A 114,974-nucleotide genomic window follows, 5' to 3' on the forward strand; every position below is an offset into this window, starting at 1 on the left:
ACAGGCCCGGTGACGGCGGGCGGCACGCTCGGCAGCCCGCGCAGCGCGGCGCCGAGCCGCAGCTCGACGCCCAGGTCGGCGAGCTGCTTACGCAGCTCGACGCGGAGCTCGTCGTCGAACGGCCCCTGCAGGATGTCGGACGCCGCGTCGGCGATGATCACGTGCTTGCCGGGGAACGACGCCTTGATCTCCCCCGCCAGCTCCAGCCCGGCCGGCCCGGCCCCGAGGAGCAGCACGCGCTCCGCGCCGGCCAGTGCCTCGTGCGCGGCCCGCGCCCTGACCCTGGCCGCCCCGACGTCCGGCTCGTCGATCTTCGCCGGGAACGGGTACGCCGACCCGGTCGCCAGCACCAGGTAGTCGGGCTCCAGGACCTGCCCGGAGGCGAGCCGCACACGGCGGCCGTCGGCCTCCACGACGCGGTCCTGGACGAACCTGCCGTGCTTCAGCAGGCGGCGGTAGGGCAGGAAGATCCGCTCCAGCCACTCCGGCTCGACCAGCGCCCGCCACGCCGCGACGTTGTGCATGAACGTGTCGGTCTTGTCGACCAGGGTCACGTCGGCGACGTCGTCGAGGAGCTTGGCCACCTTGAAGCCGGCGTACCCGCCGCCGACCACCACGACGCTCGGACGCGCGTTCTCGCTCATCACATCTCCAAAGCTACTAGGAAGGAAGGCGTTGCTAGGTTATTCATACTCGCTACTAAAATCAAAGCGACAGCTGATCTGCTAGTTTGGAGGGCATGGCGCCCACGCGACACGACCTGGAAAACTGCGCCCGCGGCGACGCCGCCCTCACCCGTGCGTTCACCCTGCTCGGCAAGCGCTGGAGCGGCCTGCTGCTGGGCAGCCTGGGCGCCGGTCCCGCCGGGTTCCGCGAGCTGTCGCGGGCCATCGACGGCGTCAGCGACTCGGTGCTCTCCGACCGGCTGGCCGAGCTGACCAAGGCGGGGCTGATCGCCCGCCGGGTCGAGGAGGGACCGCCCGTGACGGTGTCGTACGAGCTGACGGAGAGCGGGCGGGCGCTCATACCGGCGCTCAACCAGATCTCCCGTTGGGCCGAGGAGCATCTGCCCGCGCCCGACGAGCTCTGCTGACCCTGGGCCGGTTGGGGGTTGATCGTCCGATATGCGGTGTTACGTTGAGATTCGAGGCGTGCCCCGACACCTGCGAAGGACGTGGTTCCCGTGCTCTACCTCTTCGGCTTCGAGCGGATCGGCGTGGCCGTGAGCGACATCTACTTCGTCGACCCAGCCCCCTTGCCGGGCCAGGAGGGCGCCGAGCGCGGCGTGCGGCTCGAGCTGCGCCGGCTGGAGCAGGGTGAGCTGAAGGGCTCGATCTACTCCGCCCGCCCGATCAGCATCGACCGGCCGATCTGGCGCGTCGACCTGCTGGAGTCCGTAGACGGCACGCCGGGCAGCTTCGACCGCACGCACCACCATCCGGGAACGCGGGGGTGGGAGCCGGGGCGGCGGGTGTTCGACGAGCGGCTGTCGAAGGAGCCGCTGGCCTGGCTGGGGGAACGCCTCGCCGACCTGGAGGGCGTCCTCGACGAGGCGGGCGTCGCACGTGACGAGGTGACCCCGGAGGACGTACGCGGCCTGCGTGACCGCGCCCCCGAGATCGTCGAGACGGTCTCCCGCCTGCTGGACCAGATCCGCACCGCCTCCCCGGACGCCCCTCACGGCGCCGAGTCGGCCACCAGCGTCCGCGCCAGCTGGCTCTGACCGGTTACCCGACCGACTGATCTCAGGGGGTCGCGGGGCGGCGGTGGAGGAGGCCGAACCTGGCCCACATCGCCTCCGCGGCCTCGATGGAGGCGCCCGTACGGGCCGGGTCGACGGCGGCGAGCTGGGCGACGAGAGCCTGGGCGACGGCCATCCCCCCGGTCAGCGACGGGAAGAACGCCTCCCCTTCGGCGGGCACCAGCACGACCTCCTCCGCCGCGTTCGCCAGCGCCGGACTGGCCGCGTCCGTGATGGCGAACACCCGCGCGCCCCGCGACCCGGCCTCGTTGGCCGCCAGCACCGTGCTCTCGTACAGACGCCAGAAGCTGATCGCGATCAGCACGTCGCCGGCGGCGACGGTGGAGACCGTGTTGGCCAGCTCCGCGTCGCCCGCCGTCACCGCCGCCACGGGGTAGCCCGCCAGGCGGGCGTTGTGCGCGAGGGCGAGGCCGACGGCGGCGTAGCTGCCGTCGGCGACGATGACGGTGCGCCGCGCCGCCGCGACGGCCTCGGCGATCGTGAGCAGCACGCGTTCGTCCATGCGCCGGTTGAGCAGCGCCAGGCTGTCGAGGTCGCGGCGCAGCGAGCGGGAGCTGGGCGAGCCGTTGCCCCGGTGCTCGGCCGCGACCTGGCCCGCGCTGAGCGAGGACAGATAGCGGGCGCGCAGCTCCAGCTGCAACGCCGGCCAGCCGGCGAAGCCGAGCGCCTGCGCCGTACGGGTGACGGTCGCGACGTTGACGCCCGCGACCTGGGCCAGCTCCCCCGCCGACGCGAACGACGCGCGCCGCGGCTGGGACAGCAGGAGCTCCACGACGGCGGCGGCCTTGCCGCGCAGCCCGCGCTCGGGCAGCCGTTCACGCAACCAGTCTTCGAAGCTGTCGGCGGCGCGCTCTGTCACCCTGATCCTCCCTCGGCCGGGACCATGCTACGCATTCGCCGCAATCGCCTCATGCAATGACCATTGCATTTCTGGCATTTCGCACTATATCTTGCTTCGAAGTCCCCCTGTAGGGCCACGACCTGGGGAAAGGTGCGTCCATGTCCTTGTTGGCCCGTCTCGATCGGCTCCCGTTGAGCCGTCCTCACTATGTCCTCCTGCTGATCGGCGGGCTCGGCTACACCTTCGACGGCATGGACTCGGCCGTGGTCGCGTTCCTGCTGCCGAGCGCTCAGGACGCGTGGAGCCTGTCCGACGGACAGCTCGGCTTCATCGGGTCAGCGACGCCGTTCGGCTTCCTGTTCGGCGCGACCGTGGCGGGCCTGCTCGGCGACCGCATCGGCCGCAAAAAAGTGATGATGTACGCGCTCGCCTTCTACGCCGTCTTCTCCGTGGTGGCCGCGTTCGCGCCCTCGTACGAGGTGTTCCTGGTGGCGCGCGTGCTGGCCGGGGCCGGCGCGGGCGCGGAGAGCGCGATCATCGCGCCGTTCCTGTCGGAGTTCGTGCCGGCCGACCGGCGCGGGTGGTTCATCGGCGCGCTGGCCGGGTTCTTCTCGTTCGGGTTCGTGATGGCCGCGCTGATCGGGCGCTTCGTGGTGCCCACGTTCGACGACGGCTGGCGGATCGCGCAGGTGATCACCGCGCTGCCGATCCTCATGCTGCTGTGGTGGCGGCGCTCGCTGCCCGAATCGCCCCGCTTCCTGCTCCATCAGGGCCGTACGGCCGAGGCCGAGGCGGTGGTCGCCGACCTGGAACGCAAGGTCGAACGGGCCACCGGCGCGCCGCTGCCTCCGGTGCCCGAGACCGCCGTCGCCCCTTCGGCCGCGGCCCGCAAGGTGAACCTGGTGAGCGCGCTGCGCTTCCTGTGGAGCCCCGCCATGGCCAGGCGCACCGGGGTGATCTGGCTGGTGTGGTTCGTGATCACGTTCTCGTACTACGGGTTCTTCTCGTGGATCCCGACCCTGCTGGTGAACCGCGGCATCACCGTCACCAAGAGCTTCGAGTTCTCGATCATCATCTATCTCGCCCAGATCCCCGGCTACTTCTCCGCCGCCTGGCTGTCGGAGCGGCTGGACCGCAAGAACACCATCGCCCTCTACCTCGCGGGCTCGGCGGTCAGCGCGTTCTGGCTGTCGCAGATGGACTCGCCCGTCTCCATCACGGTCGCGGGCGCGGTGCTGTCGTTCTTCCTGAACGGCACCTACGCCGGTGTCTACTCCTACACCCCCGAGGTGTTCCCCACCTGGATCCGCGCCACGGGCACCGGCCTGTCCAGCGCCTTCGGCCGGGTCGGCAGCATCCTCGCCCCGACGATCATCGGGTTCTCCGCGGCGAGCCTCGGGTTCGCGGGCGTGTTCGGCCTGACGACCGCGGTGCTGGTGGCCGGGGTGGTGTGTGTGATCGTTTTCGGCCTGGCCACGGCCGGGCAATCCCTTGAAGAGCTGACCGAACCCCCCGTGCAGGAGGCCACCAGGTGACCACGTTGACCGAGTTGGAGGAGAAGGTGCGCCGGGAGGTGGGCGTGCGGCTGTTCACCGTGCTCGCCTGGGTGCCGGAACGGCGGGCGCTGCGCCGGGTGCACAGCAGCCACCCCGAGCAGTACCCGGTGGGCGGCGAGAAGACCGTCGAGGTCGCCCAGGGCTGGCTGGCGACGTGCATCGAGGGGCGGCGGCCGTACCTCGGGAAGGACCGGGCCGCCGTGCGGGAGATCTTCGCCGACCACGAGCTGATCGAGAGCCTCGGCTGCGGCGCCGTCGTCAACGTGCCCGTCGTGGACGGCGACGAGGTGGTCGGCGTGCTCAACCTGCTCGACGCCGAAGGCCGCTACGACGAGAGCTCCGTGGCGGCGGCACAGGCGCTGGCCGGGGACGCCGCCGCGGCACTGCGCGAAAGCGCGGCGCCGCGTGGGGGTGCCGCATGAGCCTGCTGCTGCGCAACGCCCTGCTGCTCGACGTCGCGACCGGCGAGTACACCGAGGCCGACCTGCGCTGCGCCGACGGCCGCATCGCCGAGACCGGGACGAACCTGCGCGCCCCCGACGGCACGCGAGTGATCGACCTCGCGGGCGCCCGGGTCGTGCCCGGCCTGATCGACGCTCACGTGCACGTCACCGCCTCGACCGCGGACCTCGGCGCGCTGCGCACGATGTCACCCTCGTACGTCACCGCGCACGCCGCCCGCATCATGGGCGGCATGCTGGACCGGGGCTTCACCACCGTCCGCGACAACTCCGGCGCCGACTTCGGGCTGGCCGACGCGCAGGCCGAAGGCCTCGTCCGGGGGCCGCGGCTGCTGTTCTGCGGCAAGGGGCTGAGCCAGACCGGCGGCCACTCCGACTTCCGCGGCCGGGGCGAGCAGCACGTCGACGACCATCCGTGCTGCGCGGGCGTCGGGCGGGTCGCCGACGGGGTCGACGCCGTACGCGCCGCGGCCCGCGACGAGCTGCGCAAGGGCGCCCACCACGTCAAGGTGATGGCCTCCGGCGGCGTGGCCTCCCCGACCGACCGCATCGACTCGACCCAGTACTCCATGGACGAGCTGCGCGCCATCGTGGCCGAGGCCGAGGCCGCCAACCGGTACGTCGCCGCGCACGCCTACACCGCGCGAGCCGTCAACCGGGCGCTCGAGGCGGGCGTGCGCTCGATCGAGCACGGCAACCTGATCGACGACACGAGCGTCGAGCTGTTCCGGCGGCATGACGCGTTCCTGGTGCCGACGCTGGTGACGTACTGGGCGCTGAAGGAGGAGGGACCGGCGTTCGGGCTGCCGGAGAACAGCTGGCGCAAGGTGGACGAGGTGCTGGAGGCCGGTCTGACGGCGCTGGAGCGGGCCGCGCGCGGCGGCGTGCGGCTGGCGTTCGGGACCGACCTGCTCGGCGGCATGCACCGGCACCAGAGCCACGAGTTCCGCCTCCGGGCCGAGGTGCAGCCACCTCTGGACGTGCTCCGCGCGGCCACGTCCGGCGCGGCCGACCTGCTCGGACTGACGGGCGAGATCGGCACCCTGGACATCGGCGCCCGCGCCGACCTCCTCGTCCTCGACGGCGATCCCGTGGAGGACGCCGGCGTCCTCGCCGACCCGAAACACCTCCGCCACGTCATCCAGGCCGGCATCATCACCTGACCCCCGTCCGGACGACCGTCCTCCGTCACCCTGTTGGCGGCGGCCGCCGCCGGCCCACCGCAGGTCCGGTACGGGACCGCCTCCCATCGAGGGCGTGGGGTGTGGGATCGTCGGGCGGGGGGTGGAGTGCGTAGCGTGGGCGGGGTGACGACGCTGACGCGCACCGCCCTCGTGGTCGTCGCGGTGCTGGTCCTGCTGCTCGGGCTGCTGTGGGTGTTCCAGCGGCGGCTCATCTACCTGCCCGACCGGGGGACGGTGCCGCCGGCCGCCTCGGTGATCCCGGGCGCGCGCGACGTGTCGTTCACGACCCGTGACGGTCTGCGGCTCGCGGCCTGGTACGTGCCCGGCCGCCACGACGTGACCGTCCTGGTGATGGGCGGCAACGCGGGCAACCGCCTGCACCGGGCGCCGCTGGCCCGCGCCCTGGCGGAGCACGGGCTGCCGGTGCTGCTGATGGACTACCGCGGCTACGCCGGCAACCCGGGCAGCCCCACCGAGGAGGGCCTGCACCTCGACGCGCTCGCCGCTCGCGCGTTCGTCGGCAGCCCGCGCGTCGTCTACTTCGGGGAGAGCCTCGGCGGGGCGGTGGCGACACGGCTCGCTCTGGAGCACCCGCCCGCCGGGCTGGTGCTGCGCTCCCCGTTCACCGACCTGGCCGACGCCGGCCAGGTCAACTACCCCTTCCTTCCGGTACGCGCGCTGCTGCGCGACCGCTTCCCCGTCGTCTCCGACATCGGCCGGGTGCGGGCGCCCGTCGTGGTCGTGTACGGCAGCCGCGACACGATCGTGCCCCCGCACCTGAGCCGGGCGGTCGCCGAGGCGGCCGGGACGACGGCCGTGGAGATCACCGGCGCCGGGCACAACGACCTGGCCATGCTGAACGGCCGCGAGCTGATCGACGCGGTGGTGCAGCTGGCCGGACGCGGCTCGCGGTAGCACCTCGCCGGCCCGGCCTGACCGCGGCGCGAAGTCGCGGGCCCGGCCTGTCCGCGGTGCGCTCACCGTCGTAGGATCCGCGACGTGAAGCCCTTACAACGTCGCCGCCGGCGCGGCCGTGGTCGTGCTGGCGAGCTCGGCGTTCCTGGTGCCGCGGCTGGTCTCCGGCGAGCAGCCGGCCAGGGATCATCTGGCCGTGGCCGCCGTACGTCCCAGCGTGCTGGTCGACGCCCAGGGGGCGGTCATCCAGGAGTTCACCGGCGACTGCACGGCCGGCAGGAACGCGTACCTGTGCGAGCGGGTGCGGGCCGAGCTGTCGGCGAGCGACCCGGCGCTCGTGCGACGCGGCAACCTGACGATCAGGACGGCGATCGACCCGCGCGTGCAGCAGGCCGCCGAGCAGGCCATCGAGCGGCACATCGATCGCGGCGACGAGCCGGTCGCCGCCCAGGCCGTGATCGCACCTGGCACCGGCGAGATCAAGGCGCTGAAGGCCGGCGGCGGCCAGCCGACCGGCGCTCAGCAGGGCGCCGGTCCCCCGAGCGGCGTGGCGCAGGGCGGCGTGCAACAGGGCGACGTACAACAGGGCGACGTACAACAGGGCGGCGGTCATCTGGACGGCGGTCATCTGGACGGCGGTCTTCTGGACGGCGGCCGGCAGAGGGGCGTCCAGCAGGGCGTCAGCGCGATGGTCTATCCGCTGGCCGCCGCCCTGGAAAGCGGCATGCGCCTCGACGACGGCTTCCCCACCGGCGACGGCTATCGGGCGCCGGCCTACGCGTCGTTCAAGAACTGCGCGGGTGAGAACGTCGGCGACCCCACCCATACGGTCGTCAACCCGACGGACGACGGCGCGACGTTCACCACTCTCCGCTCCGGCACGGTGGCCGCCGAGAACACGTTCTTCATGAGGCTGACCGAGAAGGTCGGGCTGTGCGAGACCGTGAGGATGGCCCGGCGGCTCGGGCTCGTCCGCGCCGACGGCGGACCGCTGCGGGAGTACGAGACGTTCGCGCTCGGCGTCAACGAGGTGGACGCGGTCGCGGTCGCCTCCTCCTACGCCACGCTCGCCGCCCGGGGCCGACACTGCGCGCCGCACGTGGTCATGGAGGTCGCCGCCGGCGGCGGGGGCGCCGTCCGGGCCTTCCCGCCGACCTGCGAGCAGGTGCTGGAGGCGCCGGTCGCGGACGCCGTGACCGCGGTGCTGGCGCAGGCGCTGGCGGCCGGTCCGCTCAAGGGTCTCGGCCGCGACGCGGCGGGCATGGACGGCACGGCCGACGCCTTCGCCGCCGCGGGCTACGCCGGCTACACGCCCGACCTGGCCTCGGCCGTCACCCTCGGCTTCCCCGGCGACGGCTCCCGCCGCACCCTGACCGACGTCACCATCGCGGGCCGACGCCACCAGGAGGTGTCGGGCACGGACGTCGCCGGCCCGATCTGGAAGGACACGATGCGCGAAGCCCTGACCGGCACTCCGGACACCCCGTTCACCGCCCTCGACGCGACCCGCTTCGGCGGCTGCGGCGCATCCTGCCCACCCGGCTGAGCGCCGTGGCTCAGTCGTCCAGGCGTTCGCGGACCCACTCCGAGTCCTGGCCGAGGGACGGGGGGCGGCGGCGGTAGGTGGGCGGGGTGGCGCTGAGGCGGAGCGGGTTGGCGACCTGGCCGACGCCGTCGAGCCGTACGGCGGGCTCCAGGCCGAGCCGCTCGGCCAGGGCGAACGCGGCCGCCAGGTCGTTGATCGGCCCGCACGGCACCCCGGCGGCGGTGAGCCGCTCGAACCAGTCGTCCGCGCTCCGCGTGGCCAGGACGGCGTTGAGGTCGGCGATGAGCGGCTCGCGGGCGGCCACGCGGCCGGCGTTGGTGGCGTAGCGGTCGTCGTCGGCCAGGTCCGGCCGGTCGAGGGCGAGGCACAGGGCGCGGAAGAGGCCGTCGTTGCCCGCCGCGATGACGATCGGCCGGTCGGCCGCCTGGAACACCTCGTACGGGACGATGCTGGGGTGCCGGTTGCCCATGGCGCGGGGCACGACCCCGGCGGCGGCGTACGCGGAGGCGTGGTTGGTGAGCGCGGAGAGCACCGACGACAGCAGCGAGACCTCGACGTGCTGACCCTCACCGGTGAGGTCGCGGTGGCGCAGCGCGGCCAGGATGCCGAAGCCGGCGTGCAGGCCGGTGATCACGTCGGCCACCGCCATGCCCGCCTTCATGCCCGGCCCGCCGGGCTCGCCGGTGATGCTCATGAGCCCGCCGGCGGCCTGCGCGATGAGGTCGTACCCGGGCAGGTGGGCGCCCTCTCCGGAGCCGAAGCCGGTGATCGAGCAGTACACCAGCCCCGGGTTGAGCTCGCGCAGCGCGTCGTAGCCGAGGCCGAGCCGGTCCATGGTGCCGGGCTTGAAGTTCTCCACGAGCACGTCGGCCCGGGCGGCCATGGCACGGGCGACCTCCGTGCCGGCCCGCAGGTCGAGCGGGATCGAGCGCTTGTTGCGGTTGACGCCGAGGAAGTACGTGGCCTCTCCGTCGGCGTACGGCGGCCCCCAGGCGCGGGTGTCGTCGCCGGCGCCGGGCCTTTCGACCTTGACCACCTCCGCCCCGAGGTCGGCCAGGAGCATCGTGCAGTACGGTCCCGCCAGCACCCGGCTGAAGTCGGCCACCAGCAGCCCCGACAGCGCCCCGCTCACCCGCACCACCCCAGGTCAAACATACGCACGCCGTAAGACTCCCCTCGCATGCGGGTCAGAACGTCTGCCAGGTCTCCGCGGCGACCCGGCAGGGCCCGCCCCGGTGCACCCGCAGCCGCCCGGCCGTCACGTCGAGCCCGATCGTGGCCACCGTCTCCCACCGCTGGTTGATCGGCTGCGTGAGGTCGGGGTGGGCGCAGACGGGCGCGTAGTCGGGGCCGTGGCTGAGCATGGACAGCGCCCGCGCGGTCAGGTCCTCACGGCTCAGCCCCGCCACGTTCGCGCGCAGGTGCCGCAGCCGGTCGTACGTGCCGGGCCGGTCGGAGGCGTGCCGCTCCCCCGGGGCCAGGCCGGGGTCGAGGAAGTGGTTGCAGTGCAGCAGCACGCCGTCGGGGCGGGGCGGGATGACGGCGACGCCGGCCGGGGAGATCTCGATGGACGCCGCATCGGACGCGGTCACGGCCGTGATCACGGTCGACGCGGAGACCTCGGCCGAACGGGCGATGTCGGCCGCCTCCTCCACCGTGGCGGCCTCCTCGAGGATCCGGCGGGCGATCAGGTGCACGGGCACGCCCACGTCGGCGGTGTCGGAGCGGTGGCGCAGGATGTTGAAGTGCACGCCGAGCCCGGCCGTGTTGACCCCGATCTTGGCCAGCGCACCTGCCTCGGTGAACGTGCGCACCACGTGGCCGGGGCGCGGTTCGAGCTCCCACAGCACGGGGGCGTCGCGCAGGTGGTCGTGCCAGTCCCAGGTCTGCACCGTACGCGCCGGGGCCGAGTCGGGCAGCACGACGGAGGTGGAGCACTCGCCCTCGCCGGCGATGGCGCCGGTGGTCGCGTCGACGGCGGCCAGGATCTCGGTGCGGGCGTTCACCGCGGCGACCTGCCAGGGCTCGAGCCCGGCGCCGGCCGCGATCCCGGCGATCTCGTCCGCCAGCCGGGGCGCCCAGGCGGCGCTGCGCTCGAGCGCGCGTTCGGCCCACCCGCGCACCTGGGTGCCGCTCGCGCCGGCGGCGGTGAACAGGTCGGTGTAGCCGGACAGGTTGGCGAGGATCCTCGGTCGCAGGTGGGTGCCGAACTCCTTGCCACGGGCGCTCGGCTCGGTCTGACGGGAGGAGAAAACGGGAAATGTCATGATCTGTCCATCATCTCAGCGCACCGCGACCTGCCAAGCGGCGGTTACCGGCGCGGGGCGGAACCTCCACCCCTGCCGACGGTGCACGGAACCCACGAAGCGGCAGCAGTTCCGTGACTCAGCGTGACGCTTTTGGGGGAAGCAGCATGCGCCGGCCGTCCTCCCGCAGGCGCGCCCGCCGGAGCTGGTTCCCTTGACCACCGTCAACGTACGGGCGACCGCCGTCGTCGTCGTACGCAAAGAGGTGGTGAAGACGGTGGGCCTCATGTTCCCGCCCGGCGACATCCTGCTCGCCGTCGAGGTGGAGAGCCCGAGCACCAAGATGCGCGACCGCATGTTCAGGGCAGAGCGTACGCGAAGGCGGACACCCCGGCCATTGGCAGATCGAGCCGGATGAGGGCCCCACCCTCTACGTCCACGAGCTCAAGGGCGAGCGTTACGAGGCCGCCCGCCGTCTTCAAGGCCGGGCACCGCCGTCGACCTGACCAAGCCCTTTCCGATCAGCTTCGACCCCGCCGTCCTCGAGTGACCCGCCGATCCCGCCGTGCGCCGTCTCGTCCCGCGTGCGTTTAGGGTTCACGGTGTGGATCAGTTCGGGTACGGGGCCGCGAAGTGAGCGCGACGGCCGGGATCAAGCGCGCCGAGGCCGCTGAGGAGCCGGAGAAGCCGAAGAGACGACGCAGGCGGTGGTTCGCCTGGACGGTCGTCACGCTGCTCGCCGTGTGGGCCGTCGTCAGGGTGTTCGGCCTGGAAAGTGGATCGTTCCCCACGCAGCTCATGACCGTGACCCCCTACGGCGCGGGGCTGGCTGCCCTGACCGCGCTGCTGTCGTCGCTGCGCCGCAACCGGCGGGCCGCGCTCGCCGCGGCGCTGGTGTGCGTGGTGATGGTCGCCGTCGTGGTGCCGCGCACGGTGAGCGCGGAGCAGCCGGCGGCGAAGGGCGCGCCGCTGCGGGTGCTGACGATCAACCTGTTCGGCCGGGCCGACGCGGCCGCCGTGGTCGACTTCGTCCGTACGTACGACGTCGAGGTGTTCAGCGCGCTGGAGCTCACCTACGCCGAGGCGGAGCGGCTGGACGAGGCCGGGCTGAAGGAGCTGCTCCCCCACCGGGTGCTGCAGCCGGAGCACGACGTGACGGGCAGCGGCATCTACGCGAAGTATCCGCTGACGGAGCTGCCCGGCCTGTTCACGCCGATCGGCCACAACATGCCGGCCGCGAGGGTGGCGCTGCCCGGGGGCGGCTCGATCGAGTTCGTGGCCGTGCACCCGAACCCGCCGCTCGGCCGCAGGGTGGACGAGTGGAACACCGTCCTGCGCACCCTGCCCTCGGCCTCTCCGTCGGCGGTGCGGGTACTGGCCGGCGACTTCAACGCCAGCCTCGACCATCGCGCCTTCCGCGACCTGCTCGACCGCGGTTACGTCGACGCCGCCGACCAGGTGGGCAAGGGCCTGATCCCCACCTGGCCGAACTTCCGGCCGATGCCGCCGATCATCTCCATCGACCACGTGCTGGCCGACCGGCGGGTGGCGGTGGAGCGGGTCGAGGTCCTCGACGTGCCCCGTACCGACCATCGCGGTGTCTTCGCCGCACTGCGTCTCCCCTAGCGTCACCAGTCCCTGCAGGCGAGGCGACGCACACCAACGAGCGATTCTGTCAGTCGTGCGGCGGAGAACCACATCATGGACACCTTCGATGTGGCCTTGGCGGCTCGGTCCAACCGGGACCTGACGCCGGAGGAGTTCGAGCGCCAGCGATCAGGCCACGGATGGACTGGGATGCGACCGCATCGACGTGGTGGTCACGGGGTCAGCGGCTCGAAGTCACGTGGCCATGCTAGATACGAATGAGACAAAAGTTACTTTCAGTATCTTTTGCCACGTAACCATGTCGATGTCGTTCCACGACTCTGACCCGAAAATTCGACCTTCACGCGGGCAGGCGACAGCGAACCCCCAAGTTGCGATAAGCGAGAGCGGCTCGCGGCGGAAGATCTAAGCAGAGGAAGTCTCCCCAGGTGAGCGATAAACGCGCGGAAGGTCTGCGGAAGCGCCCGGACATACGCGGGACTGCGCGAGGCGCGCGGGGGTGCTGAGGCGGCGGGCGTGGCCGACGGCGACGGGTTCGCCGGTCAGGCGGATGTCCGCGCGCAGCGGCGGCTCGTCCGCCGAGGGGCCCGCGGCGAGCGTGATCGTGCCGGGCTCGACGACGCGGCGCAGGTCGACGCCGGTGTAGGAGAACGCGTCCGCCGGCACCTCGAACGTCACCGCCCGCGTACGGCCCGGCTCCAGGGGCACCCGGGCGAAGCCGACGAGCTGCACGGCGGGGCGGGCGACCTGCGCGACCGGGTCGGAGGCGTAGAGCTGGACGACCTCCTCGGCGGGCCGGTCGCCGGCGTTGCGCACCGTCACCGTGACCTCGACGACGCCGTCGGTGGCGCATTCGGCGCGGTCCGTGGCGAGGGCGACGTACTCGACGGGCGCGTACGACAGGCCGTGGCCGAACGCGAACGCCGGGGTCGGGTCGAGCACGGTGATGCCGTCCGCGCGCCGGCCGAGGGGCGGCTGCAGGTACGTGGACGGGTTGATGGCGGGCGAGGCCGGGATCTGGACCGGCAGCCGCCCGGAGGGGTTGACCCGGCCGCTCAGCACCCCCGCCAGCGCCGAGCCGCCCTCCACGCCGGGCAGGAACGCCTGCACGGCCGCGGCCACCCGGTCCTTGTACGCCCCCAGCGCGTACGGCCGCCCGGACACCACGACGAGCACGGTCGGCGTGCCGGTGGCCAGCACGGCCTCGACCAGCTCCGGCTGCGGGCCGGGCAGCCGCAGGTCGGCGGCGTCGCAGCCCTCGCCCGAGCTGCCGCCGCCGAACAGCCCGGCCCGGTCGCCGACGAACAGCAGCGCCAGGTCCGACTCCGCGGCGAGCGCCGCCGCCGCGGGGATGCCGGAGGCGTCGCCGCCCAGGACGTCGGCCCCGGCCGCGTGGCGCAGCTCCGCCCCGGGGAACTCGGCCGCCAGGCACTCGCCGACGGACGGGATGGGCAGGCCCATCCCGTGCTCGGGGTAGCGGTCGAGCACGTGATTGGGGAAGGCGTAGCAGCCGAGCAGCGTGCGCGGATCGCCCGCGCAGGGCCCGACGACGGCGATCCGGGCGGTCGTGCCGGGGTCGATGGGCAGCACACCGGCGGGGTTGTGCAGCAGCACGATGGAACGTTCGGCGACGCTGCGGGCCAGCGCGCGGTTGCGGGGGCCGTCGAGCGCCACCCGGTCGGCGTCGTCCGGGACGGTGTACGGGGCGTCGAGGAGGCCCAGCTCGATCTTCTGCCGCAGCACGCGGCGGACGGACTCGTCGACCAGCGCCTCGTCCACCAGGCCCGCGCGCACCTGCGCCACGAGGTGGCCGCCGTAGGCGACGGTCTCGGGCAGCTCCACGTCGATGCCGGCGCGCAGCGCGACGGCCCCGGCGCCGGCGACGTCCTCGGCCACCCCGTGCATGGACGCCAGGAACGGGATCGCCCAGTAGTCGGACACCACCGTCCCCTCGAACCCCCACTCCTCGCGCAGCAGCCCGCGCAGCAGGTGGGCGCTCGCGCCGACCGGGACGCCGTCGAGGTCGGTGTAGGAGTTCATCACCGAACGGGCGCCGCCCTCGCGCAGCGCGGTCTCGAACGGCGGCAGGATCACGTCGGCCAGCTCCCGGGGCCCGATGCTGACGGGCGCGTGGTTGCGCGCGGCGCGCGAGGCGGCGTACCCGGCGAAGTGCTTGAGCGTGGCGATGACCCCGGCGCTCTCCAGGCCGCGCACGTACGCGGCGCCGAGCTGCCCCACCAGGTACGGGTCCTCGCCCAGCGTCTCCTCGACCCGCCCCCAGCGGTAGTCGCGTACGACGTCGAGCACCGGCGACAGGCCCTGGTGGACGCCGGCGGCGCGCAGGTCGGCGCCGATGGCCGCCGCCATGCGCTCGATCAGCTCGGAATCGAACGTCGCCGCCCAGGCCAGCGGCGTCGGATAGGCGGTGGCCCCGTACGTGGCGAACCCGGTCAGGCACTCCTCGTGGGCGATCGCCGGGATGCCGAGGCGGTTGGAGTCGATCACCAGCCGCTGCAGGGAGCGCAGGCGGCCGGCACCCTCGGCCGGGGTCACGGGGGCGGTGCCGTAGACGCGGGTGAGGTGGCCGAGCCCGTGGGCCAGCCGGTCCTCCAGCCGTTCCTGGGTCACGAAGCGGTCCTGGAGGGGGGCGACGCCGCCGGGGTCGTCGGTCTGCACCCAGGCGGATCCGAGCTGGGCGACCTTCTCCTCGAGCGTCAGCTCGGCCAGCAGGCTCTCCACGCGCTCGCCGACCGTTCGGGCGGTGTCCCGCCAGGCCGCGACGCCCGGCGCGTTGACAGATGTCATGGCTGTCACTTTCGAGAGTTCCATCCCGATCATTACGCCCGGACTGTAAGGGCCCTTATGCGGGTCGTCAAGAATATTTCGCCACATGTCCGAAATTTTCGGAAACAACTCATAAGCGTGCGAGAAAAGCTCCGTAGAAAAGGGCCATGAGCAGCGGAGTCTCGTCGCCGTACCAGGTGAAACTTTCAAGAAAGCGCATCAGAAATATCAGCCGGACCCTTGGGCGGTAAGTGGGGTGTTACCTGGACGCCAGGTCGAATACACGTTCGAATATGGCAGTGTCGGCTGTTCCGAGCATCCCTGACCCAGGAGTCCGTCCATGCCCGTGCACCGGTTCTTATCCGTGCTCACGCTCGCGCTGGTCACCGTCGCCGCGCTCGTCCTGACCGCCCTCCCCGCCCCCGCCACCGGGCCGAACGTGGTGGTCAGGTGGAACCAGGCGCTGCTGCAGGCCGTACGCGGCGGCACGCTCGGCCCGCCCCTCGTCGCCAGGGCGCTCGCGATCGTGCACACCTGCGCCTACGACGCGTGGGCCGCCTACGACGCGGTCGCGTCCGGCACCCGGCTCGGCGGCTCGCTGCGGCGGCCCCCGGCCGAGCACACCGAGGCGAACAAGGCCGAGGCCATCAGCTACGCCGCCCACCTGGCGGCGGTCGACCTCTACCCGGCGCAGCGGGCCCTCTTCGACGCGCTGATGGCCGACCTGGGGTACGACCCCGCCGACGCGTCCGGCGTGCCCGCCGGCGTCGGTGTGACCGCGTGCCGGGCGGTGCTCGACCACCGGCACGCCGACGGCTCCAACCAGGCCGGCGGATACGCCGACACCACCGGATACACACCGGTCAACGGCCCCGTGGTCGTCGCCGAGCCGACGAGCGGTCTCGACGCGCCCGGCCGCTGGGCGCCCCTGACGTACGCCAACCGGGCCGGCGCGGTGGTGACGCCGCCGTTCATGGCCCCGCACTGGGGACGGGTGACCTCCTTCGGTGGCACCGCACGCGCCCTCGCCGACCACGTGCCCGCGCCGTACGCGTACGGCTCGTCCGGGTTCCGGGCGCAGGCCGCCGAGATCGTGTCGGTCACGGCCGCGCTGACCGAGCGGCAGAAGGCGATCGCCGAGTACTGGGCCGACGGGCCGAGCAGCGAGACGCCGCCGGGGCACTGGTGCCTGTTCGCCCAGCAGGTCTCGGCCCGCGACCGGCACGGCGTCGACCAGGACGTGAAGCTGTTCTTCGCGCTGGCGGGCGCCGTCATGGACGCCGGGATCGCCGCGTGGGAGGTCAAACGCGACCACGACTACGCCCGGCCGATCACCGCGATCCGCCATCTGCACCAGGGCCGGCAGATCCCGACGTGGGGCGGCCGGACGGTCGACGGGGCCGCGTGGGTGCCGTACCAGCCGTCGTGGTTCCCGACGCCGCCGTTCGCCGAGTACGTCTCCGGGCACAGCACCTTCAGCGCGGCGGCGGCCGAGGTGCTCAAGCGCTTCACCGGCGCCGACACGTTCGGCGGCCAGGCGGTCGTCGCCAAGGGCTCGTCGCTGGTGGAGCCGGGGATGACGCCCGCGCAGGACGTGACGCTGCGCTGGAGCACGTTCAGCGCGGCAGCCGATGAGGCCGGGCTCTCGCGCCGGTACGGCGGCATCCACTTCCGCGCCGGCGACCTGCAGGGCCGGACGCTGGGCCGGGCGGTGGGCGCGGCGGCGTGGGACCGCGCGAGGAGCCACTGGACCGGACGCGGCTGACGCCCCGCACGAACACCCGCTTCCCTGAGCACGCGCGAACGCCCGCTCCCCTGTGCCGGGGAGCGGGCGGTGCGGTCAGGCGAGACTCTCCTCGGCCTGCCGGTTGAGCGTCTCGAGGTCGAACGCGCCCGACTTGACGGCCGCGGTGAACGCCTCCCATTCGAGGCGGGGCACTGCCAGCACCGCGTCCGGGTTGTCCGCGTGCACGAGCTCCACGTGATCGTTGATCCGCTTCGCCGCGACGCGGCCGGCGTCTTGCGTCATCTGCGGCACTCCTCTCGTTGGTGTGCGTTGCGGGCAGCCTTCCACCCGGCGGGCGGATCGGCCACCGGCTCTCCCAAGAGTGCGTAGGACAAACCAACCCGAAGGCGACTGTCTTTTGACCCCGCCCCAGGGGTCAGCCTTTGGAGCCGGTGAAGGCGATGCCGGCGATGAGGTGCCGCTGCATGACCGCGAAGAGCACGATCACGGGCAGCGAGGCCACGGCGGCCCCGGCGAACAGGATCGGGAAGTTGGTCTGGAACTGCCCGCGCAGCGAGGCGAGCCCGGCGGAGAGCGTCATCATCTCGGGATCGGTGTTGACCACCAGCGGCCAGAGCAGGCTGCTCCACGACCACATGACCGTCAGCAGACCCAGCGCCAGCAGCCCCGGCCGGACCAGCGGCAGCATGATGTGCCAGTAGATCTGCAGCGGGTTGGCCCCTTCGAGCTGCGCGGCCTCGTCCAGCTCCCTGGGCAGGGTGAGGAAGAACTGACGGAGCAGGAACGTGCCGAAGGCCCCGAAGACGCCCGGCGCGATGAGCGCCTGCAGCGTGTTGAGCCAGCCGAGGTCCACCATGATCTCGTAGCGCGGGATGAGGAACAGCTCGCCGGGGACCATGAGCACGGCCAGGAAGAGCATGAAGAGGGCGCCCCTGCCGGGAAAGCGCAGCCGGGCGAAGGCGAACGCGGCCAGCGAGCAGAGCAGCAGCTGCCCGGCGGTGACGGCCGCGGTGACCACGACCGTGTTGAGGAACTGCCTGGCCAGCGGCACCGTCTGGAAGACCTCGGGGAAGTTCGACCACTGCCACGAGGGCGTGAACTTCGGCGGCACCCGCAGCGAGTCGGGCAGCGTCTGCAACGAGACCACGACCTGCCAGGCGAAGGGCGCGATCATCACCAGCGCGCCCGCGGCCAGCACCACGTGGGCCGGCCAGGTCCTGGGCCTACTCATAGTGCACCCACCTCTTCTGCAACCTGAACTGGATCGCGGTCAGCACGAGGATCAGCCCCAGCAGCAGGACGGCGATCGCCGCGGCCAGCCCTCGCTGGTTCTGCACGAAGCCCTTCTCGTAGAAGAGGTAGACGATCGTGCGGCTGCCGCTCAGCGCCGGGCTCGTCGTGTCGATCATGAGGTAGACCAGGTCGAAGACCTGCAACGCGTTGATCATCGTGATCACGACGACGAAGAACGTGGTCGGCGTCAGCAGTGGGAGCGTGATGCGGAAGAACTGCCGCAGCCGCCCCGCGCCGTCGATCGAGGCCGCCTCGTAGTAGTGGCGCGGAACGCCCTGCAGCCCCGCGAGGAACAACACGGCGTTGTAGCCGATCGAGCTCCAGATCCCAACGATCGCGATCGCGTAGATGGCGACGTCGGGGTCGCCCACCCAGTACGGTCCGTCGATCCCCAGCAGGCCGAGGAGGTAGTTGATCGCCCCGAAGTCCCCGTTGAACAGGTACCTCCAGGTGAGGCCCACGGCGGCGGGCATGGTGACGACCGGGAGGAAGTACAGCGTCCGGTAGACGCTCAGCCCGCGCAGCCCGGGCACGTTCAGCAGGGCCGCGATGACGATGGACAGCGGCACGCCGGCCAGCACCAGCGCCGCGTAGAGCAGGGTGTTGCCGAGCGCGCCGGCCATCTCCTCGTCGCCGAGCAGGTCGGTGAAGTTGGCCGTCCCCACCCAGGTGTAGCCGCCGAAGACGCCCGACTCGGTGAAGCTGAGGTAGAGGGTCTGGGCGATGGGCCACAGGTAGAAGACGGCCAGGCCCAGCGCCATCGGGGCGATGAGGAGGTAGCCCCACGCCCACTCGCGCTTGGAGAGCATCGGTTACTCCTTGGCCAGGATCTCGTTCATCTGCGCCGCGATCTCCTTGGCGACGTCGGCCACCGGCCGCTTGCCCGCCCAGGCGTCGGCGAGCAGCTTGTTCTGCACGTCCTGCCACTGCGCGGTGTTCATCGACACCGGGTACGGCACGCCGTGCGGCATCGAGGCGTCGTACGTCTCCTTCAGATGGAAGGAGGGGAACGTCTTGAACCAGCCGTCCTGGGTGCCAGGGCGGAGCGAGAGGGCGCCGCCGCCGCTGTCGCTGATGATCTTCTGGGCCTGCTCGGAGGCGACGAACTCGGCGAACGCCGCCGCCTGCTCGGGGTGCTCGGTCTTGGCCGAGACGGCGTTGGCCAGGCCGAGCAGGATGACGCCCTCCCGCGCCGGCCCCTTGGGCAGCGGGGCGACGTCGACGCGCTCACGGAACTCCGGGTCGGCCCAGTAGGTGGAGGCGAACCAGATGCCGCCGTAGAACATGCCGTACCTGCCCGACTGGAAGAGCTGGATGGGGTCGGTGTCGCCGTAGACCTCGGCGGCGGGCGCGACCTTCTCCTTGATCAGGCCGGTCCAGAACTCCAGGCCCTGGATGGAGGCGGGGTCGTCGAAGCCGCTCTTCTTGCCGTCGGGTGAGATCACGTGGCCGCCGGCCTGGATCATCGTGTTGTAGTAGCCGACCTGGTCCAGCATCGGCGCGAGGATGCCGAACTGCTGCTTCGCCGGGTCGGTCAGCTTCTTGGCGGCGGCCCTGACGTCGTCCCAGGTCCAGTCGGCGGTCGGGTGGTCCACGCCGGCCTCGTCGAAGAGCCGCTTGTTGTACCAGAGCGCCGGGATGCTCACGTGGTGCGGCAGGCCGTAGAGCTTGCCGTCGTAGCGGTAGCCGTCGACGACCGCCTCCGGCAGGCCGGCGACCTTGGACTCGTCGATCGGGGCGATGATGCCGCCCTTGGCGTACATGCGGACGTTGAGGCTGTTCATCCAGAAGACGTCAGGGGTGACCCCTCCGGAGGCGGCGGTCTGGAGCTTGGTCCAGTACTGCTCCCACGGGGTGAGCTCGAGTTTGACGGTCACGCCCGGGTTGGCCTGCTGGAAGGCCGCGATGACCTTCTCGGTGGACGGCTGGTCGTTCTTGTCCCAGATGGCGTAGGTGATGGTGACCTGGCCGTCGGCGGCCGATTCGCCGGACGAGCCGCATCCGGCGGCGAGGACGGCCAGGCAGAGCAGCCCGGCCAGGGGGAGGCGAAGACGCACGGGTTCCTCCAAGTGGGGGTGTGTCAGAACCGCAGGTTCGCGGTCCAGGCGGCGAGCATGTCGTCGATCTCGGCCCTGGTCCTGGGGTGACCGGGGGCGTCGGGGCGTTGCTGCCAGGGGTGCGGGCCGGCTGCCGGGCGATACTCCACGCCCAGGGCGTCGAGCCGCTTCTCGTGGACGGCGAGCCGGGCGAGGAAGTCCTCGAAGTCCCGCCCGCCGCTCCACACCGCCTCGGCGAACGCCGCCAGGCGAGGAAAGGCCATGTAATCGAGCAGCCGGGGCGAATCGATGTGCTCGGTCCACAGCGCCGCCTGGGCGCCGAGGATCCTGCCCCGCTCGTCCTCGGTGAGGCCGCCGGGGACCGGGTCGAAGGCGTGCACCGCGCTCAGGGTCGTCACGCTGCCGATCGGCACCGGCTCCTGGTCGCCCTCGGCCTGGCGGAAGTCCAGGTAGGTCTCGGCGAACGGCGAGACGACCACGTCGTGGCCGGCCCGCGCGGCCAGCGTCGCGCACCTGTCGCCGCGCCAGGCACCGACGGTGACCCCCGGCGGCAGGCCGCCTTCCAGCAGTTCGTCCCAGCCGAACGGCTTGCGCCCCCGGGCCAGCAGGTAGTCGGTGAAGTGCCGCATGAGCCAGGTCTGCAGCTCGTACGCGTCGCGCAGGTCCAGCTCGCGGATGCGTTCCTTGGCCGGGACGCTCTCGTTCCACTGGGTCTTGGGGGCCTCGTCGCCGCCGACGCAGACGTACTCGCCGGGGAAGAGCTCCAGGACCTCGTCGAGGATGTCGGTGAAGAAGGCGATCGTCTCGTCGGCGACGTTGAGCACGTTCTCCCCGACGCCCCATTCGGTGCGCACCTCCAGCGGCGTGTCCAGGTTGCCGAGCTCCGGGTAGGCGGCGATGGCGGCCTGGGTGTGGCCGGGCAGGTCGATCTCCGGGACCACCGTGACGAACCGCTCGGCCGCGTACGAGACGATCTCCCTGATGTCGTCCTGGCTGTAGAAGCCGCCGTGCGGGCGGCCGTCGAAGAGGCGATGCCGCTTGGCGCCCAGGGGCGACTCGCGCCGCCAGGCGCCGACCTCGGTCAGCTTCGGGTACTTCCTGATCTCCAGCCGCCAGCCCTGGTCGTCGGTCAGGTGCAGGTGCAGCACGTTGAGCTTGTGCGCGGCCAGCAGGTCGACGTAGCGCAGCAGGTCGTTCTTGGGCAGGAAGTGGCGGGCCACGTCGATGAGGCAGCCGCGCCAGCCGTACCGGGGGGTGTCGGAGATCGTGACGGCGGGGACGCTCCATGCCCTGTCCCCGGTGCGGCCGGCGCGGAACGCGGCCGGGTCGAGGAGCTGGCGCAGCGTCTGCGCCCCGTAGAAGGCGCCGGCCGGGGCCGTGGCCTCGATCAGCACCGACTGCGCCGTGGCGGTGAGCCGGTACTCCTCGGGGCCGAGCCCTTCGGCGAGGCGGATCTCGACGCCACCGGGCCCCTCGGGCAGTGGCAGGCCGGTGGGCGGGGTGAGGCTCTCGCGAAGCCAGGCAGCGGCCCTGGCCAGTGCCGGATCGGCGGTCAGCGGAGTGGCGTCGGTGAAGGTGAACCGCCCTTCTGCGGCGGTGAGGCGGGCGGGCGCCGGGATCGTCGTCACAGAGCCTGCACCGTCCGGGTCTCGCGGGCGCGCTCGGCGGCCCAGACGACGAGGTGCCCGGCCAGCGCGTCGGCCGCGCCGGCGCCGAGCGCCGCCTGGTCACCGGCCACGACGGCGTCGATGAAGGCCCTGGTGAGGCCCATGTCACCACCGCCGTGGCCGTCGGCCAGCGACGCCCCCGCGCTCGTCCCGGTGTCGATCGTCTCCTCGGCGCCGGTCACGAAGTCGACGACCCTGAGGAGCCGGCCGTCGCCCTCTGCGAAGCCGTGCGTGCCGAAGACCCTGGTCTTGCGGTGCTCCAGCGGGGTGAAGGCGGTCATGGTGAAGGACGCGGTCGCGCCGCTCGCGAACTCCAGCATCACCACCTGCTGGTCCACCACGTCGTTGTCGCAGTCATAGACGCAGCGGCCGTACGGGCCGGTCTCCAGCGCGTGCGTGACGCCGCCCACGGTGGCGTCGGACGTGACCGCGCCGAGCGGCCAGAACTCCCGGTCCGGGTCGCCGAGGCAGCCGAGATAGAGCCGTTCGGCGGAGTAGGGGCACGAGGGCTCGACCGCGCAGCTCAAACAGCGCCCGCCCGCGCCCGGCGGCCGGTTCTCCGGCCGGAAGTGGGTCAGCGAGCCGAACGACACCACGCCGACCGGCTCGTCGCCGATGAGGTGGAGCAGCCAGTCGAGGTCGTGGCAGGACTTGGTCAGCAGCATCGGCCCCGACTCGCGCACGTTGCGCCAGGCGCCGCGGACGAAGGAGTGGGCCATGTGCCACCAACCGACCGGCTCCAGGTGCTGGACGCTGGAGATCGCGCCCAGCCGGCCGCTGCCCACGAGCTCCTTGAACGCCTTGGTGTAGGCGGTGTAGCGGAGCACGTGACCGACCGCGAAGACGACGCCGCAGCGCTCGACGGCCTCGACGATCCTGCGCGCCTCCGGCTCCGTGGGCGCCATGGGCTTCTCCAGCAGGATGGCGTAGCCCAGCTCCGCGAAGGCCACCGCGGGCTCGACATGGAGGTGGTCCTGGGTGGCGATGACCACGGCGTCGGCCAGCTTCGGCACAGCGGCCAGCTCCGCCCATCCGGTGAAGCAGGCGTCCTCCGGCACGCCGTGCTCGACGGCCAGCCTGGCGCGCCTGGCCGGATCAGGGTCGGCCACCGCCACCACGCGCGCCCGGCCGTCGGCCGCCGCCGCCCTGGCGTAGATCTGGCCGCGGGCTCCCGCTCCGACGATGGCCATGGTCACTGTCATTCTGTTCGAACTCCCGATTTATTGCGGAGTCCATAGATAGTCACGGATTGGGCCTTGCAGTCAAGACCGACAATGTCGGATGATCCAGGTGGCACGCGTCGTCTTGGCGGACATAGTGTGGAGCCTGTAAATAGTAAGGAGTCGTCTGGTGCAGGTCAGCGGTGGCGATCTTCAGCGGCTGCGTCACCTCAACTCGCTGAGCAGCATCCGCGCCCTGCGTGAGGCGCACCACCCGCTGACGCTCACCGAACTGGCCGCAGCGACAGGGCTGTCCCGGGGCTCCGTGATCGACCTCGTCGCCGACCTCCACGAACGCGGCTGGATCGCCGAGGTCGACCCCGTCCCCGGCGGCATGGGCCGGCCCGCCAAGCGCTACCGCTTCCGCGCCGACGCCGGGTACGCGCTCGGCATCGACATAGGGGTCCACAAGATCCTCGCCGTGGTCACCGACCTCGCGGGCCGGACGCTGGCCAGCGGCCGGGCCGCGCTCAACCGGCACATCACGCGCTCCGAGCGGCTGGACGCGGTGAGCAGGGCCGTCGACGCCGCGCTCGTCGCCGGAGGGCTGACCGCGCAGGACCTGTGGGGCGCCTCCATCGGATCCATCGGCGTCGTCAACAGGGAGGGCCAGGTCACCCGTGTCGAAGAGCTGCCCGACTGGGCCGGCGTCGACCTCGTCGGCCATCTCGGGCGGCGGCTGCCCTGCCCGATCATCATCGAGAACGACAGCAAGCTCGCCGCCCTCGCCGAGCAGCGGCTGGGCGTCGCGGCAGGCGTCTCCGACGTCGTCTACCTGCACGCCGGCCGCCGTCCAGGGGCCGCGATCATCATCAACGGCCGGCTCCACCACGGCTTCAGCGGCGCCACCGGGGAGGTCGGCCTCATGGCGATCACCGGCTGGCGCACGATGGCCGGCCACCTGGAGAACTGCCCCGTGGCCGCGGGCGCCGCACCCGACGAGGCGGCCGGCATCGTCTTCAGGGCCGCCCGCAACGGCGACCCGGAGGCCCTCGCCGCCGTCGACCGCTACGCCCACTACCTCGCCCTCGGCACCGCCGCCATGGTCCTGACCCTCGACCCCGAGGTCGTCGTCCTGGGCGGCGGGTTCTCCCGCTCGGCCGACGTCCTGCTGCCCGCGCTCCTGCGCGCGCTCGAACCCCATTGCGTGCGCGTCCCCGAGGTCCGGCCCTCGACGCTGGGCGAGGAGTGCGTCGCCCTGGGCGCCGCCTGCCTGGCGCTGGAGTACGTGGACGAGCGCTTCTTCTCACCGGAAGGCTCGATCTCCGACCCTGCCGCGCCGCAGAGCCTCATCTGAACCTCCCTCCGACCGAAATCCCCCTTTTGCGAAGGACAGCGCATGCGCAAGTCAGTCATGCCCATGGCCGCCCTGGCACTCGCCGGGTTACTGGTGGCCCCCACCCCCGCGGCGGCCGACCCAGGAGCCAAGCCGGGCGCGTACCGGCTGGACTGTGACGGCGACCGGCCCGGCAGCACCTGCACGGTGGTGGCGACCGGCAAGCCCCGCCCGCACCACGTGGAGGAGTTCGTCACCACCGTCAGGAGCGGCGACCAGGTCTGGGCGCGGGACACCCTCTACAGCCGCGACGGGCAGGTGCGCAGCCGTCCCTTCGTGCTGCCCGAGCAGGACGTGACGGTCGACGTCTCCGTCACCTCCCTGCCGGAGCAGCGGGTGGGCACACAGCTGCGGCTGATGGCCTGGAACCTGTTCGTCGGCGGCACGATCAACCGCCAGGAGACGACGGGCGAGAACCTCAAGCAGATGATCGACTACCTCAACGAGGTCGACCCCGACATCTTCTTCGTGGTCGAGGGATACGGGTCCGGCCAGAAGATCCTCGACGGGCTGAACGCCGGACGCCCGGAGGGCGATCGGTTCACGGCCGCCCAGCTCACCACGCCGGAGGACTACAGCGTCAACGGCGACAACCTGTGGATCTACACCAAGCTCAAGATCGAGAAGGTCTACCCGCGCTACGCCGACGCCGACATCTCCTCCTTCAACCTGGGCGGCGCCCGGCTGGGCCTGCCGAACGGGCAGCACGTCCACGCCTTCAGCCTCTGGACCTGGCACGATGGCCCGGCCCGTCACGACACCCACGACGCGGCCGTGCAGAACGTGCACGGCTTGCCTCGGACGAAGACGGACGAGCAGATCCTCGAGAACGACTATCAGCGCCGGATGGGTATGGGCAAGGCCATCCTGGAGAAGGCCATCCCGTCGTTCATCGGCGACGACGACGCCCCGGTGCTCATGGGCGGGGACCTCAACGCCCTGCCGCACCAGGACTGGACCGAGCAGTTCGCCAACGCGCGCGGGCACGGCGGCTTGGTCCTGCCGTGGCCGTACACCAAGCTCTACACCGACGCGGGCTTCCTCGACACCTTCCGCTACGCCAACCCCGACGCCGGGCGCTACCCCGGCCGCACCTTCAGCCCGTTGAGCGGCTTCATGGCCACGCCCGGCCGCATCGACTACGTCTTCGCGCGCGGCGAGGACGTGCGCGTCCTCGGCTCCCGCACCGACGTGCGGCGCCTGCCCCGCCACCAGGACAGCTGGCTCAACCGGCCCTACCCGTTCTACTCCGACCACGGCTCGGTCATCACCGACGTGCTGATCCGCGGCAAGGGCACCGGCCCCGACCGGCCCGTCGTCAGCGAGGAACCCGTGGACGCGCCCGGCGTCTGGCCCGCCGCCCCCGAGGGCGTCCGCGTGCCCCCGTCGGAGCTCAGCGCGACCGCGACCACCTTCAAGCCGGACATCGGCGACCCGGGCAACGCCGTCGACGGGAACCTGCTGACCGACTACCACTCCTACTATCCCGAGGTCGCGCCGCAGCCGCACTACATCACGGTCGACCTCGGAAAGGTCAGGAAGCTGTCCACCGTGCGCTTCCAGCCCAAGCTGCGCTCCAACATGAACGGCACCATCGTCGAAGGCATGGTGCAGATCAGCGCCGACGGCACGACGTTCACCGACTTCAAGCAGGTCGAGTGGCCGCGCCTGACAGAACCGAACGACGTCGACATGAACGGCGTCTCGGCCCGGTATGTGAGGCTGCGCGCCGACTACGGCATCGGCGGCGCCTCCGCCCTCGCCGAGATCATCCCGTACGAGGTCGCAAGCTGACGACCACCGCCGGCCCTCCCGGGGGCCGGCGGCTTCCCCACGACGGGCGGGCCACGGGGTGGCAAGATCGCGGCATGTTGCCTGCGAGCGCGGCCACGTACGAGTGGCTCTACCGGAAGTTCACCGATGGCACGGACAGCACGTGGCTCTGCGTGTGCTTCGTCCGGGGGCTGTCCCCCACCGAGGCGTTACGCCGGATCGGTGTCACGCCAGGGCCGATCACCGGTGACTACGGGTTCGGGGTGAGCGCCGCCCGTGGCGTCGGCGGGACCGTGCTGATCGAGTACGGCTGGGGGCACGTCTGCTACACCAGGGCCGGTGCGTTGTCGGAGGGGACGGACGCGGCGGCGGTCTTCCTCACCGACGACGAGGGGGCTTCACGTACTACGCCGCCGGCCGGTTGATCATCGCCTTCGAACCTGCGGACTGCCGCGGCAGGAGCGGCGAGGAGCCCGATCGTCTCCTGGCCGACATGCGGGAGCTGGAGATGGAGACGAGCTACGAGGATCCCGGCTGGACGGGCGTGCCCGCGGCAGCCGTGCTCGCCCTCGCCGACCGGGCCACGGGGGTGCGGCTCAGCCGGGCCGGATACGACCGGACGACCCTGTGGGGGCCGACGGAGCACCTGGTGCCGTACATCTAAAAGGCGGTTCCAAGGATCGGCGGGGAAAGCGGCGAGGTGCGGTGGGGCGATGCACGGAGGGCTAGAAATCCGGATATTGCACTAAATGTCGATTTGATTCGGATTTAGTGGGGTGTCGAATGGGCCGATCAGTTGGGCGGCGCCGTGGGGCCGTTCTCGTCGCCGTCACGCTCGTGGCGCTCGCCCCGGCGTTCGCGCCCGTGGCCGTGGCGTCCCGCCAGGGGCCGCCGCCCACACCGAGCCCGGCGGACGTACCGGAGCGGGTCTTCTCCGCGCCGCACGGGCTGAGACTCAGCGTGAAGGAGGTCGGCCCGACGGGGCAGCCGGCCGATCTGCAGATCATCACCCTGTTCGACGAGGCCTCAGGGCAGGCGTTCACCGGCTCGATGGTCGAGCTGGACGAGCGGCTCGGGGGCGCGCTCAGCGCGGTGCGCGACAGTGGGCAGTTCCGGGCGGCAGCCCTGGAGACGCTCATGATCACCCCGCCTCCCGGCGCCGTCGCCGCCGAGCGGCTGCTGCTCATCGGGCTCGGCGACGCCAGGCAGGCGGACCTGGAGCTGATGAACCGGGTGGGCGCGGTCGCCGCCCGCGAGGCGGTGCGGACGCGGTCCGCCACGGTCGCCTTCGCGCCGACGCTGCGCGACCAGGGCTTCACCCGGCTGGACACCGGGCAGGTCGCCGCCGAGGTCATCGAGGGCGCGCTGCTCGCGTACGACACCGACGCGCGGCTGCAGCGCCAGGGTCTGCAGCCCTGCTTCGCGCTCCGACGCTGGTACTACGAGGCCGGAGCCGCGTACTTCGCCGGGGTGGCGGAGCAGGCCGGCCGGGCTGTCGAGGCCGCCGCCGCGCAGATGGACCAGCGCGGCGACACCCTCTTCGGCCGGACCGGCCCGGCCGCGACCGCCTGCCGCACCTGACCCGCTCGGCGGCGAGCCCCGATGCGGCCGACCGGCCGGTGCGGTCGGGAGGCCGTTGGGCGTCCGCCAAGTGCGCGCCAACCAATTCGCTTATGCCCCATTCCTGGGCAAACGGTCTGCCGTCTTGGGCCTGCTCGAAAACGGCAGGGGTAGCCGCGCTGACGCACCCGTTGCCAAGGAGCGGAAGCCATGATCAACGCCATGCCCGTCGAGGGCATCGTCCCTGACAGTGCGGCCGAGACGCCCGCGGACCTGGTCATCCGCAACGGCCGGGTGCACACCCAGGACCCGGCGCGGCCGGCCGCCGCGGCCCTCGCCGTACGGGAGGGCCGGATCGTCGCCGTCGGGGACGACCAGGACATGGCGCCCTTCGTCGGAACGCGGACCAGGGTCGTCGACGCGCTCAACCGGCGGATCATCCCCGGGCTCAACGACTCCCACCTCCACGTCATCAGGGGCGGCCTGAACTACCTGCTGGAGCTGCGCTGGGACGGCGTCCCGTCGCTGCGCATGGCGCTGTGGATGTTGCGCGAGCAGGCGGGGCGCACGCCGCAGGGCCAGTGGGTCCGGGTGGTGGGCGGCTGGACGGGTGAGCAGTTCGCCGAGCGGCGCCTGCCCACGGTCTCGGAGCTGAACGCCGCCGCCCCCGACACCCCGGTCTTCGTCCTGCACCTGTACCAGTCGGCGATCCTCAACCGGGCCGCCGTGCGGGCCATCGGGTTCACCAAGGACAGCGTCGCCCCGCCGGGCGGCCAGATCGTCCGCAACCACGCCGGTGAACCCACGGGCGTCCTGCTCGCCGCGCCCGCCGCCACGCTGCTGTACGCGGCGCTGGCCAAGGGCCCGAAGCTGGCCGAGGACGACCAGCTCGGCTCCACCCGCCACTTCCTGTACGAGCTCAACCGGTTCGGCCTGACCAGCGCCATCGACGCCGGCGGCGGCTTCCAGAACTTCCCGGAGAACTACGGGGCGGTGATGAGGCTGGCCGAGCAGGGTCTGCTGACGATGCGGATCGCGTACCACCTCTTCCCGCAGACGCCCGGCCAGGAGCTGGACGACCTGCGGCGGTGGATCGGATCGGTACGCCCGGGCGACGGCGACGAGTGGCTGCGGCTGAACGGCGCCGGCGAGAACCTCGCCTGGTCGCCCGCCGACTTCGAGAACTTCACCGAGCCCAGGCCGCTGCGGCCGGACAAGGCCGACCGGGAGCTGGAAGCGGCGGTGCGCCTGCTCGTCGAGAACGACTGGGGCTTCCGGCTGCACGCCACGTACGAGGAGACCATCAGCGCCAACCTCGACGTGTTCGAGAAGGTGTCCCCGAAGCTCGGGGTGCCGTGGTTCTTCGACCACGCCGAGACCGTGTCGGAGGCGAGCCTCGACCGGATCGCCGCGATGGGCGGAAACCTGTCGATCCAGAATCGGATGATGTTCCAGGGCAGCGCCTTCCGCGACCGTTACGGAGCGGCCAGGGCCGCTGGTGCGCCGCCCGTCCGGCAGATGCTCGACCGGGGTCTGATCACCGCGGCCGGCACCGACGCCACCCGCGTCTCCAGCTACAACCCCTGGCTGTCGCTGGAGTGGCTGGTGACCGGCCGCACCATCGGCGGCACCGAGCTGATGGACCCGCAGTGCCGCGTCGACCGGGAGACGGCGCTGCGCATGTACACCGCGGCCGGCGCCGGCCTCACCGGCGAGGCCGGTGTCAAGGGCGTGCTCAAGGCGGGCTGCTACGCCGACCTCGCGGTGCTCTCCGACGACTTCTTCTCGGTCCCCGAGGACGGCATCTCGCACATCGAGTCGCTGCTGACCGTCGTCGGCGGCCGGATCGTGTACGCCGCCGGCGAGTTCGAGGGGCTCGCGCCGCCGCAGCCCGCCATCCAGCCGTCGTGGAGCCCGGTCGCGTTCTTCGGCGGGTACCACCGCACCGCGCCGGGGGTTCGCCAGGCGCAGGCGGTGATGGAGGCCGCCGCCGAGTCCGAGGAGCACCGCCAGTGGCGGGCCGTACGGGGCTTCGCGCGGGGCCGTACGACCGAGGACGAGATCTTCGACTCCTGTTTCGTCCTGTGACAGTCCCAGAGAGGTAAGCCATGGCAGACTTCAGCAACGCCAAGCCCGATCCCGCGTCGTCGCTGCTCACGCCGCAGGACAGCGTGGTCGTGCTGGTGGACCACCAGCCGCAGATGTTCTTCGGCACGACCAGCGCCGACCGGGGCTCCATCATCAACGCGACCGTGGGCCTGGCCAAGGGCGCCAAGGTCTTCGACGTGCCCGTCATCCTGACCACGGTGCAGTCGAAGAGCTTCTCCGGGCCGCTGCTGGCGCCGCTGGCACAGCTCTTCCCCGGTGTCGCGCCGATCGACCGGTCCACGATGAACTGCTGGGAGGATCCGCGGGTCGTCGACGCCGTCAGGGCCACCGGCCGCCCGAAAATCGTCATGGCCGGGCTGTGGACGGAGGTCTGCATCGCGCTCGCCTCGCTGTCGGCCGCGGAGCAGGGATACCAGGTGTACGTCCCGACCGACGCGTGCGGCGGCGTGTCGCAGGAGGCGCACGACAACGCCGTGCGGCGTATGGCCCAGCACGACATCGTGCCGCTCACCTGGCTCACCACCGTGCTGGAGTGGCAGCGGGACTGGAGCCGTACGCGGACCTACGACGCCGTGACGCGGGTGATCGAGGAGCACGCGGGCGCCTACGGGCTCGGCGTGGCGTACGCGCACGCCATGCTCCCGTCGCACGCGGCCGCGGCCTGATCCGGCTCGGGTGTCCCCCGGGCGACAGGCGATGAACGACACCGCGACCGGGTCCGTCTGGCAACCGCTGCACCTGCGGATCTTCCGCACGCTGTGGCTGGCCCAGCTGGTCTCCAACGTCAGCAGCTGGATGCAGACCGTCGGCGCGCAGTGGCTGATCACGCAGGAGAGCGGGTCGGCGAGCCTGGTGGCGCTGGTGCAGACGGCGGCCAGCCTGCCGGTGCTGCTGTTCGGCATCCTGGCGGGCGCGCTCGCCGACATCGTGGACCGGCGCCGACTGCTGTTGCTCTCGCAGGCGGTCATGTTCGTGGCGGCCGGCCTGCTCGCGGTCCTGACGGCGCTGGGGCAGATGAACGCCTCCGGGGTCCTGCTCCTGACGTTCCTGCTCGGGTGCGGCAACGCGCTCATGACGCCGGCCTGGCAGGCCATCCAGCCGGACCTGGTGCCGCGCGAGCAGATCCCGAACGCCGCGAGCCTCAACGGCGTCAACATGAACCTCTCGCGGGCGGTCGGCCCGGCGGTGGGCGGCCTGCTCGTGGCACTGGCGGGGCCTGCCGCGGCGTTCGCGGTCAACGCGCTGTCCTTCCTGGTCACCTCGGCCGCGCTGTTCACCTGGCGGTATCGGGCCGACGCGGGGCCGTTGGGGGCCGAGCGGGTCCTTCCGGCGTTGCGCGCGGGTCACCGCTACGTGCGTCACGCCCCGCGCGTGCGCCGGGTGCTGGCCCGCACCGTGCTGTTCATCCCCGCCGCGGCGGCGTTGTGGGCGCTGCTGCCCGTCGTCGCGGACCGGCGGCTGGGACTCGGCCCCGGCGGCTACGGCGTGCTGCTCGGCGCGGTGGGCGCGGGCGCCGTGGCGGGGGCGATGCTGCTGTCGTACGTCCGCGGCCACTGGTCGAGCAACGCCGCGCTCACGGGCGGCGGTGTGCTGTTCGCGGCGGCCATGGCGGTGCTGGCCCTCACCCCGTCGCCGTGGCTCGCGGGGGCGGTGCTGGTCCTGGCCGGGGTGGCGTGGATCGCCGTGCTGTCCACGCTGAACGCGCAGATGCAGGTCACGACGTCGGGATGGGTACGGGCCCGCGCGCTGGCCGTCTACCTGACGATCTTCTCGGGAGGCATGGCGATCGGCTCGGCCGTGTGGGGCGCGCTCGCCGACGGCGTCGGCCTCGTTCCCGCCCTGCTGCTGGCCGCGGCGCTCACGGCGGCCGGCTCCCTCGTCGCCTGGCGCCGTCTCGGCATCCCCGACACCCGGCTCGACCGCTCGCTCTCGGTCCACTGGCCCGCGCCGGCCATGGTGCTGGAGCCCGGCGGGGACGACGGGCCGGTGCTCGTCACCGTCGAATACCGGGTGCCACGCGAGCGGGCCGCGGAGTTCGTCGCGGCGATGCGGGACTTCGGGCTCTCCCGGCTGCGCACCGGCGCGCTGCACTGGGATCTCTACCGGTCCGGCGCCGACCCCGACGTCTACCTGGAGACGTTCGTGGTGGCCTCGTGGGAGGAGCACCTGCGCCAGCACTCCACCCGGCTCACCGGCTCGGACCGCGCGATCGAGGAACGGGCCCGTTCCCTGGTGGCGGAGCCGTTCCGGGTCTCCCACTATCTTCCCGCTCGCTGGTGAGCGAGAAGTAAGCGCGGGGGCGTGGCGTCCATCGGCGACAAGAAGGACCGCGGCCGCCGTGCGCGGCGGCCGCGACGTGCTGCCCGGCTCCCCGCATCGCATACGGCGAACGCGGCCTGCTCGTACCTGACGCGGAGCCTGGCGAGCACGGCGAGCGCGACCTGTTCGGCGCCGACGCGGCGCCGGGCGAGCGGACGATCGTGCTGGTGCCGGCCGGGAAGGACACGCTGGTGCCGGCCGGGAACGACGCGCTGGTGCCGGCCGGGACGACCAGGACTCCGGGTGGATCGCCTGCCCGGTGCCGGGCGCCGGGTCGCTCTGGCGCGAACGCGCCGGACCGGCTGCGGACGAGCTGCCGGCGCTGGTAGGCCCGGTCCGCGCCCGGCTGCTGCGTGCTCTGGACCGGCCGATGACCATGTCCATGCCGGCCGCCGGGGTGCACCTCGGGCCGAGCGGGCTGACGCGCCACCGCGACCGCCGCGGGGCGCGCGGCTGATCATCGGCGGGCGCCGGGGACGCGAGGCGTGGATCGCCCGAACCCCCACGGCGGACGAATTGCTGGCTTTGTCCCCGAACCCTTGATCAGCCTCTGAGCTGCGGCGACGGACGAGGAGCCGAAGGGTTTCCGACGTGAGAACGATCAATGATGATTCGATGATGCCGCGGCCCCGCGCTCCCGGGATGTTGCAAGGTGGAGGCGTGAATCCGGATACCCGTCACAGCAGCCCCGACGCGATCGGCGAGGTCCGGCGGAGCATCAGGGACGACCTGCTGCCGGTCTTCACCGAGGTGCGCCAGGTCTTCCAGGAGTGCAGGTCCGTCGGCTTCCCCGGCTCGGGCCCGTTCGGCGAACGCCAGGTCGACGCCCTCTACCGTTCGCTGATGGACTCTCTCGTCCGCGACGCGGAGGACGCGCTCGCCGCGCTTCAGCGGTGGCAGGACGACGACCCCGCGCACGCCGCCCGGGCCGACGTCCCCGGCGGCTAGCGCCGGTGGGCCACCAGGGCGAAACGGCGCGCGGTGGCCCGCAACGGCCGGCCGCGTTCCATCTCCTCGTGGAGGGCGCGCAGCCGGTCGCCGTACGCGTCCGTGTCGAAGCCGGGCACCTGCCAGGGAAGGACGCGCAGGAACAGCACGAGCGCGCCGGCGTCGTGGAACACCGTGGTGAATTCGCACCGCCAGGAGACCTCCAGCCCGGCGGCGGCGAGCGCGGCGGCGGCCGGCTCCGGTCGCCAGGCGGAGTCCTCGTGCGGCGGGCCGCCCAGCGCCGCGTTGACCGTCAGGTCGCGCCCGTCCACCTGCTGGGTGACGAACGTGCCGCCGGGCGCGAGCACGCGGCGGACCTCCTCCGGTCGTACGACTCGTGCCGGTTCACGACCAGGTCGAACGACCCGTCGGCGAACGGCAGCGGGCCCGCGCCGCCGGCCTCGACGACCTCGACGCCCAGCGGCTCCAGGCGGCGGGCGACGGGCACGTTCGGCGGGTGGCCCTCGGTCGCCATGGTGCGCGGCGCCAGCGGCGCGAACGACGCCAGCAGCTCGCCGCCTCCCGTGCCGAGGTCGAGCAGCGCGGCCGCGCCGGGCAGCCGCGCGCCGACCGATTCCGCGTAGCGCCCGGGCAGCTCGCCTTCGTAGGTGACGCGGTGGCGGAAGACGGCGAAGTCCCATCCCTCGAAGGGGGTGGCCGGCGCCGCGCGGATCAGCTCGTCGTCCTCCATGCTGGAGATCATCTCGGACATGACGGATGTCATGCAGAGCCGGTGACAGCGTGGACTGACGAGCCGTAAGCGCTTCGATCATGATTTGTGCCATGAATCTTCGCCGTTATCGATATGTCGCAACAAGCCGCCGGACCGCCGCCGTGACCGCCCTCGGCACGCTGCTCGCCGCGGGCACCCTGGCCGTCCCCGGCCCGGCCGCCGCCGACACCGGGCTCGACCGCGGCGCGTTGAGCCGGAGCCTCGACGCCGTCCACGAGGCCGGCATGTACGGCGTCTACTCGGCCGTACGCGACGGCGACGAGAGCTGGCGGGACGCGGCGGGCGTGGCAGACGTGGACACGGGCCGCCCGGCGAAGCCGTTCATGGTGCACCGCGTGGGCAGCATCTCCAAGACGTTCACCGCGGTGGCCCTGCTCCGGCAGGTCGCCCGCGGCACCGTCGAGCTGGACGCCCCCATTGGCCGCTACCTGCCCGACCTGGTGCCCGGCGAGCGCGGCCGGCAGATCACCGTGCGGATGTTGCTCAACCACACCAGCCACATCGCCGACCACGTCGCCCAGGCGTTCCCCTCGCTGACGCAGGGCTCGACGAGCAGCCTGGACGACAACCGGTTCCGTTCGTTCGACTCCGAGGAGCTGGTGCGGGACGCGCTGGCGGCCCCGGCGACCGGCGAGCCGGGGGCGGTGCCCGGCGTGTACTCCAACACCAACTACATCCTGGCCGGGCTGCTCCTGGAGAAGGTGACGGGCGAGGACGCCGAGGCGCACATCACCCGCGAGGTGATCCGCCGGGCGGGCCTGCGGCACACGTCGTTCCCGCGCACGCCGAACATCCCCGGCCCGCACTCCGGGGCGTACGAGTCGATGTACGGCCTCATCGACCCGCCGCGCGACTACAGCGTCTACGACATGTCGTGGATCACCACGGCGGGCGCGGTGGTGTCCACGATGGAGGACCTCAACCAGTTCTACCGGGCGCTGCTGCGCGGCCGGCTGATCGGCCCGGCGGAGCTGGCCGAGATGCAGAAGACCGTGCCGGTGCTGCTCGGCGGCTACCCCGCGCCCTACGGCCTCGGCATCTACGCCACCGACCTGCCCTGCGGCCGGTTCTGGGGGCACAGCGGCAGCGTCTTCGGCATGGGCACGGAGTCGATGTCGAGCCCCGACGGCACGCGCCAGATGTCGATCGGGATGAACCGCACCAAGTACCAGCCGCTCGACGAGAACGGCTTCCCGGCGGCGAGCCCGATCGACCCGGCACTCGTCGTCCACCTCCTGGAGGGCCTCTGCGGCCCGGCCACCGCCCGGACCAGAGCGGCGCAGCCGTCCTTCGTGCCGTTCGCCGTGGACCGGATCTCCGTCAAGCGCTGACCGCACACCGGCCGGCGCGATCTAGCATGGCCCTTCATGACCGAACCGGACTTCCGCACCGCCACCCGCGCGGCGTACGACGCCAACGCCGTCCGCTACGCCGCGAGCATCCCCGAGCTCTACCACTCCGAGCCGCTCAACCACGCGATGGTCCCGCTCTTCGCCGAGCTGGTGCTGGCGGAAGGCGGCGGCGTGGTGATGGACGTGGGGTGCGGTCCGGGTCACGTCACCGCGCATCTGCACGCGCTCGGCCTGGACGTCTTCGGTGTCGACCTGTCGCCGGAGATGGTGGCGCTCGCCCGGGGCTCCCATCCGGAGCTGCGCTTCGAGGTGGGAGTGATGGAGGCGCTGGGCGTGGCGGACGCGTCCGTGGCGGGAGTCGTCGCCAACTTCGTGATCCTGCACACGCCGCCGGAGGGGCTGCCCGCCGTGGTCGCCGAGTTCGGGCGGGTGCTGGCGCCCGGTGGTCATCTGCTGCTCGGGTTTCCGGTCTGGGACGGGGCCGGGCCGGCGGAGGCGTACGACCACGCGGTGACGCTCGCCTACCGGCACGCGCCCGATCGGGTGGCCGGGCTGCTGACGGAGCACGGGCTCGGCGAGGTGGCCCGGCTCTCCGTCGCGCCCGGCGAGGATCGCCGGCGGGGGTTCCCGCAGGCGTACTTGATCGCACGGCGTACTTGATCGCACGAGGTACTTGATCGCACGGCGTGCCTGCCGCCGACGGGAGGGAGCCCGCGCTCCGGCAGGCGAGTCGGAGCGCGGGCCCGTGGCCGGTCAGGGCGTCAGTGCGAGAACGCCTGGAACTCGGCCGCTCGGAGGTGGTCGCGCTGCGGGCTGGCCGTGGCGCAGTCCGTCGCGGAGTTGGGGTCGTTGTCCTGCTCCCCGGCGTACAGCGGGTTGCCGGTGCACTGCGTGGTGAGCGCGCGGAGCATGAGGTGGGTGGCGTCGACCGAGCGGATGTCGAACGACTTGATCAACATGTCCGCGCCCCTGGGACGCGGCAGCGCCGCGTCGAAGGCGTTCGCCTTGCTCGTGTAGACCTTCCGGAAGTTCGCCGGGTCGGCGCAGTCCGCGCTGCAGGCCAGCACCTCGAACGAGCGCAGGCTGGAGAAGCGGTTCTGCGTGCCCGGGTCGGCGGCGTCCGCGACGGGCGGGCGGAGCATCGCGCTGACCTGCACCCGGCGGACCTTGACCGGCTCGTCGCCCGCCAGGTCCACCACGACCGACCTGCCCGCCGGCGCGCCGGTGAGCGAGGCCCAGTTCGTGGCCTCGGTCTCGTCGATCAGCTTGTCGTGGTTGACGCCGTCGCCCGCGGCCGTGGCGCCGTTCGCCGCCGAGGCGTGGTTACGGGTCAGCGGCAGCGGGAGCGGCAGCTTGACGCCGGGGAGGACCGCGTACTTCAGCCGCTTGTGGCCGAAGCCGGCGCCCGCCACGACGAAGTCATACACACCAGGGGTCATCTCGGCGGTGTCGCCGAGCTCGGTCGCCGGGTCGGTGTCCGCGACCGGGACCACGCGGCCCTCGTAGTCGCCGACGTACAGCCGCAGCGCCGCGTCCTTCGCCTCGCCCAGCGGCTTGAGCTGCAACGAGCCGTTCTTGCCTGCCGGGTTGACGAAGCTGGGCGTGGCGTCGGCGTCGTTCGGGCCGTTGCTGGCCGCACCCTCGCCCAGGCCGTGCTCGGCGAAGGCGCGCCACATGATGTCCTGGTTCTTGCCGCCGAAGCGCATCCGGTCGGCGGCGAGCAGGGCGTCGCGGTGGTCCACGTAGTCGACCGCGCCCGCGGCCATGAGCAGCAGGGCGTCGAACGACAGCTGCGCCCAGCGCCGGTTGCCCGGGCACTTCTCGACCGGCGTCTCGCCCTCGGCGCAGGCCAGCTGCTGCCTGGCGCTGCCCTGACCGTAGCGCTTGACGAAGGCCGCCCGCACGTCGAACTGCGTGGCCGACCAGATCTCGCCGTCCGCGTGCGGCTGCGTGCCGACGATGTCGTAGCCGAGGTCGCTGTAGTTCAGCGGGGACTTCGACATGTCGTAGTTGCGGATGCCGCGCGTCTTGTCGCCGGTGACGTACCCGCCGGTCACGTACGGGGTGTCGCCCGCGGGGCGGGTGCCGTACTCGAAGAGCTGCTCCATGGAGAACAGGTCGGAGGTGCTCTCGTTCATCGCGCCGGCCTGCGCGCCGCTCCAGCCGGCGTTCGGGCCGGCGACCATGCGGCCGGAGATGGCGTGCGTGTACTCGTGGCCGATGACCGACATGTCGTAGTCGCCGTCCACGCAGGGCGCGTAGAACGAGCCGGCGATGGGCTGCCACAGGTACATGTTCGTGATCGGCGCGACGCCGTCGGGGCCGGTGATCTGGTTGGCGTTGTCACGCACCGACAACACCCGTGCCCCGGCCTGGGCGTTGCCCTGCTCGGGGTCGTTGCCGAGCCCGCCGCGGTCGCCGTTGTCCGCCTGCATGTTCCACGCGGTCTCGGTGAAGCCGAGCCGGTAGGACCAGTCGTGCATGCGGTTGTGCATGGCGTTCAGGTTGGCCATGGCGGCCTCGAGGTCGGCCTCGCCGGGCTGGTCGAACACGGCCGGGTCGCACTTGGCCTCGTACCAGGTGTTCTTCCACGGGTAGTCGTAGTCACGGCTCGGCGTGAGCACGTTGGAGCGGGTGCCGACGGTGAACGGGTCGCCGCTGGCCCGGTTCTCGACCGTCTTCGCCGCGTTGCCGATGCTCGTGTCGGTCGGCTCGTTGGTCGTGTGGTCGACGTCCCACGGCTTGCCGGTCGCGGGGTCACCGCCGACCACGTAGTCGCAGCCGCGGGCGGGCGTGAAGCACCACGTCTCGCGGGTGTCCCTGGAGGAGTAGTCGCCGCGCGGGTTCGCCGGGAAGACCTCCCACTGGGGGTTGTCCGGCTCGGCGTGGTGGTCGACGAGGTTCTCGCGGGTCAGGATGGCGCCGCTGACCGCGTCCACGTGCGTGGTGTACCCGGCCTCGGTGCCCTGCGCGCCGCCGATCAGGACCACCTGGTACGCGCTGTGCACCCCGTCCGGCGCGGGCACCGCCACCGGCGTGGCCTGCCTGGTCACCGCCGTGGCCAGGTCGATGCCGCCGTCCCTGGCCGCGATCTCCATGGCCTGCTCGGCGGTGATCGCGGCGGCCGGGGGCGCGCCGGTCTCCCGCGAGAGCGAGGAGGTGACGTGCATGACCTGGCCGCCCGTTACACCGACCGAGACCAGGCCGTCCACGCCGGCCGGCAGGTCGCCGAAGCGCTGCCGCAGCAGTACCGCGTGGCCGTCGCCGATCGGGTTCGCCGCGACCGTCTCCAGCGCGTCGACGGCCTCGGCCGACAGCCCGAAGACGCTCTCGTTGTCCTGGAGATAGGCCTTCGCCGCCTGTACGGGATCGGAGCCGAGGCCCTCGGCCAGCGGTTCCGCGCTGGTGACGGTGGCCGGGGTGCCGAGGTTGTTCCACCGGATGTCGGCGGCGGGGCCGGCCCGGCGGGCGTTGGCGCCGGCCGGCGGCGGCACCCGGCCCTGGCGGTTGTCCACGTCCGGCTTACCGTGGTTCTCCGCCTGGAAGTCGTGGACCACCGAGGGGGGCTCGCGGCGTTCGCCTTGCGCCGCTCCGGCGAGGGGGAGAGTCGACGCGGTGAGCGCGACGACGACGAGTGTGCCGCGTAACCAGGGCTTGGTCGACACGTTTGCCTCCTGCGTGTCAGGGACGCGCTTACACGCATCTGCGCATGAGGAAACACCGGCTGATCCCAGGTGACAAGATCTTGTAAAGGCGGAAATATCAGCGTATAAGCGGCTGAAAGGTGCAGGTCGGGCGCGCCGGGAAAACGGCGGCGCTCACCCGTGCGACGGCGCCGTCCTCCAGGCGAGCAGCCGGCGGACCAGGCCCGGCATGCCGGGCGCCGCGTCTTCGGGCTCGCACTCGTCGTCGGGCAGGTCGTACCAGTGCAGGTCGCCCTCGTACTCCGTCTCAGCCATGGATGGTCGCCGCCTCACGCTCCCGCGCCACCTCGCCGCGCAACAGGGTCCGGACATGCCGCCGGTACGCGCCGAAGGCCCGGCCCGCCCGCCGGTCGCGGGCGTCGAGGCGCACCTCCACGATCTCCTTGATCCGTCCGGGCGCGCGGGTCATCACCGCGACCCGGCGGCCGAGGCGGAGCGCTTCGTCGATGCCGTGCGTGACGATCACGATGGTCGTGCCGGTGCGCTCCCGGACCCGGACGAGATCGTCCCGCAACGACGCGCGGGCCGGGGCGTCGAGCCCCGCGAACGGCTCGTCCATCAGCAGGACGCCGGGCCCGGAGGCGAGGCTGCGGGCGAGCGCCACGCGCCGGCGCAGCCCGGCGGACAGCTCGTGCGGATAGCGGCCCGCATGACCGGACAGCCCGGCGAGCGCGAGGTGCTCGCTCGCCCGCCGCGTCCGCTCCGGCCTCGGCACGCCCGTGCCCTCCAGCCCGAACTCCACGTTCCCCTGGGCGGTACGCCACGGGAGCAGGTCGTACTGCTGGACGACCACAGCGGGGTGGGGCGCGACGACCGGCACGCCGCCCACGAGGACCTCGCCCCGCGTCGGCCGGGCGAGCCCGGCGACGAGGTCGAGCAGCGTGGACTTGCCGCAGCCGCTGGGCCCCACGAGCGTGAGCAACTCCCCCGCGCGCACGTCGAGGTCGACGCCGCAGAGCGCGGTGCGCGGCCCGCCCGGCTCGCCGGCCGGGAAGGTCATGGTCACGTCGCGGATGCTGATCTCGATCACGTGGCTCCCTCCACGACCACGAAATTACGAGCGCGCGACCATAAAGTCAACATTCCCTACATGAGATGTAGAAAATTACCCTGATCACGTACCACCACGACGAACGAGGGGACCCGATTCGATGATCTTCATCACCGCCAAGTTCCGCATCCTGCCCGAGCACGCCGACCGGTGGCCGGAGATCAGCCGCGAGTTCACCGAGGCCACCCGCGCCGAACCCGGCTGCCTGTGGTTCGACTGGTCGCGCAGCCTCGACGACCCGAACGAGTACGTCCTGGTGGAGGCGTTCCGCGACGACGCGGCGGGCGCGGCGCACGTGCAGTCGGCCCACTTCAAGCAGGCCCAGCAGACGCTGCCGCCTCACCTGGCCGAGACGCCGCGCATCGTGAACACCACCATCGCCCAGGACGACTGGTCCGAGCTCGGCGAGATGGCGGTGCCCCCGCGCGGCTGACCGCTCCCGCCACACGGCGCGCGAAGCTCGTTACGCGACTGTTACGAGCTTCGCGCTGCCCCCCAGATCCCCGTTTCCGCAGCTCACGGCCGTTGTTTGGGGAACGGAATCATTTTTTCCGGGTTATTGACGAAAAACCCGCGACGTCGGCAGACTCGGCGTCATGTCACCACCTCGTGGTCCCCTGGCCCAGCTCCGGCGCGGGCACGAGCAGCTCGTGCTGGGCCTGTTGCGCAAACACGGGCCACTCAGCAGGGGCGAGCTGGGCAAGCGCTGCGGCCTGTCCCGCACGACGCTCTACGACATCCTCGCCTCTCTCGTCGCGAGCGGCACGGTCGTGGCAGCCGGTCAGCAGGACGCGCCCCGCGGCCGTGGCAGGCCCGCCGAGACGCTGACCCTCAACCCCGACGCGGGCCAGGCCATCGGCATCGACTTCGCCCGTCGCGGCCTGCACGTCGCCGCCGTCAACGTGGCCCACGAGGTCGTCGGCGCGGTCAGCGAGCCGCACGACGCCGACCTGCCGTGGGAGCAGCGGGTCGAGCTGGCCGAGCGGCTCGTCGGCTCGCTCACCGGCACCGGCTCGGGAGCCCTGCGCCTGGGCGCGCTCGACGCGATCGGCGTCGGCGTCGTCGGCCCCGTCACCGGGCCCGACGCGTCAGAGGCGGGCGACGACGCCCCCGCCGCGGACGGGCCCGCGCCGCACCCCGTGCAGCTCCTGCTGCGCGAGCGGTTCGGCGTGCCGGTGCTGCTGGACAACAACACCCGCCTGGCCGCCCTGGGCGAGGCCATCTGGGGCGCCGCCGCCGGCGAGCAGGACGTGCTCTACCTGCGTCTGTCGCACGGCGTCGGCGGCGGGCTGGTGATCGGCGGGTCGCTGCACCGCGGCACGCAGGGCCTGTCCGGCGAGTTCGGCCACATCACCGTCGAGCCCGGCGGCGCGCGCTGCGAGTGCGGCGGCACGGGCTGTCTGGAGACCGTCGCCTCGATCAGGGCGGTGCTCGACGCCTACCGCGCCGCCGGCGGCCGGGCCGGCGGCGTCCCGCAACTGGCCGAGGCGGCCAGGGCCGGCGACGCTTCCGCCCTGACCCTCCTGGAGGACGTCGGCACGAGGATCGGCGCTGTCCTCGCGGCCGTCTGCAACACCATCGGTCCCGGCGTCATCGTGATCGGCGGCGAGCTGACCGAGACCGGCGACGCGCTGATGCGGCCGATCGAACGGGCGCTGCACGAGCACGTCATGCCGGTCTCCCGGCACCTGCTGAGCCTGCGCCGGGCCAGGCTCGGCGAGGTCGCGGGCGCCCTCGGCGGCATCGCCCTGGTGCTGCACGAGTCTCCCCTGCTGTCCCGCTATCCAGCCGGTCCCGATCTCGCAAAGGACCCCACCATGACCCCATCGAGGCACCCATGACCCAGCTCACCGCGGTGGGCAAGCCGTCCGAGGCGCGGGCCGCCCGGCGCGGCGCCGGCCGCCCGAGGCGCGCCCTCGCGCTCAACCTGATCGCGGTCGTCGCCGGCCTGGTCGTGTGGACGCTGCTGGCCACGGTCGGCGTGCAGGGCCTGCCCACCCCGCTGGAGGTGGCGGTCAGGGCCGGCGAGCTGGTCGCCGACGGCACGCTGCCGCTGGACGCGCTGGCCAGCCTGCGCCGCGTCCTGCTCGGCTTCCTGCTCGGCACGCTGCTGGCCGTGCCGATCGGCTTCCTGATGGGCTGGTACGCCACGGCGCGCGGCCTGCTGGAGCCGTACGTGCAGTTCTTCAGGACGATCCCGCCGCTGGCGATCATCCCGCTGGCCATCGTGCTCATGGGCATCGGCGAGGTGCCGAAGGTCTTCGTGATCTTCCTGGCGGCGTTCCTGTCCAGCGTCGTGTCGACGTTCCAGGGCGTGGTGGACGTGGACAGGACGCTGATCAACGCCGCCCGCGTGCTCGGCGCGTCGGACCGGACGATCTTCGCGAAGGTCGTGGTGCCCGCCTCGACGCCGTTCATCCTGGTCGGGATGCGGGTCGGGCTCGGCGCGGCCTGGGGCACGCTCGTCGCCGCCGAGCTGATCGCCGCCCAGGAGGGTCTCGGCTTCCGGATGCAGCAGGCCCAGCTCTACTACGACCTGTCCACGATCTTCGTGGGCCTGATCGCCATCGGCGTGCTCGGCCTGCTGATGGACCGACTGCTGCTGTTCGCCGAGCGACGCCTCACCGACTGGCAGGAGCGCCGTTGAACACCAAGATCTCTTTCCGGGACGTCGTCAAGACGTACCCGATGAAGGACGGCGTCTTCACGGCGCTCGACCACGTGTCGCTGGACATCGCCGACCGCGAGTTCGTCACGGTCGTCGGCCCGTCGGGCTGCGGCAAGAGCACGCTGATGAGCATGGCCGCCGGGCTCGTCGAGCCCGGGGCGGGCGAGGTGCTGGTCGACGGCCGCCCGGTGACCGGCCCCGGTCCGGAGCGCGGCGTGATCTTCCAGCAGTACGCGCTGTTCCCGTGGCTGACCGTGCGCAAGAACGTCGAGTTCGGCCTGAAGCTCATGGACCTGCCGGCCGGGGAGCGCAGGCGGCGCGCCGAGCACGCGATCGAGCTGGTCGGGCTGTCCGACTTCGCCGACGCGCTGCCCAAGACGCTGTCCGGCGGCATGAAGCAGCGCTGCGCGATCGCCCGCGCGTACGCGGTGAATCCGCAGGTCCTGCTCATGGACGAGCCGTTCGGCGCGCTCGACGCGCTCACCCGCGTGCAACTGCAGGACCAGCTCCTCGACACCTGGAGCAAGGAGCAGCGCACGGTCATGTTCATCACGCACGACGTGGACGAGGCCGTCTACCTGGCGCGGCGGGTCGTCGTGATGGCCGCCAGGCCGGGCCGCGTCCAGCAGGTCATCGACGTGGACCTGCCGTACCCGAGGACCGAGGAGATGCGGCTGTCGCCCGAGTTCGGGCGCATCCGCAACGAGGTCTGGCACGCCGTCTACCACCAGCCGCCGGCCGTACCCGCGGCCTGACCGTACCCCCATCCCCCGGAAAGGACTGATCCGCCATGCGTTCTCTTCGCCGCGCCCTGACGGCCGCCTCGGCGGTGAGCCTCCTGACACTCTCCGTGACCGCGTGCTCCGACGACGGCTCCACGGTCAGGTTCGGCTACATCAGCGACTACAACGGCGCGAGCCTGCTCGCGATCGCCGCCAAGCAGGGCCTGTGGGACAAGCAGGGTCTCACCCCCGAGATCAAGGTGTTCACCAACGGCCCGCTCCAGATCCAGGCCCTCGGCGCCGGCGACCTCGACTTCGGCTACATCGGCCCGGGCGCGATGTGGCTGCCCGCCTCCGGCAAGGCCAAGGTCGTCGCCGTCAACACGCTCGCGTACGCCGACCGCGTCATCGGCCGGCCCGGCGTCGCCACGATGCAGGACCTGAAGGGCAAGAAGGTCGGGGTACCGGAGGGCACGTCCGGCGACATGGTGCTCAACCTGGCGCTGAAGAAGGCCGGGATGGCCCCGAGCGACATCGAGAAGGTGCCGATGGACCCCGCGACCGTGGTGTCGGCGTTCGCCGCCGGGCAGATCGACGGGGCCGGCATCTGGTATCCGCTGATCGACACGATCAAGCAGAAGGTGCCGGGCACGGTCGAGATCGCCGGCACCAAGGAGTTCCCCGACAACTCGTTCCCGACGGCGTTCGTCAGCGGACCGAACCCGGACGCCGAGCTGACCGACAAGGTGATCAAGGTGCTGCAGGAGGCCAACGACTGGCGGGCCGCGCACCCCGAGGAGTCGATCACCGAGGCCGCGGCGCTGCTCAAGCTCGACCCGGCCAAGGTCAAGGCCGATGCGGCGAACGTGCGGACGATGACCACCGCCGACTTGGTCGCCAAGACCGAGGACGGCACGGTCGGCACGTGGCTGGACAGCCTGGCCGACTTCTTCGTCGGCACCGGCCAGCTCAAGTCGAAGCCGGAGCCCGCGACGTACTACACCGGCGATCTCTACACGAAGGCCTACTCGAAGTGAACCTGCTGTTCCTGATGACCGACCAGCACCGCGTCGACACCCTGGGCTGTTACGGCAACCCGCACGTGGCCACACCCAACCTCGACCGGCTGGCCGCGACCGGCACGCGCTTCGACCGGTTCTACACCCCGACGGCCATCTGCACGCCGGCGCGCGCCAGCCTGCTCACCGGGCAGGCGCCGTTCCGGCACCGGCTGCTGGCGAACTACGAGCGCAACGTCGGTTACCTGGAGGACCTGCGGGACGACGCGTTCACCTTCCCGCAGGCGCTGAAGGACCGGGGTTACCAGCTCGGGCTGATCGGCAAGTGGCACGGCGGCACCCATCGCAACGCCGCCTCGTACGGCTTCGACGGCCCCGACCTGCCCGGCTGGCACAACCCTGTCGACCATCCCGACTACCTGGCCTACCTGGAGGAGCGGGGGCTGCCGCCGTACAAGATCTCCGACCTGATCCGCGGCACCACGCCGAACGGCAACCGCGGCAACCTGCTGGCGGCGCGGCTGCACCAGCCGGAGGAGGCGACGTTCGAGGCCTATCTGGCGACCCGGGCCATCGAGCATCTGGAGCGGTACGCCGCCGACGGCCGGCCGTTCTACCTGGCCGCCCACTTCTTCGGGCCGCACCTGCCGTACCTGCTGCCGGACGAGTACTTCGACATGTACGACCCCGCGCTGGTCGAGCTGCCCGCCTCGATCGCGGAGACGTTCGAGGGCAAGCCGCCGGTGCAGCGCAACTACAGCGCGCACTGGACGTTCGACACGATCCCCATCGAGGTCACCCGAAAGCTGATCGCGGTCTACTGGGGCTACGTCACGCTGATCGACCGGCAGATCGGCCGCATCCTCGACAAGCTCGACGAGCTGGGGCTGACGGATCAGACGTCGGTGTTCTTCACCGCCGACCACGGCGAGTTCACCGGCGCCCACCGTCTGCACGACAAGGGCCCCGCGATGTACGAGGACATCTACCGCATTCCCGGCATCGTACGGATTCCCGGCGAGCGGCCGCAGGTCAGGGACGAGTTCGTGACGCTCACCGACTGCACGGCGACGATCCTGGAACTGGCCGGCTGCGACACCGCGCCGGCCGTCGACAGCCGCAGCCTGGTGCCGCTCGTCCGCGGTGAGCGCCCGGAGTGGCCGGCCGAACTGCTCGCGGAGTTCCACGGCCACCACTTCCCGTACCCGCAGCGCATGATCCGCGACGACCGCTACAAGCTCGTCGTCAACCCGGAGTCGGTCAACGAGCTGTACGACCTGCACGCCGACCCGCACGAGCTGAGCAACCGCTACACCCATCCGGAGCTGGCGCCGGTGCGCCGCCGCCTGATGCGCCGGCTGTACGACCTGCTGCGCGAACGCGGCGACAACTTCTACCACTGGATGACCCCGATGTTCGACATCGGCGCCCTCGACCACGACCCCACCCTGAGCTCCTTCGAGAAGGAGGACGCCCCCGCATGAGGAGACTCCTGCCCTGCCGGCAGGACTGACGAGTTCGACGGCACGGCGCTCGGCGAGGGTCGGCGGTGGGCGCCCGGCCCCCGCCTCCAGCGGCTGTCGTACCACCACGACGCCGCGAGCGCCGGGTTCCGGACGTTGCCCGCGAAGGGCCGGCTCACGATCGGCCTGATCTCCATGAACCGGGCCGGTGCCGTGGCCGCGTTCGACTACGTGCGGACGTATCGGGGCCGAGGCCGGGCGATTCCCGTTCTGTGAAACGTGTGTCGCCCGGCGCGGCCGGTGTGCTTGACTCACCGGCCGGTGACCACACCCTCTGGGAGGGTTCATGGGGGAGTTCGTAGGGATCGACCCCCGCGGGGCGCATGAGGTGATCCGCCGGATGGAGGCGGGAAAAGAGGCTCTCGACCGGCTCCGTCCGCTGCTCGACGCGGCGATCGCCGAGGCGGGCAAGGACTGGGCCGGCGACCCCGGCTCCGCGGCCCTGCACCGCGCGCGGGCGTTCCTCGACGCGTCCGGGCAGGAGCTCAGGTGGCGCATCGACACGCTGGAACGCCTCGTGCCGGTGCGCGAGCGCGGCATGCTCTCGGGAACGTTCCCGTTCCCGAGCGAACGCGAGGCGGTCGAGACCGCCGAGCAGGACGCCAGGGCGATCCTGCACGCGCTCACCGACCACGACCGCCACCCCTCGACGGCGGCCCGCCACAGCCTGGAGTCCGCCGTAGCCGCCCTCACCCCAGGCGACCCCGCCTACGCGTCCGCTCTCCTGACCACCCTCGGCCCCACCACCCTGATCCGCCTCCTCGGCGCCGACGCCAGGAGTGACCGCGAGATCTTCCCCGTGCCCACCGATCTCGACAGCACCGACACGACCGCGCCCGCCGACCCGCGCCCGCCCGGGCTGGGCAACACCGGTACGGACGGGCCTGGAGGGCGGCTGGCGGCGCTTTTCGCGGATGCCGAGCGGACGGGGCGGCTTGGGCAGGAGTGGGACGGGCTGGTGGGGGGCGCGCCGGTGAGCGTGCCGGCGGCGCTGGTCACGCTCGGGCGGCCGTCGAGCCTGTTCCTCAACCGGGTCGCGGTCGCGTTGCTCGACCGTGAGCCGCCCGACCCGCGCCCGCTGGTCCTGGCCTACGGCGCCTTCCCCGAGGCGTTCCAGCAACTGCTCGCCGAGCACCCGCGCGAGACGGACCTGTTGCTGGCCGCCGCCGGCGACGACGAGGCGCTCGCCACCGCGCTGCACGGGGCGCTGCGTCCGTACGCGGGCGCCGACGGCCTGCGGGAGCGGGCCTGGCTGAACGTGGTGCGCGCCGTCGGCGCCCACGACGACGCCCCCGGCGCGGCCGTCCGCCTGGTGCTGGCCGAGGACGTGACGCCGTACCTCGGCCGGCTGGCCCAGGCCCGGGACGGCGCCCAGCCCGCACCCCCGTGGGACCGGCTGGACGCCGAAACGGCGGCCCGCTTCCTCGGCGCGCTCCGCCTCCGGAGCCACTGACCGTGCGCGAGAAACAACAGCTGCTGCGCGAGGCGGCCGACAAGGAATCACTCGCCACCGCCTTGACCCGCTACGCCAAGGGATTGTCCGACGCGTTCGAGGGCATCCCGTCGCGCCAGGAGGAGTACGACCCCTTCTGGACGGGCCCGTCCGCCGGCCGCCACCTCGCGCGGACCCAGCAGGTGCGGCGCGAGATGGCCGACCTGGTGGACGCGTGCCTCATCACCGCCGAGAACCTGCGCCGCCGCGCCCAGCGGCTCCGCGAAACCGCGGCACAGCTCCCCGACCCCACGTAGCCGCCAGGCTGAGGCCCGACCCCGCGGGAAGTCCCCGCGGACCCGGATCCGGCGGGCAGCGTCAGGTGGGTAGGCCGCGGACGACCGGGGTCGCCAGGGTGCCGATCTCTGAGATACCGATCGTGACCGTGTCGCCGTCCTCCAGGGTGAAGGGCAGGTCGGGGACCAGGCAGGTGCCCGTGGCCAGGACCGCGCCGTCGGGGAAGAGGTCGGCGCGGTACAGGTAGCCGGCGAGCTCGTCGAGGCGGCGGTGGAGCTGGGAGGTGCTGGCCTTGCCGTCCCAGACGGTCTCCCCCGCCCTGGTGATGGTCAGCGTGATGTCCAGCGCGTACGGGTCGGCGACCTCCCACGCCGGCCTGATCGCCGGACCGACCGCGCAGCCACCGAGGTAGATCTTGGCCTGCGGCAGGTAGAGCGGGTTGACGCCTTCGATGGTGCGCGAGCTGACGTCGTTGACCACCGTGTAGCCGACGATCTCGCCGGACGCGTTGAGCACCAGGCCGAGCTCCGGCTCCGGCACGTCGATCTCGGAGTCGGCGCGCACCGAGATGCGCCCGCCGTCGCCGCTCACCTTCCAGGCCACCGACTTGAAGAACAGCTCGGGCCGCTCGGCGTCGTAGACGAGCTCGTACACGTCGGCGGCCCGCTCGCTCTCCAGCACGCGGGCCTCGCGCGAGCGGCGGTAGGTCACGCCGGCCGCCCACACCTCCATCCGCGCGTCCACCGGGGCCAGCCGCGCGACGGCCGCCGACGGGTGCGCCGGGCCGTCGGCGGCCGCGCAGCGCTCGCGCAGCTCGGCGGCGGGCAGCCGGAGCAGCTCGCCGACGGTGGTGATGCCGGACAGCTCGGTCACGTGCTCGCCGTCGTCGACGCCGACCGCGTCGGCACCGGTCAGAGGGCTGGTGAACCTGACGATGTGCATGCTGCTCCGTTCGGACAGGGGGTGCGTCATCCGATGAAAGTCTCCCCCATTTCGCTTGGGAACGCCTCAATCGACGGCGAAAAGCTGGATGTCCTCCGATGACCTAGACGACCTCGAAGTCGGCCATCATCGCCATGTCCTCGTGTTCGAGGTTGTGGCAGTGCAGCATGTAGCGGCCGCGGTAGCCCTCGAAGCGGGCGAGCACGTCGACCACCTCGTACGGGCGCACGTCGACGGTGTCCTTCCAGCCCGCGTCGGTGGCGGCGGGCGGGCGGCCGTTGCGCGCCAGCACCAGGAAGTGGGCCAGGTGCAGGTGCACGGGGTGGTGGAAGTCGCTGGTCAGCCGCCAGACCTCGGCGGTGCCGAGGCGCGGCCGGGCCAGCAGGTCGCCGGGGCGGTAGACGCGGCCGTTGATCGTCCAGCTCTGGCCCGTGCGGCGGAAGTCGAACGACCGGGTCGTCACGGGCACCGGCCGCTCCGGCGGGCGCGACAGGGTCGTGGGCACGGCGCTGTCGTCCTTGGCCCGGCGGGCGACCACGAACCGCATGATCTGGCCCGCGGGCCCGTCGGCCAGGGTGTTGACCAGCGTGACCGTGCTGCCGACCGGGTAGGCGGAGAAGTCGACGACCACGTCGTACCGCTCGCCAGGGGCCATGGGGAGCGTGTCGTGCCGCACGGGCGCGGCCAGCAGCCCGGAATCGCTGCCGATCTGGGTGAACCGGCCGCCGGGAGCCAGGCGCAGCCGGAGCCTGCGGGCGTTGGAGGCGTTCAACAGCCGCAGCCGGTAGCGGGTGGCCGTCACCTCGTGCACCGGCCAGGGGGCGCCGTTGACCAGGATCACGTCGCCCTCGACGCCCTCCATGTAGTCGCTGTCGTGGCCCTCGTGGGTGCGCGGGTAGCGCAAGGAGCCGTCCTCGGCGAACGAGCGGTCGCAGATCAGCAGCGGCAGCTCGCGCTCGCCCGCGGGGAGCGGCAGCGCGTCCTCCTCCTCGTCGCGCACCAGCGCGAACCCGGCCAGCCCCTGCCACACCGAAGGCGCGGTGTAGTCCATCCGGTGGTCGTGGTACCACAGCGTGGCGGCCCGCTGGCCGACCGGGTAGCGGTAGTCCTTCGTGCCCTCGTGATGGACCTCACCGGGGTGTGTCATGTGAGCGGAATGCCCGGAGTGGCCGCCGGCGGGGATCACGAGGTCGGTCGGGTAGCCGTCGGAGCCGGGCGGGGTGACTCCGCCGTGCAGGTGGGTCGAGGTCGGCACGGGCAGCTCGTTGCGCACCCGGACCGTGGCCGGCTCGCCGCGCCGCAGCTCGAACGTGGGACCGGGGAACGTGCCGTCGTACCCCCAGACCTCGGTGCGCAGGCCGGGCAGGATCTCCACCCGGGCCACCCGCTGCGTCACCTCGTACAGACCCGGGGAGACCGGACGGGCGACCTGCGGGATCGGCAGCGGCACGGTGAACGGCGCGGGCATGGGCGCGCTGCCGGTGAGCAGCTCGCCCGCGACCTCGCCGCACCCGGTGGCGGCCAGCGCCGTGCCGCCGAGCATCCCGAGGAAGCCGCGCCGCGACAGGCCCGCCCGCCGCGCGCTCATGCCGCACTCCTGGTACGCGGACCGCGCCAGGCCCACATGGTGAAGACCGCCGACATCCCGAAGATCAGCATGCCGAGCGGGATGTGCGCCGCGATCAGGCGCGCGTTGCCCAGCGCCACCTGCGCCGTCTCCACGAGCACCATCGCGAGACTGATCAGCGCCGGCCGGCTGGAGAGCCGGGCGGGCCGCCACAGCAGCACGGCGGAGACGAGCTGCAGGTAGAGCAGGGCGTAGGTGACGCCGCCGTTGTTCTGGTGCCAGGTCAGCAGGTCGACGTCGCCGGTGACGAACAGCCCGGCCAGCGCGGCCTGCGCGAGCACCCCGATCAGATGGGCGGTGGCCGTGACGCGCAGCGCCCACACGATCCAGCTCGGCGCCGACGCGGAGACCGTCACGCCGCCGGGGAGGGGGGTTGAGGAGGTCATGCCGGCAATGCTGCACGTCAGCGGCCCTGCGCCGCATCGGACGGCGGACGGCATCTCGGCGTACTCCCCCGGGCGTACACGACGCCTTCCAGGGCGGCAACGTACGACCAGGGGAGGACGCCGCGCGTCACCCCGCTCCTTTACCGTGTGACCATGAACAGCCGGAAGACGGACGCGCTCGTCGCGGTGGGCGCGCTCTGCGCGATCATCGGGGGCACGCACGCGAACCTCTCGTGGACGGGTCCGCTGGAGCGCCCGCTCGACCCGGCGGGCACGCTGCTGATCACGGTCGCGGCGCTGTCGCTGGCCTGTCGGCGCACCGCCCCGCTGGCCGCCGGCGCCGTCGCCGTGGCCGCCGCCGTCGTCTACTACGCGGCCCACTACCCGGGCGTGTTCGCCGCCGCGCCGGCGCTCGCCTCGGTCTACACCCTCGCCATGCTGGGCCGCCGCCGGGCGGCGATCGGGCTGTCGGTGGCGATGTCCCTGCCGGTGTACGCGCTGATGGCGCTGGCGTCCGAGGACCCGGCGGCGGGCAACTGGATGACCCTGCTGTCCGGCTGGCTCGTGGCCATGGTCGTGGTCGGCGAGGTGACCAGGAGCCGGCGCGCGTACCTGCGGGCGGTCGAGCAGCGCGCGGAGGAGGCCGAGCGCACCCGCGAGGAGGCCGCGCTGCGCCGGGCCGGCGAGGAGCGGCTGTGGATCGCGCAGGAGCTGCACGACTCGCTCACCCACAGCATCTCCGTGGTCAACGTGCAGGTGGCGCTGGCCCTGGAGCTGCTCGACCGCAGGCCGGAGCGGGTCAGGCCGGCGCTGGAGGCGATCAAGGAGTCGGGTCACGAGGCGATGCGCGAGCTGCGCGCCACCCTAGGCGTGCTGCGCACGCGTGAGGCCGACGAGGCCGATGGGGCCGAGGCGGGGCTGGCCGGGCTGCCGCGGCTGGTGTCGCGGGCCGAGGGCGCCGGGCTGCGGGTGGCCCACACGGTCTCCGGGGAGCCGTACGCGCTGCCGCCCGAGGTCGGCCGGGCCGCGTACCGGATCGCGCAGGAGGCGCTCACCAACGTGCTGCGGCACGCGGGCGCGGGTGCGGTCACGGTCGCCGTCGAATACGATCCCCGGAAAATCATCTTGAAAGTGGACAATGACGGCGAGCCGGGCACGGCGCCGCCGGGAATGGGGTTGATCGGGATGCGCGAACGCGCGGTCGCGCTCGGCGGCTCGTTCACCGCGGGGCCCGGCCCGCACGGCGGGTTCACCGTCCGCGCCGAGCTTCCCGTGCGGGCGGCCGCGTGAGCGACGCCGCCGTGGTCCGGGTGCTGCTGGCCGACGACCAGCCGCTGATCCGGGCCGGCTTTCGGGCGCTGCTGGAGCTCACCGACGACATCGAGGTGGTCGGCGAGGCCGGCGACGGCGCCGAGGCGGTCGAGCTGGCCGGGCGGCTGCGGCCGGACGTCGCGCTGCTCGACGTCCGCATGCCGCGGCTCGACGGCATCCAGGCCACCAGGAAGATCGGCGCCTCCCCCGAGCTCGACGGCGTGCGCGTGGTGATCCTCACCAACTACGCGCTCGACGAGTACGTCTTCGCCGCGCTCAGGGCCGGCGCCAGCGGTTTCCTGCTGAAGGACATCGAGCCGGCCGACCTGCTGCAGTCGGTCAGGGTGGCCGCGCGCGGCGACGCGCTGCTGTCGCCGTCGGTGACCCGCCGCCTGATCGAGGAGTACGTCAGCACCCCGCCCCGCCCCGCCGCCGTCCCCGGCCTGGAACGCCTGACCGGCCGCGAACGCGAGATCGTCGCCCTGGTCGCCCGCGGCATGTCCAACGAGGAGATCGCCGCACACCTGGTGATCAGCGCGGCCACCGCCAAGACCCACGTGAGCAGGTCGATGGGGAAGCTGGGCGTGCGCGACAGGGCGCAGCTGGTGGTGTTCGCGTACGAGTCGGGCCTGGTGGTCCCGGGAGCGGCCGGCTAGAACGCCAGCAGGAACTCGTAGGCGTGCAGCAGGAAGACCAGCAGCCAGAGGGCGAGGGCCGCGGGCTGGCCACGGCCGGTTCCGTCAGCGATCACGTGCACAACGCCTTCCTCTACGGCGATGTCACTCCCAGTGTGCCCCCGAGTGCCCGGCCTCGTGCAAGGCTCCTGCGCAGACCGTGACCATGCCGGTAGCGACCGGCGCGACGATCGCCGCGCGGCTTACCCGTTGACGGGTTTGCCGAGGGCGCTGCCGGCCAGCCAGTCCTCCCACGGCTTGGCCCACGGCGTCGGGCCGTTGCCGAAGCGCAGCTTCCTGGAGGTGCCGGTGACCTCGATGATGTCGCCGCGCTGGGTGAACTCGTAGAACCAGCGGGCGTTTTCCGTGCTGGCGTTCACGCAGCCGTGGGTGACGTTGGTGCTGCCCTGCGAGGAGGTCGACCAGGGGGCGGCGTGGAAGAAGGTGCCGCTGTAGGTCATCCGGACGTTCCACTTGGTGGGGATGCGGTATTCGCCCGGCCTGCCGATCGTGGCCGAGTCCATGACCATCTTGGCCGCCTTCTCCTGGGCGATCATGATGCCGGAGTAGCTGTCGTCACCCGGCTTGCCCATGCTGACCGGGATGGTCTTGACGACCTCGCCGTTCTTCCTGACGACCGCCTTGTGGGTCTCGCCGCTGATCTTGGTGATGTGCTCGTCGCCGACGGTGAAGGTCATCTTGCGGTCCTTCGTGCCCCACAACCCGTCCCCGGCGCGTACGCCGGCCAGATGCGCGACGACCGTCACCTGCTGCCCCACCGGCCAGTACTCGCGCGGCCTGAACTGCACCTCACGGTCGCTCACCCAGCTCCACGCGCCTTCGACCGGCTTCGACATCCTCACTTCCAGCGAGCGTTCGACCCGGGCGCGGTCCTCCTGGACGGTCACCGGTTTCGACAGCAGGAGCTGGACGGGCATCCCGACACCGACCTTCTCGCCGTCGAGGGGCGCCATGCCGCTCTCCAGCACGCGCTCCGGCTTGAGCGTGGTGAACGTGGACCGCTGCGTGACCTGCTTGCCGTCCGTCCCGGTGGCCTGCGCGCTGACCGTGTACGTCGTGGAGGGCCGCAGCGCCCAGCGGGGCCGCCACGTCCCGTCGCCGGCCACGGAGCCCTTCACCTGACGGCCTTTGGCGTCGGCCACGGTGATCTTGGTGACCTGCCCGCCGCCGACCTTGACGGCGATCCCGGCGTCGGGGGCGACCTTCTCGGCGCCGTCGGCCGGCGTGATCGACACCTTGGCCACCGGGGACGGTTCCTGGGCCCCCGGGGCGGAGGAACCGCCGCCCGAAGAATTGCATCCCGTGGTCACGAACAGCGCCGCCGCGAGAACGCTCGCCAGCACGGCGCCGGTCCGGCCATTCCGCATCAATGCCTCCAGCGCCTGATATATGAGGAATAGGCCACTTTATACCTTTATATGGTGATCAGGCGGACTTCTGCCCGTAATGCGGGCGGCCATGCGGAAGGCGTGCCCCATCTGGACATCCGTACTCCCGCGAAGCCCGCGCACGGCGGCGGCGCGGGCGGATGATCTTGATCCGGCACCGGAGGCCCACAATCATGGGCCGGTGGATTACTACCTGATCTCCGCGAGGGCGGGCGACCGGTCGCCCGCGGGCCTCCTGGTGGAGGAATTCGTCCTCTGTGCGGACTACACGGCGGCGGGCATCGACGGGGCCGAGTGGAGACCGGAGAACAGGGCCTGGTCCTCCTCCGCGGAGCTGAGCCGTGCCATCCGCGCCGACAGAGCGCTGCGCGGCCGGGTCACGCCGGTGAGCAGGCAGGAGGCGTACGACGCCTTCGCCCGCCTCGGCGGCGGCCGGCTGCCGGAGGAGGCCGGGCTGCGCACCCTGTTCCAGGAGCGCCGGCCGCTGCCCACGTCGTCCCCGCTCAACCTGGGCGGCGGCTCCGGGGCGCGGCGCTACCGGATCCTGTTCGCCGGGGAGCTCGGCGCGGACGGCCTGGCCCGGGCGCGCAAGGCGCTGCGGCTGCAGCCGACCGGCGACCCCCGCGTGGTCGGCGCGGCCTCCGCCGACTCCGGCGGGCACGGCTTCACCTGGGAGCTGCGCCGCATCGGCGCCGGCATCGCCTGGTGCGTCGACGTCACCGCGCGGCTCGGCTCCGGCCCGGTCACCGCGCTCGGCGCCCTGTTGCACCACCACCGCCAGGCCATCCGGGACCAGGGCCTGATCCCCGTGACCATCGAACGCTTCGCCTGATCCCCGCCCTCCTGGCCGGGCGGACGTCACATTCGCCCGGCCTGTCCCGTCGTGGTTATGAGACGCAACCAAGGCGGAGGCGAGATGAAGATCGGCTCAATGGCCGCGGCCCTCGACGACCGGATCGGCGGGGCCGGATTCCTCAAGAAGGCGATGCGGAAGGTCTTCCCCGACCACTGGACCTTCCTGCTCGGAGAGATCGCGCTCTACTCCTTCGTGGTCGTCCTGCTCACCGGGGTCTTCCTGACGTTCTTCTACAAACCGTCGATGGCGGAGGTCGTCTACGACGGCTCGTACGTGCCGCTGCGCGACGTCGCGATGAGCCAGGCGTACGCGTCCACGCTGGAGATCACGTTCGAGGTGCGCGGCGGACTGCTCATGCGGCAGATGCACCACTGGGGCACGCTGGTCTTCCTCGCCGCGATCGTGGCGCACCTGCTGCGCAACTTCTTCACCGGGGCCTTCCGCCGGCCGCGCGAGCTCAACTGGCTGATCGGCGTGGCGCTGTTCGGGCTGGTGCTGCTCAACGGGCTGTTCGGCTACTCGTTGCCCGACGACCTGCTGTCGGGGGCCGGGCTGCGCATCCTGCACGGGGTGACGCTGTCGGTGCCGCTGGTGGGCACGTACGCGGCGGCGTTCCTGTTCGGCGGCGAGTTCCCCGGCGACGACATCATCGCCCGGCTCTACAGCCTGCACGTGCTGCTGATCCCCGCGCTGCTGCTCGTCCTCATCCCGCTGCACGCGATCGTGCTCACCTGGCGGCAGACGCACACGCAGTTCCGCGCCAAGGGGCTGAACGACCGGGTGGTGCGCGGGGCGCCGTTCTTCCCGTCGTTCCTGGCGAAGACGACGGTGTTCTTCCTGTGGGTGCTGGGTGTGATCGCGCTGCTGGCCACGTTCTTCCAGATCAACCCGGTCTGGCTGTACGGGCCGTACCTGCCGAGCACGGTCAGCGCCGGCTCCCAGCCCGACTGGTACATGGGCTTCCTGGAAGGCGCGCTGCGGATCATGCCGCCGTGGGAGTTCACCGTCCTCGGCCACACGGTGGCGATGAGCGTGCTCATTCCGGCGCTCGGCGCGCCCGGGCTGCTGTTCACCGGCCTGGCGCTCTACCCGTTCCTGGAGAAGTGGGTCACCGGCGACCGCGCCGTGCACCACCTGCTCGACCGGCCCCGCGAGGTGCCGACGCGGACGGGCCTCGGCGTCGCCGGGATGGCGTACTTCGGGGTGCTGTGGATGGCGGGCGGCAACGACCTGATCGCCTCGACGTTCCACATCTCGCTCAACGCGACGACCTGGATCTTCCGCGTCCTCATCGTCGTGGCGCCGGTGCTGGGCTTCGTCGTCACCCGGCGGATCTGCCTGGGACTGCTCGCGCGCGACCGGCACACCGCCGGGCACGGCGTGGAGACCGGCGTGATCGTACGCGGCCCCGACGGCGGGTTCACCGAGGTCGAGCGGCCCGCGACGGACGAGGAGACGGCGGTGCTGGTGCCGCCCGCCCGTCCCGCGCTGCCCCCGGCGCGGAACGGCGACATGCCGCGCCCGGTCAAGCATCGCGTCCGCGAGGCGCTGCACCGCTCCTGGAGCCGGTGACCGGCGTCAGGGGACGGTGACGGCGGGGACGGCGACCGGGCCCGCGAGCGGGTTCAGCACGTCGGCCTGCGAGTGTCCCGCCGGGAGGATCACGTCGATCCCCTGGGCGAACACCTGCCGGGGCAGCGCGATCGTGATCGTGTCGCGGGGCTGCAGCTCGGTGAACGTGCGGCCGTCGGTGACGGCGAGCTGCATGGTCTCGACGTTGGTGTTGTCGATCGTCGGCTCGTACACGTCGGACAGGACGCCGCCCGCGACCGTGTACCAGACCTTGGAGGCGCGGCCGGCGGACGTACCGACACAGTCCTTACGGGCGAGCCCGAAGTGCGACGCCGCGCCGAGGGCGCCCGGCGCGGGCTCCCGCTCTCAGGGCGAGCACGGCCCGCGGGACCAGCCGCATACCAGGCTCCCCTCCCGGCCCCGCTGTGGTCGAGACAAGACCAGCCCCGGGGCGCTGTCAAGGACTCGTCGGAAAAACGACGATCTCCCGCGAACCATGTGCGCGCACCGGTTGTCGAAGGCCATGGAACGGTTCCGGCCCGCCGCCGGAGCCGGCGGCATGCGGGACGCACCGGGGGGCGGTGCGTGAGGGGGATCGATGTACAGCGGCAGAAGTGCGCGCCGGCCTGCCCTGGCGGCCGCGCGACGGGGGATGACGGCACTCGCCACCGCGGCGCTGTCCACGTACCTGGCGGCGACCCCCGCCAACCCGCCCGAGTCGTCCCCGGCGGCCCACGCCGCCACGGCACCTGGGCCCCTCACGCCCGCAGCACCGACCGGGGCCGGCCGCACCCGCGCCAAGACCGCCACCACCACACAGACCCGAGCCACCACCGCATCTGCCGAGACCGCCCGCGACGCCCGGGCCACCGCACCCGCGCCACCCGGGGCGGCCACCAGCGCGCAGCCCCGCCCCGGCGGCGTCGGGCAGGCGGTGGCGGGCGCTGTGGGAGCCGGTCAACGGCTTGTGCGGCTCGACGGTCAGGACGACAGGCTGTTCGGGGCGTCCGGGCTCCTGTCGGCGGTGGTGCGGAAGGCGTGGGCCGAGGCGTCCAAGGCGATCCCCCTGGAGCCGGTGCTGGCCGGGGCCGGTGCGCCGCAGGCGGCGGAGCGGGTCGACTGCCGCAGGGTCAAGTGCGTGGCGCTGACCTTCGACGACGGCCCCGGCCCGTACACCGACGCCCTCCTGCACCACCTGAAGGCCCACCGGGCGCGGGCCACCTTCTTCGTCGTCGGCCGGAACGTCGCCGCGAACCCGGCACCCGTCCGCGAGGCGTACGCGGCCGGGCACGAGATCGGCAGCCACACCTGGTCGCACCCCGACCTGACGAAGATCACCGCCACGAGGATCCGGCTGGAACTGTCCCGTACCGACGAGGTGATCAAGGCGGCCATCGGGGTCACGCCGAAGCTGGTCCGGCCACCGTACGGGGCGGTCAACAGCGCCGTACGGCTGCAGACGACGCGGCCGATGGTGCTGTGGAGCGTCGACACCCTGGACTGGCGGCTGCGCGACAGCGCCAAGGTCGCCCGCCGAACGCTCGCGTCGGTGCGGCCGGGCAGCGTCATCCTGTTCCACGACATCCACGCGTCGACGGTGCGGGCGATGCCACGCATCCTGAAGAGCCTGTCGAAGCGCGGCTACCGCTTCGTCACGGTCACCCGGCTCTTCGACGGCAAGCCACCCGGCACCGTCCACGGCCTCGCCCTCACCGACCACCTCTGACCACCTCCGACCACCTCCGACCGCGGCCCTCACGGCCGGGCCGGCGGGTCAGCGGGTGGGGGCCCACACGCGGGCGCTCTGGTCGCGGCCGGCGCTGATGACGATCGGCCGGCCGTCCAGCAGGCCGGTCGACACCGACCAGACGGCGTCGGTGTGCCCCGTGTACGGCGCCCCCAGTTCCTTCCGCGTCCGCAGGTCCCACACGCGGGCCGTGGCGTCCTCGCTGCCCGTGACCGCCACGGGGACCCCGCCCAGGTTGGTGACCGCCACCGACCACACCCCGTTCGTGTGCCCGGCGAGCGGCGGGCCGAGCTCCTTCCGCGTGCGCAGGTCCCAGACGCGGGCGGTCATGTCCTCGCCGCCGGTGATCGCCACGGGGACGCCGTCCAGGTTGCCCAGCACGACCGAACGCACCCAGCCGCGATGCCCGGTCATCGGCCGGCCGATCTCCTCGCCGGTGGTCAGGTCCCACTCGCGTACGGTCCCGTCGTCGCCGGTCGTGACCGCGATGGCCGTACCGCCGACCTGGCCGGCCGCCACCGCCCACACGGCGCCGTCGTGGCCGGTGAGCGGCTCGCCGACCTGTTCGCCGGTACGCAGGTCCCAGACGCGCGCGGTGCCGTCGGCGGCGGCGGTGACGGCGACGTGCCGGCCGCCGATCCGGCCGGTCGCCACGGACTTGACGTCGCCGGTGTGGCCGGTGAGCGTGCGGGATCGTCCCGTACGCAGGTCCCACACACGGGCGGTGTCGTCGTCGCCGGCGGTGACGGCGATCGGCGCGCCGTCGAGCTGGTCGAGGACGACCGAGCGGATCCATTCCGTGTGGCCGATGAGCGGGGCGCCGATCTGCCGGGACGTGCGCAGGTTCCACAGCCGGGCGGTCTCGTCGTCCGACCCGGTCAGGGCCACGGGGACGCCGTCGAGCGTGCCCACCACCGCCGACCTGACGTCGTTGGTGTGCCCGACCAGGGGAGCGGCGAGATCCCCCTTGGCCGGCGCCGCGGTGGCCGGCGCTCCGGAGGCGACCGTGACGGACGTCCCGGTGGCCCGTACGGGCTCCGCCGCGCGGGGCCACACCGCCGTCACCACCGCGGCCGCCGCCACTACGGCCACCCCTCCCGCCACCAGCGCCCGGCGCGGCACCCTGCGCCGTCCCGGAGAAGACGTCTCCGAGCCCGGCCCCGTACGCTCAGCCCAGGCACGCGCCTCCGGCTCGACCCGCCGGGTCACAGCCCCGTCCGCCGCGGCGCCGGAAGCCGGCCCAGGACGTTCGCCGGACGCGGTAGGCCCGGCTTCCAGGTGGCCGGCGCCTTCGGGTGCGGCCGCCGGCTCACGATGGTGGGGCGTCGGTTCGGGGTGGGCGGTGGGGGCCGGTGCCAGGGGCGCAGACGCGGCCGGGTGGCTGGTCAGGGTGCGGACGAGGGTGTCGGCGGTGAGGCGGCGGTCCGGGTTCTTGTCCAGGCAGGCCGCCACCAGCGGCCGCAGCGGCTCGGGCACCCCCGACACGTCGGGCTCGTCGTAGAGGAGGGCGCGCAGCACCGCCGCGACCGAGTCGCCGGCGAACGGACGCCGTCCCGTCGCCGCGAACACCATCGTGGCGGCCCAGCCGAACACGTCCGCCGCCGGCCCGATCGGCCCCATGTCGAGCTGCTCGGGCGCCATGAAGCCGGGCGTGCCGAACGCCCCGCTCTGGGTGACGGCGTGGTCGAGCGCGTGGGAGATGCCGAAGTCGATGACGACGGGACCCTCGGGCCCGAGGATGACGTTGCCGGGCTTGAAGTCGCGGTGCACGACCCCCGCGCGGTGGATGGCGGCCAGCGCGGTCGCGGTCGCCACCGCGAGCCGCTCGAGACCGCCGCCGGTGCGCGGTCCCTGCGTGCGCACGACCCGGTCGAGGGAGTCACCGGGGACGTATTCGCTGACGATGTACGGGCGGTCGCCGTGCATTCCGGTGTCGAGCACGCGGGCGGTGCAGAAGGGCGCGACCCGGCGGGCCAGCTCGACCTGGCGGAAGAACCTGCGGCGCCCCTCGGGATCCTCCGACATGCGGGCGTTCAGCACCTTGATCGCCACTTCGCCGCCGGACGGGCTCAGCCCCAGGTAGACGGCCCCCTGGCCGCCCTCGCCGAGGAGCCCGGTGAGGCGGTGGCCGGCGACCTGACCGAGGTCGTCTCCCGAACGCGGACGAGACAATGCCCACCCTCCCCCATAAGCGGCAATTCGCGCACCGAATACTACGATTCAGCCCAATCTCCGGATGACGCGGGTGGTGGCATTAGCGGACTTAATCCGAAATTCACGGAAATGTTCATATAAAAGACACCAGCCATTCCGCGTACGGAAACTAGTCCAGGCACTACCTCACGAACGGGCGGCACCACCATGGAGACGCGCGCCCCGGCGCGCGAGCGTGGAAGCATGAAACTGATAGCGATCGGCGCGCTGCTCGGCGCGCTCACGACGGTGCCCTCGGCGTCGGCGGAGTCCGCCTGGGGCCCCTGCCAGGGCGCCGAACGGCCCAAGGACCTGCAGTGCTCGTCCGTCGAGGTGCCGGTGGACTGGGCGAAGCCGGACGGCCGGACGATAAAGATCCAGATCGCCCGGCTGCCCGCCACCGGCGCCACCATGGGGACGGTCTTCAGCATCCCGGGCGGACCCGGCGGTTCGGGCGTCGACGACCTCACCTACTACCGCGACAGCTTCACGAAACTGCGCGAACGGTTCGACGTGGTGAGCCTGGAACCGCGCAACGCCGGCACGTTCGGCCGGTTGCCGCAGGAGTGCTTCACCACCGGCCCGTGGCTGACCCGGCCGGACACGCGCGGCGAGTACGCCCGGCTCGGGGCGAAGATCCGGCAGCACGCCCAGGAGTGCCGGAAGGTGGATCCCGAGTTCTTCGACCATCTCGACTCGGCGTCCGTGGCCCGCGACATCGACGCGATCCGCGCCTCTCTCGGGGAGCAGCGGCTGAGTTTCATCGCCACCTCGTACGGCGGCGTCCCGGCGGTGGCGTACGCGCGTCTGTACCCGGAGCGGGTCAGGGCCTTGTACCTGGACGGCGCGGTCAACCAGTTGCGCGACGCGACGACCGACGCCCGGACGCGTTACCGCACGTACGAGGCGCAGTTCGACCGGTTCGCGCGGTGGTGCGGCACGTCGGGCGCGTGCGGCGCGGACGTGGCGGCTCGCTGGCGGAAGGTGGTGGCCGCCGCCGACCGGAAGCCGATCCCGATCAAGGGCGAGGACGGCGCGTACAGCGGGTTCGACCTGCAGGTGGCCGCGATGCCGCACCTGGTGAGCCCCGGGCCGGCGCCCGAGCATCCGCGCTGGCGGCAGCTCGCCCAGGCCATCGCGACGGCGGAGCGCGGTGACGCCTCCGGGTTCGCCGACTACGTCAAGGCCGGGACCGGCAGCCTCAAGCCGCCGTCGTACGTCGGCATGAACGCCACGATGTGCGCCGACGGGCTGCGCTTCGACGGGTATCGCGAGTACCGGGCCGTACGGGCGATGGGCGAGCGGGTCTCGCCGAACCTCGCCGGGATGGGGTTGTGGCATCGTCTCGGCTGCACCGCCTGGCCCGCCCCGGTCGCGAACCCGGCCGCGCCGCTGCCCGCCGGCCTGCCGCCGTTCCTCGGGGCCGGCACGTGGACCGACTACGACGACACGGCCGACATCGTACGGCGCGTGCCGGGGTCGGCGACGGTGCACTTCGACGGGCACGGCCACGGCCTGTACCTGACGGGCGACACCTGCACGATCGCCCACGCCGACGCGTACCTGACGGACCTGCGCCTCCCGCCGGCGAACACCACCTGCCACCCGACCCGGCCGAACTGACGCTCGACACCCACCAGGGCCGGGAACCGCGCGGAAGCGAGCGCGCCTCCCGGCCCAGGCCCATGCTCCGGGCCAGGCGGGTGGCGAGAGCCCGGGAGAACCCCCGCCACCGGCGCCCGGCCAGGTGCTCAGGCGAGCAGGGCCGCCAAGGCGGAGGCGGGTTCGGGGTGGGTGGTCAGGAGGGTGGTGACCTCCTGGGAGCCGGTTTCACCGGTGAGCGCGAGCCACTCGCCCGTGCATCCGAGCAGCCCCGCCACCGCGTCGCACGCCACAGGATGCCCCACCAGCAGCTCCGCCACCGGCCCGGCCGCCACCGGCGCGCCCCCGGTGACCGACCCGGCGGGCTTGGGGCGGGAGGCCCACGGCGGCACCCAGGCGTCCACGGCCGTCAGCGAGCCGGGGAACGTCCGCCCCGCCTCGCGGACGAGTGCCGGCATCAGCTCCCCCGCGCCGTCCCGCAGCGTGACGATCAGCTTGGGCAACCACGGCAGCAGTACGGAGTCGGGCAGCCGCGCGAACGCCTTGGAGATCACCTCCACCACGAACCCCGACAGCCCCGGGGCCGGCTCCACCGCGTGCACGAACCCGATGACGTACTGCGGGAACGCCGGGATCACCAGCGGGTTGCCCAGCAGCTCGTCGCAGCGCGCCCGCAGCTCGGCCAGCGGCAGCAGCCCGAGCTGGTGGCGGGCGGCCCACATCAGCGCCACCTTGGCCGGCGACTCCGGGTGGGACTGCCGCACCGCGAGCTCCAGCTGGGCCCGGTCGCAGCCGAGCGCCAGCGCGAGGCTCTCCATCGTGAACAGGAACCCCAGCATGGCCGCGACCTGCCGCACGCCGGTGTCGTCGTCGACGACGGCGGTCGGCAGGAGCGTGCAGTAGTGGGCGTAGCCGGCCGTCACGAACGCCTCGCACCAGGCCGGCAGCTCCGGCTCGCCCGCCCGGTAGTAGGCCAGCAGCCGCCGGATGCGGCGCAGCACCTCGGGCGCGTCGTCGACGCCGCGCTCGGACGCGAGCAGCTCGACCGCCCGCGCGCCCAGCTCGTCGGCGAAGCGGCGGCTGCCGAGGAACAGGATGGCGTCCTCGACCGCCGCCAGCGCGACGGCCGCGGTGGCCTTCGGGTCCCACACCGCGCGCCGCAGCCGCTGCTCCAGCACCTGCTCGACGGTGACGCCCTCGTAGCCGAGCTCGATGATGGCGCGCTGGTACTTGCCGAGGGCGACGTCCCAGCTCTCCTGGATCGAGCGTTCGCCGAGCCGGCGCTCGCCCATGATGGGCCGCACCGCGTCGGACGGCAGCAGGTAGCGCAGCTTCCACAGCAGGTCGGAGCAGGGCACCAGCTCGGGCTCGGCGTGCAGGTCGATCAGCGCCCGCTGGATCGTCCGTTTCTCCAGGTCGAGCCCGAGCGGGGCGAGCCGGTCGTAGACGTCTCTGGCCAGCGGCGGCATGGCGTCGTAGCCGACCTCGCCGAGCCGGTCGCCGCCGAGCAGGATCTCGCAGAGCCGCCGCACGTCGCGCCGCCCCGGCACGGAGTCCTTCTCGATGCAGGTGACCGCCGCGTCCTGGAAGTCGTACGGGGTGGGCCTGGCCCGGTTGCGCATGCCCGCCAGCAGGATCGAGGTCTCGTAGACCGCGATCGCGTCGGCGGTGCTGGCCAGGTAGCCGTTGCGGCGGGCCAGCCGGACGATGTCGACGCACCAGCCGAGCAGCTCGGCCTCGTCGAGCGCGTCGAGCGCGGGCGGCCTGGACAGGAACCCGCTCAACCGGTCGGTGAGCTCGCCCTGCGGCGCGGGCGCGGCCAGTTTGGCCACGCGTTTGCGCGCCCCCTTCTGCCCCGCCAGCCGGAACGGCGTCAGCCCGCCGCGGGTGAGCGCCTTGTCCCACGTCGCCGCCGCGATCGACACCGAGCCGGGCGCCAGCCCGAACTGCGCCTCGATGGCCGAGTGGCTGGACGGGATGAGGCCGTACAGCCAGGTGGTGCCGGTGCGCGGGCTGATCGCGTAGGGGGCGGTGGACCGGACGCCGAACTGCTCGACGCGGGTGGCGGCGTGGAAGGCGCCGCAGACGTACAGGCAGTCGGCGGGGTCGGCGCCGGAGGCGGCCAGGTGCTCGCGCATCCTGGTCCACATGTAGCGCTCGCGCTCCTCGTCGAGGGCCAGCCGGTCGTCGTGGTCAGGGCGGAGCCGGCGGAACAGGCTGCCGATCATCACCATGACCTGGCGGTAGGTGTCGTAGTCGGCGCCCGCGAGGGGTTGCTCGACGTACTGGTCCCACCACTCCGACCAGTGACGCACCTTGCCGTGGTGGAGGAGATGCTCCTCCAGCTCGGCGAAGCGGGGGCGCAGGTCGCCGATCTCGACGCCGACGGCGTCGCCGTGCAGGCCGGTCTCCTCGCCCTGCTTCGGCTTGGGCTCCTTCTCGCGCGTCCACTGGTAGACGTGGTCGGTCGAGCGGTCGACCAGCACCAGCTCGACGCCGGGGGTGTCGAGCGCGTACGCGATGGCCTGGTATTCGGCGGACGCCTCGGTGATGGGCGCCACCACGCTGAGCGGCGCCAGCTCCTTCGGAAAGCCTTCGAGGTCGGTCGCGAACGCCTGCACGGCCACCGGCAGCCGGCAGTTGCGCAGCTCGGTGAGCAGCGGCTGCAGGTCTTCGCACAGCTCCAGGTAGATGACCTTCGGCTGCTTCTCGCGCAGCCTGCGCACCATCGCCAGCGCCGAGGCCGGCGAGTGGTGGCAGACCGGGAAGATCTCCAGCTCCTCGCGCAGCGCCCGGTCGACGTCGTCGACGAGCCCCGACAGGATGCCGGAGACGGCGACGGGACCGCCCGCGAACTGCTCGGCCGCGTCGAGGAGTTGCTCGCGCAGCGTGCCGAACGGGCTCGTCTGGTCGATCATGACAGCGTGGAGATGGCCTCGCGGCCGCCCTCGAGGAACTCCGGCCACAGGCCGCCGTCCTTCTTGCTGCGCGGCTCGACCACGCCGTGCCAGTACTTGTTGAGGATGGCGAGGTCTTCGGGGCTGCGCCGGGCCAGCGAGCCCACCAGCGAGCCGGCCAGCGTCTGCGCGCGCAGCACGCGGTCGCCGAAGAAGTGGCTGTGCAGGATGGCGTCCTCCAGCACGCCGATCTGCTCGGCCGTGGACAGCGCCGACTCCAGCTTCTCGTCGTCGCTGGTGGCCGAGGCCGCCGCCGAACGCAGGTCGGCGAAGCTCTGCAGCAGGATGTCGAGCAGCGTGGGCGGCAGGTCCAGCTCGATGCGGTGCCGGCGCAGCAGCTCTTCGGTGCGGAACCGGACGATCTCCGCCTCGCTCTTCCGGTTCGTCACGACCGGGATGCGGACGAAGTTGAAGCGCCGCTTGAGAGCTGACGACAGGTCGTTGACGCCGCGGTCGCGGCTGTTGGCGGTGGCGATGATGGAGAAGCCGGGCTGGGCGAAGACGATGTTGTCGTCGTCGAGCTCGGGAATGGAGACGTACTTCTCCGACAGGATCGAGATGAGCGCGTCCTGCACGTCGCTGGTGGAGCGGGTGAGCTCCTCGAAGCGGCCGATCACGCCGTTCTCCATCGCCGTCATGATCGGCGAGGGGATCATCGACTCGCGGGACTGCCCCTTGGCGATGACCATGGAGACGTTCCACGAGTATTTGATGTGGTCTTCCGTGGTGCCGGCGGTGCCCTGCACGACGAGCGTGGAATTGCGGGAGATGGCCGCGGCCAGCAGCTCGGCCAGCCAGCTCTTGCCGGTGCCCGGGTCGCCGATCAGCAGCAGGCCCCGGTCGGAGGCCAGGGTCACGATGCTGCGCTCGACGAAGCTGCGGTCGCCGAACCACTTCTGCGCGATGTCGCGGTCGAGCCCGTCGGAACGTTCGGAGCCGAGGATGAACAACCGCACCATGCGGGGGCTGAGCCGCCACGAGAACGGCTTGGGGCCGTCGTCGATCGACTCGAGCCAGTCGAGCTCGTCGGCGTACTTGACCTCTGCGGGGGCTCGCAGCATGTCACTCATGTCGAGGGGTCTCCTAGCTAGGTGAGGAAGTTCTTGAGCTCGAAGACGAGCTTGCGGATGTGGCCCGAGATCACCGGGGTGCCGAGGGCCTTGAGTTTCTGGCGGAACCACGGGTCGACGCTCTGGGCTCCCGAGCTGTTGACCGAGCCGACGGGGATGAACTTCACCCCCGAGCGGTGCACCGCCTCGAAGTCACTGATCAGCGACCGGTTGTCGTAGAAGTCGGAGATCCACACCATCACGGTGTTACGCGGATCGGTGATCTTGGGCCGGGCCAGCGCCATCGCGGCCGTGCCGTCGGTGCCGCCGCCGAGCGTGGTGCGCAGCAGCACCTCGAACGGGTCGGACACCCACGGCGTCAGGTCGATCGCCCGGGTGTCGTAGGCGACCAGGTGCACGTCGACCTTGGGCAGGCCGGCGAAGATCGAGGCCAGGATGGTGCAGTTGACCATCGCGTCGACCATCGAGCCCGACTGGTCGACCACCACGATCAGGCGGGCCGGGGTGGTGCGGCGGGCCGTCTGCTTGTAGAAGAGCCGGTCGACGTAGAGGCGCTCGTCCTCCGGGCTCCAGTTGGGGAGGTTCTTCCAGATCGTGCGGTCGATGTCGAGGTTGCGGAACACCCGCTTCGGCGGCACCGACCGGTCGATGACGCCCACGCTGGTCTTCTCCACCTGGGTGCGCAGCACCTCGGCGACCTCGTCCACGAACCGGCGGATGAGCGCCTTGGCGTTGGCCAGTGCGACGCCCGACAGGTTGGACTTGTCGTGCAGGAGCTGCTCGATGAGCGACATGCTGGGCGTGAGCTGCCTGGCCAGGGCCGGGTCGGCGAGCACCTCGCGCAGGTGCATGCGCTTGACCAGGTCGCCCTCCAGGTTGGCGAGGACCTTCGCCAGCTCCTCGTCGCCCGGGCTGTAGCGCGACCCGCCGGGGCCGAGACCCCGCCCGGGGCCCGAGGCGCCGGGCGCGCCGTCCCGCCCGTGGCCCGCTCCGCCCTGCCCGTCGCCGGATTCGTCGCTCTCGCCCTCGCCCTCGCCCTGGCCCAGGCCTCTGCCCCTGCCGCGGCCCTGGCGCAGGCCGCCGGGCTCGCAGCCCATGCCGCGTTCGAACCAGGCGGCGTCCTTCTTCCAGCTCTCCAGCTGGCCGGCGGTCACGTTGCCGGAACCCGTCGCGAACACGTTGAGCAGCAGCTTGGAGACGAGGGCCGCGCGGCGTACCTCGCCGCCGTTCTCGTGCTCGCCCTCCGCCATGAGCCCCTCGAACTCGGGGCCCAGCTCGGGGAAGCGCTGCACCAGGTTGTCGACCGACACCTTGGGGTCGAGCAGCGCGGGCGGCAGGCCGAGCTCGCCGACGATGCCGACGGAGGCGTTCTCCAGCGCGGGCTGCTCGTCGGTGCCGAACAGGCGCGACAGCAGCCGCCAGTAGAGCACCTGACGCTTGCTCTCCTCCGCCCTCTGCACGCCCTGCGGGTCGTCGGTCGTCTCGCTCTGTGAGGTCCCGGTCATTTGCGCAGCAGCCGTCCTGCGCGTTCCCGCAGCACGGCGACGACGTCGCCGGCTCTGGCCTCGGCCTTGACCGCCTTGGGGTCGGTGGGGCCGAGCGCCCAGTCTCCGGTGTGCACGGCGACCGGTTTCTTCTTGACCGTCGCCTGCACGCCGAGCGGCTGCACGGACCACTGCCCGGCGTCCCAGCGCAACAGCCCGACGCACGCCGTGGAGGCGGCCACCAGCTCGGGGGTGAGCGGCCCGCAGGACGGCAGCCGGTCGAGGTCGACGCGGACGGTGTTGCCGCCCAAGGCGAGCGTCTGGCCGTCGACCGTGTAGCCCTCCAGCAGGACGGGCTCGGCGATGCGCACCGGATGGCGGTCGAGCGGCGTCACCGGCGTCGCGGTGGCGGCGGCGAGCTGGACCCGCGCGATGGCGAACGGGTCGGCCTCCTCCGCCGCGCTCGCCCGGTCGTCGTGCCAGACGAGGTCGCCGCCGGGCAGCATCGGCATGCCGGTGATCTCGACGGCGAGGTGGCCGGCCAGCGCCCCCATCAGGACGGGACGGTCGCTCAGCAGCCGCCACACGGTGGGCCCGGCGATGGTGTCGACCTTGGCGGCGGCCACGCTCGTACGGACGAGCAAGGACGGGGCGCCGCCGGCGGGCTCGAGGATGCCGTGGACCTGCACGCGCACGGCGGTGGCGTGCTCGTGGACGTCGGCGCCCAGGATGAGCAGCCGCCCCGACACCGGCTCGGCGCCGGCCTGCCATGACCCCTTGTGGGAGAGCAGCATGGCGCGGGCCCACAGGTCGGCCCAGCGGCGGACCGGCAGTCGCTCCATCGTGGCGACCGGGCTGCAGGCGCGCAGCTCGGCGGCGAACCCGTCGAGCAGCACCGCCAGACCGCGCAGCTCGGGCACCGCCAGCAGCGCCTCGATCGACTGGTCGGCCGAGGAGACCAGATCGTGGTCGACGCCGCGCCAGCCCACGATGGCCAGCTCCCGCAGCCACCCGCGGCACCCGGCCAGCAGGTTGCCCGCCGGCCCGGCCGGCTCGCCCGCGGCGGCGTGCCACGGCGCACGGGTGCGGCTCAGGGCGGTGTCGAGGCGGGCGAGAAGGGCGTCGTGCACCGCGCCCAGCAGCGCGGCGCGCCCGCCGGCCAGGGCCGCCAGGTGCTCGTCGCCCGCCGAGCCCGTGGTCGCCTTCTCCACGGCCTCGCCCACGCGCGGCCCCAGAGGAGTGTCGGCGAGCGCGCCCGCCAGGGCGGCCAGCGCCGCGGCCGGCTCCTCGCCGACACGGGCGAACCCGTGCGCGAGCGCCTCGTCGAACCCCTTCACCAGGTCGAGCGCCTCGCCGGCCCCCGCCGGCCCGTCGGCGAGTAACCCGCCGAGTTGTACGTCGAGCATCAGCGCGCCGCCCCCGTCGCCGGGAACCAGTGGAGCTCGGGCAGCGGGTCGGCGCTGCCGGGCACCTCCAGGTAGGCCAGGTGGCGCAGGAACCGGCTGAACACGACGGCCGCCGGGGTGCGCCCGACGCTCCCCCTGACGTGTGCCATCAGGTCATCGCCCGCGGGCACCTCCACCCGCAGGTAGCGGGCGACCCGGTCGAGGCCGTACTGCACGACCGCCTCGTCGGCCAGCGCCTGGATGTGCTTGCACGCCGAGCCGTAAAAGCCGCCGCACGGCCGGTTGTTGTTGGTGCTGCAGCTCAACGCGTGGGTGCCCGCGGTGATCGACGAGACGTAGACCCGCTCGATGTCGGATCCGCTCGACACGACCCCCTGCAGCCGGCCGTCGGCGAGCTCGACGAAGGGCACCTTCGCCAGCTTGCGCGGCCGTACGGGCGGCACCAGCCGCACCATGCTGCGCTGCTCCCACGCGGTTTCGTCCGCGTCCACGACCTCAGAACCTCCCGTCCCAGCCGCGTCTTGAGCGCAGACGGGACTGCCCGCGCCTTCGCGAACGGCTGATCATGATCCGGGAACCTACCTGAGGCCGCCGACAAAATCCGATCAACGACGGGAGCCGTACATGCGGACGATCCGCCCGCCCCCTGCGTGCGCCGCCTCGACCACGTCAACGTCCTGGTCGCCGAGGCCGCGACGGGCGGCGCCGCCGCCCGTCACCCCGCCCGTCACCCCGGTTTGACGTCGGCCACCGCCCACGTGGGCTGCTCGCCGGGCGCCAGCTCGGCGAAGCCGGGCAGATCGCGCAGCGCCTCCTCGGCCCCGCCCGGCGTGTACGTGGCGATGATCCGCAGCGGCCGCCACCCGGTGTTGAACGTCGAGTGCATGGTCCCCATCGGGATCCAGATCGCGTCGCCTGCCCTGACCGCGAACTCGGGCCCGTCGCCGACCGTCTGCCGCCCCTCGCCCTCGATGACGTAGAGGACCTCGTCGGAGTGCGGATGCTGGTGGCGGTCGTGGCCCCTGTTCGGGTTGATCACCACCTCGCCGAACGTGGACGACGCCCCCGGCACGCTGGACGGCGACACATGCCACTTGATCGAGCCCCAGTCGAAGACCATCGTCGGCACGGAGTCCGGTGGGCGATGCATGGCGGTTCCCCTCTCACAGGCTCTTGAAGGCGCGGAGCTGGTCGGCGATGGCGCGTTCGGCGGGCAGCCGTTCCATCGAGGAGGCCCCGAAGAAACCGGCGATCCCGGTGGTGCGTTCCTGGATGAAGCGGACGTCGTCCGGCTCGGCGATGGGCCCGCCGTGGCACAGCACGATGACGTCGGGGTTCACGGCCACGGCGGCGTCGTGCATCTCCTGGACGCGTACGGCCGACTCCTCCAGGGTGAGCGCGGTCTTGGCGCCGATGCTGCCCTTGGTCGTCAGGCCCATGTGCGGCACCAGGATGTCGGCCCCCGCCTCGGCCATGGCCGTGGCCTGCTCGGGGGTGAACACGTACGGGGCGGTCAGCAGGCCGCGCTCGGCGGCCAGCCGGATCATGTCGACCTCCAGGCCGAACCCCATGCCGGTCTCCTCCAGGTTGGCCCGGAAGACGCCGTCGACGAGGCCGACGGTGGGGAAGTTCTGGACGCCGGTGAAGCCCATCCTGGCCAGCTCGTCCAGGAACTGCGGCATGAGCCGGAACGGGTCGGTGCCGCAGACCCCGGCCAGCACGGGGGTGTCCCTGACGACGGGCAGCACCTCGCCGGCCATCTCGACCACGATGGCGTTGGCGTCGCCGTACGGCAGCAGCCCGGCCAGGGAGCCGCGCCCGGCCATCCGGAACCGGCCGGAGTTGTAGATGATGATCAGGTCCACGCCGCCGGCCTCGGCCGCCTTGGCCGACAGCCCCGTGCCGGCGCCGGCCCCGATGACCAGCCGGCCCGCCTTCCGCTCGGCACGGAGCCTGCCGAGCGCCTCGTCGCGATTCATCCGGTCCCTTTCTGGATCAGTTCGTGCAGGCGTTCCGCGGCGGCGACCGCGAACCCCGGCTCGTTGACGGCCTCCTCGCTCTCCACCACCTGCACGTCGCCGCCCGCCACGGCCCGCAGCACGGCGTCGAAGCAGGCGGCGTCGGCCTCCGGGTCGTGGAACGGGCCTCCCGGGACGTCCACGGCGGACACCCCGCCGCGCGGGACGAACAGCGCGACCGGCCCGCGGGCGGCGGAGAGCTTCTCGCCGATGACGCGGCCGATCTCGGCGCACTCCGCGGGGGTGGTGCGCATCAGCGTCACGGTCGGGTTGTGCACGAGCAGCCGCCGGTCGCGGAAGCGCTCAGGGACGGTGTCCATCGGCCCGAAGTTCACCATGTCGACCGCGCCCAGGCTGACGACCTGCGGCACGCCGGCGGCGCCCGCTGCCGTCAGGCGGTCGGGGCCCGCCGACAGCACGCCGCCGACCAGTTCGTCGGCCAGCTCGGTGGTGGTCAGGTCGAGCACCCCGGCGAAGTGTCCGGCGGCGGCGAGCGCCTCCATGGCCCGCCCGCCGGAGCCGGTGGCGTGGAAGACGAGCACCTCGTAGCCGAGCTCCTCCAGCCGGGCGCGGGCGGCGTCCACGGCGGGCGTGGTGACGCCGAACATCGTGGCGGCGACCAGCGGCTTGTCCTCGCCCGCGGGCCCGGCTGCCCGGCGCTGCTCGTAGGCCGCGGCCATCGCGGCGATCGCGGCGGCGGCGTTGCCGAGGATCTGGCGGGAGATCGAGTTGACCCCGGCGATGTCGACGACGCTGTACATGAGCGTCACGTCGCTCTGCCCGACGTACGCCGAGACGTCGCCGCCCGCCATGGTGGAGACGAGCAGCTTGGGCAGCCCGACGGGCAGCACGCGCATGGCGGCGGCCGCGATCGAGGAGCCGCCGCTGCCGCCGAGCGCGAGCACGCCGCCGATCCGCCCGCGCGCGTACAGGTCGCGGGCGACGGCCGCGGCGCCTTCGCCCATCGCGCGCAGGGCGGCGCCGCGGTCTCCTGCCCGCCACAACTCCTCCAGGTCGGCCCCGCCGGCCGCGGCGACCGCTTCGGGGCCGATGTCGGCGGCGAGCGAGGCGCCGCCCATGACGCCCGCGTCGACCAGCACGACCTCCTGGCCCGCCGCCGTGACGAGGTCGCGTACGTGGGCGTACTCGCCGCCCTTGGTGTCGAAGGTCCCGAGCAACAACACGGCCATGCCTGACCACCTCTCAGAGCCCTGGTTCGCACATGGGTGCTTGCCCCGCTGTGAGCCCGGATACGCCTGGCTCAGGGCGCATGCGCCTTGATCGCCACGCTCGTGAGGGCCAGCAGCAGCTCGAGGTCGGGCTCCGCGTCGACCTGGACGGTCACCCAGGCGCCGTCGGCGCAGGGGTGGACCTGGTCGCAGGCGTCGAGGTAGGGGCCGAGGCGGCCGATGGCCGGGGCGGTCAGGCGCACCTGCACCTCGGCGGCGCCGGTCTGCCGGACGATCTCGGTGCCGCGTACGGCGAAGACCGCGCCACGCCGGGTGTCGCTCACCGCCAGCGCCGGCCACGACCGAAGCTCCGCCACCGCCCGCGCCACGTAGGGGCCCCGGCGTCCGGCGGTCCGCCGCCAGGCGGCCATCCGTGCCACACCCCCCATGCTGAGGCACGGCTCCCCTCCGCGTCACCGGCCGTTCCGCAACCGTTATCCAGGGTCAGCGGTGGATGACGCCCTCTCACTCCTTGCCGTGGGTGGGGACGATGTCGAGCTCGCGCATGCGGCGGGCGCCCCATTCCCCCAGGGCGCCGAGCGCCGTGTAGAGGGCGACGCCTTCGTCGGTCAGCTCGTACTCGACTCGGGGCGGTGACTCGTCGAACACGGTCCGGCGGACGATCCCGTCCGCCTCCAGCTCACGAAGTTGCTGGGCGAGCACCTTCTCGCTGATGCCGGGGAGGCTGCGGCGCAACTCGCCGAACCGACGCAGCCGCTCGTCCAACGCCCAGAGAATGAGCGCTTTCCACTTGCCTCCGACGACGTCCATCGCGGCGTCGACGGCACAGATGTAGGGCGGGTTGCGCATCCGCCCCATGGTAGCCGGGACACCCCGTCCCACTCGCCGATGCCCTGGTGCGGGCTCAGCCGACGGCGCGCCGCACCCGCCACAGCGAGGCGCGCAGGTGCCCGGCCAGATCCTCGGGCACGCCCGCCTCCCCGGAGGCGGAGAGCATGGTCTCCAGGCCGGGCCTGCATCGCGGGGTTGTACTCCTCCGGGACGGATTCAGCTACGTCGGCGCCGGCGACCGTGATCGGGAGCATCTGCTCCATCCACGGCTGGAGCACCTCGCGCCTGAACGTCTCCACGTCGCCGCCTTCCGCGTGGACCAGCGCCACGGCGTGGTCCGCGCCGGCGCTCATGCCGTACATGCCGCTCAGCGCGGCCATGTCGTACAGCGCCGCGCCCCCTGGGTCCTCGCCCACCCACTGCGGACGGCCGATGGCGGCGAGCACGGGAGCGGCACGGTCGAACACCTCGCGCGCACCGCTGTAGAGGATGAAGGCTCCCTCCGTCCCGATCGTCGCCGGCACGGCCATGATCCCGCCGGCGAGGAACCGCACCCCGTACCCGTCGAGCCACCCCGCGAGTTCGCGCGCCTGCCGGGCGGAGCCGCTGGTGAGGTTGACGAGCGTCCCGCCGGCCAGGTGCCGGGTGACCGGCGCCAGCGTCTCGCGGACGCTGGCGTCGTCGAGCAGGCACGCCACCGTCAGGTCGCCCGCCTCGATCGCGTCCTCCACGCTCGGCGCCTCCCGCGCACCGCGGGCGACGAGCTCGCCCGCTTTCCCGGAGGTACGGTTCCAGACCGTCACCTCGGCTCCGGCTTCGAGGAGCGCGCTCGCGAGCGCGCGGCCCATGGCTCCCAGGCCGAGGATGCTGATGTGTTCTTTCCGCGTGTTCATGCGGACCACTGTTCACTCGGGGCGGGGTGTGCCACAAGAACGCACTTCGAAGTGCGTGGTTACCTGTAGGTCAGCCCGGCCGGCAGCGACCCGAGGCGTACGGGGTTCACTGCGCGGCTTCACAAGCTGAGGGACGCGTCTTGACGGCCTCACAGTCAAGGGTTACCGTCGTCTCATAATTAAAAGGAAACTTTACTAATAGTTTCCTGGGCATCCCCTCCCCCATCACCCCCCTACGGATGTCGGAGCATCATGAGACACAGCGTCCTGAGCAAGGTCATCGCCGGGATGGCGGCGTCATTGCTGCCGCTCACCGCGGCGGTCGCCGCCCCGGCCACCGCCACCGCCTCCACCGCCGCCTCCACCAGCACCTCCACCAGCGCCGTCCAGGGCATGTTCGCCGACTGGGCACCGTGGACGTCGTACGCCGCCGGGACCCGGGTGACGTACAACGGCGTCGAGTACGAGTGCGTCCAGGCGCACACCTCGCAGCCCGGCTGGGAGCCGGCGAACGTCCCGGCCCTGTGGAAGGCCGCCACCGGCGGCGGCACGGACACCGCCGCGCCCAGCGTGCCCGGCAACCTCCGCTCCACCGGCGCGACCGGCACCAGCGTCACGCTCGCCTGGAACGCCGCCACCGACAACGTCGCCGTCACCGGCTACGAGCTCTACCGCGGCACCACCCTCGTCACCACCGTCACCGGCACCACCCACACCGACACCGGCCTGACCGCCGACACCGCCTACACCTACACCGTCCGCGCCCGCGACGCCGCCGGCAACCGCTCCGCGGCGAGCACCCCCGTCACCGCCAGGACCACCGGCGGGAACGGCGGCGGCGGTGACAAGGTGCTCGGCTACTTCGTGCAGTGGGGCGTCTACCAGCGCGGCTACCACGTCAAGAACATCGACACCAGCGGCTCCGCGGCCAAGCTGACCCACATCAACTACGCGTTCGGCAACGTCCAGAACGGGCAGTGCACGATCGGCGACAGCTACGCCGACTACGACCGCTTCTACCAGGCGAACGAGAGCGTGGACGGCGTCGCCGACACCTGGGACGCGGGCGCGCTGCGCGGCAACTTCAACCAGCTGCGCAAGCTGAAGGCCAAGCACCCGCACCTGAAGGTGCTGTTCTCCTTCGGCGGCTGGACGTGGTCCGGCGGCTTCGCCCAGGCCGCGCAGAACCCGGCCGCGTTCGCCGAGTCCTGCTACCGGCTGGTCGAGGACCCGCGCTGGGCGGACGTCTTCGACGGCATCGACATCGACTGGGAGTACCCGAACGCCTGCGGCCTGACCTGTGACACCAGCGGGCCGGCCGCGTACCGGAACCTGATGTCGGCCCTGCGCGCCCGCTTCGGCTCCGGCAACCTGGTCACCGCCGCCATCACCGCCGACGGCACGGACGGCGGCAAGATCGACGCGGCCGACTACGCCGGCGCGGCCCAGTACGTCGACTGGTACAACGTCATGACGTACGACTTCTTCGGCGCCTGGGCGCCGCAGGGCCCGACGGCGCCGCACTCGCCGCTCACGTCCTACTCGGGCATCCCGACCGCGGGCTTCCACTCCGACAGCGCGATCCAGAAGCTCAAGAGCAAGGGCGTGCCGGCCGGCAAGCTGCTGCTCGGGATCGGCTTCTACGGCCGCGGCTGGACGGGCGTCACGCAGGCCGCGCCCGGCGGCACGGCCACGGGCCCGGCGCCGGGGACGTACGAGCAGGGCATCGAGGACTACAAGGTGCTCAAGACACGCTGCCCGGCCACCGGCACGGTCGCGGGCACCGCGTACGCGCACTGCGGCAACCAGTGGTGGAGCTACGACACGCCGGCCACGATCGGCGGCAAGATGGGCTACGCGCGGGACCAGGGCCTCGGTGGCGCCTTCTTCTGGGAGCTCAGCGGCGACACCACGAACGCCGAACTCCTCACGGCCATGGAGAACGGCCTGAGCTGACCCGGCGGACGGCCGGCCCTCCGCGCGGGAGGGCCGGCCTTCCCGGTCACAGGGAGCCGAGCTCGTCCATCTGCTCCGGTGTCAGCGACACGGTGGAGGCGGCCAGGTTCTCCTCCAGGTGGGCGACGGACGAGGTGCCGGGGATCGGCATGGTCACCGGCGAGTGGGCCAGCAGCCAGGCCAGGCTGACCTGGGCGGGCGTGGCGCCGAGGTCCTTGGCGACGTGCTCCACCGGGCTGCCGGGCCCGGCCAGGGAGCCCTTGCCGATCGGGCTGTACGGGATGAACGCGATGCCCTCCCGCCCGCAGTGCTCCAGCACGCCCTCGGAGGCCCGGTTGGTGAGGTTGTAGCGGTTCTGCACGCTGACGATCTCGGCGACGCGCCGGGCCTGTTCCAGCTGCTCGACGCTCACCTCCGACAGGCCGATGGCGGCGATCTTGCCCTCGTCCTGGAGTGCCTGGAGCTCGCCGACCTGGTCCTCCAGCGGCACCTCGGGGTCGACGCGGTGCAGCTGGAGCAGGTCGAGCCGCTCCACGCCGAGCCGGCGCAGGCTCATCTCGACCTCCTGCCGCAGGTACGCGGGCCGTCCCACCGCGTGCCACTCACCCGGCCCGGTGCGCACGAACCCGGCCTTGGTCGCGATCAGCAACCCCTCCGGGTAAGGGTGCAGCGCCTCACGGATGATCTCCTCGCTGACGTAGGGCCCGTACGAGTCGGCCGTGTCGATGAGGTCGACGCCGAGCTCGACGACCCGGCGCAGGACCCGCAGGGCCTCGTCGTGGTCGCGCGGCGGCCCCCACACTCCCGGCCCGGTGAGGCTCATGGCCCCGAACCCGAGGCGGTGCACCGTCTTGCCGGCGATGGTGAGCGTGCCCGTGGACGCCAGATCTATGGACATGGGGTTCCCCGTTTCGTACGCGGATGCGGGCCGTTTCCGGTCCGTGATGTAACGGATATGCGGTTCAATCTTCCCTATTTCCCCATTGATGAATACGTTTCCGCCTACGCGCGCTTTTATGACCTGGGTCACCCTCCACTTTGAGGAGCAACCATGCGTTCCCGACTGCGCAAGGGCGTACTCGGCGCCATCACCGCCGTGGCCGTCGCGGTGTCGCCGCTGGCCTTCACCGGCACGGCGAGCGCCGCCCCCAACAACAACTCCGTCCGCAAGCTGGTCAAGGCCGTCCAAGGCGAGAACGTCAAGAAGCACCTGAAGGCGTTACAGGCCATCGCCACCGCCAACGGCGGAACCCGCGTGTCGGGCACCCCCGGATACGACGCCTCCCGCGACTACGTGGCCCGCAAGCTGCGCGCCGCCGGGTACGACGTGACGATCCAGCCCTTCGAGTTCACCTTCAGCGGTTACGTCACCCCGCCCGTGCTGCGGCAGAACAGCCCGGCGCAGAAGACGTACACGTACGGCTTCTTCGCCGACTACGTGGCGATGGCCGAATCCCCCGAGGGGTCGGTCACCGGCACCGTCCAGGCCGTGGACCTCACGTTGCCGCCGGGGCCGGAGAACAGCTCGACCTCGGGCTGCGAGACGAGCGACTTCGACGGCTTCGTGGCCGGGAACATCGCGCTCATGCAGCGCGGCGTCTGCAACTTCCGCGTCAAGGTGGACAACGCCATGGCCGCCGGAGCCTCTGCCGTCATCATCTTCAACGAGGGCCAGACCGGGCGTACCGAGGTGGACCTCAACCCGTCGCTCGGCGGGCCGGGCGTGACCGTTCCCTCGTTCTTCGCCAGCTTCGCGGTCGGCCAGGAGCTCGCCGCCGCACCCGGCACCACGGTCACGATGAACTGGGACCCGATCGTGGAGCAGCGGACCACGTACAACGTGATCGCCGAGAGCAGGAAGGGCGACCCGGACAACGTGGTCATGCTCGGCGCGCACCTCGACAGCGTCCAGGAGGGGCCCGGCATCAACGACAACGGCTCCGGCAGCGCGGGCATCCTCGAGGTCGCCCTGCAACTCGCCAAGACCAAGCCGAAGAACCAGATGCGCTTCGCGTTCTGGGGCGCGGAGGAGTTCGGCCTGCTGGGCTCCGACCACTACGTGGCCACCCTCTCGGAGGAGGAGCGGGCCGAGATCGCGCTGTACCTGAACTTCGACATGATCGCCTCGCCGAACTACACGTTCGGGATCTACGACGGTGACGGTGACGCGTTCGGCACCTCCGGGCCTGCCGGGTCGGACGTGATCGAGGAGGACTTCGAGAAGTTCTTCGCCGGGCGCGGGCTGCCGTACACGGCGACGGCGTTCACCGGGCGCTCCGACTACGGACCGTTCATCGCGGTCGGGATCCCGTCGGGCGGCCTGTTCACCGGGGCGGAGGTGCTCAAGACCGAGGAAGAGGCCGAGATCTTCGGCGGCACCGCCGGCATCCCGCTCGACCCGTGCTACCACAGCGTCTGCGACACCATCCAGAACATCAACGACCACGCCCTGGACGTGAACTCCGACGCGATCGCCACCCTGGCGGGCACGTACGCCTTCGACACGGGCACCATCGGCGCCGGCGCCCCCGCCCAGCGAGCCGCCAAGTCCGCCACCGCCCACTCCCACACCCACGGGCCCGCCCCCGCCACCAGCTGAGCGGGCGCTGAGGGGCCGGCCCGCACGGCGTCGTCCTTGATGTGCGGAGGGTGGGTGGCCGACCACCCACCCTCATGGCGGCGCCCCGTACCCCTTCCCCAGGGGACGGGCCGCCCTGTGCGGCGGGCGGCGCCGAAGTCACATCCGCTCTTCCCCCAAGGGGCGGGGTTGGTGGCCGTAGCGGACGGGTTTCGGGCCGTCGAGGCGCACTTTGGGGTCGGTCATCGCCTGGGTGCGGCCCGGCCGGGGTAGCGCGGGGTCGATGGCGGGAGTCGGTTCGCCTGCCGCGACGATGCGGTGCACCAGACGTTCGCGTAGGTTCGCGGCGAGTTGGGCGTGCGAGGGGTAGCCCGCGAGGTTGACCAGTTCGTACGGGTCGTGTTCCAGGTCGTAGAGGGCCTGCTCGCGGTAGCGGAGGGCGGCCGGCTGGTCCCAGGGGTCGGCGTCCTCGGCCACGGCGTAGTACTTCCAGCGCGCCGTACGGATGCCGCGACCCACCTCCGACTCGCTCACCTGGAAGAACACCTCCTCCGGCCAGTCGGCACGGGAGTCGCGCACCACCGGCAGGAACGACCGGCCCTGCATCTCGTCCGGGACGGGCAGCCCGGCGGCGTCCAGCAGCGTCGGCGGCAGGTCGAGCGTGCTGACCGGCCGCGAGATCGCCCCGCCCCCGTCGAACCCGGGCCCGCGCAGCGCCAGCGGCACCCGCAGCGAGGCGTCGTGGCAGGAGCGCTTGTACTCGCCGTTGCGGGTCTTGAAGTGGTTGCCGTGGTCGGAGGTGTACGCCACGATCGTGTCGTCCAGCAGGTCCATGCTGCGCAGTGCGTCGAGCAGCCGGCCGAGCCCCTCGTCCAGGCGCTTGATCTGCCCGAGGTAGCCGGCCATGTGCTGGTGCGCCGTACCGCCGAGGGCGGCGAGGTCCGGCGGCATCCACCGCCCCCTGTAGCGCTCCTCGTAGCCGTCGGGCGCCGGGTAGTCGTCCACCTCGTTCTGGTGGTGCGGCTCCAGCAGCGACAGGAACAGGTAGAACGGCTCGTCCGCGTGGTCGGCGACGAACCGCACGGCCGCGTCGAAGAGCGCGTCGGACCGGTAACCCGGCAGCAGCACGGGGTCGTTCGCCTCGTCGAAGACGATCGTGCGGTACGCGTCCGAGGTGTGCTCCAGCGTGTTGGCCGCCAGCCACGACCGGTAGCCGCCGCGCTCGTCCTCGGGGACGGGGTCGCCACTGGCCAGGTGCCACTTGCCGATGTAGCCGGTGGCGTAGCCGGCCGCGCCGAAGTGGTGCGCCAGCGTGCGCTCCTCGCGGGGCAGGACGCGGCCGTTGCGGTGCACGCCGGTCGTGGTCGCGTAGCGGCCCGTCTGCAGCGCGGCACGGGCGGGCGCGCACACCGGCTGCGGGGTGATCGCGACCGTGGCCTGCGTACCGTTTCGGGCCATTCTGTCGAGGTTCGGAGTGAGGGGGCCGACGGTGTCCCACCGCTGCTGGTCGGTGAAGACGACGATCACGTTCGGGCGCAAAAGGAAATCTCCCATCGAAGCTGACTATTTGAGACCGGTCAGTGCGATCCCGCGGACGAAGTATCTCTGGGTCAGGACGAACAGCACGGCGGTGGGCACGAAGAGGATCACCGACCCGGCGGCCGTCAGGTGCCACAGCGTGAAGTACTCCTGGTTGAACAGCGTGAGCCCGACCGGGATGGTCCGCATCTCGGGCGTGCTCGTGGCGACCAGCGGCCACAGGAACTCGTTCCACTGGAAGACGAACGTGAACAGCGCCAGCACCGCCAGCGCCGGCCGGGTCTGCGGCAGGATGATCCGCCGGTAGATGGCCAGCTCGGAGGCCCCGTCGATGCGGGCGGCGCTGATCAGGTCGTCGGGGATCGGCTGGATGAACTGCCGCATCAGGAAGATCCCGAACGCGTCCATGAGGAACGGCGTGATCAGCCCCTGGTACGTGTCCAGCCACCCCATGTTGGCCATCAGCACGTACAGCGGGATCATCCGCACGAAGAACGGCACCATCAGCGTGGCCAGCAGCGCCACGAAGAGGGTGTTGCGCAGCGGGAACCGGAACTTCGCGAAGACGTACCCGACGAGCGGGTCGAAGATCAGGTGCGCCAGCGTGATGGCCCCGGCCACGATCAGGCTGTTGACGATGAAGTTGCCGAAGGGCGCGCGGGTGAACAGCTCGGCGTAGTTGCCCCACTGCGGCGACTCGGGCCAGACCACGGCGTCGGGCGACAGCGTCTCGGCCTCGGTCTGCAGCGACAGCGAGACCATGTAGAGCAGCGGCAGGACGGTCACCAGCGACGCCAGCGTCAGCAGCCCGTAGAGCAGCGATTTCCGCACCATCAGTACGTGACCTCCCCGCGCCGCCCGGCCCGCAGCTGGATCACCGTGAACGCGACGATCACGATCAGCAGCAGCACCGACTGAGCCGAGGAATAGCCGAAGTCCCTGGTGCGGAAGGCGACGTTGAAGATGTGGAAGACCAGCAGGTCGGTCGCGTCACCGGGCCCGCCGTTGGTGATGATGTACGCCTGCCCGAACGCCTGCAGCCCCGAGATGACGGCCATCACGGACACGAACAGCGTGGTCGGCGCCAGCAGTGGCAGCGTGATCCGCCAGAACCGCCGCCAGGCGTCCGCCCCGTCGATCTTGGCGGCCTCGTAGTACGTCTCCGGGATGCCCTGCAGCCCGGCCAGGAAGAGCACCATCGTGTAGCCCACGCTCTGCCACAGCGTGACGGCGGCGATCGTGAGCAGCGGCGCGGTGTTGAGCCACTGCTGCCCGGGCAGCCCGGCCGCCATCAGCATCCGGTTGAGGATGCCCAGCTCCGGATCCAGGATGTTGCGCCAGAGCAACCCGACGATCGCCACCGACGTCAGGTACGGCACCAGCAGCAGCACCCGGAAGGCCACCCGTCCCCGAAGCGGCTGGTTGAGCGCCAGCGCCAGGACCAGCCCGAGCACGATCGACCCGACGACCTCCGCCACGGAGAACGCCAGCGTGACCAGGAACGAGTGCGCCACGGCCGGGTCGGCCAGCGCCTGGGCGTAGTTGCCGAACCCGGCCCACTGGTCGGCCTGCGGGCCGGTGCGCAGGCTGGTCGCCACCACATTGCCGATCGGCAGGTAGAACATGAGAGCGAAGAAGAGGATCGCCGGCAGCAGGAAGAGGTAGGCGGTCCTCGCGTACCGTCCGGAGAGGGTGGCCGGCCTCAGGCGAGGCATCCTCATTTGAGGAAGCCCTCCGCCGCCTTGGTGAACGCCTCGAGCGCCTCGGCGGCCGGCTCGTTCTGGATGATCACCTGCTGGTACATCAGCTTGAGCTGCTCGTCCCACCTGCCGAGCTGGCCGGTCAGGCGCACCTCCTGGGTGGAGTCCTTGGCGATGGGCAGCGCGTCGGCGAAGACCTTGATCTGCTCGTGCGACTGCACTTCGGGCAGCTTCGTCCAGGAGACGCGGGGCATGAGCATGCCGGTCTCCTTGGTGGCGGCCTGCTCCACCTCCAGGGCGGTGATGCGTTTGATGAAGTCCCACGACAGCTCGGGTCTGGCCGCCTTGGCGGGCACGAACATGCTGACGCCCGCGGCCTGCGTGGCGTGCACCTTGTTCTTCAGCGGCGCGGCGATGCCCAGCTCCAGGTCGGGGGCGGTCTTCGTGATCGGGTCGAGGTCCCAGGGGCCGGTGAAGATCATCGCGGCGCGCTTGGCGGCGAACAGTTTCTGCGGGCCCGAGTAGACCGTGCTCGACACCGGCACGGGCGCGGCCTTGTGCTTGTGGATCAGGTCGGCCTGGAACTGCATGGCGGCGATGGCGTCCGCCCGCGGCTCCATGATCGCGCCGGTCTCGCGGTTGTACGGGGTGACGCCGGCCTGCACCAGCCACGGGTGGACGTAGGTGTAGTCCTGGTTGAGCGCGGCGCCGTACACGCCGTCCTTGGTGAGCGCGCGGGCGGCGTCGAGGAACTCCTCCCAGGTGGTGGGCACCTCCAGCCCCGCGTCCCTGAGCATGCCCTTGTTGTAGAGCAGGGTGTTGCAGGTCAGGTGGAGCTGCACCCCGTACACCTTGCCCTGGTACGAGTTGCGCTCGACGGTGATCGGCTGCCAGTCGGACGGGAAACCCATCGCCGCGCCGTCGCGGTCGACGAAGTCCTGCAGCGAGCGGGCGTTGCCGGAGATGGCGAACTCCTGCACCCACCCGCCGGGCTCCTCCACCAGGTCCGGCACGGTGCCGGAGGCGAAGTCGGCCAGCAGCCGGGTGCGCAGGTCGGGCCACTGGTACTTCTGCAGGTTGACCTTGACCTTGTTGGCCTGCTCGAACTCGGCGATCACCTTGCGGTAGGCCTGGTAGTCGTGGCCGGCGTTCCAGTAGACGGTGAACGTCCCCGGCGCGGCACTGCTCTGCGTGGTCGGCGCGCCCGCGCAGGCGGACAGGACCGGCATTGCGGCGGCCGCTCCGGCCAGGCGGAACATGTCACGGCGGGAGAGCGGGGCAGGGCGTGAGGGGTGGGGAGACATCTCGTTTTCCCTTCTAGGACGAGCCTCGCCGGACGAGGGTCCAGGAGCGGACGATCTCGCGGGCGGGAGGCGGCTCCTCGGCCTGGAGGCGGTCGAAGAGCAGGCCGACGACGTCGGTGTAGTCGTGCCGGAGCGGGCCGACGGTGCTGAGCTGGGGCTTGGTGATGAGACCTTCGTCGATGTTGCCGACGCCGACGATCGCGACGTCGCCGGGCACGCTCAGCCCGAGGTCCCTGGCCGCCCAGATCGCGCTGATCGCGGCCCGGTCGGAGGCGGCGAAGATCGCGTCGGGGCGTTCGGGTGAGCTGAGCAGGTCGGTCGCGGTCTGGTACGCCGCCACGCGGTCGTCGGCCCCCGCGGTGACGATCCGCTGGTCCGCGCCGTGCCGCTCCAGGGCGGTGGTGTAGCCGAGCAGGCGTCCCGTGGGGCGGTCGCGGTAGACCTCGTGCCGGTGTCCCATGAACGCGATGCGCCGCCGTCCCCCGGCCAGCAGGTGCTCGACCGCCTCGGCGGACGCCTCCACCTCCGGGGTGCGGACGACGTCGCAACCTTCGAGCCCGCTGTCGTTGCTCAGCACCACCATCGGCAGCCCGGTGGCGGCCAGCCCGGCGAGCAGGTCGTGGGCGAGGTGGTCGCCGACCACGTTGATCAGCGCGCCGTCGGCGATGCCGCCGCGCAGCACGTCGATGGCGGCCTTGGCGCGGGCCTCGTTGTAGACGGCGAGCGTGACCACGGAGTAGCCCCGGGCGTCGGCCATCTCGTGCAGGTCGGTGGCCAGCCGCTGGTCGGTGGGGACGCCGCCGAGGGTGCTGAGCACGAGGCCGATCCGCTGGGTGCGGCGCTTGCGCAGGCTCCTGGCCGCCTGGTTGGGGGTGTAGCCGAGCTGCCTGGCGGCGTCGAGCACCCGTTTCCTGGTCTCGGCGGCCACCGGACGGTCGCGGCCGCTGAGCACGTAGGAGACGGTCGCCACCGACACGTTCGCCAGTTCGGCCACTTGTCGCGCTGTTGGTCTCATGTTAGTCGAATAACCTAGCATTCCCTACTGGGATATGGGGTAAATATCCGGCGTTGATCTCGGCCGGCGATCAAGGGTATGGAGGATCTTCACGGCGTCACCCTTGGCGGGTGTTAATCGATTAACACACCATATTTCTCACTTCACGGCGGATCAATAGGTGAGCCGGGCCCCTTTTCACCCCCTCCGGGAGGCTCGCCCAGAACGCCGGGCGTAGGCTGTTCTGACCCAATGGAGTCACGGGGAGGGGTGGCCATCGGCGGCTGGTTCCTTCGCCCTCCACCCCCCGACCCGCTCCGGCTGCCGGCGACGCGACCCCGTGGCCGCGGAACGGCGCCCGAGCGGGCACATCAGACGCGGCAGCACCCCGAGATGTTCGCGGAAAGGGGACCGCGATGACGCGGTTGACTGTCAACGGCACACCCATGGAGGCCGTCTCCGACCCCGGCACGCCGCTGCTCGACGTGCTGCGCGGCGAGATGGGCCTGACCGGCACCCGCTTCGGGTGCGGGCTGGAGGCGTGCGGGGCCTGTTTCGTGCTGCTCGACGGGCAGCCGGTGGCCTCCTGCACCACCCCGCTGTCGGTCGCCGAAGGGCGTGACGTCGTGACGATCGAGGGGCTCGCTCCGGGGGACGAGCTCCATCCGGTGCAGCAGGCGATCCTGGACGAGCAGGCCGGGCAGTGCGGCTTCTGCCTGTCGGGGATCATGGTCAGCGCCGCCGCCCTGCTGGCCCGCGATCCGCACCCCGACGAGGAGGCCGTGGTGGCCGCGCTCGACCGCAACCTGTGCCGGTGCGGCGTCCACCGCCGCGTGGTCCGCGCCGTGCTGAAGGCGGCCGGGCAGGTGACCCGATGAACGAGCAGCTGACGGAGCGCGTCTCGATCGGTCCCGACGGCGTGATCTGCGTGGTCGCCGGCAAGGTGGAGCTCGGCCAGGGGGTGCTCACGGCACTGGCCCAGATCGCCGCCGACGCGCTCGGCGCGGACCTGGCGCAGGTGCGGATGGTGGCCGCCCGTACCGACGGAGGGCCCGACGAGGGGCTCACGGCGGGCAGCCTGTCGATCCAGCGCGCGGGCCCGCCGCTGCGCGAGGCGTGCGCGCGCGTGCGCGCCGCCTGCGCCGCCGAGGCCGCCCGCCGCTGGGGCGTCTCCCCCGGAGAGGTGACGGTACGGCGCGGCGAGTTCCGCTCGGGCGACCTGACGGCGACGTACGCCGACCTGGCCAAGGCCGTCGACGTCCCTGTCGAGGAGACGCCCGCCGCGACCGGGACCGCGCAGAGCGTGTACGTGGGCACCAGCGTGCCCCGGCTGGACCTGCCCGACAAGGTGGCCGGGCGGCCCCGGTTCATCCAGGACCTGCGCCTGCCCGGCCAGCTCTACGGCCGGGTCCTGCGCCCGCCCTCCCCCGGCGCGCGGCTGTCCCGGCTGTCGCCGCCGCCGGAGGACCTGCGCGTCGTGCGCGACGGCTCCTTCCTCGGCGTGCTGGGCGAGTCCGAGGCGGCGGCCGACCGGGCGCTCGGGCGGCTGCGCCGGCTGGCCGCATGGGACGAGCACGACACCCTGCCCGACGAGCGCGACCTGCGCACGTTCCTGCGGGCGGGCCCGCACGAGACGATCCCCGTGTGCGTCGCGGACGGCGAGCCGCCCGGCGGAGAGGTGATCGCGGCGACCTACAGCAGGCCGTTCCTGGCGCACGCCTCGATCGCGCCGAGCTGCGCCGCCGCCCGCTGGAACGCCGACGGGACGCTGGAGGTCTGGACCCACTCCCAGGGCGTCTACCTGCTGCGCCGCGCGCTGGCCGAGGTGCTCGGCCTGGACGTTGAGCACCTCGCGGTGCGCCACGTCGAGGGCGCCGGCTGCTACGGGCACAACGGCGCCGACGACGTGGCGCTCGACGCCGCCCTGCTGGCCCGCGAGTCCGACGGCCGGCCGGTGCACGTGCGGTGGAGCCGGGAGGACGAGCTGACCTGGGCGCCGTTCGGCTCGGCCATGTCGGCGGACGTGTCGGCGGTGGTGGACGAGGCCGGGTCGGTGCGCTCCTGGCAGTACGACGTGTGGAGCCAGGGCCACATCAGCCGCCCGACCTACGGCGGCCGGCCCGGCCTGCTCGCCGGCGCCCACCTGGAGCGGCCGTGGACGTACGGGGCGGCCGGTGACCCGCCCCCGCAGGCTGGATGGGGGTCGGCGCGCAACGCGGAGCCGATCTACGACTTCCCGCGCACCCAGGTCACCGGCCACCGCCTGACCGAGACGCCGATCCGGTCGTCGGCGCTGCGCTCGCTCGGGGCGTTCATGAACGTCTTCGCCATCGAGTCGTTCATGGACGAGCTGGCCCTGGCCGCCGGGCGCGACCCGCTGGAGTACCGGCTGGACCACCTGAGCGACCCGCGCGCCCGTGAGGTGCTGCGGCGGGCCGCCGACGCGGCCGGCTGGGGGCGGCCGGGGCTCGGCATCGGGTTCGCCCGTTACAAGGGGTACGGCGCCTACTGCGCCGCCGTCGCGGAGATCGAGGCCGACTACGACGTGCGCGTGCGCCGGCTGACCCTCGCCGTGGACGTCGGTCAGGTCGTCAACCCCGACGGGGTGCGCAACCAGATCGAGGGCGGCGCCGTGCAGGCGACGAGCTGGACGCTGAAGGAACGCGTGCGCTTCGACCGGCGCGCGATCACCAGCCGCGACTGGGAGAGCTACCCGATCCTGCGCTTCAGCGAGACGCCGGAGGTCGTGGTGGAGCTGGTCGAGCACCCGGGTACGCCGTCGGTGGGCTCGGGCGAGGCGGCCCAGGGCCCGGTGGCCGCCGCGATCGCCAACGCCGTCGCCGCCTCGATCGAGGTCCGCGTCCGCGACCTGCCCATCACCCGGGACGCCATCATCGGCGCCATCGGCTGACGACCGCGTGGCGTCCTGATCCTTCGATCACTCTCCGTTACCTTGCGAGGGAGATGGGGGGATCTGTTGTGAATGGTTCGGCATGGGGGTCGGGCGGGCGTGTCTCCCGCAGGTCGGTCATCGGGATGTTCGCCGCGCTGGGGGCCGCGCCGGTGCTGGGAGGCACGGCGGGCGCCGCGGCGCGGCCGCGCTGGACGGTGCTACGGGCGCGGCCCGCGCGCGTCGACCTGGGCCGGCGCACCGTCGCCACCTGGGCCTACGACGACGTCGTGCCCGGCCCGCTCATCCGTGCCACGGCCGGCGGCACCGTGCGCGCGCGGCTGGTCAACGAGCTGCCCGCGCCGACGACCGTGCACTGGCACGGCATCAGGATCGCGTTCCCGATGGACGGGGCTCCGGGCTTCAGCCAGGAGGCCACCCGGCCCGGGGAGACGTTCGACTACGAGTTCACCGTGCCGGACGCGGGGACGTACTTCTACCACTCGCACGTCGGCACGCAGAACGACCGCGGCCTGTACGGCGCGCTGATCGTGGACGACCCGCACGAGCCGCTCCGCTACGACGAGGAGTACACCGTCGTGCTGGACGACTGGCTCGACGGCGTCAACGGCACCCCCGACGACGAGCTGCGCAGGCTGAACGCCTCCTCCGAGCACGACGACAGCATCCGCAGCGCCGCGCTGGGCGGCGTGGCCGGCGAGACGCTCTATCCGCACTACCTGGTCAACGGGCGCAGGCCGAGCGCGCCGGTGACGTTCTCGGCCCGGCCGGGCGCGCGGGCCAGGTTCAGGGTGATCAACGCGGCCGCCGACACCGCGTTCCGCTTCGCGATCGGCGGCCACCGGCTGACGGTCACCCACACCGACGGGTTCCCGTGCGCGCCCGTCACCGTGGACACCGTCATGATCGGCATGGGCGAGCGCTACGACTTCCTCGTGACGCTGGAGGACGGGGCGTTCCCGCTGGTGGCGGTGGCGGAGGGCAAGCGCGCGCGGGCGTTCGCCGTGGTACGCACGTCGCCGCGGGCCGCCGCGCCCGAGCCGGGCGCCCGGGTGCCGCAGCTCAACGGACGGATGCTGACATATGGGGATCTGAACGCCCGCCGGGAGGACCAGCTCCCCACCGCGACGAAGAGCGTCCGGGTGACGCTCGGGATGCGGCCGTCCGGGAGCGAGTGGACGCTCAACGGCCGCCTCGCGAACGACCCGCTGCGGCTGCGCGTGGACGAGGGCGAGACGATCAGGATCGTCATGGAGAACGAGTCGCCCATGTGGCACCCGATGCACCTGCACGGCCACACCTTCCAGGTGCGCGGCCGGACGGGCCGGCGGGGGCCGCGCAAGGACACCGTCAACATCATGCCGCGCGAACGGCTGCGCATCGACGTGCACGCCGACAACCCCGGCGAGTGGATGTTCCACTGCCACAACCTGTACCACCAGGAGCAGGGCATGATGGGCGTCCTCGGCTACGGCCCCCAGCGCCGCGACCTCCGCATGACCCACGGCACGAGCGGCGGCACGAGCGGCGGCACGAGCGGCGGCACGAGCGGCGGCACGCACTCCGGCGGCCACGGACGTCCCGACCGGCGCACCCAGGACGACCGGCCCGGCGGGCGCCAGCAGGGCAACGAGCAGGGCAACGAGCAGGGCAGCCGGCAGGGCAGCCGGCAGGGCAGCCGGCAGGGCAGCCGGCAGGGCAAGGGGCGCCGGGACGACCGGAGGCACCGCCTCGGCGGCCACTGAGCGGCGGGACGTTCATGGGTTGACGGGCGCGGGTGCGTCGCTTACGTTTCCGGCGATCGACGAAACTTGTCGTCACACTGCCGAAAATTTCGGAGGCGTCCGTGTTACGTGGAGTTCTCGCCCTCACCCTCCTCGGCCTGCCGGCCGTGCAGCAACCCGCCGGCCCGGCCGCCATCACCGTGAACGAGCGCGTCAGGCACCAGGAGATCGACGGTTTCGGCATCTCCCAGGCCTTCCGCCGCAACGAGCTGCTCGAGGCGCTGCCGCGCGACAAGCAGCGCGAGGTCCTCGATCTCTGGTTCGACCGCGACAAGGGGGCGGGGCTCAGCATCCTGCGCCTCGGCATCGGCTCCTCCCCCGCCGGCAGCCCGTACGACCACATGGTCTCGATCCAGCCCGAGGACCCGGGCGGCCCGGACGCGCCGCCGAAGTACGTCTGGGACGGCGACGACAACAGCCAGGTCTGGGTGGCCAAGGAGGCCCAGCGGTACGGCGTGCAGCGGTTCTTCGCCGACGCCTGGAGCGCCCCCGGCTACATGAAGGACAACGGCGACGACAAGAACGGCGGCACGCTCAAGCCCGAGTGGCGCCAGGCGTACGCCGACTACCTGGTGGCCTACACGAGGTTCTACGCCAGGGAAGGCATCAGGATCACCGACCTGGGGTTCACGAACGAGCCCGACTACACGGCCTCGTACGCCTCGATGCGGTTCACCCCCGAGCAGGCCGCCGAGTTCGTCAAGGTGCTCGGGCCGGTCGCCAAGGGCATGAAGGTCACCTGCTGCGACTCCTTCGGCTGGAACGAGGCCAAGGCGTACACGGCGGCGATCGAGGCCGACCCGGAGGCGCGCCGCTGGGTGAAGGTGCACACCGGCCACACGTACGCGAGCCCGGTGGACGGCCCGCTGCCGACGGACCGGAAGACCTGGATGTCGGAGTGGAACCCGCCCGGCACCACCTGGAACGAGGCCTGGGACGACGGCAGCGGCTACGACGGCTTCACGATCGCGCAGGCGGTGCACGACGCGCTCACGCTGGGCGACGTCAGCGCCTACGTCTACTGGCTGGGCGGCTCGGCCGGCGCGACACGGGCGCTGCTGCAGCTCGACGACCAGGCGCGGACGTACCGCGTGTCGAAGCGGCTGTGGGCGCTGGCCGGCTACAGCCGCTTCGTCCGGCCCGGCGCGGTACGGCTGGAGGCGCGGGCGGCCGACCCGGCGCTGAAGGTCTCGGCGTTCCGCAACCCGGACGGCTCCCGCGTGGTCGTGGCGCTCAACACCGGCACCGCGCCGATCACCTGGCAGGGCGTGCACGGCCGGGCCACCGCGTACGTCACCGACGAGGCCGGCTCGATGACGCCGTCCCCCGTGAAGGCACGCACGGCGACGCTGCCCCCGCGCGCGCTCACCACGATCGTCACCCGGTGACCGGCACCACCGGGCTGTACGCCTCCGGCGAGCTGCCGGAGCCGTGGAAGACCACCCGGTGGGCGCCGGTCACGGGCACCCGCCAGACGAACAGGTCGTCGGCCGAGGAGACCAGCGGGTTCAGGTCCACGGGCGTCCAGTTCCAGCCGGTGCCGGCGTGCCGGTAGAACCACGCGTTCTCGATGAGGTAGTCGGCGCCGATCCCGGCCACCGCGAAGCCGGTGGAGGCGTCGTCGTCCGCGTCGATGTACACGTGGTGGAAGTCGAACGGCAGGTTGTAGCGAGCCTGGTAGGTGGCGCCGTCGTCGCCGGTGACCGTCCCGGTCGTCTCGGAGATCGGGTCCCCGCTGGGCTCGGCGGTGGTGACGGTGAGCGGCCGGGCGGGCGCGGACTCGTTGCCGCTCGCGTCCCTGGCGAGCACGGAGAAGGTGTACGACGTGGCCGGGGTCAGGCCGGTCACGGGGACGGGGGCGCCGGCGGGCAGCAGGGTGGGGGGCAGGCGCAGCACGCGCTTGCCGTCCACCAGGACGTCGTACCAGGCGGTGTCCGCCGCGCGCTCCCAGGTCAGGCGGACGCCGGCCACCCTGACATCCTCTGCCCGCAACCCCGCCGGGGTGGCGGGCGGCGAGCGGTCGGGCTTGCGCGTCCGTACGGGCACGGCGGCGCTCGCGGTGGACGCGTTGCCCGCCGCGTCGCGGGCCCTGACGGTCACCGCGTATCTGGTGCCCGGGTCGAGCCCCTTCAGCGTGACGGCGGGAACGCGCCCTGCCGTGCCCGCCACACGCAGCCCGTCCAGGTGAACGTCGTAGCCGACCGTGTGCGGCGAGGGCCGCCAGGTCAGGGCCAGCGTGGTCGATCCGCGTTCGACGGCCGCGGCGGGGCCGGGCCGGGCCGGCGGCGTGGTGTCCGCCGACCTGGCCGCGTCCAGCTCGGCCTGCCAGTAGTCGGGCAGCGTGTCCCAGGGGTTGGCCAGCACGTCGGGGGTGAGGTACATGTAGCCGGCCCCGCGCTGCTCGCCCAGGCGTAGCGCCTCGGTCATCTGCTCCTCGGTGGCGGTGGCGTGCACGAGGTGCCAGAACCGGCGCGGGTCCCGTCCGCGCTGCCAGGCCGGCGGCTGCCAGGTCTGGTACGTCTCGTAGGTGCCCTCGAACGTCAGGCTCACGTCGGCGATGTCGGCGTAGCACTCCTCGGTGCCGATGCCGGGGTTGATGACCGTGAACGCGCCCCGGTGCAGGCTCTTGATCGACTCGTCCAGCGCGCGGTAGGTGTCGGAGTAGGCGCCGCCGGGGCCGCAGACATTCTGCACCTCGTCCAGGAAGACGCCGCCGAGGCCGTACCCGCCGTACAGCTCGTACCAGCGGGCCACATCCTGCTGCGCCTGCGCCAGCCAGGCGAGCGAGGTGGTCTCGCCGAGCCTGGTGGCCCGGCCGGTGCTGCCGAGATAGCCGGTCGCCACGTAGCCGAGCACGGTGACCCCGGCGGCGCGGGCGTCGGAGACGGCTTCGGCGTAGGCCGGGTCGAAGTCCTTGCCGGGGCCGGAGGACGGGTTGGCCACGACGATCCCGACACCGGGGTCGGCCAGCCGCTCCCACAGCCGGCCCGGGGCGAAGTACGCGGGCACAGCCAGCGACATACCGCGATCGTCCACGGAGGAGGCGTGGACGGTGCCGGTGAGCGAGGCCAGGAGGAGCACCGCGACCGCGGCGACTCGGCGTACGAACATGGGTCAGCCTTTGCTGCCGGTGTGGGCGATGCCCTGGATGAACTGTCGTTGCAGGAACACGAAAACGGCGATCACGGGGAGCGAGGCGATCAGCGAGCCGGCCATGAGCACCGGGTAGTCGGTCTGGTACTGGCCCTGGAGCGCCGCCAGCCCGGCCGACAACGTCATCTTCTCCGGGTCGGTGTTGACCACGAGCGGCCAGAACAGGTCGTTCCACGCCCACAACAGGGTCAAGATGCCCAGCGCCACCAGCCCCGGCCGGGCCAGCGGCAACATGACGGACCAGTAGATTCGCACCGGCCCCGCCCCGTCGAGCCGCGCCGCCTCCTCGATCTCGCGCGGCAGGCCCAGGAAGAACTGCCGCAGCAGGAACACCCCGAACGCGCTGAACAGGCCCGGCACGATGATCGCCTGGAGGCTGTTGAGCCAGCCGAGCGAGGACATGATCTGGTACTGCGGGATCACGAAGAGCTGCGGCGGCACCATGAGCACCGACAGGAAGACGCCGAACAGCAGATTCCTGCCGGGGAAGCGCAGCCGGGCGAAGGCGTAGGCGGCCATCGAGCAGAACAGCACCTGACCGGCCACCCGCCCGGCGGCCATCACGACGGTGTTGAGGAACTGCTCGCCGAACGGCAACAGGTCGAAGACCTTCGCGTAGTTGTCCCAGCGGCCTTCGGGCAGGAACGTCGGCGGCACCGCAGTGGCGCTGCTGAGCGTCTTGAGCGAGGTGATGACCTGCCAGACGAACGGCGCCACCATGGCCAGCGACGAGGCGATGAGTACCGCGTGCACACCCAACGGGCGACGCTCAGACATAGTGCACCCACCTTCGCTGAAGCCGGAACTGCAGGACCGTCAGCACTGCGATGAGCACCAGCAGCGCGATCACGATGGCGGCGGCGTAACCGCGGTCGTTGGTGACGAAGGCTCGCTCGTAGAAGAGCTGCACGACGGTCTGCAACCGTGAGTACGCCGGGTTGGCCCGTGCCGACTGCCCGGACCCGGTCATCACGAAGACCAGGTCGAAGAGCTGGAGCGAGCCGATCACCGAGACGATCGAGATGAAGAACGCGGTCGGCGACAACATCGGCAGGGTGATCCTGAAAAACTGCCGTACGCGGCCGGCGCCGTCCATGGCCGCCGCCTCGTACAACTCCTTCGGGATGGCCTGCATCCCGGCCAGGAAGATGATCAGGTTGTAGCCGATGCTGCTCCAGATGCCCACCACGACCAGCGCGTACATGGCGGTGGAGGGGTCGGCGATCCAGTTGGGCCCGTCGATGCCGACGACCGCGAGCACCTGGTTGACCAGGCCGTAGTCGCCGTTGTAGAGCCAGCGCCAGAGCATCGCGACCGCGACCGGCATGGTCACCACGGGCAGGAAGAATGCCGTCCGGTACACGCTCACCCCGCCCAGTCCCGGCCGGTTGATCAGCGCCGCGAACACGATGGCGAGCGGGATCCCGATCAGGCCGAGCACGGTGTAGAGGAGCGTGTTGAGCACCGCCTGCCCCACCTGGGGGTCGGCGAACAGGCGGGTGTAGTTGTCCAGGCCCGTCCAGGTGTGCCCGCCGAACGCGCCCCACTCGGTGAAGGAGAAGTAGACGGTCTGCAGGACGGGCCACAGGTAGAAGATCGCCAGGCCGAGCCCGGTGGGGGCGATGAACACGTACCCCCACAAGGCCTCTGTGCGCGGCCTGCGCCGCTTCTCCGAGTGGGCCCGTCGCGCGGGCCGCCGGATGTCGGCGGTGGTGGTCACGTCACTCCTTGGCCAGCAGCTCGTTCATACTGGCGGCGAGATCCGCGGCGGCCTTCTCGATCGGCTCCTCGCCGACCCACGCCTTGGTGAGGTGGGTGAGCTCGGCCTCCTGCCAGGCGGCGGTGTTCTTGGAGATGGGATACGGCACCGCGTACGAGACCGCGTCGACGAACGTCTGCAGCTTCCACTCGGGATGGGCGGCCACCCAGTCGTTCTGGGTGCCGTTGTAGGCCGGTATCGGGCCCTTCTTCCCGAGGATGTCCGCGGCCGGCTTGGAGCCGAGGAACTTGACGAACTCCCATGCCTCGGCGGGATGCTCGGTCTTGGCCGACATCACGTTGGCCACGCCGTGGATGATCGTCGCCTGCTTGGTGTTGCTGGGCAGCGGGGCGACGTCCACCTTGTCCTTGGTGTAGTCGTTCTTGCTGAACTCGGCCACGTTCCACGAGCCGCCCCAGTACATCGCCAGCTTGCCGGCCTCGAAGAGCTGGAGCGGAGCGGTGTCGGTCATGGTCTTGAGATCGGGCGACTGCTCGGCGGCGAGCAGGTCGGTCCAGAACTTCAGGCCCTCGATCGTCTTGGGGTCGTCGTAGCCGGACTTCTTGCCGTCCGGCGAGATCACGTAGCCGCCGGCCTGGTAGATGGTGTTGTACTGGTACTCCTGGAAGCTCGTGAGCTGAGCTCCCACGGCGTAGACGCCCTTGTCCGGGTCGGTGAGCTTGGCGGCGGTTTCCTGGAAGTCGTCCCAGGTCCAGTCGTCGGCGGGATACTTCACCTTCGCCGCGTCGAAGAGCGTCTTGTTGTACCAGACGCCGACCGTGTCCATGTCCTTCGGCAGGCCGTACAGCTTGCCCTCGTAGGTGTAGAGGTCCACCAGAGCCTTGGGGTAGACCGAGGTGTCGACCTGCTCCTCGAAGGGCCTGATCACGCCGTTGGAGGCGTAGAGCTGGAAGTTCGGGCCGTTCATCCAGAAGACGTCCGGCGCCGCGCCGCCGCTGACCGCGGCCTTGAGCTTCGTCCAGTAGTCGACCCATGGGGTGAGCTGGACGTCGATCGCGATGTCCGGGTGCGTCCTGGTGAACTCCGCGGCCAGCTCCTGCATGGCCTCCTGCTGGGTGGCGTCCCAGACGCCGTACGACAGGGTCACCTTGTCCTGCGCACCTGTGCCGGCCTGCTCACCGCCGCCGCACGCGGAGGCGAGCAGTGCCGCGCAGAGGAGGGCCGCACCGCTCTGTGCCGACTTCCACATCTCCCAGTCCTCTCCTAGAACGTGGGAGTAATCATGGAGTCCAGTGAAATTGTTTTCAAGAGTGGACGTGTTACAGATGGCTCACGAGCGGTGTGCGGCCGTCGAGCACGCGCTCCTGGACGTCGTCGAGCGCCAGCCGTACGGCGCCGAGCACCACGGCCTCGTCGCCGAGCGCCGACATGCGCACCTCGGGCGTGCGGATGCACCAGCGGTCCAGCTCGCGCTTGAGCGGCTCGATGAGCACGTCGGCCGAGCGCGAGAAGCCGCCGCCGACCACGACCATCTGCGGGTCCAGCGCCAGGATCAGCGCGGACGCGCCCAGCGCCAGGTCCCTGACGTATCGGCGGACAGCCGTCAACGCCGCCTTGTCGCCGTTGCGGGCGGCCGCGAACACATCGCCGGCCTCGCCGTTGGCGGCGCTGAGGTGCTCCTGCGCGCGGATCCAGCCGAGCACCGGCAGCGCGCCGATCTCACCCGAGGCGTTGGCGAAGCCCCGGTGCAGCTTGCCGTCGATGACCAGGCCCGCACCGGTACGCAACCCGGCCAGCAGGAACACCATGTCCTTCGCATAGCGGGCCACGCCGCGCCAGCACTCGGCCAAGGCGGCCAGCTTGCTGTCGTTCTCGACCAGTACCGGGGCGGGGGCCAGCCTGCGTACATGGGCGGCCAGATCGACGCCCGTCCACTCGGGCAGCGCCTCCGACAACATCACCCGGCCGAGGCCGTCCACCAGGCCCGTCGTGCCGACACCCGAGGCCCACACCTCGCCGCCGTCCAGCCCGGCACCCTCCAGGCACTCGGCGACCGCCCGGTCCACCGCCTCGAGACGTTCCGTCCGGCCAATCTCGGGAGTGACGGGCACCCGGGCGCTGTGCAGCACGTTGCCGTCGAGATCGGCGGCCACCGCGCGGATCTTGTGCCCGCCGATGTCGATGCCGAGCACCCGGCCCGCGTCGGCCCTGAACCGGTAACGCCTGGCCGGGCGGCCCACCCCGCCCGCGGTGGCGCCCGCCTCGGCCACCCAGCCCTTCTGCAGCAGCTCGCGTACCACGTCTTCGGTGGAGGCCCGCGACAGTCCCGTGCGCTTGGCGACCTCGGTGAGCGTGAGCGACGGCTGCCCCTGCAACGCCTTGATCACGGCCAGCGCGTTGAGCTGCCGCAGCCGCGACAGGTCCCCGCCACTCGTCTCCCCGCTCATCGGCCCCCCTTGCTGTCGGCTTTCCCGAACCGAATAATAATGGTCTCCATGATATTTCGTCGGGGAAGGTTCCATGACTGAGGTGACTCTAGCCATCGCCGGCGGCGGCCTGCGCGGGCTGACCTACGCACGCCGCGCGCACGCCACGGGCGCGGGGCGGGTGGTGGCGGTGGCCGAGCCCGACCCGCAGCGCCGGGCGGCGTTCGCGGCGGAGTTCGGGATCGCGCCCGAGCTGGCGTACAGCGGCTGGAAGGAGCTGGCGGCGGCCGGGCGGGTGGCCGACGCGGCGGTCATCGCCACGCACGACCGGCTCCACACCGAGCCCGCGGTGACGCTGGCGGACCTCGGTTACCACATTCTCCTGGAGAAGCCGATGGCCACCACGGAGCGAGAGGCGGCCAGGATCGCCGAGGCGGCCCGGCGCAACGGCATCATGCTGGCGGTCTGCCACGTGCTGCGGTACACGCCGTACACGGGCGTGGTCAGGAACCTGCTGGACGAGGGGCGGATCGGGCGGCTCGTCAGCGTCCAGCACCTGGAGCCGGTGGGGTGGTGGCATCAGGCGCACTCGTTCGTGCGCGGGCACTGGCGCCGCCAGGACACCTCGGCGCCGATGTTGCTGGCCAAGGCGTGCCACGACGTGGACTGGCTGGTGCACCTGTTCGGCCGGCCGCCCGTCCGGGTGTCGTCGTTCGGCTCCCTGTCCCACTTCCGCGCCGAGGAGCGGCCCGCAGCGGCGGCCGACCGGTGCCTCGACTGCCCGCTGGAGCCGACGTGCCCGTACTCGGCGCCACGGCTCTACCTGGGCTGCCTTGGTGATCCCGACAGCGAGTTCTGGCCGCTGGGAGCTGTCACGCCGGAGCGTACGGAGGAGGCGGTGCTGGACGCGCTGCGCACCGGCCCGTACGGCCGCTGCGTGTACGCCTGCGACAACGACGTGGTGGATCACCAGGAGGTGGTGATGGAGTTCGACAACGGGGCGACGTGCTCGTTCACGATGAGCGCGTTCACGCCGATGGAGCACCGGCGCACCCGGCTCTTCGGCACCCACGGCTACATCGACGGCGACGGGCGCTCGCTACGGGTGGTGGACTTCCGCACCGGAGAGGAGGAGATGATCGCCATGGACGGGATGACGGGCCCCTCGGCGGCCGACGGGCACGGAGGCGGCGACGAGGGGCTGACGGACGCCTTCCTCGCCGCCGTGGCCTCGGGCGACGCCACGCTGCTGCGCTCGGACGCCGCGGAGAGCCTGATGACGCACCGCGTGGTGTGGGCCGCGGAAGAGGCCCGCACCACCGGCACCGTCGTCGCCCTCTAGCCCCACACCTCGCGGGCGGTCTCGGCGATCAGCGAGAGTTTGGCGAACTGCTGGTCCTCGGTGAGCTGGTTGCCCTCGACCGTGGAGGAGAAGCCGCACTGCGGCGACAGGCAAAGCTGGTCGAGGTCGACGTACTTGGCGGCCTCGTCGATGCGCCGCTTCAGCGTGTCCTTCGACTCCAGCTCGCCGCGCTTGGTCGTGACCAGGCCGAGCACCACCATCTTGCCCTTCGGCACGAACCGCAGCGGCTCGAAGCCGCCCGAGCGCTCGTCGTCGTACTCGAGGAAGAAGCCGTCCACCTTGAGCTCGTTGAACAGGGCCTCGGCGACGAAGTCGTAGCCGCCGGAGGCGGCCCAGGAGGAGCGGAAGTTGCCGCGGCACATGTGCGTGGTGATCGTCATGCCGTCCGGCTTGGCGGCGAGGGCGGCGTTGATCTGTTTGATGTAGCGCAGGTGCATGTGCTCGGCGTCGTCGCCGCGCCCGGCCAGTTCCGCCCGCTGCGCCGGGTCGTTGAGGTAGGCCAGGCTGGTGTCGTCGAACTGCAGGTACGTGCAGCCCAGCGCGCCGATCCGGCGTACCTGCTCGGCGTAGGCGGCGCTCAGGTCGTGCCAGAACTCCTCGACGTCGGGGTAGACGTCCGGGTCGATGGAGGCCGGGCCGCCCCGGTAGTGGACCATGCTCGGGGACGGGACGGTCAGCTTGGGCACGGCCGTGGTGACCGTGTCGCGCAGGAACGCGAAGTCGTCGGCGAAGATCGGCTCGTCCAGGGTGATCCGGTCGTGCACCCGCAGCGCGGCCGGGGTGAACTCGATGTCGCCCTGCTCGTTGTGGAAGCGCACGGTGATGCGCTCGTCGGCGGCCTGGCCGATGCCGCCGAGCCGGTAGATGAAGTCCATGTGCCAGGACGCCCGGCGGAACTCACCGTCGGTCGCGCTCTGCAGGCCCACCTCCTCCTGCCGGCGCACCACCTCTCTGATCGCCGCGTCCTCGGCCTCGCGCAGGGCGTCGCCGGTGAGGGTCTCACGGGCGCGCAGCAGCGCGGACGGGCGGAGGAGGCTGCCGACGTGATCGGCGCGGAAGGGCGGTGACGTACGCATGGACGATCATCCTCCGTAGAGCTTTCTGAGCGGGGCCTTGAGCAGCTTGCCCGCCGCGTTCTTGGGCAGTTCCGGGACGAATTCAAGATATTTCGGGATCTTGTAGCGGGCCAGGCGGCCGTCCAGATGCTTGAGCATCTCGTCCGCACCGGCCGCGGCCCCCGGCCTGAGCACCACCAGGGCCTTGCCGACCTCGCCCCACCGGTCGTCGGGCACGCCGATCACCGCGCACTCGGCGACCGCGGGGTGCTCGTAGAGTGCGCTCTCGACCTCGGCGGGGTAGACGTTCTCGCCGCCGGAGATGATCACGTCGGTGATCCGGTCGGAGATGCGCACGTAGCCGTCCGCGTCGGCGACGCCGACGTCGCCGGAGCGGAACCAGCCCTCCTCCGACAGCACCTTCGCGGTCTCCTCCGGCCGTCGCCAGTAGCCGGGCATGACGTTGGGGCCCTGGACGTACACCTCCCCGGGCTCTCCGGGGGCGGCGGGAGAGCCGTCGGGGGCGACCAGCCGGACGTCGGAGAAGAAGCACGGCACCCCGGCCGTGCCCGCCTTGGCGACCGAGTGCTCGGCCGCGAGGAACAGCGCGCCGGGGGACGTCTCCGTCATGCCGTACCCCTGCAGGAACGTCAGCCCGCGCTCCTGGTACGCGCGGATCAGCGGCTCCGGCACCGGCGCGCCCCCGCACAGCAGGTGGCGCAGGCTCGACAGGTCGGCCCCGGCCCAGCGCGGCGACTGCGCCAGGAACGCGAACATCGACGGCACCCCGAACATCACCGTCACGCGCTCGGCCTCGATGAGGTCGAAGGTGCGCGCCACGCCGAACGACGGCTCCAGGATCACCCGCCCGCCCTTGAGCACGGTCGGGATCAGCGTCTGGGCCAGCGCCGCGATGTGGAACATGGGCGCGCTGATCAGCGTCACCTCGTCGTGCGCCAGCGGCACGTCCACCAGCAGGTTGACGGTGTTCCAGGTCAGGTTGCCGTGGGTGAGCATGGCGCCCTTGGGGCGGCCGGTCGTGCCGGAGGTGTACATGATCAGGCAGACGTCGTCCTGACCGACGGGCTCGTCGATCGGCTCGGGCGAGCCCGCGGCGATCAGCTCCTCGTAGGCGGCGGCCGTCAGGTGCCGGCCGGGCAGGCCGTCGCCGTCGCGCTCCTCGCCCAGCACGAGCAGCGCCGCCTCGGCGTCCTGCAGGATGAAGCGCAGCTCGGGCACGGCCAGCCGGGTGTTGAGCGGCACGAACACCGCCCCCAGCAGCGCCGCCGCGAAGAACGTCTCGACCAGCGCGGGCTGGTTCGCACCCAGGAACGCGACCCGGTCGCCGTGCCCGACGCTGAGCCGGGAGGCCAGCCGGTACACCCGGTCGCGGAACTCACGGTAGGTGTGGTGCCGCCCGGCGTAGGTGATGGCGATCCGGTCCGGAGTCATGCGCGCCCTGCGTGCCGGCCACGAGCCAATCCCCTGATTCCGCATCGGCGCTCCTTGACGGTCAGGTCCTCAAGCTAGATCGCGTTCACTCTTTCGTCCAGGTTTCATCGGGTACGGCGTCGAGGATCCGCGCCACCACCTCGGCGGCCTCCGGGCGGAACCGCTCGTGCAGCGTGTGGCAGACCCGCTGGGCCTTCTCGGCCGGCCAGTCGTCCGGCAGGTAGCGCAGCGGCAGCCGCGGGTCGGTCCTGATGACCTGCAGCCAGCGGGTGAGCAGCAGCAGCCGGGATCCAGGCGCCGACCCCCACAGAGGTCAGGCAAAAATCCAGGCCCCTGGGCCACCGCTGATGAGCAGCCGGTGAGACCCGGCCGCTGGGGAGTCACTATCCACCGCGACCTCCCTGCACAACACCGGGTCGATGTTGGCCAGGGCCCGGAGCTGCCGCTCCTTGACCGCCTGCTCGTAGCACTCGCCCAGCTCGAAGGTGTGGGCGTCGATGATGTGCTCCGTCTCGGCGGGAGACATGCTGAGCAGAACAGCCGCGCCTGGCTGAAGTGGTCGGCGAACGAGGCCGGGGCCTCAGGCACCTTCCGCCCCGACACCTCCAGCGGCACCTCGACATAGGCGCCCGCGCCCGCGTGAAAGGGACAGCCGCCGTCCAGCGAGTTCGGCTTGCACGGAGCCACCCCGCGATGCACCGCGTCCTGGTGGAAGCCGTCCCGCAGCATGTCGTCGACGGAGGCGTGCGGCCGGTTGATCGGGATCTGCAGGACGTTGGGCCCTCCCAGGCGGATGATCTGCCTGTTGAGACAGGAGAACAGCCGGGCGGCCGGCAGCGGGTCATCGGTGATGTCGATGCCGGGCACCAGATGGCCGGCGTAGAAGGCGACCTGCTCCGTCTCGGCGGAGTAGTTGGAGGGGTTGCGGCTGAGCTCCATCAGGCCGATGGGCTGGACCGGCGCCAGTTCCCGGGGCACGATCCTCGTCGGATCCAGCAGGTCGATGCCCTCGAACATTTCCGGGGTGTCGGGGAAGGTCAGGATGCCCGGCTCCCACTGCGGGTACGCGCCCGCCTCGATCGCGTCGGCGAGGTCGCGCCGGTGGAAGTCGGGGTCCATGCCACCGATCATCTGCGCCTCCTCCCAGGTGACGGAGTGCACGCCGAGCTTGGGCTTCCAGTGGAACTTCACCAGCGTCGTCGCGCCCTCGGCGTTGACCATCCGGAAGGTGCGGACGCCGAAGCCCTCCATCATCCGGTAGGAGCGGGGATGCCGCGATCGGACATGTTCCACAGCGTGTGGTGGGTGGCCTGTCGCGAAACCGCGCGTGTCGCGTACGGTGTCGGCCGAACCACGACGCGCTTGGGGATGCGCTCGTGGTCGAAGTGCATGGCAGATCGCCACTGGCCGATCAGCGCCAGACGAAGACCCGCCCATCCCGGGGGTGCCGGCTACGCCCATGAGCCGCGCCTGCTACGCGAACCGGCGCCCGTCCGCGACTTCGGGTGTCAGGAAGACGCGGCGCGGCCAGATGATCACTCGCTTGCATGCGGGCACCCCGTGGCCCGCAGCCCGCGCCGCGCCACGACCGGGCTGGAAGCCGCCTGAGGCCCGGGACGACGCTGGGCGCGTGACCGTGACGGGTCCCGCGCATCACCGTGGCGTCAGCGTGGTGAACCTCCGCGCTGGAGGGACTTCGGAACGAGATACTCCTCGACGCCGTAGACGCCGCGCTCACGCCCGTACCCGGAGTGTTTGACGCCGCCGAACGGGGCGTCCCACGCCGTCGAGGCGTCGCTCTGGATCACGCCGCCGACACGGAGCCGTCGGGCGACACTCTCGAACCGCGCATCGTCATCGGTCCACACGCGGGCGATGAGGCCGAACCGCGTGCCTTCGGCGAGCTCGATCGCGTGCGCTTCGTCGTCGGCGGGCTGAATCGCGAGCACGGGCCCGAACACCTCCTCCTGCACGATCGGCGCGCCGGGGTCGTCGGCGACGACCACCGTAGGTGGGGCGTACCAGCCGCGTGCGAGGTGGGAGATGTCCTTCGACGCGAGCATGCGCACACCGGGGGTGTCGCCGGCCACGCGGATGTGCTCGAGCACCGTGTTCCGTTGTCCCTGGTTCGCCAGAGGTCCGACGGTGCTGGCCGGATCGAAGGGGTCGCCCACCACGACCTGCGCCATCACGTTACGGGCTTCGTCCTCGGCCTCTTCGAGGAGGTGGCGCGGAACGATCAGCCGGGACAGCGCCGCACACGTCTGACCGGCGTTGGCGAAGCAGCTTCCGATCGTATGCCGCACCGCCGCACGCACCTTGTCGTCGTCGACGACGATCGCGGCGCTCTTTCCGCCCAGTTCGAGCGAGGTGCGCGTCCCCCACCGGGCAGCCGACAAGGCGACCTGGCGCCCGGCTTCGACGGAGCCCGTGAAGGAGACGAAGTCGGCGCGTGCGTGGCCTGCGATGGCGCTGCCCACGCTTGCGCCGCTTCCGCAGACGACGTTCAGTACGCCACCGGGGAGCCCGGCCTCAGCGAACGCCTCCGCCAGCAGGAACGTCGTGAGCGGGGCGACGCTCGCCGGCTTGACGACGATGCTGCAGCCGGCGGCGATCGCCGGCGCCACCTTCAGTGCCGCCTGCATCAGCGGATAGTTCCACGGCGTGATCGCACCGACGACGCCCGCGGGCTCGCGGACGACGTCCGAGTTGCCGATCCTCTCCCGCTTCATGATCGCTTCGACAGCCGAGGCCGCCGTGAGACGGATGGCCGCCAGGCCCAGGGCGACCTGCGTTCCGTGCACCTGGCTCGCCACGGTGCCGACTTCCGCCTGCATCGTGGTGGCGAGGTCATCCGCCATGCCTTCCAGGATGTCCGCGGCCTTCTCGACCACGGCGACGCGATCGGCAGGCGCAACGTCCGCCCACCGCTGCTGCGCGCGTGCGGCGGAGTCGAATGCGCGGTCGACGTCCTCGGCGGTGGCGGAGCGCACCTTGGCGATCTCCTTGCCGGTGGCGGAGTCGTCCACCGACGCGTACGACGTCCCCGACGGAACGACCCGGGCGTTGTCCAGCCACAGCGAATCGTTGACGACGCCCCTGGGTGATGCCATGAATTTCATCCTTCTCAGATCGTGAGTCAGCGTGGTCGCGACGCTCGCGGCCCCACTACGGCTCTTCGCGTCGCCGCTCAGCCGATGGACGGTTCCGCCAGGAGCTTCCACGGGGAGGGAACCTCGCCGAAGGGAACCTCGAGGAGCACCGGTGCGTCCGTCCCGCCGGCGTTGCGGATGGCCTTCTCCAGCGCTTCCGGAGTGGTGACCCGCTCACCCGCGACGCCGAACTCCTTGGCCAGGGCCACGAAGTCGGGGTTCTTGAGGTCGACCCCGATGTTGCGGCCGAACGTCTCGCTCTGGATGCGCTGGACGTTGCCGAACGCGTCGTTGCTGAACACCACGGTCACGAGCCCGATGCCGTACTTGGCAGCGGTGGACAGCTCCTGCAGCGCCCACCCGAAGCCACCGTCACCGTTGATGGAGACGACCTGCCGGCCCTTGGCTCCGACGGCGGCGCCGAGGCCGGTCGGGAAGCCGTAGCCGAGCGTGCCCTGGTATCCGGGCGTCACGTAGGTTCCCGGCTCGTAGACGGGGAACGCCAGCCGCGCCGCGTAGCCGACCTGCGTGAGCTCTTCGACGAAGATGCCGTCGTCCGGCATGGCCGCGCGGATCGCCCGAAGCCACTCCAGCTGAGGCTCGATCGCGCTCAGGGCGTCACGTTCCCGCTCGCGGTAGCCGTCGAGCACCGGCGCTGCACGCTTGCCGCCGGGCAGGGAGTTCATGATCGCTTCCATCGCGACCCTGGCGTCGGCGATGACCGCGACCTCGAACTCGCGCGGCGCGCGCACGTCGGCCGGGTCCGCATTGATCGCTATGAGGCGGTGGCGTCCGGGCCTGACGACCGGCCGCCCGGTCATGGTGATGAAGCGGGTGCCGATGGCGAGCACGACGTCCGCGTTCTCGAGAACTTCTGCTCCGGCCAACCGCGACAGGACGAGCGGGTGCCGATCGCTGACGGCGCCCTTACCGTTCCGGCTGGTGATGACGGGCGCTCCGAGGCGCTCGGCGAGCGCCTGGAGCGCGGCGCTGGACGCGGCATCGCGCACGCCGCCACCTGCGACGATCACAGGCCGCTCGGCAGCGGCGAGGAGTTCGACGGCACGGCTGACCGAGTCCTCGTCGATCTCACCGGCGCTGTCACCGGCGCTGTCACCGGCGCTGTCACCTGAGGGATTCACCGCTCCGGCGGTCGTCCTCCCCTGGAGCACGTCCGGGGGGATCTCGATGCCGACGGGCCGCGGACGTCCGCTCGTGGCCTGCTTGAACGCTTCGCGGACCAGGCCGGGGATCTCCTCGGGCGACTTCGCGATCCCGTTCCACTTGGTGAGCGAACGGAGAAGGTCCGTCTGCCCCTGAATCTCGTGGAGCATGCCGAGCCCCCGGCCGATGGTCGGCGACGGGATCTGGCCGGCGATGCAGACCACTGGACTGTTCGTCGCGAACGCGGTCGACAACGCCGCTCCGGCGTTCAGGAGGCCGGGACCGGGCACGACCATGCAGACGCCGGGCCGGCCCGCCACACGGGCATAGCCGTCCGCCATGTACGCGGCCCCCTGCTCGTGCCGCGCCGAGATGAAGTCGATCGACTCCCGGTTCTGGGCAAGACCGTCCATCGCGTAGTCCAGCTGGATCCCGGGGACGCCGAAGATCGTCTGAACGCCCTCCGCGATCAGCTGTTCGGTGAGTAGTTCTCCACCGGTCTTGGTCATGGGCTTACCTTTCCTCCGCTCCTGTTCGGGTGTGCTGCAGGGCTGCTGTTCCGCATCCGGTGGTCACCGTAGGGCCGCCGCGTGAGTGTCTCGAACGGCTAGATGGCACTGAGGTCCCGCGTCCGGCTCTCTGCTGCGATCAGGATCCCCACGAGGCAGACGGCGAGCACTCCCATCCACGCCCAGCCCAGTACGGCGATTCCGCCACTGGCGGCGACCAGGGAGGTCGCGATGAGCGGCGTGAAGCCCGACCCGAGCGCCGAAGCGGTCTGGAAGCACAGCGAGGCACCGGTGAAACGGAGGCGCGTGGGGAACAGCTCCGCCAGGAACGCGGCGAGCGGGCCGAGGATGAAGCCCTGGATGAACTGACCGATGATGACGGCGGTGGCGAAGCCTGCCTCGGTTCCCGTCTGGATCAGGTTGAGCATCGGGAAGACGAAGATCAGCGCTGCGACGATTCCGACGATGAGGGGGAGACGCCGCCCCAAGCGGTCGCTCAACCGGGCGCTGATGATGGCCGCGATGAGGAGAGCGACCGAGCCGAGGATCTTCAGGTTCAGGATGGCCGTGCGGTCGGCACCGAGCTCGACGACGTGGTTGACCGCCCAGGAGGTGGCGATACCGTCGATCGTCAGCTGGCTGATCGCGACGATGATGCCGAGCCCGGCCTGCATCGGGTAGCGGCGCAGCACCTCCAGGATCGGCACCTTCCGCTTCTCCGCTTCCTGGTCCAGCGCCTGGAACAGCGGGCTCTCGCTGACCTTCAGACGGATGACCATTCCGACCAGGACGAGCAGGAAGCTGAGCAGGAAGGGAATGCGCCAACCCCACGAGAGGAACTGGTCCTCCGGGAGCATGGAGGTGAGGGAGATGGATCCCGTGGCGAGCATCGCGCCGGCGGGTGCGCCGAGGCTCGCGAACGAGGCCGCGAAACCGCGCTTCCCGCCGGGGGCGTTCTCGAGGGCGATGAGCATCGCGCCGCCCCACTCACCGCCGACGGCGACACCCTGCACGACCCGGCAAGTGATGAGGAGGATCGGCGCCATGACACCGATGAGCTCGTTGGAGGGAAGGAGCCCGATCGCCATGGTCGAGATGCCCATGAGGAGCATCGTGGTGACGAGCACGCCCTTGCGGCCGAGCTTGTCGCCGAAATGGCCGAAGATCACGCCTCCGAGCGGTCGTCCGACGTACCCGACGGCGAGCGTGACGAAGGACGAGATGGTCGCCATGGTCGGCGAAAGGTTGCTGAAGAAGACGTGCGGGAAGACGACCGCGGCCGCCATGACGTACAGGACGAAGTCGTAGAACTCGATCACGCTTCCGCTGAAGCTGGACAGCAGAATGCGTCGCATGGGGCCGTGCCACAGCGAGTCGGAGCCGCCCTGCGGCATGACTGTGGTGTTCTCGGTGGTTGCCATGGGGGGACTTTCAGATATGACCGTGACGGGGGGTCAGCGGGGTTCGTTGGAGAGGGCGGGGAGAGCGTTGAGGAGGTGCTCGGTGTCCTCGGGGGAACCGACGGTCACGCGGATGCCGCCGCCGATGGGGCGTACGAGCACGCCGTCGGCCTCGCATGCGCCGGCGACGCTCGCGGTCGATTCGCCCAGCGGAAGGAAGACGAAGTTCGCGGCGGATTCGACGACATTCCATCCGCGGGAGCGGAGGGCCGCGGTGAGGGCTGCGCGCTCCTTCACGATCGATGCGATGCGAAGCTCGGACTCGGCCACCTGTTCCGGCTGAAGCGCGGCCAGCGCGCCCGCGACGGCGACGCTGTCGATGCGGAACGGGACTCCCAGCCGCGACACGTAGCTCATCACTTCGCTGTCACCGATCGCGTAGCCGATGCGCAGGCCTGCCAGACCATGCGCCTTGCTGAGCGTTCGGACGACGATCAGGTTCGGGTGCTCCTCCATGAGCTCCAGACCGTCGACGTCCGTCGCGAACTCGACGTACGCCTCGTCGAGGATGACGGCGATGTCCCCCGGTACGCGCGCCAGGAACTTCTTGAGTTCCGCGTTGGTGTGTGCTGTGCCCGTGGGGTTGTTCGGGTTGCAGATGATGATCACTCGGGTGCGGGGCGTGATGACGCCGTGCATGGCTTCGAGGTCGTGCGCGTGCGAGACCAGTGGAACGGCTACCGGCACCGCCGAGTTGGCGATGGCGGCGGTCCGGTAGTACGGAAAGCTCGGCTGGGCGAAGATCACTTCGGAGTCGGCTTCGACGAGCACCCCGACGATGTCACGCAGCAGCGCGGTGGATCCGTTCGCGACAGCGATGCGGTCGGACGGCTGACCGGTGTGCGCCGCGATGGCGTCGCGGAGCTCGGTGTACTGCATGTCCGGGTACCGGTGCGCGTCCTCGAGTGCGGCCTTCATCGCGTCCACGATCGCCGCCTGCGGAGGCCATGGGACCTCATTGGACGCGAGGCGCGCCTGCCTGCGCGTTTCTCCGCCTTGGGGACGCCGGCCGGGAACGTACGGAGGCAAACCCTCGAGCCGGTGGGCGATCCTCAGTGATCCCACGTTTCTCCTTCCGTGAGCGTTCGTCGAACGCGTGATGCATAGCCACGCGACCGGTTGCACTACCTTGCGCCCACCAGTGGGATTACGGCAATCACAAATATTGGGCGAAACAGTTCAAGGATTCTAAACATCTATCCCCGTGGCGTCGCGCAGGATGGATGGCCCCTTCCTGATCAGGGCGAGAGGGGCCCTGCCATCGGCCCCTCAGAGCATGCCGGTCTTGCTCACGGGCGTGCCGTCACGTGAGGTGAAATGCTTGGCGACCGCTTCGCGGCAGTACGCCCGCAGCGCTTCCATCCGGGCAGTGCGCCGCGCACCGGGCGCCGTGGCGAGCACGACGTGGTTCGCGGGGAGTTCGTCCGCGATCGGGCGGTACACGATCGGCTTCCCGTCGTACGTCAGGTCGCCATGGGGACGGCCCATGATGATCGTGTAGCCGAGGCCGCGCGCGACGAGCGAGCGGATCGTCTCGACGTTCGCACTCCGCCAGCGCACTCGAGGTGTGATGCCGGCGTTGCGCAGGATTTCCTCGACGTGGTCGGTGGCCGGGCGCATGGCAAGGAGAACGGCGTACTCGTCACGCAGGGCGCTGAGCGAGACCATGTCCTGGCCGGCCAGCGGATGATTCGGCGAGACGGCGAGCTGCAACCGGACAGGGGCCAGCCGCTGGACATCGACCTCGGAGACGATGTGGTTCTCGTACAGCAGGGCCGCGTCCAGCCTTCCCTCGACCAGGAGGGTCTGCAGCGCCGCCGACGGTCCTTCCTCCAGTTCGAGATCGATCGCGGGATGATGCGTCGCGAAGTGCTCCGCCATCTGCGGGAACAACCACGGCGACAGAGTCGTGAAGATCCCGACCCGCAGCGGGCCCCTCAGCTCTCCGCGGATGGTTCCGGCCAGGTCCTGAATGTCGTCGACGTACCGGGCGATAAGCCGCGCGGTCTCGTAGACGCTTCGCCCGGCATCGGTGATCTCCACGCCTTTGCCGCGGGTGCGCAGCGTGAGCTGGACGTCGAGGAGCTCCTCGAGTTGCGTGATGGCGAGCGAGACCCCGCCGGCGGACACGTGGAGTCTCCTCGCCGCCTCGGTGACCGACCCGCTCTCGACGACGGCGCAGAAATACTGCAACTGCCTGAGGGAGAGCGCCGACGCTCCATTCAATTCAGTCTCCTTAAAATATCAATCATGATAGTTGTCATTGCCTGATTTAGCCAGTGCCCGCACACTCGACGTGTTCCATCAACCGAGGGTTCGTCACAGAGCGTCCAGATCCCATCACCAGGAATGCGACGATGAGCAGCACTCACAAGACCGCGCCTCACGCTGAGGCGGCCTCAGAAGAGACTCTACGTACACCGCAGATGCGACGGATTCTCGCGTCGAGCTTCCTCGGCAGTGCGATCGAGTTCTACGACTTCATGCTCTACGCGAGCGCGTCCGCGCTTGTCTTCGCGCCTGTCTTCTTCGCCTCGCTCGACCCCGCCATCGCCACGATCGCGTCGTTCGGAACCCTCGCCGCGGGATACCTCGCGCGCCCGCTCGGCGGCATCATCTTCGGGCACTTCGGCGACAAGCTCGGACGCAAGCGCGTCCTCGTCATCACGATGCTGATGATGGGCATCGCCACCACTCTCATCGGCATGCTTCCCACGTACGACCAGATCGGCGTCGCCGCTCCGTTGACCCTCGTCGCACTCCGGGTGATCCAGGGCTTCTCCGTCGGCGGCGAATGGGGCGGAGCCATGCTGATCGCACTGGAACACGCCCCCGGCGGCAAGCGTGGCTTCGCGGCGTCCTTCGCCAACCTCGGCGCGCCTGCCGGCTCGATCCTGTCCGCCGGGATCCTCGGTCTGTTCTCCCTCATGCCAGAGGACCAGTTCTTGGCGTGGGGCTGGCGCGTTCCCTTTCTGCTGAGCTTCGTTCTCGTGCTCATCGGCATGATCGTCCGCCTCAAGGTCGTCGAAAGCCCGCTTTTCCTCGGCTTCGACCGCGAAGCTGAAAAGCGCCGTGTCCCGCTCCTCGATGTCCTCACGAAGTCACCGAAGGTCCTCGTTCTCGGCACGCTCGTCGCGATGACCCAGCTGACGATCTCCGGCATGGCGAGCGTATGGGGACTCAGCCACGCGACCGCTCAGGGAGTCGACCAGACCTTCGCGCTCAACGCGAAGGTGGTCTCCGCGGTCGCCTTGTTCCTGACCACCATTGTCGCCGCCCGGCTGAGCGACCGGTTCGGACGTCGTCCGATCACCGCCGTCGGGATCACCGCGGCCATCATCTTCGCCTACCCGCTTCTGCTCCTGGTGGACTCGGGCAGCAACGTGTCTTTCGCGATCGCCGTCACCGTGGGACAGGCCATCCAGGGAATCATCCTCGGCCCGCTCGCGGGCTTCCTCGCCGAGCTCTTCCCCACGCGGGTGCGCTTCACCGGCTCGTCTCTCGCGTTCCAGGGAGCGTCGGCGATCGGCGCGGGGCTCACCCCGCTCATCGCCGGATCCCTCGCCGCCTCGGCCGGAGGGCTTCCCCTGCTCGGCGGCGTGTGGATCGCCGTCCTCATCGTCTGCGCCATTGCGCTGTTCCTCACCCCAGAAAGCAACAAGCGCGATCTCGCCGCGATCCGCTGACCCATAGGAGTCTTCGTAAAGTGACCAATTCTGCCACCTTCGACGCCGATGTCATCATCGTCGGCGGAGGACCTGTCGGCCTGCTCGCCGCGATGGAACTGGACTCGCACGGAGTCTCGTCGATCGTCATCGAAGAGAACCCCTATCTCGACCCCCCGAACGTCAAGTGCAACCATGTGTCCGCTCGCACGATGGAGGCGTTTCGCCGCTTCGGGCTGGCCGACAAGGTTCGCTCGGCCGGCCTGCCCTCCGACCACCCTCAGGACATCGCCTTCCGCACCTCGGTGACCGGCGTGGAGTTCGGGCGCATCCCCATCCCGTCCGCTTCCGCACGTCGCGACGGAACCGGAGTGGGCCCCGACACCGCCTGGGCGGCCGCCGAGCTGGCACATCGCGTGAACCAGCAGTACCTTGAGCCCATTCTCGAGGAGCACGTGGCTTCCCGCGAGAACGTGAGTCTTCGCAACGAGGTCAAGGCCGTCGCCGTCGCTCAGGACGAGGACGGCGTGACGGTGGAGATCGCCCCGGTGGGCACCGAGGAGAAGACGATCCTTCGCGGCCGTTATCTCATCGGCGCCGACGGCGGCCGTTCGCTCGTTCGGAAGACCATCGGGTCCGCGTTCCACGGTGACCCCGTGCTACAGCATGTCCAGTCGACGTGCATCAGGATGCCAGACCTGTACGAGCACATGTCGGCGGGAAAGGCGTGGGGCTACTACATCTACAACGACCGCCGGAACGGTCATGTCTACACCATCGACGGCATCGAGACGTTCCTGATCCACACGTACCTGAGCCCCGGGGAAGCCGAGCGCGAGGAGGTCGACCGCGACCGTGCGATCCGCGACATCCTCGGACTCTCCGACGACCAGTCCTACGAGCTCATCTCCCGTGAAGACTGGATCGCCCGCCGGCTCGTGGCGGACAAGTTTCGCGAAGGCCGCATGTTCATCGCCGGTGACGCCGCCCACCTCTGGGTGCCTTACGGCGGATACGGCATGAACGCCGGCATCGCCGACGGTCTCAATCTGGCGTGGCTGCTGAGCACTGTGATCGCCGGCTGGGCGGACGAGTCGATCCTGGACGCCTACGAGGCCGAACGTCAGCCAATCACCGACCAGGTGTCCCGCTTCGCGATGTCCCACCTGCGGAAGATCTCCGCCACGGACGTGCCCGCCGACCTCGAGGCCGAGGGCCCCGAAGGTGACGCGGCCCGCGAGGCCTTCGGGAAGCTCGCGTACGACCTGAACGTCCAGCAGTTCGCGGCCGCGGGCCTCAACTTCGGGTACAGCTACGCCAACAGCCCCATCATCGTCGCGGACGGCCCGGCCCCGGAGTACACGATGGGCACGTACACGCCCTCGACGGTGCCCGGTTGCCGCCTCCCCCACTTGTGGCTCGCGAACGGTTCCTCGCTCTATGACCTCCTCGGTCCCTGGTACACGCTCGTGGCGCTCGATCATTTCGACGCCGCGGAGAGCTGGGCGCAGGAGGCACGCGCCGCCGGCCTGCCCGTCACCGTGGTGAGGCTTCCCGAAGCCGCCGAGAACCCCGCGTACAGGACGCCCTTCCTGATCGCTCGTCGCGATCAGCACGTGGCCTGGCGAGGAACGACACTGCCTTCGGACGTCGCCGACTTCGCCGCTCGTCTCGGTGCCAGGACCCGTACCCGCAACGAGCAGGAAACCGACGTTCTCACCGCCTCCACCGAATGAGACCCACCATGAGCACCGCACCCGGCTCTCTTCCCGTCACCCCGGGGAAGATCATCGCCGTCCACATCAGCTACGAGTCGCGCGCAGCGCAGCGCGGCCGCCGCCCTGCCGCACCTTCGTACTTCCTCAAGCCGTCGAGCTCTCTGGCCGCCTCGGGCGACGCGGTCGAGCGTCCCGAGGGTACGGAGCTGCTCGCCTTCGAGGGCGAGATCGCCCTCGTCATCGGCTCACCCGCGCGAAGCGTCTCCCCCGCCGAGGCCTGGAGTCACGTGGCCTGGGTGACGGCGGCCAACGACTGGGGCCTGTACGACCTGCGCGCCAACGACAAGGGGTCGAACGTGCGCAACAAGGGACGCGACGGCTACACCCCCGTCGGCCCGCAGCTCATCGACGCGCGTGCGGTCGACCCCACAGCGCTGCGCGTGCGGACGTGGCTCAACGGCGAGCTCGTACAGGAGGGCGAAACCGGCGGCCTCATCTTCCCGCTCTCCCAGATCATCGCCGACCTCTCCCAGCACCTCACCCTCGAAACCGGCGACCTCATCCTCACCGGCACGCCGGCCGGCGCGTCGGTGGCCGGCCCAGGAGACATCGTCGAGGTCGAAGTCGATGCGCCGCACACGCCCGGTGCACCGAACTCGGGCAGGCTGACGAGTCGCGTGATCGACGGTCCCGGCGACTTCGATCCCGTCATCGGTTCGCTCCCCTCGGTCGACGACCTCCAGCGCGAGGAGGCGTGGGGCTCCCGCGAGGCGGCAGGGCTCCCCGCTGCCCCCACCGCCCCGGCCATGTCCCCCGAGCTGCGTGACAAGCTGCTCAAGACACCCGTCGCCGGGCTGTCGCAGCAACTTCGCAAGCGCGGCCTCGACAACGTCTCCATCGACGGCGTGCACGCGACCCGGCCGGGCACGAAGCTCGTCGGCGTCGCGAAGACACTGCGCTTCGTCCCGAACCGCGAAGACCTCTTCCGAAGCCACGGCGGGGGCTACAACGCGCAGAAACGCGCGTTCGACGCCGTACGGGAGGGCGAGGTCATCGTCATCGAGGCGCGCGGCGAGCGCGGCTCCGGCACCCTCGGCGACGTGCTCGCCCTGCGCGCCCTCGCCCGCGGCGCGGCGGGTGTCGTCACGGACGGCGGCGTGCGCGACCACGCGACGGTCGCCGGCATCGACCTCCCCGTCTTCAGTCAGGGGCCGCACCCCGCCGTACTCGGCCGCAAGCACGTGCCGTGGGACACCGACCTCACGATCGCCTGCGGCGGCGCCACGGTCCAGCCCGGCGACATCATCGTGGGCGACGACGACGGTGTCATCGTGATCCCCCCGGCGATCGCCGAGGAGGTGGCCGACGCCGCACTCGCTCAGGAGACCGAGGACGCGTGGATAGCCGAGCAGGTCGCGGCCGGTCACCCCGTCGACGGTCTGTTCCCCATGAACGCGGAGTGGCGCGCCAAGTACGAGGCGGCCACCGAGGCGGAGACCCGATGACCGCAGGGGCCTCCTCCACCGACCGATCCCAGCTCACCTCCGAACGGGAAGACCAGATGACCGACACCGCGACCTCCGCCCGGCACGTCCCCGCCGACCTGCCCGCGCGCATCCAGCACTACATCGACGGCGAGTTCGTCGACTCGCTCGACGGTGACACGTTCGACGTGCTCGAACCCGTCTCAAACGAGGTGTACGTGCAGGCCGCGGCCGGCAGGAAAGCCGACATCGACCGCGCCGTCGTCGCGGCCCGTCGCGCGTTCAGGGAGGGTCCGTGGCCCCGCATGCTGCCGCGCGAGCGCTCGCGCGTGCTGCACCGCATCGCCGACATCGTCGAGTCCCGCGACGCCCGCCTCGCCGAGCTGGAGTCGTTCGACTCGGGCCTGCCGATCACGCAGGCGCTCGGCCAGGCACGCCGCGCGGCCGAGAACTTCCGGTTCTTCGCCGACCTGATCGTCGCCCAGGCCGACGACACCTTCAAGGTCCCCGGCCGCCAGATCAACTACGTCAACCGCAAGCCGATCGGCGTCGCGGGACTCATCACGCCGTGGAACACGCCCTTCATGCTCGAGAGCTGGAAGCTCGGCCCCGCCCTCGCGACGGGCAACACCGTCGTGCTCAAGCCGGCCGAGTTCACCCCGTTGTCGGCGTCGCTGTGGGCGGGGATCTTCGAGGAGGCGGGGCTGCCCCAGGGCGTCTTCAACCTCGTCAACGGCCTCGGAGAGGACGCCGGCGACGCGCTCGTCAAGCACCCCGACGTGCCGCTCATCTCGTTCACGGGCGAGAGCCGCACGGGTCAGATCATCTTCGCCAACGCCGCCCCGTACCTCAAGGGCCTGTCGATGGAGCTCGGCGGCAAGTCCCCCGCCATCGTCTTCGCCGACGCCGACCTCGACGCCGCGATCGACGCGACCATTTTCGGTGTCTTCTCGCTCAACGGCGAGCGCTGCACGGCCGGTAGCCGCCTCCTCGTCCAGCGCGACGTGTACGACGAGTTCGTCGAGCGGTATGCCGCGCAGGCGATGCGCGTGAAGGTCGGCTACCCGCACGATCCCGCCACCGAGGTCGGCGCGCTCGTGCACCCCGAGCACTTCGAGAAGGTCATGAGCTACGTCGAGATCGGCAAGGGCGAGGGCCGCCTCGTGGCGGGAGGCGACCGCCCCGAGGGCTTCGACTTCGGCAACTTCGTGGCCCCGACCGTGTTCGCCGACGTCGCCCCCGACGCCCGCATCTTCCAGGAGGAGATCTTCGGCCCCGTCGTCGCGATCACGCCCTTCGACACGGACGAGGAGGCACTCGCGCTGGCGAACGATACGAAATACGGTCTCGCCGCCTACGTCTGGACGAACGACCTCAAGCGCGCCCACAACTTCGCACAGGCCATCGAGGCGGGCATGGTGTGGCTCAACTCCAACAACGTCCGCGACCTGCGCACACCCTTCGGCGGCGTCAAGGCGTCGGGCCTCGGACACGAGGGCGGCTACCGCTCGATCGACTTCTACACCGACCAGCAGGCGGTGCACATCACGCTCGGCAAGGTCCACAACCCCACGTTCGGCAAGTAGAAGCAGCACGAGGCCACCGACCTCGACGACCGGCACGTTCCCACCCATCACGAAAGCAAGGACGCAGACATGACCGTCCACGACCGCACCCCTACCTCCTCCGGCTTCTCCATCACCGAGGAGGCGCCCATCCACGCGGAGAACCCCGTCCCCACGCCCTCCTCGCCCGCACCCGACATCCTGCGCTGCGCCTACATGGAGCTCGTCGTCACCGACCTCGCCGCCTCCCGCGAGTTCTACGTCGACGTCCTGGGCCTGACCGTCACCGAGGAGGACGACGAGACGATCTACCTCCGCTCGCTCGAGGAGTTCATCCACCACAACCTCGTGTTGCGCAAGGGGCCCATCGCCGCCGTCGCGGCGTTCTCGTACCGGGTCCGCACCCCCGAGGACCTCGACAAGGCCGTCGCCTTCTACACGGAGCTGGGATGCCGCGTCGAGCGCCGGAAGGACGGCTTCGTCAAGGGCATCGGTGACTCCGTGCGCGTGGAGGACCCGCTCGGCTTCCCGTACGAGTTCTTCTACGCCGTCGAGCACGTCGAGCGCCTCGCCTGGCGTTACGACCTCTACACGCCCGGCGCCCTCGTGCGCCTCGACCACTTCAACCAGGTCACGCCGGACGTGCCCAAGGCCGTCCGCCACTACCAGGACCTCGGGTTCC

The 114,974-nt window shown here is 71.5% G+C and carries 99 protein-coding genes and 3 pseudogenes (2 of these 102 running past the window's edge); 48 read left to right on the forward strand and 54 right to left on the reverse strand.

Features of this window, described 5'->3' with window-relative positions; all coding sequences use genetic code 11:
• Positions 1-644, reverse strand: the 5' portion of a protein-coding gene (locus tag ACIBP6_RS20850) for an NAD(P)/FAD-dependent oxidoreductase (RefSeq protein WP_397054408.1). 448 nt of this gene lie to the left of the window's left edge; the window shows 644 of its 1,092 coding nt (coding positions 1-644); it begins with the start codon at positions 642-644; the stop codon falls past the left edge of the window.
• Between the two features lie 95 nt (positions 645-739).
• Between ACIBP6_RS20850 and ACIBP6_RS20855 the strand changes: the two genes are divergently transcribed.
• Positions 740-1,093, forward strand: coding sequence for a winged helix-turn-helix transcriptional regulator (locus tag ACIBP6_RS20855; RefSeq protein WP_397054410.1), 354 nt, complete (start codon positions 740-742; stop codon positions 1,091-1,093).
• A 90-nt stretch (positions 1,094-1,183) separates the two neighbouring features.
• A complete protein-coding gene (locus tag ACIBP6_RS20860) occupies positions 1,184-1,723 on the forward strand; it encodes a hypothetical protein (RefSeq protein ID WP_397054412.1) in 540 nt (179 codons plus the stop codon).
• A gap of 22 nt (positions 1,724-1,745) precedes the next feature.
• Here the strand turns inward: ACIBP6_RS20860 and ACIBP6_RS20865 are convergent, their stop codons facing one another.
• The gene (locus tag ACIBP6_RS20865) at positions 1,746-2,621 is read right to left on the reverse strand and encodes a MurR/RpiR family transcriptional regulator (protein WP_132613095.1); all 876 of its coding nucleotides are present in this window, start codon (positions 2,619-2,621) and stop codon (positions 1,746-1,748) included.
• 140 nt (positions 2,622-2,761) lie between these two features.
• Between ACIBP6_RS20865 and ACIBP6_RS20870 the strand changes: the two genes are divergently transcribed.
• The 5 genes from ACIBP6_RS20870 (at position 2,762) to ACIBP6_RS20890 (ending at position 8,265) form a co-directional block, all read left to right on the forward strand.
• The gene (locus ACIBP6_RS20870) at positions 2,762-4,138 is read left to right on the forward strand and encodes an MFS transporter (RefSeq protein WP_397054414.1); all 1,377 of its coding nucleotides are present in this window, start codon (positions 2,762-2,764) and stop codon (positions 4,136-4,138) included.
• Positions 4,135-4,581, forward strand: a complete 447-nt coding sequence (locus ACIBP6_RS20875) for a GAF domain-containing protein (protein WP_397054416.1) — start codon at positions 4,135-4,137, stop codon at positions 4,579-4,581. Before ACIBP6_RS20870 ends, ACIBP6_RS20875 begins: the two co-directional genes overlap by 4 nt.
• Entirely contained in the window at positions 4,578-5,783 is a 1,206-nt protein-coding gene (locus tag ACIBP6_RS20880) for a metal-dependent hydrolase family protein (RefSeq protein WP_397054418.1), read from the forward strand. The genes ACIBP6_RS20875 and ACIBP6_RS20880 overlap by 4 nt, the downstream gene beginning before the upstream one ends.
• A 144-nt stretch (positions 5,784-5,927) precedes the next feature.
• Complete coding sequence (locus ACIBP6_RS20885) at positions 5,928-6,719, forward strand: alpha/beta hydrolase (protein WP_397054420.1); 792 nt, start codon at positions 5,928-5,930, stop codon at positions 6,717-6,719.
• A gap of 118 nt (positions 6,720-6,837) precedes the next feature.
• Positions 6,838-8,265 (forward strand): hypothetical protein, encoded by a 1,428-nt coding sequence (locus tag ACIBP6_RS20890; protein ID WP_397054422.1) that lies wholly within the window; start codon positions 6,838-6,840, stop codon positions 8,263-8,265.
• A gap of 10 nt (positions 8,266-8,275) precedes the next feature.
• On the opposite strand, the gene ACIBP6_RS20895 is transcribed toward ACIBP6_RS20890, so the two are convergent.
• Positions 8,276-9,397, reverse strand: a complete 1,122-nt coding sequence (locus tag ACIBP6_RS20895; RefSeq protein WP_397054424.1) for a CaiB/BaiF CoA transferase family protein — start codon at positions 9,395-9,397, stop codon at positions 8,276-8,278.
• 55 nt (positions 9,398-9,452) lie between these two features.
• Entirely contained in the window at positions 9,453-10,532 is a 1,080-nt protein-coding gene (locus tag ACIBP6_RS20900) for a C45 family autoproteolytic acyltransferase/hydolase (protein ID WP_397054426.1), read from the reverse strand.
• Between the two features lie 193 nt (positions 10,533-10,725).
• Here ACIBP6_RS20900 and ACIBP6_RS20905 point away from each other — a divergent pair, with 193 nt between their 5' ends.
• Together ACIBP6_RS20905 and ACIBP6_RS20910 are read left to right on the forward strand one after the other, a co-directional pair.
• Positions 10,726-10,929, forward strand: a complete 204-nt coding sequence (locus ACIBP6_RS20905) for a hypothetical protein (protein ID WP_397054428.1) — start codon at positions 10,726-10,728, stop codon at positions 10,927-10,929.
• Positions 10,930-11,144: 215 nt separating this feature from the next.
• The gene (locus ACIBP6_RS20910; protein ID WP_397054430.1) at positions 11,145-12,137 is read left to right on the forward strand and encodes an endonuclease/exonuclease/phosphatase family protein; all 993 of its coding nucleotides are present in this window, start codon (positions 11,145-11,147) and stop codon (positions 12,135-12,137) included.
• A 387-nt stretch (positions 12,138-12,524) separates the two neighbouring features.
• On the opposite strand, the gene ACIBP6_RS20915 is transcribed toward ACIBP6_RS20910, so the two are convergent.
• Entirely contained in the window at positions 12,525-14,924 is a 2,400-nt protein-coding gene (locus tag ACIBP6_RS20915) for a beta-glucosidase (RefSeq protein ID WP_397054432.1), read from the reverse strand.
• Between the two features lie 319 nt (positions 14,925-15,243).
• On the opposite strand from ACIBP6_RS20915, the gene ACIBP6_RS20920 reads away from it, so the two are divergent.
• Positions 15,244-16,668: a vanadium-dependent haloperoxidase gene (locus ACIBP6_RS20920; RefSeq protein ID WP_397054434.1), complete on the forward strand. Its 1,425-nt coding sequence runs from the start codon at positions 15,244-15,246 to the stop codon at positions 16,666-16,668.
• 75 nt (positions 16,669-16,743) lie between these two features.
• Here the strand turns inward: ACIBP6_RS20920 and ACIBP6_RS20925 are convergent, their stop codons facing one another.
• The 6 genes from ACIBP6_RS20925 to ACIBP6_RS20950 all read right to left on the reverse strand — a co-directional run bounded on the left by ACIBP6_RS20925 (position 16,744) and on the right by ACIBP6_RS20950 (position 22,857).
• Positions 16,744-16,932, reverse strand: a complete 189-nt coding sequence (locus ACIBP6_RS20925) for a hypothetical protein (RefSeq protein WP_132619069.1) — start codon at positions 16,930-16,932, stop codon at positions 16,744-16,746.
• A gap of 133 nt (positions 16,933-17,065) precedes the next feature.
• On the reverse strand, positions 17,066-17,881 hold the full coding sequence (locus ACIBP6_RS20930) for a carbohydrate ABC transporter permease (protein WP_397054436.1): 816 nt from the start codon (positions 17,879-17,881) through the stop codon (positions 17,066-17,068).
• Positions 17,874-18,752, reverse strand: coding sequence for a carbohydrate ABC transporter permease (locus ACIBP6_RS20935; RefSeq protein WP_397054438.1), 879 nt, complete (start codon positions 18,750-18,752; stop codon positions 17,874-17,876). Before ACIBP6_RS20935 ends, ACIBP6_RS20930 begins: the two co-directional genes overlap by 8 nt.
• Positions 18,753-18,755: 3 nt before the next feature.
• Positions 18,756-20,000 (reverse strand): ABC transporter substrate-binding protein, encoded by a 1,245-nt coding sequence (locus ACIBP6_RS20940; RefSeq protein WP_397054440.1) that lies wholly within the window; start codon positions 19,998-20,000, stop codon positions 18,756-18,758.
• A gap of 23 nt (positions 20,001-20,023) precedes the next feature.
• Positions 20,024-21,628, reverse strand: a complete 1,605-nt coding sequence (locus ACIBP6_RS20945) for a beta-N-acetylhexosaminidase (protein ID WP_397054442.1) — start codon at positions 21,626-21,628, stop codon at positions 20,024-20,026.
• On the reverse strand, positions 21,625-22,857 hold the full coding sequence (locus ACIBP6_RS20950; RefSeq protein ID WP_397054444.1) for a Gfo/Idh/MocA family protein: 1,233 nt from the start codon (positions 22,855-22,857) through the stop codon (positions 21,625-21,627). Before ACIBP6_RS20950 ends, ACIBP6_RS20945 begins: the two co-directional genes overlap by 4 nt.
• A gap of 160 nt (positions 22,858-23,017) precedes the next feature.
• Between ACIBP6_RS20950 and ACIBP6_RS20955 the strand changes: the two genes are divergently transcribed.
• The 10 genes from ACIBP6_RS20955 (at position 23,018) to ACIBP6_RS21000 (ending at position 32,932) form a co-directional block, all read left to right on the forward strand.
• Complete coding sequence (locus tag ACIBP6_RS20955; RefSeq protein WP_397054446.1) at positions 23,018-24,184, forward strand: ROK family transcriptional regulator; 1,167 nt, start codon at positions 23,018-23,020, stop codon at positions 24,182-24,184.
• 42 nt (positions 24,185-24,226) lie between these two features.
• On the forward strand, positions 24,227-26,017 hold the full coding sequence (locus ACIBP6_RS20960) for a discoidin domain-containing protein (RefSeq protein ID WP_397054448.1): 1,791 nt from the start codon (positions 24,227-24,229) through the stop codon (positions 26,015-26,017).
• Positions 26,018-26,091: 74 nt separating this feature from the next.
• Positions 26,092-26,421 carry a hypothetical protein gene (locus ACIBP6_RS20965; protein ID WP_397054449.1) on the forward strand — a complete coding sequence of 110 codons (330 nt, stop codon included), beginning with the start codon at positions 26,092-26,094 and terminating at the stop codon, positions 26,419-26,421.
• Positions 26,418-26,660, forward strand: a complete 243-nt coding sequence (locus ACIBP6_RS20970) for a DUF6461 domain-containing protein (RefSeq protein ID WP_397054451.1) — start codon at positions 26,418-26,420, stop codon at positions 26,658-26,660. Before ACIBP6_RS20965 ends, ACIBP6_RS20970 begins: the two co-directional genes overlap by 4 nt.
• Before the next feature lie 119 nt (positions 26,661-26,779).
• Entirely contained in the window at positions 26,780-27,577 is a 798-nt protein-coding gene (locus ACIBP6_RS20975; RefSeq protein WP_397054453.1) for a M17 family peptidase N-terminal domain-containing protein, read from the forward strand.
• Between the two features lie 189 nt (positions 27,578-27,766).
• Entirely contained in the window at positions 27,767-29,644 is a 1,878-nt protein-coding gene (locus ACIBP6_RS20980; RefSeq protein ID WP_397054455.1) for an amidohydrolase, read from the forward strand.
• A 20-nt stretch (positions 29,645-29,664) separates the two neighbouring features.
• A complete protein-coding gene (locus ACIBP6_RS20985; protein ID WP_397054457.1) occupies positions 29,665-30,330 on the forward strand; it encodes a hydrolase in 666 nt (221 codons plus the stop codon).
• A 31-nt stretch (positions 30,331-30,361) separates the two neighbouring features.
• Positions 30,362-31,945: an MFS transporter gene (locus ACIBP6_RS20990; protein WP_397054459.1), complete on the forward strand. Its 1,584-nt coding sequence runs from the start codon at positions 30,362-30,364 to the stop codon at positions 31,943-31,945.
• Between the two features lie 298 nt (positions 31,946-32,243).
• On the forward strand, positions 32,244-32,441 hold the full coding sequence (locus ACIBP6_RS20995; RefSeq protein WP_397054461.1) for a hypothetical protein: 198 nt from the start codon (positions 32,244-32,246) through the stop codon (positions 32,439-32,441).
• Positions 32,442-32,644: 203 nt separating this feature from the next.
• Positions 32,645-32,932, forward strand: coding sequence for a hypothetical protein (locus ACIBP6_RS21000; RefSeq protein WP_397054463.1), 288 nt, complete (start codon positions 32,645-32,647; stop codon positions 32,930-32,932).
• On the opposite strand, the gene ACIBP6_RS21005 is transcribed toward ACIBP6_RS21000, so the two are convergent.
• Both ACIBP6_RS21005 and ACIBP6_RS21010 read right to left on the reverse strand, forming a co-directional pair.
• Entirely contained in the window at positions 32,929-33,279 is a 351-nt protein-coding gene (locus ACIBP6_RS21005; protein ID WP_397054465.1) for a hypothetical protein, read from the reverse strand. The two genes, ACIBP6_RS21000 and ACIBP6_RS21005, sit on opposite strands and share 4 nt — an antisense overlap.
• Positions 33,225-33,683, reverse strand: coding sequence for a methyltransferase domain-containing protein (locus tag ACIBP6_RS21010; protein WP_397054467.1), 459 nt, complete (start codon positions 33,681-33,683; stop codon positions 33,225-33,227). Before ACIBP6_RS21010 ends, ACIBP6_RS21005 begins: the two co-directional genes overlap by 55 nt.
• Positions 33,684-33,754: 71 nt before the next feature.
• On the opposite strand from ACIBP6_RS21010, the gene ACIBP6_RS21015 reads away from it, so the two are divergent.
• Both ACIBP6_RS21015 and ACIBP6_RS21020 read left to right on the forward strand, forming a co-directional pair.
• A complete protein-coding gene (locus ACIBP6_RS21015; protein WP_397054469.1) occupies positions 33,755-35,035 on the forward strand; it encodes a serine hydrolase domain-containing protein in 1,281 nt (426 codons plus the stop codon).
• Positions 35,036-35,071: 36 nt separating this feature from the next.
• Positions 35,072-35,716: a class I SAM-dependent methyltransferase gene (locus ACIBP6_RS21020; RefSeq protein ID WP_397054471.1), complete on the forward strand. Its 645-nt coding sequence runs from the start codon at positions 35,072-35,074 to the stop codon at positions 35,714-35,716.
• Positions 35,717-35,817: 101 nt separating this feature from the next.
• Here ACIBP6_RS21020 and ACIBP6_RS21025 read toward each other — a convergent pair whose 3' ends face one another.
• The 3 genes from ACIBP6_RS21025 to ACIBP6_RS21035 form a co-directional block, all read right to left on the reverse strand.
• Positions 35,818-38,721, reverse strand: a complete 2,904-nt coding sequence (locus ACIBP6_RS21025) for a M36 family metallopeptidase (protein ID WP_397054473.1) — start codon at positions 38,719-38,721, stop codon at positions 35,818-35,820.
• Positions 38,722-38,874: 153 nt separating this feature from the next.
• Entirely contained in the window at positions 38,875-39,015 is a 141-nt protein-coding gene (locus ACIBP6_RS21030; RefSeq protein WP_397054475.1) for a hypothetical protein, read from the reverse strand.
• Positions 39,008-39,790, reverse strand: a complete 783-nt coding sequence (locus tag ACIBP6_RS21035; protein WP_397054477.1) for an ABC transporter ATP-binding protein — start codon at positions 39,788-39,790, stop codon at positions 39,008-39,010. The genes ACIBP6_RS21030 and ACIBP6_RS21035 overlap by 8 nt, the downstream gene beginning before the upstream one ends.
• Before the next feature lie 121 nt (positions 39,791-39,911).
• On the opposite strand from ACIBP6_RS21035, the gene ACIBP6_RS21040 reads away from it, so the two are divergent.
• The 8 genes from ACIBP6_RS21040 (at position 39,912) to ACIBP6_RS21075 (ending at position 47,492) form a co-directional block, all read left to right on the forward strand.
• Complete coding sequence (locus tag ACIBP6_RS21040) at positions 39,912-40,244, forward strand: putative quinol monooxygenase (RefSeq protein ID WP_132619047.1); 333 nt, start codon at positions 39,912-39,914, stop codon at positions 40,242-40,244.
• A 163-nt stretch (positions 40,245-40,407) separates the two neighbouring features.
• Positions 40,408-41,652, forward strand: a complete 1,245-nt coding sequence (locus ACIBP6_RS21045) for an ROK family transcriptional regulator (protein ID WP_397054479.1) — start codon at positions 40,408-40,410, stop codon at positions 41,650-41,652.
• The gene (locus tag ACIBP6_RS21050) at positions 41,649-42,458 is read left to right on the forward strand and encodes an ABC transporter permease (RefSeq protein WP_397054481.1); all 810 of its coding nucleotides are present in this window, start codon (positions 41,649-41,651) and stop codon (positions 42,456-42,458) included. Before ACIBP6_RS21045 ends, ACIBP6_RS21050 begins: the two co-directional genes overlap by 4 nt.
• Entirely contained in the window at positions 42,455-43,234 is a 780-nt protein-coding gene (locus ACIBP6_RS21055; RefSeq protein ID WP_397054483.1) for an ABC transporter ATP-binding protein, read from the forward strand. Before ACIBP6_RS21050 ends, ACIBP6_RS21055 begins: the two co-directional genes overlap by 4 nt.
• A 35-nt stretch (positions 43,235-43,269) precedes the next feature.
• The gene (locus tag ACIBP6_RS21060; RefSeq protein ID WP_397054485.1) at positions 43,270-44,238 is read left to right on the forward strand and encodes an aliphatic sulfonate ABC transporter substrate-binding protein; all 969 of its coding nucleotides are present in this window, start codon (positions 43,270-43,272) and stop codon (positions 44,236-44,238) included.
• Positions 44,235-45,704: a sulfatase-like hydrolase/transferase gene (locus ACIBP6_RS21065; protein WP_397054487.1), complete on the forward strand. Its 1,470-nt coding sequence runs from the start codon at positions 44,235-44,237 to the stop codon at positions 45,702-45,704. Before ACIBP6_RS21060 ends, ACIBP6_RS21065 begins: the two co-directional genes overlap by 4 nt.
• A gap of 325 nt (positions 45,705-46,029) precedes the next feature.
• Positions 46,030-47,196, forward strand: a complete 1,167-nt coding sequence (locus tag ACIBP6_RS21070; protein ID WP_397054489.1) for a hypothetical protein — start codon at positions 46,030-46,032, stop codon at positions 47,194-47,196.
• Between the two features lie 2 nt (positions 47,197-47,198).
• Positions 47,199-47,492, forward strand: a complete 294-nt coding sequence (locus ACIBP6_RS21075) for a hypothetical protein (protein ID WP_397054491.1) — start codon at positions 47,199-47,201, stop codon at positions 47,490-47,492.
• 61 nt (positions 47,493-47,553) lie between these two features.
• Here ACIBP6_RS21075 and ACIBP6_RS21080 read toward each other — a convergent pair whose 3' ends face one another.
• The 3 genes from ACIBP6_RS21080 to ACIBP6_RS21090 all read right to left on the reverse strand — a co-directional run bounded on the left by ACIBP6_RS21080 (position 47,554) and on the right by ACIBP6_RS21090 (position 50,427).
• Positions 47,554-48,414, reverse strand: a complete 861-nt coding sequence (locus ACIBP6_RS21080) for a fumarylacetoacetate hydrolase family protein (RefSeq protein ID WP_397054493.1) — start codon at positions 48,412-48,414, stop codon at positions 47,554-47,556.
• A 103-nt stretch (positions 48,415-48,517) separates the two neighbouring features.
• Entirely contained in the window at positions 48,518-50,002 is a 1,485-nt protein-coding gene (locus ACIBP6_RS21085) for a multicopper oxidase family protein (RefSeq protein ID WP_397054495.1), read from the reverse strand.
• Positions 49,999-50,427 (reverse strand): hypothetical protein, encoded by a 429-nt coding sequence (locus tag ACIBP6_RS21090; RefSeq protein ID WP_397054497.1) that lies wholly within the window; start codon positions 50,425-50,427, stop codon positions 49,999-50,001. Before ACIBP6_RS21090 ends, ACIBP6_RS21085 begins: the two co-directional genes overlap by 4 nt.
• Before the next feature lie 153 nt (positions 50,428-50,580).
• On the opposite strand from ACIBP6_RS21090, the gene ACIBP6_RS21095 reads away from it, so the two are divergent.
• Positions 50,581-51,717, forward strand: a complete 1,137-nt coding sequence (locus tag ACIBP6_RS21095) for a sensor histidine kinase (protein WP_397054499.1) — start codon at positions 50,581-50,583, stop codon at positions 51,715-51,717.
• Positions 51,718-51,728: 11 nt separating this feature from the next.
• Positions 51,729-52,394 (forward strand): response regulator, encoded by a 666-nt coding sequence (locus tag ACIBP6_RS21100; protein WP_132621869.1) that lies wholly within the window; start codon positions 51,729-51,731, stop codon positions 52,392-52,394.
• Positions 52,395-52,615: 221 nt separating this feature from the next.
• Here ACIBP6_RS21100 and ACIBP6_RS21105 read toward each other — a convergent pair whose 3' ends face one another.
• Positions 52,616-53,800, reverse strand: coding sequence for a L,D-transpeptidase (locus ACIBP6_RS21105; RefSeq protein ID WP_397054501.1), 1,185 nt, complete (start codon positions 53,798-53,800; stop codon positions 52,616-52,618).
• Between the two features lie 202 nt (positions 53,801-54,002).
• Between ACIBP6_RS21105 and ACIBP6_RS21110 the strand changes: the two genes are divergently transcribed.
• Positions 54,003-54,653: a hypothetical protein gene (locus ACIBP6_RS21110; protein ID WP_397054503.1), complete on the forward strand. Its 651-nt coding sequence runs from the start codon at positions 54,003-54,005 to the stop codon at positions 54,651-54,653.
• Between the two features lie 84 nt (positions 54,654-54,737).
• Entirely contained in the window at positions 54,738-56,249 is a 1,512-nt protein-coding gene (gene qcrB, locus ACIBP6_RS21115; RefSeq protein ID WP_397054505.1) for a cytochrome bc1 complex cytochrome b subunit, read from the forward strand.
• A gap of 6 nt (positions 56,250-56,255) precedes the next feature.
• Here qcrB and ACIBP6_RS21120 read toward each other — a convergent pair.
• Positions 56,256-56,591, reverse strand: a pseudogene (locus tag ACIBP6_RS21120) (hypothetical protein); the annotation flags it as partial.
• A 310-nt stretch (positions 56,592-56,901) separates the two neighbouring features.
• Between ACIBP6_RS21120 and ACIBP6_RS21125 the strand changes: the two are divergent.
• A complete protein-coding gene (locus ACIBP6_RS21125; protein ID WP_397054507.1) occupies positions 56,902-57,975 on the forward strand; it encodes a polysaccharide deacetylase family protein in 1,074 nt (357 codons plus the stop codon).
• Between the two features lie 48 nt (positions 57,976-58,023).
• Here the strand turns inward: ACIBP6_RS21125 and ACIBP6_RS21130 are convergent, their stop codons facing one another.
• Entirely contained in the window at positions 58,024-60,168 is a 2,145-nt protein-coding gene (locus ACIBP6_RS21130) for a serine/threonine-protein kinase (protein ID WP_397054509.1), read from the reverse strand.
• 225 nt (positions 60,169-60,393) lie between these two features.
• On the opposite strand from ACIBP6_RS21130, the gene ACIBP6_RS21135 reads away from it, so the two are divergent.
• Positions 60,394-61,812, forward strand: a complete 1,419-nt coding sequence (locus tag ACIBP6_RS21135) for an alpha/beta fold hydrolase (RefSeq protein ID WP_397054511.1) — start codon at positions 60,394-60,396, stop codon at positions 61,810-61,812.
• A gap of 128 nt (positions 61,813-61,940) precedes the next feature.
• On the opposite strand, the gene ACIBP6_RS21140 is transcribed toward ACIBP6_RS21135, so the two are convergent.
• From ACIBP6_RS21140 to ACIBP6_RS21190, 11 genes and pseudogenes are all read right to left on the reverse strand, one after another.
• A complete protein-coding gene (locus ACIBP6_RS21140; RefSeq protein WP_397054513.1) occupies positions 61,941-64,709 on the reverse strand; it encodes a DUF5682 family protein in 2,769 nt (922 codons plus the stop codon).
• Entirely contained in the window at positions 64,706-65,818 is a 1,113-nt protein-coding gene (locus tag ACIBP6_RS21145; protein ID WP_132619999.1) for an ATP-binding protein, read from the reverse strand. The genes ACIBP6_RS21140 and ACIBP6_RS21145 overlap by 4 nt, the downstream gene beginning before the upstream one ends.
• 17 nt (positions 65,819-65,835) lie before the next feature.
• Entirely contained in the window at positions 65,836-67,323 is a 1,488-nt protein-coding gene (locus tag ACIBP6_RS21150) for a VWA domain-containing protein (RefSeq protein ID WP_397054515.1), read from the reverse strand.
• The gene (locus ACIBP6_RS21155) at positions 67,320-68,708 is read right to left on the reverse strand and encodes a hypothetical protein (RefSeq protein ID WP_397054517.1); all 1,389 of its coding nucleotides are present in this window, start codon (positions 68,706-68,708) and stop codon (positions 67,320-67,322) included. The genes ACIBP6_RS21150 and ACIBP6_RS21155 overlap by 4 nt, the downstream gene beginning before the upstream one ends.
• Complete coding sequence (locus ACIBP6_RS21160; protein WP_397054519.1) at positions 68,708-69,199, reverse strand: hypothetical protein; 492 nt, start codon at positions 69,197-69,199, stop codon at positions 68,708-68,710. The genes ACIBP6_RS21155 and ACIBP6_RS21160 overlap by 1 nt, the downstream gene beginning before the upstream one ends.
• 236 nt (positions 69,200-69,435) lie before the next feature.
• On the reverse strand, positions 69,436-69,858 hold the full coding sequence (locus ACIBP6_RS21165) for a cupin domain-containing protein (RefSeq protein ID WP_132620005.1): 423 nt from the start codon (positions 69,856-69,858) through the stop codon (positions 69,436-69,438).
• Positions 69,859-69,871: 13 nt separating this feature from the next.
• Positions 69,872-70,687 (reverse strand): phosphoenolpyruvate hydrolase family protein, encoded by an 816-nt coding sequence (locus ACIBP6_RS21170; protein ID WP_397054521.1) that lies wholly within the window; start codon positions 70,685-70,687, stop codon positions 69,872-69,874.
• Complete coding sequence (locus ACIBP6_RS21175; protein WP_397054523.1) at positions 70,684-71,916, reverse strand: Tm-1-like ATP-binding domain-containing protein; 1,233 nt, start codon at positions 71,914-71,916, stop codon at positions 70,684-70,686. Before ACIBP6_RS21175 ends, ACIBP6_RS21170 begins: the two co-directional genes overlap by 4 nt.
• 71 nt (positions 71,917-71,987) lie before the next feature.
• Positions 71,988-72,326 (reverse strand): luciferase domain-containing protein, encoded by a 339-nt coding sequence (locus ACIBP6_RS21180; protein ID WP_397055375.1) that lies wholly within the window; start codon positions 72,324-72,326, stop codon positions 71,988-71,990.
• A gap of 94 nt (positions 72,327-72,420) precedes the next feature.
• Positions 72,421-72,774, reverse strand: coding sequence for a winged helix-turn-helix transcriptional regulator (locus tag ACIBP6_RS21185; protein WP_397054525.1), 354 nt, complete (start codon positions 72,772-72,774; stop codon positions 72,421-72,423).
• A gap of 272 nt (positions 72,775-73,046) precedes the next feature.
• A pseudogene (locus ACIBP6_RS21190) lies at positions 73,047-73,640 on the reverse strand (NAD(P)-dependent oxidoreductase); the annotation flags it as partial.
• A gap of 252 nt (positions 73,641-73,892) precedes the next feature.
• Between ACIBP6_RS21190 and ACIBP6_RS21195 the strand changes: the two are divergent.
• Positions 73,893-75,596, forward strand: a complete 1,704-nt coding sequence (locus ACIBP6_RS21195) for a glycosyl hydrolase family 18 protein (RefSeq protein ID WP_397054527.1) — start codon at positions 73,893-73,895, stop codon at positions 75,594-75,596.
• Between the two features lie 46 nt (positions 75,597-75,642).
• Here the strand turns inward: ACIBP6_RS21195 and ACIBP6_RS21200 are convergent, their stop codons facing one another.
• Positions 75,643-76,494: an aldo/keto reductase gene (locus tag ACIBP6_RS21200; RefSeq protein WP_397054529.1), complete on the reverse strand. Its 852-nt coding sequence runs from the start codon at positions 76,492-76,494 to the stop codon at positions 75,643-75,645.
• 153 nt (positions 76,495-76,647) lie between these two features.
• Between ACIBP6_RS21200 and ACIBP6_RS21205 the strand changes: the two genes are divergently transcribed.
• On the forward strand, positions 76,648-78,195 hold the full coding sequence (locus ACIBP6_RS21205; protein ID WP_397054531.1) for a M28 family metallopeptidase: 1,548 nt from the start codon (positions 76,648-76,650) through the stop codon (positions 78,193-78,195).
• 138 nt (positions 78,196-78,333) lie between these two features.
• Here the strand turns inward: ACIBP6_RS21205 and ACIBP6_RS21210 are convergent, their stop codons facing one another.
• Genes ACIBP6_RS21210 through ACIBP6_RS21230 form a run of 5 tightly spaced genes read right to left on the reverse strand, consistent with a single transcriptional unit; the run spans position 78,334 to position 83,732 of the window.
• Positions 78,334-79,728 carry a sulfatase-like hydrolase/transferase gene (locus tag ACIBP6_RS21210; protein ID WP_397054533.1) on the reverse strand — a complete coding sequence of 465 codons (1,395 nt, stop codon included), beginning with the start codon at positions 79,726-79,728 and terminating at the stop codon, positions 78,334-78,336.
• Between the two features lie 9 nt (positions 79,729-79,737).
• Positions 79,738-80,547, reverse strand: coding sequence for a carbohydrate ABC transporter permease (locus ACIBP6_RS21215; RefSeq protein WP_132623607.1), 810 nt, complete (start codon positions 80,545-80,547; stop codon positions 79,738-79,740).
• Complete coding sequence (locus tag ACIBP6_RS21220) at positions 80,547-81,434, reverse strand: carbohydrate ABC transporter permease (protein WP_397054536.1); 888 nt, start codon at positions 81,432-81,434, stop codon at positions 80,547-80,549. Before ACIBP6_RS21220 ends, ACIBP6_RS21215 begins: the two co-directional genes overlap by 1 nt.
• Complete coding sequence (locus ACIBP6_RS21225; protein WP_397054538.1) at positions 81,431-82,717, reverse strand: ABC transporter substrate-binding protein; 1,287 nt, start codon at positions 82,715-82,717, stop codon at positions 81,431-81,433. The genes ACIBP6_RS21220 and ACIBP6_RS21225 overlap by 4 nt, the downstream gene beginning before the upstream one ends.
• Before the next feature lie 13 nt (positions 82,718-82,730).
• A complete protein-coding gene (locus ACIBP6_RS21230) occupies positions 82,731-83,732 on the reverse strand; it encodes a LacI family DNA-binding transcriptional regulator (protein ID WP_397054540.1) in 1,002 nt (333 codons plus the stop codon).
• Positions 83,733-84,127: 395 nt separating this feature from the next.
• Here ACIBP6_RS21230 and ACIBP6_RS21235 point away from each other — a divergent pair, with 395 nt between their 5' ends.
• From ACIBP6_RS21235 to ACIBP6_RS21250, 4 genes are all read left to right on the forward strand, one after another.
• Positions 84,128-84,589 (forward strand): (2Fe-2S)-binding protein, encoded by a 462-nt coding sequence (locus tag ACIBP6_RS21235; protein ID WP_397054542.1) that lies wholly within the window; start codon positions 84,128-84,130, stop codon positions 84,587-84,589.
• Positions 84,586-86,622 carry a xanthine dehydrogenase family protein molybdopterin-binding subunit gene (locus tag ACIBP6_RS21240; RefSeq protein WP_397054544.1) on the forward strand — a complete coding sequence of 679 codons (2,037 nt, stop codon included), beginning with the start codon at positions 84,586-84,588 and terminating at the stop codon, positions 86,620-86,622. Before ACIBP6_RS21235 ends, ACIBP6_RS21240 begins: the two co-directional genes overlap by 4 nt.
• A gap of 68 nt (positions 86,623-86,690) precedes the next feature.
• Entirely contained in the window at positions 86,691-88,367 is a 1,677-nt protein-coding gene (locus ACIBP6_RS21245) for a multicopper oxidase family protein (protein WP_397054546.1), read from the forward strand.
• Between the two features lie 101 nt (positions 88,368-88,468).
• Positions 88,469-89,794: a glycoside hydrolase family 30 protein gene (locus ACIBP6_RS21250; RefSeq protein WP_397054548.1), complete on the forward strand. Its 1,326-nt coding sequence runs from the start codon at positions 88,469-88,471 to the stop codon at positions 89,792-89,794.
• On the opposite strand, the gene ACIBP6_RS21255 is transcribed toward ACIBP6_RS21250, so the two are convergent.
• From ACIBP6_RS21255 to ACIBP6_RS21275, 5 genes are all read right to left on the reverse strand, one after another.
• Positions 89,784-91,517: a spherulation-specific family 4 protein gene (locus tag ACIBP6_RS21255; RefSeq protein ID WP_397054550.1), complete on the reverse strand. Its 1,734-nt coding sequence runs from the start codon at positions 91,515-91,517 to the stop codon at positions 89,784-89,786. The genes ACIBP6_RS21250 and ACIBP6_RS21255 overlap by 11 nt on opposite strands.
• A gap of 3 nt (positions 91,518-91,520) precedes the next feature.
• The gene (locus ACIBP6_RS21260) at positions 91,521-92,336 is read right to left on the reverse strand and encodes a carbohydrate ABC transporter permease (RefSeq protein WP_397054552.1); all 816 of its coding nucleotides are present in this window, start codon (positions 92,334-92,336) and stop codon (positions 91,521-91,523) included.
• Positions 92,329-93,279, reverse strand: a complete 951-nt coding sequence (locus ACIBP6_RS21265; protein ID WP_397054554.1) for a carbohydrate ABC transporter permease — start codon at positions 93,277-93,279, stop codon at positions 92,329-92,331. Before ACIBP6_RS21265 ends, ACIBP6_RS21260 begins: the two co-directional genes overlap by 8 nt.
• A gap of 1 nt (position 93,280) precedes the next feature.
• On the reverse strand, positions 93,281-94,528 hold the full coding sequence (locus ACIBP6_RS21270) for an ABC transporter substrate-binding protein (RefSeq protein ID WP_397054556.1): 1,248 nt from the start codon (positions 94,526-94,528) through the stop codon (positions 93,281-93,283).
• A 70-nt stretch (positions 94,529-94,598) separates the two neighbouring features.
• Entirely contained in the window at positions 94,599-95,726 is a 1,128-nt protein-coding gene (locus tag ACIBP6_RS21275; protein WP_397054558.1) for an ROK family transcriptional regulator, read from the reverse strand.
• Positions 95,727-95,799: 73 nt separating this feature from the next.
• On the opposite strand from ACIBP6_RS21275, the gene ACIBP6_RS21280 reads away from it, so the two are divergent.
• Entirely contained in the window at positions 95,800-97,047 is a 1,248-nt protein-coding gene (locus ACIBP6_RS21280; protein WP_397054560.1) for a Gfo/Idh/MocA family protein, read from the forward strand.
• On the opposite strand, the gene ACIBP6_RS21285 is transcribed toward ACIBP6_RS21280, so the two are convergent.
• The 10 genes and pseudogenes from ACIBP6_RS21285 to ACIBP6_RS21330 form a co-directional block, all read right to left on the reverse strand.
• A complete protein-coding gene (locus ACIBP6_RS21285; protein ID WP_397054562.1) occupies positions 97,044-98,144 on the reverse strand; it encodes a 5-methyltetrahydropteroyltriglutamate--homocysteine S-methyltransferase in 1,101 nt (366 codons plus the stop codon). The genes ACIBP6_RS21280 and ACIBP6_RS21285 overlap by 4 nt on opposite strands.
• Before the next feature lie 6 nt (positions 98,145-98,150).
• A complete protein-coding gene (locus ACIBP6_RS21290) occupies positions 98,151-99,575 on the reverse strand; it encodes a long-chain fatty acid--CoA ligase (protein ID WP_397054564.1) in 1,425 nt (474 codons plus the stop codon).
• Positions 99,576-99,660: 85 nt separating this feature from the next.
• Positions 99,661-99,885 carry a PaaX family transcriptional regulator C-terminal domain-containing protein gene (locus tag ACIBP6_RS21295; protein ID WP_397055377.1) on the reverse strand — a complete coding sequence of 75 codons (225 nt, stop codon included), beginning with the start codon at positions 99,883-99,885 and terminating at the stop codon, positions 99,661-99,663.
• 3 nt (positions 99,886-99,888) lie between these two features.
• On the reverse strand, positions 99,889-100,101 hold the full coding sequence (locus ACIBP6_RS21300; RefSeq protein ID WP_397054566.1) for a catalase-related domain-containing protein: 213 nt from the start codon (positions 100,099-100,101) through the stop codon (positions 99,889-99,891).
• A 218-nt stretch (positions 100,102-100,319) separates the two neighbouring features.
• A pseudogene (locus ACIBP6_RS21305) lies at positions 100,320-101,036 on the reverse strand (catalase); the annotation flags it as partial.
• 203 nt (positions 101,037-101,239) lie between these two features.
• Positions 101,240-102,688, reverse strand: a complete 1,449-nt coding sequence (locus ACIBP6_RS21310; protein WP_397054568.1) for an aldehyde dehydrogenase family protein — start codon at positions 102,686-102,688, stop codon at positions 101,240-101,242.
• Positions 102,689-102,765: 77 nt separating this feature from the next.
• Positions 102,766-104,400, reverse strand: a complete 1,635-nt coding sequence (locus ACIBP6_RS21315) for a thiamine pyrophosphate-binding protein (protein WP_397054570.1) — start codon at positions 104,398-104,400, stop codon at positions 102,766-102,768.
• A 98-nt stretch (positions 104,401-104,498) separates the two neighbouring features.
• The gene (locus ACIBP6_RS21320) at positions 104,499-105,821 is read right to left on the reverse strand and encodes an MFS transporter (protein ID WP_397054572.1); all 1,323 of its coding nucleotides are present in this window, start codon (positions 105,819-105,821) and stop codon (positions 104,499-104,501) included.
• A gap of 33 nt (positions 105,822-105,854) precedes the next feature.
• Entirely contained in the window at positions 105,855-106,985 is a 1,131-nt protein-coding gene (gene hisC, locus ACIBP6_RS21325; protein ID WP_397054574.1) for a histidinol-phosphate transaminase, read from the reverse strand.
• A gap of 144 nt (positions 106,986-107,129) precedes the next feature.
• Positions 107,130-108,086, reverse strand: a complete 957-nt coding sequence (locus ACIBP6_RS21330) for a LysR family transcriptional regulator (RefSeq protein ID WP_397054576.1) — start codon at positions 108,084-108,086, stop codon at positions 107,130-107,132.
• Positions 108,087-108,286: 200 nt separating this feature from the next.
• On the opposite strand from ACIBP6_RS21330, the gene ACIBP6_RS21335 reads away from it, so the two are divergent.
• The 5 genes from ACIBP6_RS21335 to hpaD all read left to right on the forward strand — a co-directional run.
• Positions 108,287-109,546, forward strand: coding sequence for an MFS transporter (locus ACIBP6_RS21335; protein WP_397054578.1), 1,260 nt, complete (start codon positions 108,287-108,289; stop codon positions 109,544-109,546).
• Positions 109,462-111,261 carry an FAD-dependent monooxygenase gene (locus tag ACIBP6_RS21340; protein WP_397054580.1) on the forward strand — a complete coding sequence of 600 codons (1,800 nt, stop codon included), beginning with the start codon at positions 109,462-109,464 and terminating at the stop codon, positions 111,259-111,261. Before ACIBP6_RS21335 ends, ACIBP6_RS21340 begins: the two co-directional genes overlap by 85 nt.
• 8 nt (positions 111,262-111,269) lie before the next feature.
• Positions 111,270-112,748, forward strand: coding sequence for a fumarylacetoacetate hydrolase family protein (locus ACIBP6_RS21345; RefSeq protein WP_397054582.1), 1,479 nt, complete (start codon positions 111,270-111,272; stop codon positions 112,746-112,748).
• A complete protein-coding gene (hpaE, locus tag ACIBP6_RS21350; RefSeq protein ID WP_397054584.1) occupies positions 112,745-114,313 on the forward strand; it encodes a 5-carboxymethyl-2-hydroxymuconate semialdehyde dehydrogenase in 1,569 nt (522 codons plus the stop codon). Before ACIBP6_RS21345 ends, hpaE begins: the two co-directional genes overlap by 4 nt.
• Before the next feature lie 69 nt (positions 114,314-114,382).
• Positions 114,383-114,974, forward strand: the 5' portion of a protein-coding gene (gene hpaD, locus ACIBP6_RS21355) for a 3,4-dihydroxyphenylacetate 2,3-dioxygenase (protein WP_397054586.1). The gene runs 569 nt beyond the window's last position; 592 of the gene's 1,161 nt are visible here — the first part of the coding sequence; its start codon is at positions 114,383-114,385; the stop codon falls past the right edge of the window.

This window comes from Nonomuraea terrae, assembly GCF_044465245.1.
Classification (GTDB): domain Bacteria; phylum Actinomycetota; class Actinomycetes; order Streptosporangiales; family Streptosporangiaceae; genus Nonomuraea; species Nonomuraea terrae.

Coding starts and splice junctions, on each gene's coding strand:
- ACIBP6_RS20855 (WP_397054410.1), top strand. CDS start 740: ATGGCGCCCACGCGACACGACCTGGAAAACTGCGCCCGCGGCGACGCC.
- ACIBP6_RS20870 (WP_397054414.1), top strand. CDS start 2,762: ATGTCCTTGTTGGCCCGTCTCGATCGGCTCCCGTTGAGCCGTCCTCAC.
- ACIBP6_RS20880 (WP_397054418.1), top strand. CDS start 4,578: ATGAGCCTGCTGCTGCGCAACGCCCTGCTGCTCGACGTCGCGACCGGC.
- ACIBP6_RS20900 (WP_397054426.1), bottom strand. CDS start 10,532: ATGACATTTCCCGTTTTCTCCTCCCGTCAGACCGAGCCGAGCGCCCGT.
- ACIBP6_RS20915 (WP_397054432.1), bottom strand. CDS start 14,924: ATGACATCTGTCAACGCGCCGGGCGTCGCGGCCTGGCGGGACACCGCC.
- ACIBP6_RS20920 (WP_397054434.1), top strand. CDS start 15,244: ATGCCCGTGCACCGGTTCTTATCCGTGCTCACGCTCGCGCTGGTCACC.
- ACIBP6_RS20925 (WP_132619069.1), bottom strand. CDS start 16,932: ATGACGCAAGACGCCGGCCGCGTCGCGGCGAAGCGGATCAACGATCAC.
- ACIBP6_RS20930 (WP_397054436.1), bottom strand. CDS start 17,881: ATGAGTAGGCCCAGGACCTGGCCGGCCCACGTGGTGCTGGCCGCGGGC.
- ACIBP6_RS20935 (WP_397054438.1), bottom strand. CDS start 18,752: ATGCTCTCCAAGCGCGAGTGGGCGTGGGGCTACCTCCTCATCGCCCCG.
- ACIBP6_RS20950 (WP_397054444.1), bottom strand. CDS start 22,857: ATGGCCATCGTCGGAGCGGGAGCCCGCGGCCAGATCTACGCCAGGGCG.
- ACIBP6_RS20960 (WP_397054448.1), top strand. CDS start 24,227: ATGCGCAAGTCAGTCATGCCCATGGCCGCCCTGGCACTCGCCGGGTTA.
- ACIBP6_RS20965 (WP_397054449.1), top strand. CDS start 26,092: ATGTTGCCTGCGAGCGCGGCCACGTACGAGTGGCTCTACCGGAAGTTC.
- ACIBP6_RS20975 (WP_397054453.1), top strand. CDS start 26,780: ATGGGCCGATCAGTTGGGCGGCGCCGTGGGGCCGTTCTCGTCGCCGTC.
- ACIBP6_RS20980 (WP_397054455.1), top strand. CDS start 27,767: ATGATCAACGCCATGCCCGTCGAGGGCATCGTCCCTGACAGTGCGGCC.
- ACIBP6_RS20985 (WP_397054457.1), top strand. CDS start 29,665: ATGGCAGACTTCAGCAACGCCAAGCCCGATCCCGCGTCGTCGCTGCTC.
- ACIBP6_RS20990 (WP_397054459.1), top strand. CDS start 30,362: ATGAACGACACCGCGACCGGGTCCGTCTGGCAACCGCTGCACCTGCGG.
- ACIBP6_RS21010 (WP_397054467.1), bottom strand. CDS start 33,683: ATGTCCGAGATGATCTCCAGCATGGAGGACGACGAGCTGATCCGCGCG.
- ACIBP6_RS21015 (WP_397054469.1), top strand. CDS start 33,755: ATGAATCTTCGCCGTTATCGATATGTCGCAACAAGCCGCCGGACCGCC.
- ACIBP6_RS21020 (WP_397054471.1), top strand. CDS start 35,072: ATGACCGAACCGGACTTCCGCACCGCCACCCGCGCGGCGTACGACGCC.
- ACIBP6_RS21030 (WP_397054475.1), bottom strand. CDS start 39,015: ATGGCTGAGACGGAGTACGAGGGCGACCTGCACTGGTACGACCTGCCC.
- ACIBP6_RS21040 (WP_132619047.1), top strand. CDS start 39,912: ATGATCTTCATCACCGCCAAGTTCCGCATCCTGCCCGAGCACGCCGAC.
- ACIBP6_RS21045 (WP_397054479.1), top strand. CDS start 40,408: ATGTCACCACCTCGTGGTCCCCTGGCCCAGCTCCGGCGCGGGCACGAG.
- ACIBP6_RS21050 (WP_397054481.1), top strand. CDS start 41,649: ATGACCCAGCTCACCGCGGTGGGCAAGCCGTCCGAGGCGCGGGCCGCC.
- ACIBP6_RS21060 (WP_397054485.1), top strand. CDS start 43,270: ATGCGTTCTCTTCGCCGCGCCCTGACGGCCGCCTCGGCGGTGAGCCTC.
- ACIBP6_RS21070 (WP_397054489.1), top strand. CDS start 46,030: ATGGGGGAGTTCGTAGGGATCGACCCCCGCGGGGCGCATGAGGTGATC.
- ACIBP6_RS21080 (WP_397054493.1), bottom strand. CDS start 48,414: ATGCACATCGTCAGGTTCACCAGCCCTCTGACCGGTGCCGACGCGGTC.
- ACIBP6_RS21085 (WP_397054495.1), bottom strand. CDS start 50,002: ATGAGCGCGCGGCGGGCGGGCCTGTCGCGGCGCGGCTTCCTCGGGATG.
- ACIBP6_RS21090 (WP_397054497.1), bottom strand. CDS start 50,427: ATGACCTCCTCAACCCCCCTCCCCGGCGGCGTGACGGTCTCCGCGTCG.
- ACIBP6_RS21095 (WP_397054499.1), top strand. CDS start 50,581: ATGAACAGCCGGAAGACGGACGCGCTCGTCGCGGTGGGCGCGCTCTGC.
- ACIBP6_RS21105 (WP_397054501.1), bottom strand. CDS start 53,800: ATGCGGAATGGCCGGACCGGCGCCGTGCTGGCGAGCGTTCTCGCGGCG.
- qcrB (WP_397054505.1), top strand. CDS start 54,738: ATGAAGATCGGCTCAATGGCCGCGGCCCTCGACGACCGGATCGGCGGG.
- ACIBP6_RS21125 (WP_397054507.1), top strand. CDS start 56,902: ATGACGGCACTCGCCACCGCGGCGCTGTCCACGTACCTGGCGGCGACC.
- ACIBP6_RS21135 (WP_397054511.1), top strand. CDS start 60,394: ATGAAACTGATAGCGATCGGCGCGCTGCTCGGCGCGCTCACGACGGTG.
- ACIBP6_RS21140 (WP_397054513.1), bottom strand. CDS start 64,709: ATGATCGACCAGACGAGCCCGTTCGGCACGCTGCGCGAGCAACTCCTC.
- ACIBP6_RS21145 (WP_132619999.1), bottom strand. CDS start 65,818: ATGAGTGACATGCTGCGAGCCCCCGCAGAGGTCAAGTACGCCGACGAG.
- ACIBP6_RS21150 (WP_397054515.1), bottom strand. CDS start 67,323: ATGACCGGGACCTCACAGAGCGAGACGACCGACGACCCGCAGGGCGTG.
- ACIBP6_RS21155 (WP_397054517.1), bottom strand. CDS start 68,708: ATGCTCGACGTACAACTCGGCGGGTTACTCGCCGACGGGCCGGCGGGG.
- ACIBP6_RS21165 (WP_132620005.1), bottom strand. CDS start 69,858: ATGCATCGCCCACCGGACTCCGTGCCGACGATGGTCTTCGACTGGGGC.
- ACIBP6_RS21170 (WP_397054521.1), bottom strand. CDS start 70,687: ATGAATCGCGACGAGGCGCTCGGCAGGCTCCGTGCCGAGCGGAAGGCG.
- ACIBP6_RS21175 (WP_397054523.1), bottom strand. CDS start 71,916: ATGGCCGTGTTGTTGCTCGGGACCTTCGACACCAAGGGCGGCGAGTAC.
- ACIBP6_RS21180 (WP_397055375.1), bottom strand. CDS start 72,326: ATGGCCGCCTGGCGGCGGACCGCCGGACGCCGGGGCCCCTACGTGGCG.
- ACIBP6_RS21185 (WP_397054525.1), bottom strand. CDS start 72,774: ATGGGGCGGATGCGCAACCCGCCCTACATCTGTGCCGTCGACGCCGCG.
- ACIBP6_RS21195 (WP_397054527.1), top strand. CDS start 73,893: ATGAGACACAGCGTCCTGAGCAAGGTCATCGCCGGGATGGCGGCGTCA.
- ACIBP6_RS21200 (WP_397054529.1), bottom strand. CDS start 76,494: ATGTCCATAGATCTGGCGTCCACGGGCACGCTCACCATCGCCGGCAAG.
- ACIBP6_RS21205 (WP_397054531.1), top strand. CDS start 76,648: ATGCGTTCCCGACTGCGCAAGGGCGTACTCGGCGCCATCACCGCCGTG.
- ACIBP6_RS21210 (WP_397054533.1), bottom strand. CDS start 79,728: ATGGGAGATTTCCTTTTGCGCCCGAACGTGATCGTCGTCTTCACCGAC.
- ACIBP6_RS21215 (WP_132623607.1), bottom strand. CDS start 80,547: ATGGTGCGGAAATCGCTGCTCTACGGGCTGCTGACGCTGGCGTCGCTG.
- ACIBP6_RS21220 (WP_397054536.1), bottom strand. CDS start 81,434: ATGAGGATGCCTCGCCTGAGGCCGGCCACCCTCTCCGGACGGTACGCG.
- ACIBP6_RS21225 (WP_397054538.1), bottom strand. CDS start 82,717: ATGTCTCCCCACCCCTCACGCCCTGCCCCGCTCTCCCGCCGTGACATG.
- ACIBP6_RS21230 (WP_397054540.1), bottom strand. CDS start 83,732: ATGAGACCAACAGCGCGACAAGTGGCCGAACTGGCGAACGTGTCGGTG.
- ACIBP6_RS21235 (WP_397054542.1), top strand. CDS start 84,128: ATGACGCGGTTGACTGTCAACGGCACACCCATGGAGGCCGTCTCCGAC.
- ACIBP6_RS21240 (WP_397054544.1), top strand. CDS start 84,586: ATGAACGAGCAGCTGACGGAGCGCGTCTCGATCGGTCCCGACGGCGTG.
- ACIBP6_RS21255 (WP_397054550.1), bottom strand. CDS start 91,517: ATGTTCGTACGCCGAGTCGCCGCGGTCGCGGTGCTCCTCCTGGCCTCG.
- ACIBP6_RS21260 (WP_397054552.1), bottom strand. CDS start 92,336: ATGTCTGAGCGTCGCCCGTTGGGTGTGCACGCGGTACTCATCGCCTCG.
- ACIBP6_RS21270 (WP_397054556.1), bottom strand. CDS start 94,528: ATGTGGAAGTCGGCACAGAGCGGTGCGGCCCTCCTCTGCGCGGCACTG.
- ACIBP6_RS21275 (WP_397054558.1), bottom strand. CDS start 95,726: ATGAGCGGGGAGACGAGTGGCGGGGACCTGTCGCGGCTGCGGCAGCTC.
- ACIBP6_RS21280 (WP_397054560.1), top strand. CDS start 95,800: ATGACTGAGGTGACTCTAGCCATCGCCGGCGGCGGCCTGCGCGGGCTG.
- ACIBP6_RS21285 (WP_397054562.1), bottom strand. CDS start 98,144: ATGCGTACGTCACCGCCCTTCCGCGCCGATCACGTCGGCAGCCTCCTC.
- ACIBP6_RS21290 (WP_397054564.1), bottom strand. CDS start 99,575: ATGACTCCGGACCGGATCGCCATCACCTACGCCGGGCGGCACCACACC.
- ACIBP6_RS21300 (WP_397054566.1), bottom strand. CDS start 100,101: ATGTCTCCCGCCGAGACGGAGCACATCATCGACGCCCACACCTTCGAG.
- ACIBP6_RS21310 (WP_397054568.1), bottom strand. CDS start 102,688: ATGGCATCACCCAGGGGCGTCGTCAACGATTCGCTGTGGCTGGACAAC.
- ACIBP6_RS21315 (WP_397054570.1), bottom strand. CDS start 104,400: ATGACCAAGACCGGTGGAGAACTACTCACCGAACAGCTGATCGCGGAG.
- ACIBP6_RS21320 (WP_397054572.1), bottom strand. CDS start 105,821: ATGGCAACCACCGAGAACACCACAGTCATGCCGCAGGGCGGCTCCGAC.
- ACIBP6_RS21335 (WP_397054578.1), top strand. CDS start 108,287: ATGCGACGGATTCTCGCGTCGAGCTTCCTCGGCAGTGCGATCGAGTTC.
- ACIBP6_RS21345 (WP_397054582.1), top strand. CDS start 111,270: ATGAGCACCGCACCCGGCTCTCTTCCCGTCACCCCGGGGAAGATCATC.
- hpaE (WP_397054584.1), top strand. CDS start 112,745: ATGACCGCAGGGGCCTCCTCCACCGACCGATCCCAGCTCACCTCCGAA.